Below are 115,343 nucleotides of genomic sequence, written 5' to 3'. Positions count from 1 at the left end.
TTTTAAGGAAGAAATACCTAATGAAGAAAAGTGTTTTTTCATTTCTAAAGTTGTACTTGTGTCATATGAAAATTTAAAGTTATAACGTGGGCTTACAGGTAATTCTGAATTACCTCATTTTTGTTTTTCAACTAATGTAGAAGTAGCAGTGAAAGTTTTACCTCCAACTTTTAAATTACCATTTTCATCTAATTCTTTTAATTCTAAAGTAAATTGTTTTGTACCATTGTCATGTTTAACTGGTGTTGCGTCTTTGTGTGATGCTGATGTATCTATTAATGATAAATCAAATTCAAAACCTTTATCGTTACTTAAAACTTTGTCAAATACAAATTTATATTTATCAAAATTTGTTGTTTGTGTTTTAAATGTTTTAGATTCTTCGCTAATTGATACCACTTTTTCTTCAGTAGCTGGTGTTTCAGGCGTTACTGTTGGTTTTTTAGTTTCTCCACATGAAACTACAAAAGCAAAACCTGTTAAAGCAGTAACACTTGTTCCTAGGGTTAAAAATACATTTTTTAAGTTTTTTTTCATTTTTCTCCTTATTTTTATTGTCTATAACAATATATTAAAAAAATAATTCTTCTTTTAATACAAATTAATTTTATAACTTTAAATTTTGAATTTGCAAAAAAAAAAAAAACATTCTTTTTTTATAAAAAAATGTCTTTTTTTGCTTTTTTGACTTTTAATCCAAGTAAAAAAATAATAGAATACATATCAATATTCTATTATTAATTTATTAAGTAAATAACTAAATTATTTATTTTTTAAAACGATTGTTGTATTTGTATCATATTTTAATGAAGAAATACCTAATGAACCAAAGTGATCTTTTGATGTTACATCACTTCCGTATGTAAAACTAAATTTGTAGTGATTCCCATCAGCAGTTGATGTTGCAGTAAATGTTTTACCATCTGTTTTAACTTTACCGTCAGCAGTAAGTTCTTTTAATTCTAAAGTAAATTGTTTATCTCCGTGCTTAACTGGTGTTGTGTCACTAGCTGTTGTGTCAACTAAATCTAAAACATATTCAAAACCAGTAGAAGTGCTTTTTGTTTTATCGAATTTAAAATCGTATTTTGCGAAGTCAGTTGTTTCTGTTTTAAATGTTTTTTCTGCTTCAGTTACAAACAAGTCATCTGCTACATCTGATTGTGTTGTCGGTTCATTTTCAGTTGGTTTTTTAGTTTCTCCACATGAAACTACAAAAGCAAATCCTGATAATGCTGCTGTTGCTGTTCCGAGTGATAAAAATATATTTTTTAAATTTTTTTTCATTTTATTCTCCTTAAAAAATTAATATATCTTAAATGATAACATAAAATAATTTTTTTCAAATTTTTTTATTTTTCTATTTTTAGTTTTTTGCTATATATAGTTTTTGCAAATAATTAAATATTATTGCAATTTATAATTTACTTTCCTAAACGATTGGTAAGAATTTTTCCTACAATAGTTCCGTCGTTTGTTGCAGTTGCTATTTGTCTAATTTCTTTTTGAGTTACATCTCCAATGGCATATATTCCTTTTTCTTTAGTTTCTTGAAAGTGATCCACTTTGATAAAACCATTTGGTTCTAAAATATTTAAGTCTTTTAAAAAACCGGTTGCAGGAATAAATCCAATGTATGGAAATAGTGAAGCAACTTTAATTGTTTGAATTTTACCATCAATTTCAACTTCTGCTTCTTCTAAAGATGTATTTCCTTTTAATTTTAAAACTTTAGAGTTAAAGTGAACTTTAACATTTGGTTTTGACATCAATTCATCAACAAGTCTTGGTTCTGCATTAAATTTAGCATCTCTTACAAAGATATTTACTTCTGAAGCAATAGAAGCTAAAAAAGAACCTTCTTCAACAGCTGAATTTCCACCACCTATAATAATAGATGGGTTTTTACCAAATAAAGGACCATCACAAATTGCACAATAAGAAACACCACGATGTTCAAATTCTAAAATCCCTTCAATATCCATTGGTTTTCTTTCGTTCATACCAGAAGCAACTACTACTGCTTTTGCTTTAATAATTTTATTATTTTTTAAGTGAATTTCTTTTTCAAACTCACTTAAAGATAATACTTTTTCTACTTCGCCATATAAATGCTCTGCACCATATTCTAAAGCATGTTCATACATTCTAAGAGCTAAATCAGCCCCCATTACAACTTTATCTCCTGGCCAGTTTTCAATTTTTGATTGTGCTACCATTTTTCCACCAGGAGCACCTTTTTCAATAATTGCAACTGATAAATTTCCTCTAGATGCATAAATTGCTGCTGTTAAACCAGCAGGACCTGCACCTATTATTGCTACATCATAAATTTTTTCCATTTTTATACCTTCTTTTTTTATTTTGTAATTTTAATTAATTCTTTTATAGTTTACTCAAGTAATGAAAAACATTTTTTCTTTTGTTTTCTCATATCTTTGAACTTTAGTTACTTTAATTCCTGCTTTACTTATTGAATATCTGTAATTTGAAAAAAATTGGTAATAAATTACAAATATAAGACCTACAACAATATAAATAATTGCTAAAACAAAGTAAAATACATATGATTCTTGTCTTAAAAATTCCATTGAAGATCTAACTACTCCATATCAAATTAAGTAGAAACCAGCAGTAACTCCAGGTTTTAATCAATTAAATAAATTGAATATTCAAACAATAATGATGTATCCAACAATTGATGTTAGAAACTCATAGAAAAATAAAGGTACTCTTAATGCTCCTTCTGTATTTACTGCATCGCTGATGAACATATTTCTAACAATTGTTTCACCAAGTCATAAAACAGTACTTCCATCAGCATCTATTTTTCCATAAACTTCATGGTTGGTATAGTTACCTCATCTACCAATTGCTTGTCCTATTAAAACAGCTGGTAAAATAATACTCATTGCTTTTCGATAATCAATTACATCTCTTTTAAAATATATATAAATTAAATCACAAACAGTTGAGAGAATAACACCTCACTGAATTGATAAACCACCTGATCTAATATTTCATCAAGTATGTTTTAAACTTTCTGCATTACCTGCAATAAGTTGTTCAAAAATAAATCCAAGTCTTGAACCAATGATTGAAGTTGGTATAGTAATCATAACCAAGATTGCTAAGTGATCAGTATTCATCTTTTCTCTTTTTCAGAAAAAGAAGATGGTTAAAATTGCTAAAATCATACCAAGCATAATCATTACACTATAAACAGGTAATCATGTCTGATTAAATAAATAATATGCTTCTCCTTCATTAAAAGCACGAGCATTTTTCAAATAATCAGGAAAATTAGGGTTATTTGGCATTACTTTTTATCCTTTCTTGTATTTTTTGAATAGGATCCAAACCATCTTGTTTAACTAGGTAAGAGTTAACAGCTGCTACCACTAAAGAAGAAGTTGTTCTTCCTTGTTTAACAGGTATTTGAATCTTTTGAATTGTTCCACCTAATATATTATAGTGCAATTCACTATTTCCCAATCTATCAAAGTTAATAGAGTTATCACTTAAAACTAACTCTAAAACTAAATCTATATCAAGTTTTTTTCTAATCATACTTGAACCATAAGTATGTCTAATATCTATTATTCCTATTCCCCGTACTTCTAATAAATCTTGAGTAATTGGGGAAGGTTTTCCAATAAACCTGGTTCCTAGTCTTGAAATAATAACAGTATCATCACTAACAAAAGTATGTCCATCTTGTATTAATTCTAATACTGCTTCTGATTTACCAACACCTGAAGAACCTACTATTAAAACACCAATTCCATTTATTATAATCGCACATCCATGTACCGCTTCTTTTTTAGCAAAATATTCTGATAAAAAACTCCCAATATTTGCAATTAAAGTGGATAAATGTTCTTCACTATTAGTAACTTGTACTGAAAATTGGTTGGCAATTTCAAGTACTTCATCATATAGTTTTTTAGAAAAACCAATTGACAACATTAGCAGTGGTGGATGTTGTCCTAAAACACGAATTAATGCATTTTTCCTTTCTGTTTGGTTTAAAGAAAGTAAAAATTCCGATTCATTTGTACCTCAAGCAACAATGTTTTTAGTTAAAGTTTCATTACTTACTGCCCCAGCAAGTAATAAACCCGCTCTATTAATAGAAGGTCTTTTGATTTCCCCTTCTGGAAAGTTGTTGATGGGATTTAAATTAAACTCATTTATTAAAAAAGAAATTTTAATGTTTTCCATTTTTCAAGACTCCTTTTAAATATTCACCTGTGAAAGAATTTTCGTTTTGAACAATTGCTTCTGGAGTTCCTGTTGCAACTATGGTTCCACCATTAACTCCACCACCTGGACCTAAATCAATTACATAGTCAGCTACTTTAATAATATCTAAATTATGTTCAATTACTAAAACAGTTTCACCGCTATCTGCTAATCTATTAAGAACTTTAATTAGTTTGGAAACATCAAGTGGATGTAATCCAGTACTTGGTTCATCAAGAACATAAAAAGTTTTTCCTGTAGGTTTTTTTTGTAAGAATTTAGCTAATTTTACTCTTTGTGCTTCACCACCTGAAAGAGTAGTTGCTGATTGTCCTAAAGTAATATAGTCAAGTCCAACATCTATTAGAGTTTTTAATTTACTTGCTATTTTAGGGCGATTTTCAAAAAATTCATAAGCATCTAGAACAGTCATATTTAGAACATCTGAAATATTTTTATTTTTATATTTAATTTCTAGAATTTCATTTTTATATCTTGTTCCATCACAGTGGTCGCAATTGATATAAACATCAGGTAGAAAATGCATTTCTATTTTTAGCATTCCATCACCTTGACATTTTTCACAACGACCATCAGAAGCATTAAAAGAAAATTTCCCTTTTAAATATCCACGACTTCTAGCTTCCTCTAAATTAGCAAAAACGTCTCTTATGTCGTCAAAAACACTTGTATAAGTTGCTGGATTTGATCTTGGAGTTCTTCCTATTGGTGATTGTGAAATTTTAATTAATTTATCGATATTATAATGTCCATTTAGTGATTGGTGTTTTCCAACTCTTACTTTTTCTTCAGAAGTCATATTTTCAAGTGCTTTAACTAAAATTTCATTAACTAAAGTACTTTTTCCAGAACCAGAAACCCCTGTAACTGCGATAAATTTACCTAATGGAAAATTAACATCAATATTTTTTAAGTTATTTTCTTTAGCTCCCTTTATAGAAATAAATTGCCCATTTCCTGCCCTTCTTTTATTAGGAATAGCAATAAAATTTTTACCTGATAAAAATTTTCCTGTTTCTGAAATTGGATTATTCATAATATCTTCTACAGTTCCCTCAGCAACTAGTTCTCCACCATTCCGACCTGCTAAAGGTCCTATTTCAATAATGTGATCTGCTTCTAAAATAGTTTCTTCATCATGTTCAACAACTATTAATGTATTACCAATTTCAACCATTTTTTTCAAAGAATTAATTAATTTACGATTATCTTTTTGATGTAAACCAATTGATGGTTCATCCAAAACATATAGAACACCAGTTAAATTTGAACCAATTTGTGTTGCTAACCTAATTCTTTGTGATTCTCCACCTGAAAGGGTTTCTGATTTACGATTTAAAGATAAATATTCTAATCCTACATTAACTAAAAAACTTAGTCTATCTTTTATTTCATTAACTAATAATTCAGCAACTTCTTTTTCAAAAGCATTAATTCTTAAATTTTGAACTTCTTTTAATGTATCTTCAATTGATAAGTTACAAAGTTCAAAAATATTTAAATCATTGATTTTTACAGCTAATGAGTAGCGATTTAATCTTGCTCCGCCACACTCATCACAATTGAATTCTGACATAAACTTCTTGTATCAATTACGAATATCTTCGCTGGAAGTTTCTAAATATTTTCTTTCAATTCTTTCTAAAAGTCCTTCAATTCTTCTTGTTCTATTGTATTTATTACCACTTTCAGATTTAATGGTATAACTAATTTCATGTTCTGAACCATATTTTAAGATATCTATTTGTTCATCAGAAAGTTCATTAATTGGTTTATTGATGTCTATATCATAATAGTTTAATAAAATTTCAAATTCTTTTCATTCAATAGATTTTCCATTAATTGGAAAAGGGAATAATTTGATTGCTCCTTCTTGAATTGAAAAGAATTTATTAGGAACTATTAAATCAAAATCCGCTCTTAAAATAACACCAATTCCTTTACATTTGTCACACATACCACTTGGTGAATTAAAAGAAAAATCCTTTGTATCAATGTGTGGCATATTAAAATCACCATATGGACAAGCTTGCTGCTTGAAAAAAGTAATTGTTTTTTGATTGAGAATTTCAACATTAACTATTCCTTGAGAATAATCAGCAGCTACATCAATGGATTCGGTAATTTTACCTCTATTTTTTTCTTCAATACTTAGTCTATCAACAACAATTTCAATGTTGTGTTTTTTATTTTTTTCTAATTTGATTTCATCTTCTTCAATTAGGAAAATTTTTCCATCAATTTTTAATCTTAAAAAACCTTCTCTCTTTAATTTTTCAATTAATTTTTCATGTGAACCTTTTTCATTTGAAACAACAGGAGAAAGGATATAAATTTTTGAATTTTCCAGAAAAGTAAAGATAGAATCAACAATGTCTTTGGTTTTTTGACTTGTAATTTCTATTTTGTGCTTTGGACAAAATGGTTTTCCTATTCTTGCATATAATAAACGTAAATAATCATATATTTCAGTAATAGTACCTACTGTTGAACGTGGATTATTATGAGTTGTTTTTTGTTCAATAGAAATGGCAGGAGAAAGTCCATCAATGGAAACAACATCAGGTTTTTTAGTTCCACCCAAAAATTGTCTAGCATATGAACTTAAAGAATCAACATATCTCCTTCTTCCTTCTTCATAAATTGTATTAAAAGCAAGTGATGATTTACCAGAACCAGAAACCCCGGTAAAAACAACTAACTTATTTTTTGGTATTTTTAGATTTATATTTTTTAAGTTATTTTCTTTTGCACCAACTATGGTAATAAAGTCTTGTGTATTTTTCATTTTTTAATTATACAAAAAATGTAATTTTTTTGTTTTTTTTAGTCTTTATAAATGAAAAAAATCTCTTTTTTTAAGTTTTTTAAATTTAGAAATGAAAAATAAAATCATCTGTCAAGCACTTTTACTTGACATTTTTTCAAAAAGTGGTAAAATTTATTTCATTATTAAAGCATTAAATAATTTAATAAAATAAATAAGTATAAAAAACAAGAAAGGAAAATATGGTAAAAATTAGATTAAAACGTTTAGGAAATAAATTCAATCCTATTTACAAAATTGTTGCTGCAGATGCAAGAGCACCAAGAGATGGAAGATTTATTGAAGTATTAGGACACTATAACCCAAGTTCTAAAGAATTAAAACTTGAAAAAGAATTAATTTTAAAATGATTAAACATTGGAGCAGTACCAACTGAAACTGTTAAAACTTTATTGAAAAAAGAATCAATTTTAAGCGAATTCGCTGCTTCTAAAAAAGCAAAATAGTATGAAAATTAACTTTTTGACACTATTTCCGAATTATTTCGAAATATTTAAAAGTGAATCTATAATTGCAAAAGCAATTGAAAAAGGAATCATCGAAATAAACATCATAGATATAAGAAAATTTTCACAAAATAAACACAAAAAAGTTGATGATCAAATTTTTGGTGGCGGTCATGGAATGCTTTTACAAATAGAGCCAATTGATTTAGCGCTGCAAACAGTTGGTGGTAAAAAAATTGTTATGAGCCCACAAGGAAAAGTTTTTAATCAACAAAAAGCAAGAGAATTATCTAAAGAAAAAGAGATAACAATAATTGCAGGTAGATATGAAGGTTTTGATGAAAGAATTATTGATTATTTAATTGATGAAGAAATTTCAATAGGTGATTATGTCTTGACGGGTGGAGAATTACCTGCTATGATAATTGCTGATTCTGTAATCAGATTGGTTGAAGGTGTTATAAAGGAAGAATCCCATTTAAATGATTCTTTTGAAAATGAAGGATTATTAGATTATCCACAATATACCAGACCTAGAAATTATAAAAATATGTTAGTTCCAGAAGTTCTTTTTAGTGGTCATCACAAAAAAATAGAAGAATGGAAAAAACAAAAACAAATTGAAAAAACTAAAAAAAATAGACCAGATATTTTAGAAAGGAAAGAAAATGCAAAATAAATTAATGGAAATTGTTGAAAGTTCACAATTAAGAACTGATTTACCTAAATTTAAACAAGGTGATAATGTTAAAGTTCACGTAAGAATTAAAGAAGGTTCAAAAGAAAGAATCCAAATTTTCGAAGGTTTAGTTATAGCAATGAAAAACGAAGGAACTAGAGAAACCTTTACTGTTAGAAAAGTTTCATACGGTATTGGTGTTGAAAGAACATTTCCTTTAAATTCGCCTACAATTTCTTCAATTGAAGTTGTTCGTTCAAATAAAGTTAGAAGAGCAAAACTTTACTACATGAGAGATAGAAAAGGTAAATCTGCTAGACTTAAAGAAATTAGAATTAAAAAATAATAAAACAAATATAGATGATTATTATATTATCTATATTTTTATTAAAGTTAAAATATGAAACCAAATTATTATGAAGAAATTATTGAAATAATTAACAAAGAAAAAGATCTTATAACTAAAAAAATATTAATTGAAACTGAATTAAGTGCCCCTTGAATTCCTGAAACTTACAAACAAAAATTTGAAAAAATGCTTTTTGAAACTAATCAAGAACTTCTTGGAAATACTAAAAAGTTCGAAACTAAAGGAATAATAGATATTTCTTTTAATGAACTGCAAACCACTTTAGAAAATGCTAATGAAGAAACTTTTAATGCTTGTTTAGAATTTATCAAATTAGCAAATACAGAGAAATATAGTTCAATTTTTGAATCAATATTCAATAGTAAAAAGTTAAGTTTGTTATCTAAAAACAAAATTTTGTTAATTTTGCTAGATAAAGAAGATAATTTAACTTTCAACTTTGAGTATGAAAATAAAAAAAAGCAAATTCAAACAAAAACATTCAATGAAAATTTTATATTGCCATTAGTAGATTCAATTAATGATTTTATTGAAACAACCTATAAAAAAGAAATGTTTAAAAAAGAGAAAGCTTATTCAATTTTTAGCAACTTTTTCCTAGAAAATCTTATAATTATAAATAGGTTCTCATTTGAATACATACAAAATGAAATTATACAAGGAGTAGAAAATGAAAAACAATAAAGAAGAAATATTTAAAAAACTAAAAGAATATATGGAAATAGAAGGTGTTTCTAGAAGAGAAGAAAAAGTAGCAAATAAACTAAAAAGCAACACTATGAGTGAAAATTTAAATTATGAATATGATAATTTTGGTTCACTTATTATCACCAAAAAAAATCATAATCAAGGACCTAAAATTATGGTTACAGCTCATATGGATGAAGTAGGTTATACTGTTCTTGATATTCTAGAAAACGGACAAGTTAGAGTTGCAACCATTGGTGGTATATGAGCTAATGTTATAATAGGAACAAAAGCAAAACTTGTAACTAGCGAAAATAAAGAATTTTACGGGGTTTTCGGTCATACTTCCATTCATATTTTGGAAAGAGATAAAATCCAAAAAGCCGTAACAACAAAAGATTTATTTGTTGATTTTGGTTTTAAGGATAAAAAAGAAGCTGAAGAACAAGGTGTGCAAGCTGGAGATATTATCTATATTCACGGTGAAACATTTAGATTATTTAATCAGGATTTAGTTGTTGGTAAAGCAATGGATAACCGTGCAGGTGTTACTGTTTTAGATTTTCTTGTTAATAATCTAAAAGATGAAAAATTAAATAATATACCATATTTTGTTGGAACAGTTCAAGAAGAAGTGGGAACTAGAGGTGCAAAAACTTCTGTTTCAAAAATAAATCCAGATATAGCAATTGCTATCGATACAACCGCTTCTCACGATACTTATCAAACTATCAGCGGAAGACAAAAATTAGGTGATGGAGTTGCAATTAGAGTTCAAGATCGTGGAACTATGATGGATCCAAAACTTATAGAAGTTTTAATGCAATTGGCTAAAAACAAAGGTATAAAAATTTATAAATTTGTAGCACAAGGCGGTGGAACAGATGCTACTGAATTACAATATGGAAAAGGTGGTGTTGCTACCGTAACAATCTCAATACCACAAAGATATTTACACTCTCCACTTGGAGTTTGTGATTTAAATGATTTACAAGCAGTAATTCAATTATTAACTGAATTTTTCAAATTTATGAATAATGAAGAATATAATAAAATACAATATAAATAAGGAGCAAAAATGAATAACAAAGAACAATTATTTTTAAGATTAAAAGAATACATGGAAATAGAAGGTGTTTCTAGATACGAAGACCAAGTTGTAGAAGCATTAAGAAAAAACACTAAAGATGCTAATGTAGAATATGCAAGAGATAGAATGGGAAGTGTTATTATAACTAAAAAAGATCATAATCATGGACCTAAAATTATGCTTGCTGCACATATGGATGAAGTTGGTTTTTCAGTTCTTGAAATTTTAGAAAATGGACAAGTTAGAGTTGTAACCATTGGTGGAGTATGACCTAATGTGGTAGTAGGAACAAAAGCTAAACTTATAACTACCGAAAATAAAGAATTTTACGGGGTTTTTGGTCATACTTCCATTCATATTTTGGAAAACGAAAAAATCCAAAAAGCTATAAACATTAAAGATTTATTTATTGATTTTGGTTTCAAAGACAAAAAAGAAGCTGAAGAACAAGGAATTCAAATTGGTGACAGAATCTATATGCATGGAGAAACATTTAGATTATTCAATCCTGACTTAGTTGCTGGTAAAGCGATGGATAACCGTGCAGGTGTTACAGTAATTGATCAAATCATTAACAGACTAAAAGATGAAAAATTACCAAATAGACCTTATTTTGTTGGAACAGTTCAAGAAGAAGTGGGAAGTAGAGGAGCAAAAACTTCTGTTTCTATAATTGAACCAGATATCGCTTTTGCAATTGATACTGGAGCTTCCCACGATACTTATCAAGCAATTACTGGAATTCCTAAATTAGGAGCAGGAGTTGCAATTAATGTTCAAGATTTTGAAACATTAATGGATCCAAAATTAGTGCAAATTTTAATGGATTTAGGTAAAAAACATAACATTCCAGTTTATAAATATGTAGCACAAGGTGGTGGAACAGACGCTGCAGAATTACAATATGGAAAAGGTGGTGTTCCAACAATTAGTTTATCAATTCCACAAAGATACTTACATTCACCTTTAGGAGTTGCTTCATTATTTGATATTGAAGCAATGATTAATTTAATGGTTGAATTTTTAAAAATATTTGATGAAAAAATGCTTGATTCTATTAGATATAAATAAAAATCAAAATTCTTCTTTTTAGGAGAATTTTTTATTTCTTTTTACATAAAAATTAATTTTAATTATATAATATAACTAATGGAGTAAATATATGAATAAAAAATTATTTTTTTTAAATACTGTTTTAGTTTCAACAATTCCTTTTTCTTTTGTTTCTTGTGTAAAAATTTTTGATTCTGAAAACCAAGAAATTAAAGAAGAAAAACAATATAGAATGCAAGATATTTATGAGTTTGGAAATTTGTTGAGTCAATATCAAGAAAATAATAATATAAAGAAAATTGAAGATCCGCATTTTATGATAAATTTAGAAAAATATAAACATTTTAATTATCAAAAAAAACCTTATGAAAAGCAAGCTTATCAAATTATAAAAAATGGTTATAAAATAATTTATTCTTTTAATGAATTACAAGAAAGTTTTTTAAACTTTTTTAACAAATCCTTTTGAGAAAATTTATACAATCAAAATCCAGAATTAGATAAAAATAATTATCATAGTTTGAGTAAAGAAGAAATTCAAGAAATAAATAAAAAAGAATTTGAAAAGCACTATTTAAACGGTGTAAGTTCAGAAAAATTTTTTGAAAATAATAATTTAATTTTGTCACAACCTTGATACTGAGGGATGTCTAGTGGTATTTATTATTCATACTTAATTCCTTTTTTTGAAAATCAGACAAATCAACTTATCTTGAAAAAAGTTCAAGCAATGGATTTGCCAATTAAAACAATAGACCTTGCCAATAGTCCTTACTTCAAATCAATATTAGAAATTTTAAAAATAGATAAAAATAAAAAAGTTGAAATAATAGATACTCCCATCGATCAAAAAGAAGCAGAAAGATTATTTGAATTTCTTAAGAAAAAATATGATGTAAATAATGATAAAAAAGAAAATTCATAGGACTTTAGGTTCTATGTTTTTTAAAATTAGTGTTAATTTACAGAAAAAACAAGTTTTTACAAAGGAAAATTGCTTTTTTTAGTAAAATTTTATTGCAAACATTTGTTTGTAGTTTCCTGACTGGGATAATTACCCAACCGGATGTAAAAGCCATCGTACTCATAGAGCATGATCGGGCGGAATTCCCGAGCCGACAGTAAAGTCTGAAGATAGTTATTACTAAATGTTATACTTTTTAATTTCAGTGAAACTTAATTTTTGAAAAGAGGAAAAAATGAAACATAAATTAGATTATTATGCTGCTAATTATTTTTTTAAAGCAAAGCAAATTATCGAAAAATTTAACCCGAATTCAATTGTTACTTTACAGTTCTTTCAAAGACATGATAATTCAATTTTAGGTGGAATGAACGAATCTTTAGAATTGCTAAAAAATAATACAGATACTTCTAAATATTCTATAAAATATTTACCTGAAGGTTCAATTATAAATAATAAAGAAGTTGTTCTTGAACTAGAAGGAGAATATAAATATTTTGGAATTTACGAAGGTATAATTGATGGAGTTTTAGCAAGAAGTACTTCTATTGCTACTAATGCAAAAAGATGTATGGAAGCAGCACCAACAAAAGAAATTGTCTTTATGGGAGATCGTTCAGACCATTATTCTAATCAAGAAAGGGATGGAATAGCTGTTGAACTTGCTGGTATAACTTCTCACTCCACAAATGCAGGAGCAAGAGGTAAAGAAGAAGTGGTTTTTGGTTCGATTCCACATGCATTAATACAGAATTTTAACGGGAATTTAGTTGAAGTAATGAAATATTACTATGAACTTTTTCCAGATGAACCATTAATAGCACTTGTTGATTTTCACAACGATGTTATTAGCGATTCTTTAGCAGTTTTAAAAGAATTTAAAGAAAAACTTTTCGGTGTAAGAGTTGATACTTCTAAAGCCGTTAGAGACAAGATGTTTAAAAATAATGAAAATGAATTTGGAGTTACTCCAAATCAAATTAAAAACTTAAGAAAAGCACTAGATGAAAATGGTGGAAAACATGTAAAAATAATTGTGTCTTCTGGTTTTGATCCTGAAAGAATAGCAATGTTTGAAAAAGAAAATACACCAGTTGATTCTTATGGAGTAGGTGAGTTTATGCTAACCATAAATAATACTTTCAGTGCTGATGCAACTAAAATTAATGGAAAATTATTAGCTAAAGAAGGAAGAAAATACTCTGAAAATCCAAGGTTAATAAAATTTAATTAAATATATGAATAAAAAAATAGTTTTAAATTCTTTAGGTTATGATTCTAACTTGTATATTTATCAAGATAAAAATATGTTTAATTATTCAGTTGATACAATATTATTAGGTAATTTCATAACTATAAATAGAAAAGTTAAAAATATTCTTGAAATAGGAACAAATAATGCTGCTTTATCTATTTTCATTTCTGAAAGGGATGAAAATATATTAATAGATGCTCTAGAAATTCAAGAAAAAGCCCTAAATTTAGCTAAAAAAAATGTTGTTCACAATAAAAAAGAAAAACAAATTAATTTAATTTTGAATGATTTTAATCTTTTTTATAAAGAACACAATAAAAATCAATTACAAAAATATGATGCAATAGTTTGCAATCCGCCTTTTTATAAAATAGACAAAAATACGCAAAAAACAAAGATAAATGAAGAATTACTGATTGCAACACATGAAATAAAATTAAACTTAGAACAAATTATTTTAGGAAGTTCCAAAATAATTAAAGAAAAAGGGTATTTAAGTTTTGTTTTACCTATAGAGAGACTTGTGGATTGTTTTGAATTATTGAGAAAATACAAATTCGAACCAAAAAGAGTTCAATTTGTATTACCAAGAGAAAATAAAAATCCTAAATTTGCTTTAATTGAATCTAGATTTCAATCTGGTTGGGGGACTTTTTTTGAAAAAAACATTTATTTACATATTAACGATAAAAGCAAACATGAATACAGAGATGAAGTTAAAGAACTTTATAAACCAATAAAAACAAGGAGATAAAATGAAAAAAACATTTTTTATTACAACGCCTATTTATTATCCTTCGGGGAATCTTCATATAGGACATTTATATACAACTACTCTTGCATGAGTTTTTGCAAACTACAAGAAAAATAGAAAATATGATGTAAAAATGTTGACTGGTTCAGATGAACATGGATTAAAAATACAACAAAAATCAAAAGAAAATAATCTAGAACCACAAAAATACGTTGATATGCAAGTTCAAAAATTTAAAGATCTTTGAGAATTAGCACAAATTGACTATGATTATTTTTCTAGAACCACAAACACAAATCATAAGGAAGTTGTTTTAAATGTATTTAATTCTTTACTTTCTAAAGGAATTATTTATAAAGATAAATATAAAGGTTTATACTCTGTTAGTTCCGAAGAATTTTTAACTATTACACAAGCTAAAGAAAAAAACGGTAAATTAGTTCATCCAGTTAGTGAAGATGAGTTAGTTGAAGTTGAAGAAGAATCTTATTTTTTTAAAATGTCTCAATTTCAAGAATGATTACTTGAATATTGAAAAAACAATGAAAACTTTATTTTTCCAAAACAAATAATAAAAGAATTAGAAAATAATTTCTTAGAAAAAGGATTAGAAGATCTCTCTGTTACAAGAATTTCTTTTGATTGAGGAATAAAACTACAAAACGATCCAAAACACGTCATTTACGTTTGATTAGATGCTTTATTTAATTATGTAAGTGCTCTTAATTTTAGTTTAAAAAATGATTCTGATTTTAAGAAATATTGAGAAAATGGAGATGAAATCGTTCATATAGTAGGTAAAGAAATAACAAGGTTTCACTGTATTTACTGACCAATTATGTTAAAATCAATGGATTTAAAACTACCTACCACAATTTTAAGTCATGGTCTTATTAGAGATGCTAATGGTATTAAAATGTCCAAAAGTTTAAACAACGTAGTTGATCCTATTGAATTAATTAACAAATATGGAGCAGAACCAGTAAAATACTACTTATCTACACAAATTATTATGGGACATGATGCTAATTTTGATGAAGAACAATTCAAAAATGTTTACAACTCTCATTTAGCTAATAATTTTGGAAATTTATTATCAAGAACAATCGCAATGATTCACCAATCTTTTAATGTACCATTAAAATATAAAAAAGAACAACTAACAGACTTAGAACAAGAAATTTTTTCTGAAATACTTAATACCAAAAAAGAATTTTGCAATGAAATGGACTCTTTTAAAATTGATAAAGCTTATAAAGAAGTTTTTAATCTATCAAAAAAATTAAATGGTTATATTGATTTAACTCTTCCATGAACTTTAAAAGATAATAAAGAAAGATTGGAAGTTGTTTTAAATACTCTTTTAAACGGAATTTATGCTATAACTTGCTTTATGTCTTCTATTTTAAAAAACAAAGCGAATTTAGCTCTTCAACAATTAAATATTGAGTCAATTGATTTTGATAATATAGGAAAATGAGAACTTTTTGATAATACACTAACTCAAAAAGGTGAAATACTTTTTGAAAGAATTAAATAATAAATTCTATAAAATTTTTATATTTGGTTAAAACTAAATTGGCATATATTAATGAATTTGGAACTATTTTCAAATTACTATTTTGAGATAAACGAACATTAAAAACATTGTTTTTAATGTTTTTTATTTCCTTTATAAATAAAAGCGTTTCTTTATCTTCATCTTTTAAATAAGGTTTTTTTACTATAATATAACTACTTTTTTTAATAGATAAAAAAGTGTTTGTATCTATCTCAAAATTTAATTCTTTCTTATTATTTACTGTAATAGAAATAGGAATTTGCTCATTTTCTTTTATATTTGTTATTAAAAATATAGAAATAATAAATATAAAAAATAAAAGTATAGATAAAAATATTATTAAATTATTTTTCTTTGTCAAGATCAAAAATCTCACTTTCATTTAAATATTTGTTAGAATGAGAAACTTCTATAAAAATTGCTTCTTTTTGAAAATTTAAAATTATTTTCTTTAAAATTTCAAAATTTTCCATTGATATATTTTCAAAAGCTTCATCCAATAAAATCAAATCGAATTCTTGACACAAAAGCTGTAAGATAGATATTATTTGTTTTTGTCCTTCTGAAAAATTAACCCAATTTTCCTTTATTTCTGTTTTTAAATCTATTTGTCATTTAATAAATAATTTATCCAATTCATAAAAACTATAATTGTTTAGAAAAGTATCAACTTTTTGTGGATTATATTTAGTAATATAACCAAATACATCTATACTAGATGAAAAACTTTCCTTATTAATATAAATTATCTTTTTTCTTAATTCACTTTTATCAAAATGTAAAATTGGTAAATTATTTATTTTAAAATTTGATTCTAAATCTAAATTTAAAATTTTCAATAAAGTAGATTTTCCTGAACCATTTTGCCCTTTTAAAATTAAATTATTATTGATTTCTAAATTATTAATTTTTAATATTGATTTAATATTATTAGGTTTATAATCTATATTTTCAAGTTGAATAGACTTTATTTTTTCAATTAAATGAGTACCATTTTTTTCTTTTTCAATAAATAAAATGAATTTTAATAAATCATACTCTTCTAAAAAAATTGGATAATACACTATTAAATCTGAAATACTATTCAAGGGATTTACAAAAGCAGCAAAAAAAGTTATAAATAAAATCATATCACCGAGTTTGAATTCCCCTTTTATAACAAATAAAGCACAAATAAAAGTTAGTATTATTGGTAAAAACTCAATTAAAAATTTTTGGAAATTTTTAAAAATAAAATTAATTTTTCATAAGTGAAAATCTTTTTCTTTCAGTTTTTTATATTTGCTTTCAAAATCTTTATTAATCATTTTGTAAAAATCTTCTTTTTTTAGTTTATCAAAATTTGTAATTACTTTATAATAACTAGAATTTAATGAAGCATTGCTTTTTAAAATATCATTATATTTTGAATTAACTACTTTTTTCTCTATAAAGGAAAACATAAAGAAAATAAAACCTATTAAGAAAGTTATCAAGAATAATTTTCAATTTAAAAACAAAATAATGAAAAATGCAAAGATAAAAGTAGAAATTTCGGAAACTAATGTAAAAGCAAAGTTGGATATAAAAGAAGCAAAACTTGGTATTATATTAAATCTTTTTATATAGTCTGAAGTATCTAATTTAAATAATTGTGAGTTCTGAGCACTTTTAAGAGAAAAAATAAAATTTTTCATAATGTTTTCTTCTATGACCATCTGCAAATTTTTTAAAAATAAGCTTTTTAAGATGTTTTGCAAAAATCTAAATAACAAAATTCAACCAAAAACAATAGTTAACTTAATCAAAATGCTAATATTATTAAAATAAATTGCTTTATTTATAACGTTTTTTAAAAAGAAAGAACTAGAAAAAGTAAGGATTGAACAAACTATAATTAACAAAAAAATAGTAATACTTTTTTCGTTTCAAATATACAAAAATAAAGGATTTTTCTGTTTAATTGCTTTTGTTTTAGGATCAAAAATTTTTTCTGTTGTAAGAATTATATTTACAAATATTTTTTTAAAAAATTCAATTTCTATTTTTCTTTTACCTACAAGCGGATCTAGTAAATAAACAAAATTTTTATCTATTTTTAAAAAGATTACATAGTGATTTAACTCGCCTTCGTTTATTAAAATAATAGAAGGTTTCTCTGATTTTAAATTTGAAAGTGCTTCAAAATCAATATGAAATGCTTCTAATTTTATTCCGTGTTTTTCTGAAAGTGTTTGCAGATTTTTTATCACTATTCCATCTTGATTATAAAAGGTTTCTTTTTTTAAATCAGATAAATTTATCCATTTTGAGTGGTAATAATGATAAAGTGATTGCAAAACTACTAGTCCACAGTCCTTTATATCTTCTTGTTTCCTTATTTTCATATTTAATATTTCCAAAAAAGAAGATTTATACTTCAAAAAGGAAAAAATTAGGAAAAATAGGTATTTTTTCTCAGATAACAATGTGTTATAATTATTAATTATGTTAATAAATAAAAGTCAAAAAAATATAAATGTATCTTTAGATCATACACAAAAAAAATTAAAAAATAGAATGGTGTTTTACTCTCTATTATGACTAACTTTTGGATTAGCAGTTATATTTTTACTTTCCTATGCAACAATTGCTATAGAAGCAGTAAAAACAGCTTATTTAAATTTAATATTTAGATTAGCTGTTTCTAATCTTTACTGATTAATTCACTTAGTCATAATTTTAGTATGTTTTGCATTAATAAGTTATCTAGCTCGCAATAGTGAAACGAAAAATATATTTTTATTAGTTGCAGCTTATATTGTTACTATACTACTTCAATCATTTTGAATACCTATCATTATTTTACAAGTAGTCAACACAGAACAAGCTAATGCAATTTCATATATATTATTAGCTATGTTAATTCCTACTTTATCAATTGCGGTTTTTGGATTTTTAGGATATTTCAATATAATTGATTTTTCTAAATGAAGAATATTTGTTTATATTGGTATTGTTATGATGTTAGTTTTATCTATAATTACTTGATTTATTTCTAACAACGTTATTATTACAGTAATTTCAGTAATAAGTATAGCTGTTTCTTGAATTTTAATAGGATTCAACTTTAACATAATTCAAAGAGAAGCTTCAATTATCATTTCTACAAATTTTGACGAACAAGAAATAAAATCAATAATGTTAAAAAGATCTTTACTTTTTGGTTTAAACCTACTTTTATCATTTATAAGAATCTTTTTGGACATGTTGTTTATACTTAGACGTTAAAAAGAAATATCGACTAGATATTTCTTTTTTTATTCTAAAACAACTATTTTTCCTTTATAAAAGTTATTTTTTATCAAATAATTTTAAATAATTTCCATAACCTTCTTTTTCCATTTCATATTTAGGGATAAAACGTAAAGATGCTGAATTAATGCAATATCTTAATCCGCCTTTATCTTTAGGCCCATCAGTAAAAACATGTCCTAAATGAGAATTAGCATTTTTACTTTTTACTTCTACTCTAATCATATTGTGAGAAAAATCATTGTGTTCAGTAATGATATCTTCTTCAATAGGTTTGGAAAATGCAGGTCAACCACAACCAGAATCATATTTATCATCAGATTTAAATAAAGGAGTCCCATCTACTATATCCACATAAATACCTTCTTCAAAATGCTTATCATATTTATTTGTAAATGGTCTTTCAGTATAACCTTCTTGTGTAACTTTATATTCAAGATCACTTAATTCTTTTAATCTTTTTTCTTTATCTATTTTTTCCATTGTTCCTTCTTTCTTTTTTTATTATAGAACAAAAATGTTCAATATATACAAAAAATATTGTTAAAATACTATTTTTGAAATTTTCTTAAATTTCACACCAAGAAAGGTATATAATGAAAATATAAAAATAAAAGGGAGATTCTTTTCAAATGAAATTAAAACAAATTCATCTATTTAGTTTATATTCAATTATATTTAAATTAACTTTTGTGATTTGTTTCATATTATCTTTTTTATCTTTATTTGACAAAATTAGCACAAGAATTATTACTTTAATATTTTTATTTTTTACTTGATTTTATTGTTTTGTAGTCATGGTATTTTTATTTTTTTATCAGTGATTATGAATTTCTAAAATGAATAAAAAAGTAAATAAATTCTTGTTTTCTTTATTTCCTTTAATATTTTATATAAAAAACAAAAATAATATTGATTTTGAATTTGATAAAAAATGAAATATTAAAAAATATATACAAAACTTTTTTATCTTCTTTGGTTTGCTCTTTTTAATAATTGTTATTCTTTTTGCAATAGGAACTTTTTTGCCAAATCCTATAAATAAAGATTCTATTTACTTATCAGGAATATTGGGTTCTTTATTACCTATGAGTATAATTTTAATAGTTATTGTACCGGTTGAATTATTAAATCATAAACAAATTAAAAGATAATTAATTAGTCAAAAAATTTCCATTTATGCTTTTGTAAGTATAAATGGATTTTTTATCTCAACTTTCCCAGTTAATGGCAAAAAAAACAAAAATTAACTATTTTTTAATTTATTTTTAACTTTTTCCTTTTTCTTTATACCATTTTTATTTATCATCTTAAATAAAATTCAATTATTCAAAATGGTTTTTTGGGGAAAATTTTGTTTTTTTTTTTTTTTGTATAATACTATTTGAAAGTGAAATATATTAATAAAAAAAGAATTTAAAAAATATCAAATTCAATATAACTTATATAATTCTATATTTTTAAACTTTCAGAATAAAATATAAAAGGGAGATTATTTTTGCAAACAATTAATTTAAAAGAAAAATTCAAGAACTTAAAGAATTTTTCTATTATTAACTTAGTATTATCCTTTTCAGGAATAATTCTTTTCATAGTAGGTTTAGTTATTGCAGCAGGAACAGTAGAAAAATCAAAAGTTGCTGCTGAAGTAGCATTAGTAGGTACAACTCTAATAATGTCTATTGTTACAATGATTGCTAATATAGTTATTTTAATTTTAACAATTCTTGGATTTACTAATGCATTACAAGTAAAAAATGCAACTAACGGACTTAACAAAAAATACTTTATTATTTGATTATCTGCAATGATATTAATTATTACAAACGGATTTATTTCATTTATCCCTGTTGTGGGACAAATATTAGGTATTATTTTCTCATTCTGACCAATAATTGTTTATATTTTAACAATTATTTGATTAAAAGAAATGAAAAAGAAGTAATCTAAAAACTAAAAGTTAATATGAAAATATTAACTTTTTTCCCAGTTTCCCAGTTAATAGCAAAAAGACAAAATCAACCATTTTTTTGGTTGATTTTATTGTTTTTGTTTTTTCTTTATACCATTTTTGATAAAACTCTTTTTATATCGTATCAATACTTGATATTATCGTTGTTTTCATCGGTTTTATAATTTAAAGTTTCTACTTTAATTATTTCACCTTTAAATTCAGTTACAACACTTGTTTGAGAGTTGAATGCTTCAATGAATTTATCATTTGTTATTTTATCTACAAGTCCATTTTCTTTATAAAATTTATTTATTAAGAAAATGGAATATTTCAATACAACTAATGCTAAAAAATTAAGTATAAAATGTCCTAAAATATGAGAATCTTTTCATACATAAATTGGTCTAACTTTTAGTGTGTTTTTTAGTGTTCTAAAATTCTCTTCAATTTGTCATTGTTTGTGATATATTTCAATAATTTGCTTCTGGACTTAAATCTAGTCTAGAAGTTTCATAAACATAGAGTCCATCGAATTTTTCATCTTCTATGATTTTTTCATAATCGAGTTCGAATTCCATTTTCCCTACTCTTTTAAAAAATTTATATTTTTTAATTCCTATAATTTCTTCTGCACTAACTCTTCCAATTTTGTTTTGTCTTTTTTGAAAATTTTTAATTAATATTTGTCTATCTTCATAATCTTTTTTTGCTTTTGATTTACTAAAAGCAACAATTCTTCTTCTAATTGTCTCATTTACTCTTTTTCCGTTTCAATGGGAATTATAGTGATATTCTTTGTATTTCAAGCTTTTGTTTATATCAATATAACCTTCTTGTTCAAGTGCAAATTCTTTAAATTCTTTGCTTGATGATTTTAACCTATAAGAAATTATAAAATCAATGTTTTTTTGCTCTAAATAACGGAGATTTTTATTTATTGACATTCCTTTATCTGCAATAATAGTGACTTTTTTGAGATTGTAATTTTTCTTCATTTCTTCAATAAAAGGAATCATTGTGCTTGAATCTGCTGTGTTTCCTTTAAAAACTTTTATAAAAATCGGAATACCATTATTATCTGTTGCCATTCCTATAACAACTTGATCTTCTTTGAATTTTCCATCTTTAGAATAACCCGGAATTCTTAGTCCATTTCTTTGAAAAGATTCAAAATAAACGGTTGAAGAATCATAAAAAACTAATTCGATATCTCTTCCTGTTTCATTTGTGATAATGTTGTTTAAATTGGAAAAAATTTCTTTTTCATTATCAACTAAAACATCAAGAAATCTATAAAAAGAATTTTTAGAAGTTGTTATTTTATTATCGAATTTTTCTTTGTTTTTGAATCTTTGGAAAATGCTTTGTTCATAAAGAATTTTTGAAGCTATTTGATATTCTAAAATTCCTTCTAAATCTTTATGTTTACTTTCTTTTAATGAACCAAAAATATTTAATTTTTTGACAACATTGTAAATTAGATTTATCTCAGTCATTTTAAGAAATTTTTCAATATTATCTTTTTTAATTTCACTTAATAAAATATTTTTTATTTCTTCTGCTGAGTTTTTAGGATCAATTTCTCTCAATTTCTTTCTCATTATCTCTAAATATTTTGGATTTATTTTTTCTAATTTTTCAATATTTCCTAAACTTGCAATTTTTTTATAACCTTTTTTATTTTCTCAATATTTTACAACGGTTGCATATTTAGCATTCCCATTACTACATTCAAGTATAAAATGATTTTTCATATTGTAATTATACCATAATAGAAAGATTTTCAAAGAAAAAAATATTTTTTTTAATACATAGTATTAAATATATGAAAAAAAAGAAAAAAATCCCGTAAACTGGGAAAGACGGGATAAACAACTACATAATTATAGAAAAAAAACAAAAATTTTATAAAAAATGAGCTTTCAAATGAAAAAATTGTGTTTTTTTGCCCTTTTTCATTATAAAGCTTATAAATTTTCTTTAATTTCTTCTGTAATTTTGAAGTTAATTTTAGCTACTTGATCTAAATTTTCAAATCCGTATTTTGTTACAAATTCAAATGCACATTTTTTTGCATCTTTAGTAGCACCTAATAAAAATTTAAAGTTTCATTTTTGGTTTTGGTCTTCCATTTTTTGCAATAAAAATTCTCTTGCAATAATTGAAGCGCAGCCAACTTCTAAAAATTTGTCTTCTGCTTTTGTTTCTAGTTTCAATTTAGATTTAATTGTTGTAACTTGTAGTGATGAATTCACTAATTTATTAATATATTTATTAATGGAATTTGTTGTAGAAAATTGATCAATAATAACTTCATTTGCTGTATATTTTTTTTCTAGTTTATTTATATTTTGTAAATGTAACAACATTTTTAATTCATTTGCATTCAGAAATTTAGATAAATAATTATATTGTTTTTGACTTAAAAAACTGATTGAAAAATAGCAATTTTCCTTTATTTTAGGAGTAAGTTCAATAATTTTAGAATCTGTTATTTTTTTGGAATCTTTAATATTTAATAAAGAAATTTTTTCCAAATTTTCTTTAGGTATTAAAACTGCAGCAGCGACTAATGGACTTAAATAATCACCCACTCCAGTTTCATCACAGCCGATTTTTCCATCAATCATTTTAAGTTATTTCTGCTTCTTTGTTATTTCTAGATTCTCTTATTTTTTTGCTTTTTTCTTTTTCTTTACTTGGATCTTTTAAAAATTTTTTAATGTAGTGTCCTACACCACCTTCTTTATTTGTTTTTTTCAAGACTACTGTTGCAATTCTTTTAATTCTTTGTTCGCTATTTCCCATAGCAACTGCAACATTTGTAACATGAAACATCGAAACGTCATTATAACCATCACCAATACTTATGGTATTATCTACATCTATATCGTAATATCTCATTAATAAAGAAACAACTTTAGCTTTATTAACTCCAACTGAAGTAATATCAAATACAGGTGTTAAACCTTCACCTTTTGATCAAGAAGAAAATTCCCCTAAATCTCCGAATTTTCTTTCTAAATAGGTTTTTAATTCATATACATCAGTAGTTTCTTTTACATCAAAAACAATTCCTGTTGGTTTTAAAGGTAATTTATTTAAATTAATTCCTACAGTAAATTTTAAAGAATCACTAAATCCAAAAACTCTCTCTAAAGCCTCATCTCTTTTTTTAAGCTGAACTCAACCTGGTCCTTCAATTGCAATGTTAGAAATTTCTTTTTTTACCCTTTTATCCCCTAAAATATAAAGCATTTCGTTTAAATTTAGATAATGAATTTGTGGAATAAAAAAGTCATCAACAGGATTATGAATATGAGCACCATTGTAATTACCAACAACTGTGTCTAAATTTAATTTTTCATAAATTGGTTTAGTACTTCTTCATGGACGACCAGTTATTATACAAACTACATGCCCTTGACTTTTTGCTAATTTTATTGCTTCTATTGTGTCTGGATGCATTTCTCCAGTTGCTGAATTTGCTAAAACTGTACCATCTAAGTCCAAAGCAAATAAATATCTTTGTTTTTTATTTTTCATCTTTCTCCTAAAAAATATTAATTATTAAAATTCCTATAACCAAACAAAAAAGAACTAAAAATGTTGAATCAAATCTATCCATTATCCCGCCGTGATTGGGCAATAAATTTGAAAAATCTTTTATAGATAAATGTCTTTTTATTAATGAAAATAATAAATCTCCTAGAATCGAAGCAATTGGTAAAATCAATGACATAACTAATGCAAAAATTATTTTTTCATTGTTTGCAAAAGGAAAAATGGAACTAAAATATAAACAACAAAAAGTAAAAATTCCAGAAAATAAAACAGAAATGATTGCTCCTTCTCAAGTTTTTTTAGGCGAAATCTTTGGTGCTAATTTTCTTTTAAAAATTTTGTTGCCCAGTAAAGAACCCCCAAATAAACCAAAAGTATCGGAAATTCCTGCAATAAATCCAATTATAAGAATAGCATAAACACTATAAACATTAAAAATAAATAAATATTTTCCAAATAAAGAAATTGAAGAAAGTACTAAATAAATTAATATATAGTTAAAAACATTTTGTGTTTCTTTATCAATAAAACTAATAATTAAAAGCAAAATAAATAAAGAAATTAAAAATATTCCAGTTTCTAAATCTAATGTTAGATAAGAAATTAAATCTTCAAAATGATTTATACCATCTTTAACTATTGATAAGAAATTATCTATAGATAAAAAGTAAGTCATATTGGATAAAACAATTAAAGGAATGAATATCAACTTTTTAATTTTAAAATTTTTGAGAATTTCGTATGAACCATAAGAACTTAAAACAATAAAAAAGAGTAAACCAAAAATTCTTCCACCAATTCCCAAAAAATAAATTGAAAAAAAACTTGGAAATAAAATTAAAAAAATCAATAATACCACAATTGTTCTTACTAAAATTTTATTTTTTAGAAGGCAATTTCATTTATTTTCTATTTTCATAATATTCTTTAGATAGTCATTAAATCTTTTTCTTTTTCATCTGCTATTTTAGAAATTAAATCAATTTTTTTATCAACATTTTGTTGAATAACTTCTAAATATCTTTTTTGCTCATCTTCGCTTAATTCTTCATCTTTTTTAACATCTTTATTTATTTCTTGTCTTATTAATCTTATTCCAACTTTAGCTTCTTCAATGGTTTTGGATAAACTTTTAACTAGTTCTCTTCTTCTTTCTGTAGTTAAAGGTGGAAAAGTTAATCTTATTTGATGCCCTTCGTTAGCTACTTGAATATTTAAATTATGTGCTACTAATGTTGCATAAACTTCTTTAACAGAAGAAATGTCAAATGGTTTTATTAACAATTGTTGTGGTTGTGGCACTGAAATTGATGCTAATTGTTCAATAGGAGTTAATGTATCGTAATAATTAACTTTTATGTATGCTACTAATTGCGGATTTGCCCGTCCTGTAGAGATTTTAGTTAATTGTCTTTCAAAATTATCAATAACTTTTTCTGCTTTTTCTTCAAATTCTAATAAATATAAATCTAATTCCATATTAATTAATTACCTTTGTATGTTTTATTTCTCCTGTTATAGCTCTTAAAATTGAATTTTCTTCATTTATGTTAAAAACTATAAGTTCAATATTATTATCTTTTGCCATAGAAAAGGATGTAGAATCCATTACTTTTAGATTTCTTTCTAAAATTTCATCATATGTTATTTTTTCAAATCATTGTGCATTAGGATTTAATTTTGGATCTGAATCATAAACTCCTGCAACATTATTTTTACCAACTAATATTACATCAGCATTTATTTCTGAAGCAAATAAAGTGGCTGCAGTGTCTGTTGTAAAAAATGGTCTTCCTGTTCCTCCAACAAAAATTATTATTTCTTTTTGTGATAAATATTTATCTGTTTTTTCATTAATATAGTATTCTGAAACTCTTTTATCAAAGTTTATAGAAGACAATACTCTTGCAGATAAACCCTCCTGTTCAAAACCTGATTGTAATGCTAAACCATTCATCACAGTTGCAAGCATCCCTATATAATCAGCTCTATTTCTGGAAATTCCGTTTTTTTCAGCTGAAGCTCCCCTTCAAAAGTTTCCGCCACCAACAACAACAGCAACTTCGATTCCCATTTTAATAACTTCTTTTAATTGTTTTGCAATTTTTTTTACCATGTTATTATCAATTGCTAACCTAGTTTCTTTATTTGCTAAACTTTCTCCTGAAAGTTTTAACAAAATTCTCTTATATTTATATTCCATTATTCACCAACTTATAATTTATTTATTTAAATTTTAATACTTTTTTAATAAAAAACTAATAAATTATTTAATATATTAAAAAAAGAAACTGATTTAATTTTCATTTATTTAAAAAAATAATGCAATAAATGATAAAATTTCATAAGGTAAAAACATTAAAACTAGAAAGGCACAATTTAATGACAGAAATTTTTGGAGAAATTTTCGGTTGATTTGGAGTTATTTTTACGGTTGCTTTTGCAGTTCCGCAATTAATAAAGACTTTTAAAGAAAAAAGCGGGAAAGTTAATTTATTAAGTTTCTTTATTTTCTTTTTTGGGGTTACTTTATGATCAATTTATGCTTCTTTACTTGAATTTAAAAAAATTCAATTAGTAGTTGCCAATTTACTTTCTTTAGTTCTTTTAACAATTACTATTAATTTATTTTTAAAGTATAGAGAATCAAAATTTTATAAACCTTTTATTTTCTTATCAACAATATATAATATAGGAGTAATTTGCTTTGCTTCGATTGCATATCACAACGGGTGAAAATTGAACTCAATTGCTGATGCTATTTTTGGAATAGCTGCTGCATCAGGAACCTCTTTTGCTTTTGCGCCACAAACATTTATGATTATCAAAACAAGAAATGTTAAAGATTTATCTCTTATTACTTTAATTTTAGGGTTTTTAATTAATTTTAGCTGAGAAATTTATTGATTCATCATTGGTTTTTCAACAGGATTAATAACAAAAGTAGATATAATTTACATTTTAATTGTTCAAGCAATTGCAATGATAATTTATACAATACAAATAGTGTTGTTATTAAAAGAAAAATCAGCCAAAATAAAGCATAAATAAACTATTTCTTTACACCAAAACCTTTATAAGTAGTTTCTTTATTTTTAATTTTATTATCTTTATGTTCAGATAATGACATAAAGGTTTTTTTATAAAATTTATTATTTAATTTTGTTATTAAATTTTGAATTTTTTTATTTTCTCCTTCTTCTTCAATTATGCTTATTTGTGAAAAACTTGCAACCAAATTATTAAAACCACAAGTAATAAACTTAACTGGTTGTTCATTTCATATTTGATCTAGCATTTTGCTTAAATGATTATAAACAACTTCTTCATTATTTGTTAAATTAGAAAGAGTCAATTTTTTGGATTTTTTTTCTAAATCTGTATAAATCACTAAAAATAAATTTTTTGAAAATAATTGTTTTCTCTGTAAATTAGAACAAATTGTTCTGGAAATATGTTTTATACTTTCTAATAAAACTTTTCTTTCTGTAACCCAATTATCAGCATCAAAAGATATTTGTTGTGAAATTCCTTTAGGTTCTTCATACTTATAATTTACAAAATCATCATCGTTGTTTTCTAAATTATTTAAAAGATCGAAATCTCTTTTATGAACCTTTTTATTTATTGCTAAATCTTTTTTTATTTTTTTATAAAAATCTTCAATAGTATAAATTTTTAAATTTTGAAATTTGATATAGGAAGATTTTCCTATACCATAACATTTATCGATTGATAATGGTAAAATTTCTTTTTTAATATCTTTTTGCTCTAATATTTTTAAACCAAATGGTTTAGCTAAATTGGTTGCCATTTTTGCCAAAAATTTATTATAAGAAACACCAATTGTAATAGGCAAATCTAAAAATTTTTTTACATCATTTTGAATAGAAGAAATCATAAAATTTAAATTGTTATTAAATTTTTTAACTAATTCAGTAGCATCCATAAAACACTCATCAATAGAAATGATTTCAATTTTTTTTGTATATTTTCTTTTTAAAAAATCAAAAAAATTTTCAGATTCTTTTAAATATAAATTATAGTTTGGTTCCACAACAACTATATTTGGAATTATTTCTTTTACTTTTGACAATAATCAAGGAACTTTAGCACCTTTATTTTTCGCTTCGTAAGACAACGAAACAACAATAGAATTTTTTCTATTGTAAGCTATAGCAATTTCTTTTTTTTCTAAAAGTTTATTATTCTTTCTCTCTGCAGACACAAAGAAAGAATCTATATCAATATGTAATATAACTTTTTTATTTGACATTTTATAATGTATTTTATTGTTTCTTTTCTTCTAAAAGAACTATAACGTCTTTTATTTTTGATATTTTCATTAATTCTTCATCTGAAATAGATATTGATAATTCACTTTCAATATCTGTTATCATTTCAACTAAGTCAAGAGAATCAACTCCAATTTCAAAAATATCACTTTCTTCAGTGAATTTTTTATTTGTAATTTTTTTTAATTTTTCAAAAACGAAATCTTTCATAAAATAAATTATATATCATTATTTTCTATATTTAAATGATAATTTTTATAAACTTTTTGATCTTCATTAATCCAAATAAACTCTACTAAAACACTTTTTTTATTTTCGTATTTGTAATTAAACTTTATATCACCATAAGACACACCAAGTCTTTTTATAATATCTGTTATAAAAAAAGAAATCATTTTATCATTTATTACAGGTTCTCCATTTTCAATTTCAATATAATCATAATATTCTCTTGCATCAACTTCTGGGAAAATATCATTTTCAGTTAAGAAAAATGATTCGTTATTATTTGTAATTTTTTTATTTTTTGAAGAATCTTCGCTTTTTAAAGCTAAATATATAACTGGGATAGTTATAGCAATAACAGAAGCAACAGAAAGAGAAGAGTATAAAATTATTTTTTTCTTTTTAAAGAGAATTTCCTTTATTTTCGACAATTTCTTCTTCATCTTTTTTGTATAATTTTTTTAATCCATCAAGAGTAATTGTAGTATCTAATAAAAATTTAAATTGACTATTTTTTATTAGATAATGATCCACTTCTGAAATTCTAGGTTCTTTATAACTAGAAATATAAAATTTTACTTTTCCATCATTTTTATCTAAAAATTTATGTTTAATTTTTTGTTTATAACTCAAAGTGATGTCTTCGAAATCTTTATTTATATCAATTTTAATGCGTGGAAAGATTTCTCCTGAGAAATTATAGGGAATAATAAAACCTCGCTTAGAATAACTATTTATGCCCTTTACAGTGGTTTTTTTCTCAAAATCATAATATGTATTATCTACAATTTTGATTTTTCCTATAACTTTTTTACCATTAATAAACTCAACTTTATCATTTTTTTCAAAATATAAATTTAGTTTTTCTTGATTTTCGATTGGTAAGTTTTCAACAAACTTAGGTTTTAAATTTAAATCTCTTTCTATAAGTTCTTCATTATATGCATCGTTATATGCAACTACATCAAATAACGTTTCGTTGTATTCTCCTACTTTTAGTTTTGTAGGATAAAATACTAAATTGTTATAAAGTAATTTATCATAAGAATTTTGATATTTATCATTTATAGTGTTTGCAAAACTTGAAGTTCTAAGAGCTTTTACTGATTTAAATTTAATACTATCATCTACAAAAAAATCTTTTTGTAAAAGTGGATTTTTAACTAATTTTAATTGAGTTACAATCAAAGGATCTTCTTTCTTATTTTCTATTGAACTAACTAAACTTAAAGTTTTAATATCTGAAAAAGTATTTTTTTTAAATTCCAAAAACGGAATTATAAAATTTTCATAAGATTCCTCATTTATCTCTTTAATTACAGAAAAATCTAAAGGTTGGTTATTTAATTGGATACTAAATTCTACTTTCTTTTGATTTCTAGAAAAATATGTAGATTTAATTGAAAATGTGTCATCAATAATGTTTCTTTTTATTTCTATAAAATGTCTTTCACCCATTGGTGTATTTTTAGAAATGATTTTACTTTTTTTAACTTCAAAAACTGATTCTATTTCATTTATTTCTTTATACTCAGATAGATGCTGGATATTGTCCATATAAGTAAAATAAGAATCTGTCGATTGCTTTGTTAATATTTTTATAGTATGTACTTTTTGATCAATGTTTTTTAAATCAGTTTTTGTTATTTTCAAGAAATTCTTTTCTTAAAATATAAGAATATTCTGGTTCAATTAAGTCCATTATTTTTTCGAAAATAGAAACTGGTTTTTCAGCAACAATTTTGTTTTGATTATTTGGATCTAAATTTATTTCTAAACTTTGTTCTAGTTTTAATTTATTATGCATTAAGATAATTAATTCCATAAATTTTCTTTTCTCTACGAAAGTAATGATTCTATGTAATTTTGCCATATTTTTTTCTCCTTTTTTGGGTAATTTTTTAATATTCTACCCATTATAATTTTTAAATATTTTTAAAAAAATCATAAAAAAAGGAAAAAATTAGGAAAAATAGGGCAATTTTCCTAATATTTTTGACACTTTTTGGTTTTTTAAGAAAATATTGAAATTAAATTTTCGTATTTCTTATCGATAGTTATCCTATTAAAATATTTTAATTTAAAACTATAAAAATTCTGTTTATTTTTTATCCTGTTAGTTGTTTTAAAATTTGTTTTTTAACTTCAGGTCCTTGAATAATTTCAATTATTTTTAGTGAAAATTCCAATGAATAAAAAGCACTTTTAGCAGTTATGATTTTATCAAAATGCACTATGTTTTTGTCTTGGAATTTTTTCCCTTTTTTAGATTGATTTGGAAAACCTACATATTCGGTTTTATCATCAAAAATTTTTGTTTCAAAAAGGGCGTTAGGTGCATCGCAAATAGCAAAAATTCATTTTTTATTTTCTAAAAAATGATTAACTATATTTAAATTTTTAAGATCTTTTCTTAAATAAGTTGCTCCCTTACCACCTGGAATAAAAATAGCTGAAAATTCACTTAAATCAATTTCTTTTTTAGTTTGTATTTTTACAATTTTATGTTGCCCTATATATTCTCTTGACTCATTATTGTTATAAAAAATTATTTCTGAAAAAGTTTTTGCTCTTTCTAAAGTTGTAGTTACAGCAGTTAATTCAAAATCTTGAAAATCATCTTGAACTAAAACAAGTAATTTATTATTCATAGTCCCTTTCTAATCATATGTAACATTTGTAAGTTTTCGTAGATATATTATAAATCATTGCATAGTTTTTTCTAAGTCTGGTTGATTATTTTTAGTTAAAAAAAGTTTAATTTTGCCTAGTTTGTATAAATTATTATAAATTTCTGTTTCATCTGTTGAAGGAGTTAAACCTAAGTCGATAATTTTATTTGGATAATATTCAGAAAGAAGTTTATAACCGAAATTAAAAAAATCTTTTTTTGGTATTATTTCAGGTTTAATTGAACCAATTATAGCCAACTTAATCCCTATTAATTCATCTTGAAATTTAGGTCATAAAATACCAGGAGTATCTAATAATTGTATATCACCTGCATTTATCCACTGTTGTCCTTTTGTTACTCCTGGCATATCTCCAACTTTAGTTTTTGCATTTGAAATTAAATTAATTAATGTAGATTTTCCACTATTAGGAACACCCATAATAAAAACTCTTAATCGTGGTTTTAGTAAACCTTTTGCAGAATCTTTTTTTCTCTTCTCTTCTAATCGTTCGTTAATAGCTTTTAAAATTATTTTTTTGCTGCTATTTTCTTTTAAATTAACAAAAATTACTTTTGAATTTTCACTATTAAATCTTGATAAAATTTTATTTATTTTGCTTTTATCTGACATATCGCTTTTTGTAATTACAAACAACCTAGGTTTAGAAGGAGATATTTTATCAAATTCTTCATTGTAACTACTTATTGGAGCTCTACCATCTAAAACAATTAAAAACAAGTCTGCTAAAACTTGCTTTTCTTGTATTTGTTTCATCGCTTTTGCCATATGGCCTGGGAATCATTGAATCATATCAATTATTATAATGTATTTTTAAAAAAATAAGAAAGAAAAATTTCCTAATTTATAGGAAATTTCTGTATATTATTAATCAAACTTGATTTTAATTGAAGGTCCCATAGAAGCAGAAACTGTTAAGTTTAAAATATATGCACCTTTAACTACACTTGGTTTTAATTTTTTAATTAATGAAATTAATGTTTGTGCATTTTCTGCTAATGCTTGTGCACTCATTGAAGTTTTTCCAATTAATGAGTGAACAATACCAGATTTATCTGCTCTATAGTTTGCTTTACCTTTTTTAAGTTCTTCTACAGCTTTTGAAGGTGTAGGAGTAACTGTTCCAGTTTTTGGGTTAGGCATTAATCCTTTTGGTCCAAGTTTTTTACCATATTTACCTAAAACAGGCATCATTTTTGGATCAACTACCATTACATCAAAATCAAATAAATCATTTTTTAAAGCTTCTTCTAATTCACCTGTTGTATAAACTAAATCTGCTCCTACTTCTTTTGAAGATTTTTGCATATCAGGATTATCTGTTGCTACTAAAACTCTAATATTTTTTCCTGTTCCGTTAGGTAATACAACAGCACCTCTTAATTGTTGGTCTGCTTTTCTTGTGTCTAAATTTAATCTAATTGCTAAATCTACTGATGCATCAAATTTTGCATATGAAGTTTTCTTTACTAACTCCATTGCTTCTTCTAAAGAATAAACTTTATCTTTTTCTACAAGTTCTCTTGCAGATTGAAGTTTTTTACCAATTTTTCTCATATTAGTTTTCTTCACTTTCTTGTTTTTCTTTTATAACTTCTGCATCTACAAAACCTTTATTTTCTGCAGCAGCTTTTGCATCTTCTTCTAATTTAGCAGCTGAAGCAGCAGCTTTTGCATTTGCTTTAGCTTGTTTTTCAGCTTCTTTTTTAGCAGCCACAACATCGTCTCAACCTTCAACTAAAACACCCATATTTTTAGCTGTTCCTGCAATTGTTTGCATAGCTTTATCCAATGAATCTGTGTTTAAATCAACTAATTTGTATTGTGCTATTTCTTTTAATTGTTCTAAAGTAATTGTAGCAACAATTTTAGTTTTAGAATTTGAAGAACCTGATTGAATTTTAGCTGCTTGTTTAATTTTATATGAAGCAGGTGAAGTGAATAATTTAAAATCAAATGATTTATCTTTATATATTGTGATAGCTACAGGAACTGGTTCGCTCCCTCTATCTCTTGTTTGATCGTTAAATTGCTTTGTAAATTCAGGCATAACAATACCTAAACCAGCTAATGCAGGACCAGGTTTAGCTTGTCCAGCATTAAATTGCAATTTAGCAACACGAACTATTTCTTTTGCCATTGCGAGCTTCCTTTCTTTCTCTTGGTGGTAATAACGATTTCTCTTCCACTAAGGCAATATAAATATTGCAATTAAAATTTTACCATATTTTGCTTTTTTTAAATTAAAATTAATCTAATTTATCTAACTCATCAATTCTTGCTTGATGTCTTCCGCCTTCGTATTTAGTTTCAAAATACTCATCGACCATTTTTTTTGCTTCTTCAAAAGTTGTAAATCTACCACTTAAAGCAATTGCATTTGCGTTATTGTGTAATTTTGCTAAATAAGCATCGTTAACATTTGTAATTCTTGCTGCTCTAACTCCTTTGAATCTATTTAAAGCATATGAAATTCCAAGTCCTGTTCCACAAAAACCCATTCCTATGTCTGCTTTTTTGCTTTGTAAGTATTTTCCAAGTTTTTTACCATATGTTGCATAGGATACTGATTCTACTCCGTTAAAAGGGCCTAAATCTTCTACTTCGTATCCTTTGGATTTTACATATTCTAAAACTTTTACTTTTAAATCATAACCAGCATGATCACTTGCGAATGCTACTCTAATTTTTTCCATACTATCTTAATCTTTCCAATGTTTCTACTTTTATAATTTGTGAAGGTTCGTTGCTTCCTTCTCCAAAATTATAAACTTGTTTTATTTTATTAAAAACTTTTTGTGCTTCTTTTATAGTTAAATTTTTTTGACCAGAAATATTTGCACTCGTTACTCAACAAGGACCAGTTTTTTCCAAAAATGTCTGTAATCCCTTTTGATTTGGCATTCTAAAACCTTGATTATTAACAATTAAAGTTATATTTCCGGGTCAAAATTTCTTAGCCAACTCTTCTGCTTGTGAATTTCATTCTCAAAATTCTCTTGCTTGTTCTATAGAAGCAACTAAAATTATTATTTTTTTATTTATATCTCTTTGTTTAAGTTCATATAAAAGATCTATTTTTTTTGTTTTTACAGGAATACCTATGCCAACAACGGTATCCGTTGTAGTAATAAATACATCTTTATATTTGTCAATTTCATTCATTAATCAAAATCTTTCAATCATTTATTTTTTCGATCATCTTTTACACCTGAAAAAATTGATTCCATTGCTTTTTTCTCTGAATTTGATAATTTTGGAACATATAATTGTAAGTGAATTTTTAAGTTTCCATAAGAATTATTTTTTGGATTTTTAGAACCTTTATTTTTTACAGTTAATACATCACCTGATTTATAAGAATTATTCATTCTAATCTCTTCATTTCCATATGGTGTTGGAATTGTGATAAGATTTTCAGAAATAATATCAATTACAGAAACTGGCACAGTTAAATGAATATCATCACCAACTCTTGTGTAATGTATATGATCTCTAACAGTTATTTCTATATATAAATCTCCATTTTGCCCACCATTTAATCCGGGACCACCATATCCATTTAAAACTACAGATTGCCCTTCCTTAATACCTGCAGGAATAGAAACTGTCAACTCTTTACTTTCTTTTACAATTCCTTTACCGGAACATAATTTACATAATTTTTGAATTCTTTTCCCTTTACCGGAACAATCAGAACAAGTTGCACTATTTTGAATGGCTCCAAAAGGTGTTTTAATAACTTTTGTAACACTTCCTGTTCCACCACAAGTACTACATTTCTTAATATCTGCTGTAGAATTTGCACCACTACCGTGACAATTATTACATGTGCTATATTTATCGAATTTTCTCTTTATACTTGTTCCTAAAATTGATTCAAGAAAACTTATTGAATATTCAATTTTATAATCTGAACCATCTTCTGGATAATTTTCTCTTGATTTTCTTCTGCCAAATCCACCAAAAATATCTCCAAAAAAGTCACTGAATCCGCTAAATCCACCAAAATTTCCAAATCCACCAAAACCTGCTTGTGCATTTGGATCAAAAGCATCATGACCATATTGATCATATTGTGCTCTTTTTTCTGGATTTGATAAAACTTCATATGCTTCATTTACTTCTTTAAATTTCTCTTCTGCATCTGTTTCTTTATTTTTATCTGGGTGATATTTCATAGCTAATTTTCTATAAGCTATTTTTATTTCTTTATCCGTTGCGTTTTTATTTATTTCTAATACTTCATAATAATCTCTTTTTTTCATAAATAAAATTTTAGCACATTTTATATTAGAGTGCTAAAATTTTGTATATTATTATTCATCTATATCATCTTTTGATACATCTAAATCTGTATAAACTAAAGTGTGATCGCTAATTTTTAAAATTCAATTTTGTAAGGTATCCTTTGAAGGTTTTTTATCAACTTTTTTCTTTCATTCTTTTTCTTCAATAATATTTTTTTCAAAAACAGAAAATATATCAAATCTTTGAGCGTTAGAAGTTTTTAAATCACCTTTATAAAGGATTTTATCATATGGTTGTGATCACTTATTAGTCTTACCAAGACTTGTATCTAAATTTCAATCAAGTAATGTTTTATATCCTACTTTAATTGTTAAGTCAAATGCTTTTGCTCCGTTATTTTCCTTTATATTTGTGTCTCCCATAAAGAAAATATCGTTATTTTTACCATCTTGTAAATCAAATCAATTTAAAACATTTTTTAGCTCTTTAGCTTCATTTATTTCAAATTGACCTTGACCGGAATAACTGCTCGCTGCTGGTTCAACACCTTTTTTTTGTCCTGGAGAATCAAAATGAGAGAATACTATGGTAAAATCGTTATGTTTTTCATTTTTAACTCTAAAATGTGCTCCATATGGTGGTCTTGCATAAACAGTTTTTTCTTTTTTATTAAAGTAAGAAGTAAATTCTGGATTTGGATAAGGAATCCCTAAATAAGGGTTTTTATTATTTTGATATCCAGCAAATGGAATCGGTTCTAAAAACTTATTTTTATAAACTATACCTATATATTCTTGCTGTGATTCTTTACCTTTACCAAATAATTTAGGACTTAATAAATATTTTCAATCTCCATCAGGATCATATTCTTTTAATTTTTCAATTATCTTAGAAACAGCAAGTTCATTATTCTCATTATCAATTGTAACTTCAGTTAAACCAACTAAGGAAAGGTTTTCGTGATTAATAATTTTTGCTATTGCTTCATTTTTTCAATCTTGCTTTCCTGTGTGATTTAAAATATTTCAATGACCAATTCTTATTTTATCAAATGATAATTCTTGATTATTATCTGTTTTTTTGTTTAAATCAATATTTTTTTTGTATTCTTTTTGCTCTTTTTCATCATTGTTTGGAACAGAAGGGTTAACATTCTCTTTTGGTGGTTGTTCCTGATGCGTCTGCTTTGTAATAGGTTCTTGATGTGCTTGTTTTGAACCACATGAAGTAAAAACCAAAGGTAAAGAAAGAAAAGAAAATCATTTAATTCATTTTTTCATTTTATCTATTTATAAATAATTCTATTTGAAAACTTGAAATGAATTCTTCTTTAGCAGAAAATAAATCGTAATAAAAGGAAATATAATATTCTTCTCTTTCTAATTTTGTCATTTTATAAATGAAATCTAACTCACCATATTCAGTTTTAAAAGGACATACTTTTTCTTTATTTAACTCTAAATTAACAGTTGCATGACTTTGAAAAATATTAACTTTGTTTTTTGAAACTTCAATTCTTATAGCAATATTTGTATTTGGATCTTTAAAAATAAATGCATCAAATTCTTCTCATTTATCTAATTCTAAAGGAGAAATAAATTCAATTACTTTTTTATCATCATCCTTGATAATTGTTGAAACAAATTTTATAGTCATTTTTTCAATCTCTCTTTAACAACGTTTTCTCCAAATAAATAAATGCTTTTTGCTAGTTCTGGTCCATGTTGTTCAAGTGTAGAAGCAATTCTAATTGGTAAAAATAAATTTTTTCCAGATAATTTTGTTTGTTCTTTTGTTAAGTCTATTGCTTTTTGAATATTATCAATTGAAAAATCTAACTTACTTAAATGACTGTAAAAAACAGAGATAACTTCTAAATTTACAGGATTTTCCTTTATAAATGTTTCTGTTAATTTTTTTGGAGACTTGTAAATCAGTAAATTATTTTTAATTTCATTTAAAGTAGCGGCACTTTGTTTATATGTTTCTACAAATAATTCATTTCAATCAGAATCACTATTTAGTTGTAATTGTTCTTTTAAAATAGCGTTACTTTGATTTTTCATATATTGTTTAGAAAATCATTCCATTTTCTTAATATCAAATTTTGAAGGAGATTTAGACAATCTATTTTCATCGAATTTTTCAATTAATTCTTTGTGACTTAATATTTCCTGTGCGTCTTCACTTGTTCATCCAAGTAATGCTAAGAAGTTAAAAATAGCTTCAGAAACATATCCTTCATTTTTATAGTCTTCAATAAACTGTTTTAAACTTAAATCTCTTTTAGAAAGTTTTTTTCCTTCCATATTAGTAATTATTGTTAAGTGTCCAAATTCTGGTGTTTCTCAACCAAAAGCATCATATACTGAAAGTTGTTTAGGTGTATTTGTAATATGTTCTTCTCCTCTTAAAACATGGGTAATTTCCATATCATGATCATCAACTACAACTGCAAAATTATAAGTTGGAAATCCATCGGATTTTTTTATTACTCAATCACCAATATCATTTGAATTTACAGAAATTGACCCTCTTACAATATCATTTCAAGCGTAATCTTTGTTAGGTTTAAGAGCTAATCTTACTGAATATTCTTTATTTTTATCTCTTCTTTCTTTTTCTTCTTTGGAAATTTTTAGTCAATTTCTATCGTATCTAAAACTAAAAATCCCTTGTTTTTCTTGATCTTGTCTTTGTTGTTCTAACTCTTCTGAAGTATCATATGCTTTATAAGCAAGGTTTTTAGAAATTAATCAATCTACTAATTCATTGTATCTCTCAAGTTTTTCACTTTGTCTATATTTTCCATATTTTGAATTAGGATTTATGGGTGATTCATCTGGAATAATCCCTAATCATTTTAGATTATTTAATTGTGATTCTTCCCCTCCTTCAATATTTCTCGAAACATCAGTATCTTCAATTCTTAAAACAAATTCTCCACCATAATGCTTAGCAAATAAGTATGAAAATAAAGCTGTTCTTGCTCCACCGATATGAAGATATCCTGTTGGACTTGGCGCATATCTAGTTCTTATTTTTTTCATTGTTTCTCCTTAGTTATTAATTATAAATATTATATTTTATTTTTTAAAAAAATAGAATAAATGCAATAAAACTTCTTTATTTATTTTCAAGATAAAAGCAAACTTCCTTTTTAAAAGTTTGCTAATTTTGTTTAATTATTTCAATTCTTATTTAAATAAAAATTTATTGAATATCAAAGAATAAAGGGATAAAAATCTTTATCGTTTTTATAAATTTTTTTATCATTAACTTTTATGTAAGATTTTCCAAAGTATAATCTATTATAAAATCAAAAAGTACAAGTTATTATATTAATAAATTTTTCTTTTTCATCTTTTATTTTTTCATTAAAATCTATTTTATTTCGATCTATATAATTTAAAAGTTTAAAAGAAATATTTTCTTCTTTTTTATAAAATTCAACGACTTCATTTTCTTCAAAATAAAAATCTTTACTTAAATATTTTTCTAAAGTGGGACAATTTATTGGGACACATTTTACCAGTGATATCACTGGTAAAATTTTTTTACTTTGAAATTCAAGAATTTCAAATTTCATTTGGGGTTTTTCAATTTAAAATTGATTGTGGTCTTTCTTCATTATATCAATTTATATAATTATTAATCATTTCTTTTAAATTATTAAAAGTTAAATTTTTAATTTTAATGTGTGATAAACATTCGCTCTTTATATTAGAAAAGAAATATTCAATTTCTCTATTATCTAATGAATTACCAACTCTTGACATTGAAATTATTCCATTATTTTTTTCAATAATTTCTACAAATTTATTAGAAGAATAAACGCTTCCATGATCAGTATGCATAATTCATTTTTCATTAAAACTTAAATCTTTATTATGTTCTATAACCAAATTTAAATCATTATTTCTTGATAAATTTCAAGAAACAATCTTTTTAGTTTTGTGATGAATTGTTGCTGAAAAATATACATGATTAGAATCAAATACATCTTTAGGAGAGATTATATAAGAAACATCTGTTGCAAAAATATTGTTGTTTTTTCCTTGAAAATCTCTATTAATTATGTTTTCAAATTTTACTTAAGTATTTTTATCTTCTCTTCTTTTGGATTTTTTTCTAACTATGCAAAATAAATTTAATTTATTCATAATTCTACCTATTTTCCTGTAATTTATCTTTATTTTATGTTTTTTTTTCGATAAAAACTTCAAGTCTTTTTCTTCCATACAAACAGTTATTTTCAGTAAAACCTTCATAAATCAATTTTTCTTCTTGATTCAATTCTTTTGCTTCAACATTTTTATTCTTGTTTCTGTAAAAAGTTGATTTAGAAATTTTCATAGTGAAGAGAAATTTTCTAAAATTTCTTGCTTCTTTTTTTTCTTTTTTTGCTCTTCTTCATGTTCTTTTACAACACGATTAAAAATCTCATCAAAAACTTCTTTAGGTAAAACATCTTGATAAATTTTTATGGATTTAATTAAAATTTCTCTTGGGATACTATCCCAAATTTTTTTCTCTTCTTCTGGTGTTAAGATTTTTCTTCCAACGCCTTTATTTTTCTTAGGTGATTTTCCTGTTTGAGATTCTAAATTCATACCTAAATTATAAAGTTTAACTTTTTCTTTAAAAAACATTTTTTTAAAATTAGTTGGTTCTGTTTTTCTAAAATGAAAATATTCGGTTCAAAATAAATCTAAATTTCTCATTTTCTCACAATTAGCTAAATATTTTTTAATTCAATATTTTCATTCTTCTGGTTTTAATTGTTTTGACATTTTTCTCCTTAAATAAAAACATAAATTTGGTGTCCCAAATTTATGTCCCTGTTTATTCAAAATAAGCTAAGTCATTTTGATTTACTTCAATTTGATCCCAATTTGCTTTTTTCTTTTCTTTTTTTAATTTTATTTTATAAACTATAAATGAAATAAAAGTTAAAAACAAGATATACGCAATAAAAACAAGAAATAATATAGCATTAATATTAATAGTTTTAGATTTAAAAAAATCAATAATCAAAAAACCTATTCCAAATATTAAACAAATAATTTCAAAAAATAAGTAGATAATATCAAAATAAGAAATTTTTTTATTTGTAATAAGAAATTTTTTTCATAATTCTAAATCTATATTTTTTAAATTAATTATGTTTTGATATCTAATAAAAGTGATTAAAATTGCTAAAATTGTTGCTACAAGAATTGCCAAGAAAGTTATTATGTAAGCTATCATTTTTCTCCTTTTTTAATTATAACTATTCTGTTTTTTTGGTTAATATCTTTTTTTATTTCTATATTTAAATTTTCAAGAGACTTAAAATAATCTAAATTTCAATCTGAAATTTCAAATATAAGAATTCCGTCTTTTTTTAAAAAAGATTTACCATCATTAATAATTTGTTTATAAAAGTAGTTTCCATCTTCTTTAGCAAATAATGCATTATTATTTTCTCACTCTAAAACAGAGTTATCAAGTTTTATATTTTCAGGTATATATGGGGGATTAGAAATAATTAAATCATACTTTTCATTCGGATCTAATTTTTGAAATAGATTAGATTTAATTACTTTAATTTTTGAAGAAAATAAACAATTTTCCTTTATATTAGTCAAAATTTTACTTATAGCATTTTCATCATTATCAACTAAAGTCACTTCACAACCTATCTCATCAAAAATGGTTAATCCTATAAAACCAGATCCTGCACACATATCTAAAACTTTAGAATTTTTATTCAAAAATTTTAAAGATTCATTAATAACTTCTTCTGTTTCATATCTTGGGATTAAAACCTTATCGTCTGTAATTAAAAATTTTAGTCTGTCCATTTGAACAAAACCAATAATTTGTTGAATAGGCATTGAAGTTTTTAATTTATTTTCTTCTTCTTTAGTAATTATTAATGGTAAATTATTTCTTATTTTTTCTCGTAATAAAGATTCTCTTCTTTTACTCAAGTCCTGCATTTTGAATCTTTTCTGCTTGTTCTTCTGCTAATAAAGCTTCGATAATTGGGTTTAATTGACCTGCTATAACATTTTTTAAAGATGTAGAAAAACCAATTCTATGATCTGTTATTCTATCTTGTGGATAATTATAAGTTCTTATCTTTTCACTTCTTGCACCAGAACCAGCTAATTTTCTAAAAGCACCTTCTACTTCTTGTTTTTTTCTAATTTCTAAGTCATAAAGTCTTGATTTTAAAATTTTCATTGCTAATTCTCTGTTGGCTATTTGGCTTCTTCCATCTTGAGAAGTAGCAATAACACCTGTAGGAATGTGTGTTATTCTTACAGCAGAATCTGTTGTATTAACGGATTGACCACCTGCACCAGAAGATCTAAAAGTATCTACTCTAATATCGTTTGGATTAATTTCAATTTCAACATCTTCATCTGCTTCAGGCATTACAGTAACTGTTGCAGTTGAAGTGTGAACTCTACCTTGAGTTTCAGTTTCTGGAATTCTTTGAACTCTATGAACTCCTGACTCAAACTTAAGTTTTGAATATGCTTTTTCACCACTAATTGAAAAAACTATTTGAGTAAAACCTCCAGCTACAGCAAATGTAGAATCAAGAACCTTTACTGTCATATCATTTGAATCAGCTCATTTATTGTACATTTTAAAAAGGTCACCAGCAAAAATGTTTGCTTCATCGCCGCCAGCTGCCCCTCTTATTTCCATAATAACGTTTCTTTCATCATTTTCATCTTTTGGCAATAATAAAATAATAAGTTCTTTTTCTAAAATAGGCATTTGCTCTTCACAGTTTGTTATTTCAGATTTAGCAAAAGCAATAATTTCTGCATCTTTTTCTGCAAGAAGAAATTTAGCTTCTTTTATAGTGGTTTCAAATGCTAAATATTTGTCAAATGTTTCCACTATGTCTTTGATTGAAGAAATTTCTTTAACAATTTGAGTGTATTTTTTTATATCACTCATTGTTTTTTCATCTAATAAAATTTTATTTAATTCATTATATTTTTCTTTAATTGAAATTAGTGATTTATACATTGAAGTTTCCATATTAATTTTAATTATATAAGAAAACTGCTTTTTTAAAAACTTAAAAGGCGAAAATTTAATTATATTTGTAAAGTTAAAGATTTATTAAAAGTTTTAAAATTTTATTTTACTTTGTAAAAACATTTCCAGTTTTAAACATAAAAAACATTTCTATATAAACAAGGACATAACTTTGGTAAGAAACCAAATTTATGTCCTTGTTTATTACATCCTTTAGATTTGTTTTTATATATTGAAGAATTCCCAAAAACAATTTTAAAAGATTTTAAAATTTTTAGTACTTTGGGCATAAAAATTAATTATAGTTTAACAGCAAGACAAAAGAATAATTTGAATACTAAATTTGAAAATATAAAACATTTTCAATTAGAAAAAGAAAATTTAAAAAGGCAAAATAAAAGAAATTTATCAAGTTATATTGAGTATGATGAGTTAAAAAAAGAGATTAAACTATATGCTAAATTTGATGGAGCTAATGCATCAGATTCTTTAATCAGTGCAATAGTAATCAATAAAATATTTGAAAAAGATAAAGATATTAAGAAAAAACTTTTAATTTTAAAAACAAACGAAAAATTATTTGAAATTAAGCAAAATTTATTAAAAATTTTAAAACAAAATAATTTTGAAGTAAATAAACAGCCAATCTTTTCTCAACCTATTTTTGATATAACCCACTCTGAAGAAGACTTAAAAAGAAATCAACCTCTTTTTAAAGAAAATATAAAAATTTGATATTGTGAAAATAATTTAAATCCAGATAAATGTTTAGTTTGTGGTTATCAATTTTCAGAACATTTAATTTCAGCACATATACATAGAGTTTCGGATGTAAAAAATGAATTTAAAAATAATAAAATTTCTTTCGATAATGCTAATAAATTGATTGTTGAAGGATGTAATGGTTTTTTACTTTGCCCTACATGCGACAAAGAATTTGAATGAGGAAAAATTTTCTTTGATTTAAATTTATATAAGTTTTTTTCTAATCCAAAAAATAAATATATTACAGAAACTATCGATATAACAACAAACAAAGAAAAATTTGAAGAAAACATTAAAAAACATCTAGTGAGAACAAAAAATTTGTCAAAATAAAAGTTGAGTTCCAACTTAATTTTTTTATAAATTTAAAAATTTGGCACTTTTTACTTGTGAGTGCTAAAAAATATGCTATAATGTTTTCATAAATAAAAAAAAATCACTTATTAAAAAGGAGAATAAATATGGCAAAAGAAATAGTATTAGGAATAGATTTAGGGACAACTAACTCTGTTGTTTCTATAATTGAAGATAAAAAACCTATAGTTTTAGAAAATCCTAACGGAAAAAGAACAACTCCTTCTGTAGTTTCTTTTAAAAATGGAGATATTATTGTTGGAGAAATTGCAAAAAGACAATTAGAAACAAATCCAGATGCAATTGCTTCTATTAAAAGATTAATGGGGACAAGCAAAACTGTAAAAGCAAATGGAAAAGAATACAAACCAGAAGAAATTTCAGCAATGATTCTTTCTTATTTAAAAGAATATGCGGAGAAAAAAATTGGCAAAAAGGTTTCAAAAGCAGTTATTACTGTTCCTGCTTATTTTGATAACGCAGAACGTGAAGCTACCAAAACAGCTGGAAAAATAGCAGGATTAGATGTTTTAAGAATAATAAATGAACCTACAGCAGCTGCTCTTGCTTTTGGACTTGACAAAACAGATAAAGAATTAAAAGTTCTTGTTTATGACTTAGGAGGAGGAACATTTGACGTTTCTGTTCTTGATTTAGCAGCAGGAACATTCGAAGTACTTTCTACAAGTGGAGACAATAGACTTGGTGGAGATGATTGAGACCATGAAATTGTTAAATGACTTTTAGAAAAAATTAAAAGTGAATATAAATATGATGCCACAAACGACAAAATGGCAATGGCTAGATTAAAAGAAGAAGCAGAAAAAGCAAAAATTTCTCTTTCTGAACAATCAATCACTACAATTTCATTACCATTTTTAGCAGTTTCTGAAAACGGTCCAATAAATGTAGAATTAGAACTAAAAAGATCAGAATTTGAAGCAATGACTGCTTATCTTGTAGATAAAACAAGAAAACCAATTATGGATGCCTTAAAAGAAGCTAAACTGGAAGCTAAAGATTTAGATGAAATTTTATTAGTTGGTGGTTCTACAAGAATCCCTGCTGTTCAAACAATGATTGAACATACATTAGGTAAAAAACCAAATAGAAGCATTAACCCTGATGAAGTTGTAGCAATTGGTGCAGCTATTCAAGGTGGAGTGCTTGCAGGAGAAATTGATGATGTTTTATTATTAGATGTTACTCCTTTAACACTAGGTATTGAAACAATGGGTGGGATTGCAACTCCTTTAATCCGAAGAAACACAACAATTCCAGTAACTAAGTCACAAATTTTCTCAACTGCATCTGATAATCAACCAGAAGTTACAATTTCTGTAGTTCAAGGTGAAAGACAAATGGCTGCAGATAATAAAGTTCTTGGAACATTTAACTTATCAGGAATCGAACCAGCTCCAAGAGGAGTACCACAAATTGAGGTTTCTTTCTCAATCGATGTTAATGGTATTACAAAAGTTACAGCAAAAGACAAAAAAACAAACAAAGAACAAACAATAACAATTCAAAATACATCTACACTATCTGAAGAAGAAATTCAAAAAATGATAAAAGAAGCCGAAGAAAACAGAGAAGCAGATGCAAAGAAAAAAGAGAAAGTAGAAACAACAGTTAGAGCAGAAACATTAATTTCACAATTAGAAAAATCCTTAACTGAACAAGGAGATAAAATTGACAATTCTCAAAAAGAAATGTTAACAAAACAAATTGAAGAATTAAAAACTTTATTAAAAGAAGAAAAAATTGATGAATTAAAAACAAAATTAGACCAAATAGAACAAGCTGCTCAAGCTTTTGCACAACAAAGTGCTAATTCACAAGCAAACGCTTCAAATGAAGATAATGACTCTTTTAAAGCGGATGTTAAGGAAGAATAATTTAAATAGAAAAAGGTAATTTAATACCTTTTTCTATTTTTAATACCTTTAATTGAGGACCGTAACACATTTTGTGTAAAAATTTCTCAATAGCAAATATTTAAACTAAAATATTTATAAGGAGAAATTTTTTTATGACTAAAAAATTAGAAACTGCTAAAAAACTTTATGAAAAAACAAACCAAAAAACATAAAATTAAGATAGCGTAGGAATTTAGGTGGTAATTTCTAAACCAACCTAATGATAACTTAATTGTATCACATTTTCAACACCTTTCAATAAATTTTCCCAAAATTCTCAAAATAAATATTTCTGCTTCCACTTGAAAGCAGTTTTTATTTTTCAATTTTAGCTATTTTTTTTAATCGAATTTTATACTATTTTTACCTTGTTTTTTTGCTGTGCATGCACATCAATTTTTTCGCTGATCTAATCAAATTTTACAAAGTAAAATTACACGCACGCGTTCGCGCGCACCCTTTGAAGGGCAAGATAAGAACGCTTACATTTGTAAATTATTAATCAAAATGTCCTTTTTTTAGCGATATGAAAATAATAATTATTTCAATTAAAATAATGATATCAAAAAATTAAATTTCACATTAATTTTTTGATGAATTCAACCTCTAAAAGGCTGAGTTTTTTTAACCCCCCGCCCCTTAATTGCAATTAAGGGGGGCACTCTTTTTCGCCAAAAAGAGCAAAAGGCACAAACAAGATTGCACCGACTTCGTCGCCTTATCTTGTATCCTTGGAATCATTATCGTATCACTGTTCCATTTTATTTAAAATTTTTTCATTTAAAGTTATAAATTTTTGTAATAATTCAAATTCTTTGTAATCAAATTTTTCTTTATTGGTTGAAATTTTTTTGTCAATCATTTTATAAAAACTTTGTCCGCGAGTTTTAGTGTCTTTTATTATTTTTTCAATTTCTTTCTTTTCTAAAAGTTCAAAATCGTATTCTTTTTTGTTCTCTCTGCTAAATTCTTCATCCATCTCTCTTGTTGTTCATATTTCATTTCCAATTCTAATTTTTATATTTAAATCACTATCTAAAACAGCAACAAATTCCGTATTAGGAATTCCAAATGTTTTTTCAAAAGTATTTTTGTCTAATGTGTAATATTTCTTGTCGATTCTAAAACAATTTGCTGTGAATTTTCTTTTTATAGGGAGATAAATTCTTAATTGTTCTGGCTGTGCTTTTGTAAAAACATTATTTTTTGTCACTTTTTTCTTGAAATTCTCGTTATAAGAGTTTATAATATCATTGTGATTTGAATTTAAATCTTCTATGGATTTAAATTTTTTTTGAAAAAATATAAAGGATAAAATTGTTGAGAACTTTTAAATGATCTTTCTACATTAGGTTTATGAGTAGCAATGCTGCTCAAAACACCTGTATACCCCTATTTTTCAACTCTTGAACCATATTGGTTTCAGGATTTATATAGTTGAAAAATGTTGTTCTTTTATCAGTAATAATTAGTTTTGGAAAACCATATTTTTCAAAAAGCATTTCAAGTAATTTCATATAACCTTTGTTTGTTTCTTGTGTATCAGCATAAAAAGCAAGAAGTTTTCCTGAACTTGCATCAATTGCGTGATAAATAAAAATCTTTTGGTCAAGTGATTTAATAAAATATTCATAACAAGCGTCAATTTCAACAATTTCACCAAATTCTAAAGCATTTTTGCTTATAATTCTTCTGTTATTATTTTAATCTCTTAATTCATTTTCTTTAGCAATTGCAAAAATATGGTAGGAAATTTTTACTTTTATTTTTCCGCTTTCAATTCCACTAATTCTTTTTTTAATGTCTGCTTTAGTTTTCTTTTTTGTATAAGGAGTCATTAAACATTGTTGGTTTGTTCTTCTTATTACAGTAGAATAAGAAGGTTTTTCTTTCATATTTTGCATTTCATCTTCATAGAAATATTTAAGTGGTATTCCAAGAGTTATCGCTCTTTCATTTATTATGTTTCTTAATTCATCATTATATTTAGTAATAAATTGATCAAAAAAATCATCTTTATATTTTTTAGAATAATCATTTCTTGAATTTTTATGTTTTACATAAATTGATTTACCAGCATTTTGTTTAATTAATTTTCTATGTCTAGTGACAGTTTTGACTGAGATATTTAATAAATTAGATAATTCTTTATTGGTTTTTTCTATGTTATTTCTAATAAAAGTTAGTTCTTTTGCTCTCTTTTTTTGTCACTTTGTTATTTCGATTTCTGTATTTTTCATCCCTATTCTCCTTTAGTAAATATTTTAATTATTATTATATATTACTAAAGAGGACATTTTGATTAATAAATACCCCGGGACATTTTGATTAATAATTTGCAAATTAAATTGTTTTGTGTTAATTCATTTTCTAATTTATTTCCATTAAGAAAATCTTGTTCAAACATTTTTGTAATTTGTTCTTTGGTTAATCTATTATTTATATTGAATTTATCATATAATTCATTAATTTTACTAACAATTTTTTCATCAAAATCATCAATAGTTTTTATTATTAATTTTTTTTCATTTAAAAAGTTAAAATTATTTTCTTTGCTTTCAAATAATTTTTCTCTAAATTGATCAAAAATAAAACTATTATTTGCTTTTATATTTTGTTGGTCTTGTTTAATCTTAATGAGATTTTCAAAATAAATTGATTTTACTTTAATTTGCTCAATATATTCTTTTATTTCTTTCTGAGCACAAGAAAATAATGAAAATGTCATCGGAAAACTTAAACTAATTAATATTTTTCTTTTATTTTTTAACCACATAAGTAAATGCTAAATTATCCTCAATTGAATTTTCAAATAAAGAAGATTTATACTTTTTAATAACAAGTCTAAAATTAGACGATTCTGTAACATTATATTCTATCAATTCATCATTTGAATCACTAGAAATAGAACTACTTACTTGTATTCAATTTCCTGAATTATCCATTTTTTCTAAAATTAAATCATAATCAGAAAACTTACTATTATTTTGTCTTGAAAAAGCAGTTTCTTTTTTAAGTTGTAACTCATTTATGTGTTCTTTTTCTCATTTTTCATTTTCAGAATTTATTCTATTTAGTTCTGCTACATTTGCAATAGCACCCCCCAAAGGACCTAAAAATCATCATCAATTTACTTGTGGATTATATTCAACTCTTTTTTCTTCATTTGCTGCAATGCTTGTTTGTGTTAGTGTTATAGGTACTAATATACCAGGTACTGCAGTTATAAATAAAATATTTTTTTTCATTTTTTTTAATACTTTTGATCCTTTTTTAATTTTTGACTTAAATTTATTTAAATCTTTTTAAATTATATCATTTTGCAATGTTTTTTTGGTTATAATATAATAAAAAAATAATTGCTTTTTTTGGACTGCTTTTAAGTTTTAATCATTTTAACTAACAAAAATATTACTTTAATAAAAGTTTTTATATCTGAAAATAATTTACTAGACTTTTTAGGCATTATCTTAGTGCTAATTTAAAAATTACAAAATATTTTAAGTTTCTTTTATGGAACAAAACTATTTTTATTTAATACTTTTTATTTAATTTAATTATATTTTAATTAATTTACTTCTGAATTAATAATAAAAAGTTCAAATTTTTTTATCTTTTTTTGAAAAAAATGATTTTTTTTTAACAAATTATTTTATTTTAGGTATATAATTATTTATGGTTGTAATCAACCAAAAATTTTCATTTATTAAATTTAAAATTATTGTATTTATTTTTTTATTATTGTTATATTCTTGTTATTAGATTATTTTGTGTATACCCCCTATTATATTTTAGTCTCCTTTCTAAGTTTTTAAATCTTTTAAAGTGTTATTATAATAACTAATCTTAATAATTAAAAATATAAAAAAATTGAAAATCCATTTTGAAAATTATATTACGTTTTCAATATCAAAATCAAGAACAAATTTTCACTGTTTATCTGTTCTTGATTTTTTCTTTTTTTAGATAAATATAAATATTTTTATTTCTTTTTAATGTATAATTTTTATTAAATATAAAAAATTTTATTAAGGAGAAAAATGTCAAAAATTACAAGCATTCACGCTCGTGAAGTGTTAGATTCAAGAGGTAATCCTACTGTTCAAGTAGAAGTTAAAACAGAATTTGGTGCTTTTGGTTCAGCCATTGTTCCATCAGGTGCTTCAACAGGAACAAGAGAAGCTTTAGAATTAAGAGATCAAGATAACGCTTTTGCATCAAACTGATTTGGTGGAAAAGGAGTTATGCAAGCAGTTAAAAACGTTAATGAAAAAATTGCTCCTGTTGTTTTAGGAATGGAAGTTACAGATCAAAGAAAAATAGACTTAGCAATGATTAAATTGGATGGTACTCCATTTAAGAAAAATTTAGGTGCTAATGCTATTCTTGGGGTATCTTTAGCTGTTCTTAGAGCTGCAGCAGATGAATTAGAAATTCCTTTATATAAATATATTGGGGGAACAAACGCAAGAAAATTACCAGTTCCAATGTTAAACGTTATTAATGGTGGAGAACACGCATCAAATACAATTGATTTCCAAGAATTTATGGTTATGCCATTAGGAGCCAAAACAATAAGAGAAGCTTTACAAATGGCTAATAAAGTTTTCCACAACTTAGCTAAATTATTAAAAAAAGCAGGACACGGAACACAAGTTGGTGATGAAGGTGGATTTGCTCCTAACTTAAAATCACACGAAGAAGCTTTAGACTTTTTAGTTGAAGCTATTAAAGTTGCAGGATTTACACCAGCAACTAAAGGTGAAAATGCTGTTGCTATTGCTTTAGATGCTGCATCATCAGAATTATATGATTCAAAAACTAAAAAATATACTTTTGGAAAATTAAAAGCGGCTATCGAAACTAAAAAAGAAGGATTTGCAAGTTTAACTGATAAAGTTGAATTTACAACAGATGAATTAGTAGAATACTATGGAAAATTATTTGCAAAATATCCAATTATTTCTGTAGAAGACGGATTTGCAGAATCAGACTGAGAAGGATTTAAAAAATTTAATCAAAAATTTGGCTCAACTCACCAAATAATGGGAGATGATTTAACCGTTACAAATGCTTCTATTTTATCAGAAGCTATTGCACAAGGTTCAATTAACTCAATTTTAATTAAATTAAATCAAATTGGTTCAGTTTCTGAAACACTTGACACAATTGAATTAGCACATAAAGCAGGATTTACAGCTGTTGTATCACACCGTTCAGGTGAATCAGAAGATACAACAATTGCTGATTTAGCAGTTGCAGTAAATGCAGGTCAAATTAAAACTGGTTCTTTATCAAGAACAGATAGAGTTGCAAAATATAATAGATTATTAGCAATTGAAGAAGAATTAGCTGAAGCAGCTGAATACGATGGAGAAAAAACTTTCCACAACTTAAAAAGAAATGTTAAGTAATTAAATTGTTTTAATATGCCACAAGATGTAATAAAAATTATTTTTATAGTAATTTGATTATTGATAATATTAAGTTTTATTATTTTAGAACTAGCTACTAATGGAATTTGAACAGCATTAACAAGTATAAGTGCTATTCCTTCATTAATTATTGCTTTAGCAACTAAAGGGGTTTATTGAAGCATAATAGCTCAAATTCTTACTTTTATTGTTGTTTGAATTATTATCTATTTTTCAACATATAAATTACTTAAAAATAGACTTTATTCTACCAAAATAGGTGTAGAAAGAATTCAAGGTTTAACTAAATCTAAACCTAATATTTTAATTGAAGATAGTTATGAATATGGAGAAGATACTCAAAATTATGGAAAAATTAAAATTGATGGTAAATTTTATAGAACTATTTCAGTTGAAGGTCAAGGAAAAATAGAGAAAGGAAATTGAGTAAAAGTTAAATTTGTAAAAGGAAATATCCTTTACATAGAAAAAACAACTCAAAAGGAAAATTAGTATGATTTGAATTATCGTTGTTTCTGTTCTTGCTATTGCCATAATTATATTATTAATAATAACTTTAATAAGAAGCATTAGAATTATTCCACAATCTGAATTTGCTGTAGTCGAAAGACTTGGTAAATATAACAAAACACTTAAAAACGGAATAAATTTCCTTTTACCTTTTGTAGACAGAATTGTTAAAAGAGAAAACTTTAAAGAAAAAGTTTTAGATTTCCCAGAACAAGATGTTATTACTAAAGATAATGCAGGAATAAGAGTTGACACAGTTGTCTTTTTAGAAATTACAGATCCTAAACTCTTTGTTTATGGAGCAGAAAATTCTATGAAAGCCATTGAAAACCTTTGTGCTACAACACTAAGAAATCTACTTGGTGAATTAGAATTAGATGAAGCATTAATTTCAAGAGATACTATCAACTCTCAATTAACATTAATTTTAGATGAAGCGTCTGATTCTTGAGGAATTAAAGTACATAGAGTAGAGATTAAGAATATTATCCCTCCTAAAGAAATTCAATCAGCAATGGAAAAACAAATGAAAGCAGAAAGAGAAAAAAGAGCAAATATTCTTGAAGCAGAAGGAAAAAAAGCTTCTCAAATCCTTCTTGCTGAAGGGCAAAAAGCTGCTAAAATTCTTGAAGCTGAAGCTGATAAACAATCAGAAATTCTAAAAGCTGAAGCTAAAAAAACAGCTGAAGTATTAAAAGCTGAAGCCGATCAAAAAGCAATTGAATTATTAAATCAAACAAATATTACAAAAAATATTCTTACTTTAAAATCTATTGAACAACTTGGAGTTCTAGCTAACGGCCAAGCAACTAAAATTATTTTACCACCTAACTTAGGTGACGTTGCTAAAACAATGAGTGTTGCTTCTGAAATATTTAAAGAAGGTGACAAAAAATAAAAACAAAAATATCAAACTAACAAGTTTGATATTTTTAATTTATTTTTTAAAACTAATTTGATTTGTCAAATGCATCAGAAGCAATACTTACTTTTTCTTTATCAATTTCATTAATATTATTTGTTTTTATATCATTTAATTTAAATGCTTCTTTACTTATTATTAATTTTGATAATGGTTCTACAAAGTGAACTGATGTTATTTTATTTCTTTCAAATGCTGCTTTTGAAATTAACTCCAATTTATTTGATTTAAAATCTAAAGAAGTAATTTCATTGTTAAAAAAGGCTGAAATTCCTATTGATTTTAAATTAGAATTTTCTGAAATAACAAATTTTGAAATTTGATTATTTGCAAATGCTTGTTTTCCAATATAAGTTACTGAATCTGGTAAAATAATTTCTTTTATTTTGTTTGTTTCAAATGCATAATTACCTATTGTTTTTAAAATAGTTGCTTTTGAAAAATCTAATTCTTGCAACTCATAATCTATTTTTGATGTTGGTAATGTTCTATTTGTGAAAGCTGAATCTTCAATTATTTCTAAAGTTGGAGGAAAAATAATTTTTTTAAGATGATAAGAAACGATAACTTGGTTATCAACACCATCTTTTTTTATTGTTTCACTTAATAAAATTTCTCTACTTTTTTCACCAGCAAAAGCTCCTGTGTATATAGTTGTAATGGATTCTTTACTCAAGTCTAATGTAAAGGTTTTATGTTCTTTGTCAAATATAACATTAACAAATTCTCCTTTATCATTTTTCTTATTTACAAGATTCTCTCCTTGTTTGGTATTTGCATTATTGTCACCACAAGAAACAGCGACGATAGGTAAAACTAATAATGGACTTATAGATAAAAATATTTTTTTCATAGTTTAAATTTTACACTATTATTTTATTTTCCAATTATAATTTAAATAATATGTATAATTTAATTTCAAAAAATAAGCCTCAAGGCGATCAACCAAAAGCAATTAAAGAACTTTCCGACGGAATAAAAAATAATAAAAAATATCAAGTCTTACTTGGTGTTACAGGCAGTGGAAAGACTTTTACTATGGCTAATGTTATCAAAGAAACAAATAGGCCAGCTCTGATTTTATCACATAACAAAACTTTAGCTTCACAACTCTTTTCAGAGATGAAAAGTTTGTTTCCAGAAAACAAAGTAGAATATTTTGTTTCTCACTTTGACTACTATAGACCAGAATCTTACTTACCAGCTAAAGATGTTTATACGGAAAAATCCAGCAAAACAAACTGAGATTTAGAATCTATGAGAATGTCCACTATCAATGCATTAGTAACTAGAAGAGACACAATTGTTGTCTCCTCTGTTGCTTCAATTTACGGAGCACTTGATCCAAAAGAATATCAATCTAATCTATTTTATATCGAAGTAGGAATGAAATTAAATAGAAGTGATTTATTTAGAACTCTAGCAAAAATAGGTTATGAAAGAACTGATATTGATTTAGAACCAGGAAAATTTAGAACTAAAGGAGATGTTATAGAGCTTTTTCCTGTATGAACTGAAGAATTAACTATTAGAATTGATTTTTTTGATGATGAAATTGAAAATATAGTCTATCAAGAAAAATTAAGCAAAAAAACTACAAAAAAAGTTAAAAATTTTGTTATTTATCCAGCAAACTCTTATACAGTAACTAATGATACAATTGAAAGAGCTGTTAAAACTATTGAAACAGAATTAGAAGAAAGATTATCTTATTTTGAAAAAGAAAATAAATTAGTTGAAAAACAAAGATTGAATGACAGAGTTCGCAACGACATTGATTCATTAAAAGAATTTGGTTTTTGCTCTGGAATAGAAAACTATTCAAGACATATGGATGATAGAAGAGAAGGTGAAAAACCTTATACACTTTTTGATTATTTACCTAAAGACACACTTATCTTTATCGATGAGTCCCATATGACAGTTCCACAACTACAAGCAATGTATAAAGGTGATTATCAAAGAAAAAGAAATCTTGTAGATTACGGTTTTCGTTTGCCTTCTGCTTTAGATAATAGACCTTTAAAATTTGAAGAATTTGAAGAAATAGATAATCAAATTATTTATATTTCAGCTACTCCTTCAGATTATGAAGTTGACAAAACGCACGGAGAAATTACAACACAAATCATAAGACCTACTGGTCTTGTTGATCCAATAATTGAAATTAAATCAACTAAAAATCAATTAGAAACTATGTATAAAGAAATTGATAATCAAATTAAAAATAATGAAAGAGTTATTATCATAACAGGAACCAAAAGAATGGCAGAAGAGTTATCATCTAATTTTAGAGAAAAACACTATAAATCAGCTTATATCCATTCTGAACACAAAACTTTTGAAAGAAATGACATATTAAGAAAATTACGTAAGGGAATTTACGATGTTGTTGTGGGAGTTAATCTATTAAGAGAAGGTATAGATTTACCGGAGGTTTCTTTAATTATGATTCTTGAAGCCGATACCAACTCATTCTCCAGAACAAAAGCTGCACTAATTCAAATGATTGGTAGAGTAGCTAGAAATGATCATGGTAGAGCAATTTTATTTGCTGATTCTATTACAAGTAATATTGCAGCTACTTTAAAAGATAATGAAGAAAAAAGAAAAATTCAAATGGAATATAATAAAAAGAACAACATTATTCCTAAAACTATTATTAAACCTATTTTTGATCCAATTCAATCAGTTGAAACAATTGATGCTTTAGAAAAATCTTCTAAAGTCAAAGATAAAAAAGAAAAAGAAGAAATAATAAAAGCACTAATAAAACAAAAAAATGAATATATTGCTAAAGATGATTTAGAAAAAGCAATTCAAATCAGAGACCTGATTTTAGAGTTGGAATCCGATCTCTAAAATAAAGAAAATTCCTTTATAAAAGAACAAATCTTATATAAAGGAATTTTTTATTTATAAAACTTTAGGATTAGAATTTATTATTATTTCTTCTATTTTTCCAGAAGCTAATTTAATAACTTTATTGCATAATTCAGCAACTGTCGGATCGTGAGAAACCATTACAATTGTGGTTCCATAGGTTTTATTAATATATTGTAATATTTTTAAAACTGCTCTTGATGTTTTTTCATCTAAAGCACCTGTAGGTTCATCAGCAAAAATGATTTCTGCATTTTTTGATAACGCTCTTAAAATGGAAATTCTTTGTTGTTGTCCACCAGACATTTGAGAAGGATATTTATATTTAATTTCTTCTATTTCAAATTCTTTAAAAAGGTTATTAATATTTAAAACTTTCTTTTTATCTTTTTGTAAATATGCACCTGTTTCAACGTTATCATAACCATTTAAGTTTTGCAGTAAATTATAACTTTGAAAAATAAAACTAACATTTTCTCTTCTAAATTTTGTTAATTTTGAATCGTTGTAATATGTCAAATTATTATTTGCAACAATCACTTCACCTTCTGATGCTCTATCTAAACCAGAAATAATGTTTAATAATGTAGATTTTCCTGAACCTGATTTTCCAAATAAAACAGCAAAATCTCCTTTTTCTATTTTTAAAGTAACACCTTTTAAAACAGAAGTTATTATCGAACCAGAAAGATAAGATTTTTTAACATCGAAAATTTCAATGATATTATTTTCTGTATTTTGTGTGATCATATCTTTGTGTTTTTTCTTTGGTTTACTATTTGCTTTTTTGATTTTTTTTATTTCTTTTTTAGTAAGTAAAACTGCATTTTCTTCTTTTATTTTACCTTTTAGTTCTTTCTTATTTTGGTTTTCTGTCATTATTTTCCTTTCAATAAATAAATAGCTTTAATTTTATTTAAATTAATTCAAGCAATAAGAGATGTAAGTCCATAAACAAAGAATAAAATTCCTATTGCAGTTAAAGCATGTCATCATTTTAAAGTAAGTATTAGAGCAATAGAACTAGATGAAACTAAAAACGCATTAAATAAAGCAATAAATCCAATAACTAATGGAATAGCAATAATTGTAGCAACAATTATTAAAGGTAAATAAATTCCAAAAAATAGTTTTATTTTCTCTTTGTTATTGTATCCCAAGATTGAAAATATAGCAATGTTTTTTTCGTTCTCCGTAATTATGATATTTGAAATCATAATTAGAATAACAACAGAAACTAAAAAGAAAATAATAACTATAGATAGTGTTAATTTTGAAACTGTATTAGCAATATTATTAACAAAACCTATTTGAATATCTTTAGCATCTACATTTGTAGAAAGCGAATTATAAACATTTTTAGAATATAAGTCGATGAAATTATTTACACCTTGTTTAATTAAGGTTGCGTTTTCACTCTTAAATTTATCACTTGTAATATTCTTATAGCTTAAATCGATATTTTCAACATCAGTAATTGTTCTTTCTTTAAATGTTAATAATTTTTTGATTAATTCATCACTATAACCATTATTTTTTAATACACCAGGTTGATCATCGCTGTTTGAATATATTTGTGCAAAGGCTGTTTCATATTGTTCTTTTGTCTCAATATTAATTAGGTCTCCACCAAATCAATATCCAGAATTTGCATATAAACCAACAGAACCAATAGTTTGCTCTGGAGTAACATCGTTAGATAAAATACCATTGAATCCATCTTGATCTAGTTCACTTAATCCAGTTAAATGATTTGCTATTTTTCTTGTTGTAACTAACTCACTATTAATGAAAGTATTTATAATACCAACTATTTTAAATTTATATTTTCTAAAGGAATTTCCTTCTAAAATTCTTATATATCTATCAATAGGATTTTTAACTTCTAATTCAATTGTATCACCGAGTTTTAAGTTGTTTTTATTTAAAAATACATAATTAACAGAAATAGGATAAACATCATTAATTACCTGTGTTTTTTCCATTAATTCGATTAAATTAACACCTTTTTCATCTTGGATTGATACATATTTAGAATTGTTATTATAACCATAAATTTTTAAACTGTTTTCTTCATTATAAGAAGTATTAATATATGTGTATTTTTCGTTTGTTTGATTGTTAAATAAAATACCGTTAAACGCTATATAAAAATCATTAGAAGGAATTTTTTTATAAGCATCTACTAAGAATTTTCTATATAAATCTCTATGTTGAGAAGTAGTTATTGCTTCTCTATCATATTCTTGAGTTTGAACATTTCATACCATATATCAGAATTTACCACCAGTTGAAACATTTTCATTTTCAATGTATTTAAAATAGTTTTGTGGGTTTGCTTCTGTTCCTACAAATTCAAAGTTGTATTTTTTGCCTGTGATATCAACTTTTTCTACAAAATGAATATCTTGAGTTTTTTCTATTTCTGAAATTGCCATTTTAGAAATTTCTAAAGTTCTTGATCTTTGACTATCAGGCATTGAATTTAAAACTATATCTCAAGGTGAGATGGATAATGATGATTCTACTTGTAATTGAAGTGACGCTCTTGTTAAAATATGGGGATCATTTTCTTTTGGATTACCATTTTTGTCTGAATCACCATTTACAAGAGCTCTACCTGGTTTGAAGTAATTATTTGCTTCAACATTAGATTCAGAAGCAACCCCTAAAGGAACATATAAAAGATTTTCTAATTGATTTTTATCAAAAGTTTGATATTGTCCAGCTTCGATAGTAGGTGTTTCTAAATCTAACTTATACTTATAATTTCTCTTTTGGTATGTTTTATTTACAGTCTCATTAAATACTCCGTTTGAAGAAATTGAGAAAATAGAAATAAAGGCTGTTAAGGTTGTTGAAATCATTAATGAAATTAATTTTCAAAAACTATTTACAGATAATGAAGCAACAAATTTAGTTTTTACATTAGCAAATCTAAATATTTTTAGAAATACCATAGCAAATTTTGAAACATTAATTTCAACTATACCAGACATTAAATCAATTGGTTTTTTTCTTAAAATTCATAAAGCAGATAATATAACTAAAGCTGAAAGTAAGAAAAATGGAAGAATAATAGTTAAAACAAAAGGAATTCATTCAAATGATATACTCTGAGTCGGTAAAGTTCAATAAGATGAAAAGGCGTTTTTTAACACTTGTTGTAACGATAACCCAACTATATATCCAACAGTTCCACCTATAAATGTTGTAATGAAAGGGAAAGAAATAAATGAGAAAGCTATCATTCAAGAGTTATAACCCTGAGCTCTTAAAATCCCTATTACCTTATTTCTTGTAGATATATATCTTTTTGTAATAAATACGGTAGAAATAATTATTAATATAGACATTAATGCAACCATATAAAAGTTAGCATTTGATATAAGTTGAATCAATGAAAAAGCTGTTGAAATTCTTAAACTTCTTTCTGGATTAATAATATCTAATTCATCTTTAGAAAAGACTTTTTTAGTTACTATATTTCCAAAATTATTAGCTATTTCTCTATTTGTTTTTTCATTAAATTCTTGAACATTTGTTCCTGGTTTTGTTTTAACAAGTAAATAATCTTTTAAAGCGCTACCTCTAAAGGATTCACGAGCTCTATCAAAACCTCATTTATTAACATAAACAAGTGCTTGGTTTTTAATATTAACTTGTAAATTTTCTTCATTTATTACAGGGAATAAATAATCGATAGTTTGCTCATCACCTACTATTAAAAATTTAGACCCACTTACATTTATTATGTATTTTTCATCTAAATTATTTATTAGTTTTTCTAACTCTATATAACTAGAAGGTAATTTTTCTTTATATATTTCTTTATTGTTTTCATTTAAAAAACTAGAATTTACTTTTGCAACCAAGGAACGAACATCTTTAAATACTAAAAATTTATTTTCTTCTCTTATTATTGTAGAAGCATTAATTAAATCTAAAAAGATTTTATTAATGTTAATATCAAATAAAATGGTGTCTTGATTGTCAATTGAAAATACTTTTTTATTTAAGTAATCTACATAGGAAAGATCTAATGATAAACCTTTAACACTATGATTTTCTAAATGATATTCAAAAAGAGAATCACTATATAAATTATAAAATCTTCCTTTTATTATATCTCTATAATTATCAGGGTTTTCATTAATAATTTTTGAAAAATCAGTTACTCTATTATTTAAAACAAAGGTTAAATTGGAGTTATTTTCTGTATTATCTGTTCCTGCTGGATTCGAGGTAAATCAAGCTGCTACTATTGGGAAAATAACACTAGAATATGTTGATGATACAGTGTCTGATAAACCTAAAGAAGTAAAAACAGCAGATTGAGTTGTAAAATTCTTTCTTAAATTATTTAAAATTTCTCTATTTAAGTCACCTTTAGAAGCAAAATCGTTTAATAAATCAAGTGATTTTTGTAAATTAACAAAGTAATTTGTAGCGTCTTTATGATATCTCTCATTTGTTGCAATTTGTGCTAAATTAGAAGCTAAAGAAACTTTATTTAAAATAAGTCAATCAGCTAAATCTAAACCTGTAATAGCATTTTTCTTTTTATAAATTTCAGAATCAAATAATTTATTTATTTTATTTTTTCATTCATTAGCATCAGCAGTATTTGGTATGTTTTTAAATAAAGTATCTGCAGAATCAAAAGGTTGTGCTATACCACGTCCTATTGGTTGAATGTCTAGTCCTTTAGAGAAAAATGATCTATTTTCAAAGTTTTTCTTAGAATCATACAATTGTGTTTCAATTAATTCTTTGTATAAATAAGAATTTTGATTTTGTGCTTCTCTAAAAAAGAAATTGAAAACTTCTTTTAATTCCGTTGAACTCAATTGACTATTTTCAGAAACAAATTTAATTCAAAAATCATAAAAAATCAAACTATTTACAGAACTAGAATATTCAGAAGAATAAACAACATTACTTACAATTTCTCTAGCTTTTGGTTTTGCTGTATTAAAGGCTCTGTTACCTTGTGTGTTCTCAATAAAAATCTCATATAAATTATCTGCTAAAGTAGAACTAGTATTTGTATTTTTTATAACAAATGAATTATTTGCTTTAGTGAACTTATTAAAAATAAAAAGTTTTAATGTTTCTTTGAAAATAGAGTTTCTTTGACTTATTTCATCAACATCTTTAATGATATCTTTTCCAAAAAATAAATATCTTTTTATAAAGGAAATTTCCGTATTATCAAATTCTTTATCGATTAAAATTTTATTATCAACTTTATCAGAAAGTTTAATTAATTCTTCAAATTTAGCATATGATAATAACTCTAAATTTTGTAAATCGAACAAGTCAAGTTTTTCAGCATCTTTATCTGGTACTGAATAAGTTATACCTAATGCACCTTCTTTTTTGGTTTTACCAGATAAATTTAATATTTCTTCTATTGCTCTAAAAAGAGTATGGGTAGTTGCAGAATCTTTAAAAAATGTTGAAATAAATGCAGTTATTAAATTAGATGTTTTAAGAGTTTTAGCAACAAATAAAACTTTTTGCGGATCTTTTGATTCATTTACAAATTTATAATCTTCAAAATAAGTGTTTTCTAAAGAATTTTCTACTATATTTAAAAGTCTATCTTTATCTAAAATAGAAATTATTTTAGTTAAACCTGAATTTATGTTTTTAAAATTTTCAGAAGAATTATTTTTATCTTTATTTATGTTAATTTTGTCAAAAATATTAACTAAAGAAGTGGTGATTTTTTCTTTTAAAACACTTTCTTTATAAGAATTAATAAGTTTATTGAATAAAATTCCTTTATATTTTTGCTCTGATTTATTATAAGCGGTAGAAAGTAAAGAATCAAAATTAATATTTTTAACTAATATAGTTGCACCTTTTTTAAATACATCAAAATCAATGGATTTAACTAATGGAATAACTAAATCTGAAACACTAAAATAATAATAAGCATGAGTAGAATCGTTTCTCTCTTGTTTATTTCATTTGTTTTCGTATCAATTGTGAATATCAGTTAAAAAAGATTTAAAATCAATTGATAAAATTATTGTTTTTAAACCATCAATAAATTCAATTGGGTTATTTATTATAGTTTTTAACTCTTCTTTTGTATTATCTTTTAAAAGATCATTTCAAACATTAATTCCTAAATTAGAAAGAATTTGACCTATTTTATCTATGTTATCAATAAAATAAGTTTTTTGTTCATCTAATGTAGTTCCATTATCTCTAATTTTGTTTTGAATGTTTTCAAGAAAATTATTAAATATTTTGTTTAAAAATTGATCATCATTTTGAATAGTTGCTAAATAAAGTGACTCAAAAATCATTCTTTGCATTAAAGATTGATTATTTTTACCTTTTGTAAAAATATCATAATATTCAGTAACGAAAAAAGCATCTTGAGTTGCAGTTAATAGTTTATCTAATTCATCTACTTTTATGAAGTTTTCTCTAACTAATTCACTATTAACTATTGTTTTTTTAAGACTATCAAAAAGTGTTTTTACTGTTTTTGATGTTTCTATTTCTTTTAGTAAGGCGCTGGAAGGTGCTCTATATATGAAAGGAACATTATAAGTATTTGAAAAGTTTTCATCTGTTTTGTATCAACCATTTTCTCCTACAGAAACTTTTAGACCTAAATGTTTAGATTCCATAAAATTATTTAATTCTGTTAAAGTTAAAAACTCTTTATTATCAACTAAAACTTTAATTCAAGAATCTTGTTTTTTTTCATAAAGGGTATAACCATTTTTTGAATTTCCTACAGCAAAATTCACTGTTTTTTCTTTATTTTCTAAAATTACTACTTTTTCTTTTGAAAAATTTGCAGGAAATAAAGTTAACTTTTGACTAGAAGGAATATCAATAAATTCAATGGTTGGATTTAAGTATTTAGAATCAGGAACAAAACCTTGAAAAATGGCATTTATAATTTCTGCACTATATACAGGATTGAATTCATTTTTATCAAAATTAGGATCAGCATTAATAAATAAGTTACTTTTATGAAAATATTCATTAAAAAGTTTTCCCACTTCTTGCTTGTGGTTTGGATCAAAATATTCTTCATTTATTCCTGCATCAATAAATTGAAAAATTTTGTTTTCTCCTTTTTTTTCATCTATTGCTGTTGTAGTAATAAATCTTCTTCTACCAACTGAATCAACTTCTTTTTCGTTTTTCACATAATCAAAGATTTTGTTTTTTATTGTTGTAGAAACTGCATTTCTAAGTTTTAAATAAGTTAAATCTACTATTTCTTCATTGGATAAAGATGCTAATTGCTGTGAAGTTAAATTTTGAATATTATAATCATTTCCTAAATTTTCAATATCCTTAATTGATGTAGTTTTACCATCGGGTCCTTTTATTAATAAGGTTAAATCATCTTTTAAAAGATTTTGACTAATAATAACAGGTTCTTTATTTGAGATAGTTTTTACTATTTGCTTTTCTCAATAATGTAGCTTTTCAATTTTTTTAAATTCTTCAGGATCATTGTCTTTTAAATTTGCTAAATAATTAGAAAAATTTTTAGAAAAATTTCCTTTTTCTGGTTCAATATCTAACAAAGTAAAATTATGTAAAATAAATTTGGTTTGATAACTAACTCTTGAAACTCATTCATCTTTAAGTTTATAAACATTAGATTTAGAAAATTGGAAAAAATCTGGCAGTGATTTATGAATGTCGTTTTTTAAAAATAACTTTTTAATTACAGGAGCTGTATTTTCACTACCATTCATTAAACCATCAGGTTTTAAAACAATATTATAGTTTCAAACTTGTTGAGGAGCCGATCATTTTGCTATGTTATCTCAACTAAATAATTCACTTGTATAATCTTTTTTATAAAATAACTTTCAATTATTGTTATTATCTTTATGAACTCCGATTAATTTTGCTGTTTCATCTTCTGTTAATAAATATAAAATACCATTTCTTTCTCATGAGTTGATTTTAGAAACATCAAAAGTTGCTTCTTTGGTATTTAAATTAATTCCCATTCTATTTATGGAAGATATTATATGATCTTCACCTTGATTATGTAATAAGTAGCCTTCTGAACCGTTACTTGAAATGTTTATAACTTCAGAAATTTTGTATCTTTTGTCTAAAAAAACTGCAGTATTATCCTTGTTTAAGTAATAGGAAATTTCTTTTTCTTTAAATGTTCCATCAGCATTTTTTAAATAAGTTTTAAAAAATTTGCTATCGGTTTTTAAAACTTGAAATTGTTTATTTTTTAAATCAAAATTAAAATCTTTATTATCAATATTATTTATATTTTTATTAACTTCATATTGAAATAAAAAGTCTTGAGCACTTATATAATAATTCGCTTTTTCTCCCTTAACTCCCAAGTCAGAAAGCAAAATAAATTGTGATTTTATTTGAAAATCTAAAATTTCTTTTATAGCTTTTTGATCTAAAGTGTATTCAATTGGTGTTTCTTTTTTATATCCATTATCTTTAGCATTACCGCTAAAGTTAACATCTAAATCTACTGTTGAATCATGTAATTTAGAAACTGCATTATATTTATTTATTTGTCTATTAAAAGATTCTTTTACACTAAAAAGTAAAGTAAAAACACCTGTAGTTAAAAAAAGTAAAATAGATAAACTTATTGTTGTTATTTTATTTTTTGATAAAGATTTAAAAATTTCTTTTAATAATTTAAACATAGTAAATACCTCATTTTTTAATAAAATATAAAAAATTATACTATTTTTTTGCTAAAAATAAACTTTTTGAAAATTTTACTATTTTTTATAATATAATAACTTAGCAAGTTAATTTATAGAAAAGAAAGAAGGAAAAATGAAAGTTTTAGTTATAAAAGGTTCTATTTTATCTGGAGAATCTTCAAATTCAAAATTAATGTCAGATAAATTTGTAGAATTTTATAAAGAAAAAAATCCAACTCACGAAATTATTGAAATGGATTTAAATAAAGAAAAAGTGGCTTCAATCTCTTTAAATTCGGAAAATATGAAAACTTTTTGACAAGATGTAGAAGCAATGAAATTAGTTGATTTATTAAAAAGTGTGCAAAAAGTTGTTTTTTCAACTTCAATGATTAATTTCAACTATTCAGCAGTTGTAAAAAACTTTATTGATGCTATTTCAATGGCTAATGTAACTTTTAGCTATAAATACAGCAAAAAAGGAGAAGCAAAAGGTCTTTTAGATCATTTAAAAGTTCAAATTTTAACTTCTCAAGGAGCGCCTGCAGATTGATATCCTTTTGGAAACTTTACAGAAAATTTAAAAGGTTTTTGAAACTTTTTAGGAGCTAAAGTTGTTGAACCAGTTTGATTAACAGGTACAAAAGTTGAACCTTTCGCTTCTTTAAGTAAAGAAGAAAAAGTTAAAAGTATTGAAGATAAAATCAAAAAAGCTGCATTTGAATTTTAATTATTTGTTTATAATATATACATATGAATAGAAAAAAAGTTAAAATAATTCAATTACCAAATAATGTTCTAAGAGAAAAATCAATTGATGTTCCTTGACCATTAACTGAAGAAGATGAACTTCTAGCACAACAAATGATTGACCACATTGACTATTCACAAGTTGAAGGTCAAAAAATGTATAGACCAGGTGTTGGAGTTGCTGCTGTTCAATATGGAATATTGAAAAATATGTTCTATATTAATGTGAATAACGGTCCTGATGATATAGTATTTAGAGATATTATTATAAATCCAAAAATACTTGGTTTTTCTGAAGACAAAATAGCTCTTCATCATGGTGAAGGTTGTTTAAGTGTTAATGAAAAATGACCTCATCAAGAAGGTTTTGTTAGAAGAAGAAAAATAATTAAAGTTGAAGGTTATTCATATTTTAGTAAAGAAAAGAAAATATGAACCGTTTCAGGATATGTTGCAATTGTTTTTCAACATGAACTTGATCACTTACAAGGAAAATTATTTATTGATCATATTGATAAAAAACAACCTTGAAAAAAAGAAAAAGAACTTGAAACATTATAAGAAAGTTAGCATTTATTTGCTGACTTTTTTCTTTCCCAATTTAGGTTCAAAATTGCCAAATAACGCTGTTTTACAGTGGTTTTCGATTTTTAGTTTCCCAGTTTTCCCTAAGAAATTAGAATAAAATAGGAATTTATAAATTTTTACTATATATAGTAATTTTTATTAAAAAAAATAAAAAAATAATTGCACTTAATTGCATTTTGTGGTATAATATAAGGATGGAAAAGAAAAATTTAATATTATTTAATGTTTCAGGAAACAAAAAAGGTGTAATTTATAAATACGTTGGATGAACAACTGGTTTTGGAAAAGCACCAACAAGATGATTCAGTCTTGGAAACTTAGAAAAATTACTTGAGAAAAAAGAAAATGCAGTAGAAATTCTAAAAGAAAAACTAAAATCTTTTTCTTCACTGGATAAAAAAGAAAGAGTTCAGTCTGCATTATTAGAAGCTTTAGAAAGCGATGAACTTGTAAGAGTAAATAAAAATGTCGGATACGAACTAATTGAAGAGTTACTCAATAAACACAACATTTTTGAGTCTTTTGAGAAAACAAGGCATAAAGAAATGAAAAAAATCTTCAATTTTTTAGTTGCAAAAAGGATTTATAATCCTTCAAGTATTTTTTCTTCTTTTAGTGAACAAGGCGAATTTAATAGTGATATTTCAGCATCAAAAAATAGTTTTTATAGACTTCTAGATATTGTTGAAAACAATCAAGCAAATCTTGTAAATGCACTACATCAAATGGTATTAAAAGAAACAAATAGAAATTTAAGTGAGATTTATTTTGACTCATCAACTGTTTATTTTGAATCTTTTCAAATAATGGGTTATAGACAAACTAGTTATTCTAAAGATGGAAAGTTCAAAGAAGATCAAATTGTAATTGCCTTAGCATGTGATGGAAATGGAGTCCCTTTCCATATTAAAGTTTTTAGTGGTAATACTCCAGATTCAAAAACTATGATTGAATTCTTGCTTGAACTTGAGCAAATGTATAAAATTAAAAACATAACTGTAATTGCCGATCGTGGAATGAGTACGTCCGGAAATATCAGATTTTTAGAGCAAAAAGGTTATGGTTTCATCATTTCTTACAAAGCAAAAGCAAGTTCTAAAGAATTCAAAGAATATGTTTTGAACGAGAAAGATTATGTTTATGTAAATGATAATTTAAAATACAAATCTACAGATTTCCTTTCCGCTTTTAAAAACAAAAGGGTTACAAAAAATGTCAGAAGACGAATTGTAACTATCAGCAAATCAAGAGCTTTAAAAGATAGAGAAGATAGACAAAATTTAATTAATAATTTCAAAAAGAAACAAAATAAAGATGGAACTGTTGATTCTTCAAAAATGCTTGGAACTAAAAAATGTAAATACTTTACTGAAATATCAAAATTAAAATTTGAATTGGATTACAAGAAAATTCAAAGAGACGAAGAATTCGATGGTGTTTATGTATATGAAACTAATTTATTAAATTTAAGTGAATCTCAAATAATTCATTTATATTCAAAGCAATGACAAATTGAATCAAATTTTAGGAGTTTAAAAAGTTATTTAGCAATAAGACCAACTTATGTTTATTTAGATAGTCACATTGTAGCTCACACACTTTTATGTTTTGCTTCATTAGTCGTTTTAAAATTATTTATTCATAAAACAAATGAATATTATTTCAAACACAGAATTAATAACCATCTTACTGAATGACAATTTATTAAAATTTTAAGTTTAGTAAGAGAAGAAATATTTATAAATAACATTACCGGAGAAGAAATAGAAAGAAAAAGAGAAAAATCAGGAAGTGATATAGATCTTTGAAACAAGTATGATGAGATCAAAAAAATTGTAATTAAATCAGATAAATAAAAACCGTTTTGCCCCATAAAACAGGCGTAAACGGTTTTTTAATTCTTGAAACTGGGAAAGACGGATAAAACTGATGAAAACAACGATAATATCAAGTATTGATACGATATAAAAAGAGTTTTATCAAAAATGGTATAAAGAAAAAACAAAAACAATAAAATCAACCAAAAAAATGGTTGATTTTGTCTTTTTTGCTATTAACTGGGAAACTCGGGAAAAGTGACATTTTATATCTGTAATTACAGATTTTTTATCAAATGCTTTGTTTTTTTTTTTTTTTTGTAGAATTGAGTATAAGAAAGGAGAATAATATGGATGTTATAATAGCAGTTACCGGTATTGTATGTTTTTTAGTGATTACTGGTATGATTGTTCTTTTTGTAATGTTTATTGCTAAAAAATTTGGTAAAAAAACAAAATCAAGTTCACTATACAATAATAAAAATAAAGAAGTTGAAAAAACAGAGCAAGATACTAAAAAATAACAATATCTTATAAATAAATTAGGTGGAGTAAAATCTACTCTTTTTTATTATTAATTTTAGGTAAAACCGGGAAACTCGGGTAAATTATTTATTGATCATATTGATAAAAAGCAACCTTGAAAAAAAGAAAAAGAACTTGAAACATTATAAGAAAGTTAGCATTTATTTGCTGACTTTTTTTGTTTCCCAGTTCAGTTTCAAAATTTCCAAATAATGCTGTTTTACGGTAGTTTTCACTTTTTAATTTATTTTTTTACTTGCTAATTTTTAATTTAACAAAAATTATAATTATTTATTTTCTTTTTCAGAACATTTATATTTTACTCAAACTCATTGACAACTAAAAAACAACATATTCTCAAATAAAAATGAAATTGTAATTATCTGATTTTTTCAGTTGTCTCATCACAATTTAGCTAATCAAATATTTATCAAAATTAGCATAAATCAAAGAACTATAAAAATTAATTTTAGTTTTTTTCTATTTAAAAATTTACAAAGATCACTATGAAATCTTTGATCTTTAATAAAATGATTTTTAATTTTTGGATAAATTTGTTTAATAAAAATTAAAAAAATTATTATGATTACAAAAGGTAAAAAGAGTAAAGCAATGTTAACTATCAATCAAAAGTAGTTAATTAAGTTGTTATAAATATAAAAAGATAATTCAATTAATCCAGCTATGAAAGATATAAAAAATAAGATTAATACTATTATATTAATCTTTTTTTTCATTGTTTTTTTCTTCTTCTAATAATCTTTGTTGACTTTCCAAAATAGCTGCGTTTTCTTCTATGATAATTCTTTTCAATTGTTCATCATCCATATCTTTAGGAACAGAAAGGATTTTTCCATCAATAAGTGTTACTTGTTTCATTTGTTGTTGGTATTCATTTGCTATTCTGATTTTTTCTTCTTCCATATCTATGATTGCTTGAATTTCTTCTGGAAATTTTCCTACTTCTAATGTTAAAATTCGTCCGTTAGATAACTCTATATTCATATACTCTATTTTTCTTGCATATGAGTTATTAAATAAGTTTAATATTGCTTGATCTGAACTTTCATCAATAAATACTTCAAATTTTTTAGTTGCTTCTTCAGTGAAAATTTGGAATGGATTTTTTTGTGAATATTGTACAAGATTTGCTGATGATCTTAATTTATCAATAATATCAATATGATTTTGTCATTTTTGATCTAGTGCACCAAGTAAAATTTGTCTTTCTAATTTTACATATTCTTCTTTTAAATTTTCGATCAAGTTAACTCTTAATACGTTAAAATAAATGTCTTTCATTTTTTCTTTTAAATATTCAATCAATTCATCATAATGATGTTCACTTATTTCTTTATAAGTAAATTCTACTTTAGAAATTCTTGAAAAATTCTCATTTAAAAATTTAGTTAAAACATCATATTTTACTTCTTTATTTGTTTTTAAAATGAAATCAAAATTCATAAAATTATCTACTGATCTTTCAATAATTCTAATGATATAATGATCCAATTCTTCACTTTCTAAAATAATATCTCTTTGTGTATAAACTAAATCTCTTTGTTGTCTAATAACGTCATCAAAACTTAAAACATTTTTTCTGTTATCGTAGTTTAAACCTTCTATTTTTTTCTGTGCTCTTTGGAAAAATTTGTAAATAGACTTTCCTGGAATAGGTTCATCACTATCACTTCCAAAATTTTCTTTAATTTGATCAAATTGAGAAAATCTTGTCATTAATTGATCTTCAATAGAAAGGAAAAAACGGGAATAACCTACATCTCCTTGTCTTCCTGATCTTCCTTTTAACTGATTATCTATTCTTCTTGATTCAGATTTATCTGTTCCAAGAACATATAATCCACCTTTTTCTAAAGCTTCTGGAGTAGGTTTAATATCGGTTCCACGACCTGCCATATTTGTTGCAATTGTAACTGATCCTACTCTTCCGGCATTAGCAATAATTTCTGCTTCATATTCGTTTTGTTTAGCATTTAAAACAGTATGTAGAATACCTTCTCTAACTAAAAGTGAATGTAAATATTCTGATTCATCAACTTGTGAAGTTCCTACAAGGATAGGTTGACCCAATTTATATTTTTCTTTTATTTCTGCAACAATTGCTTTATATTTCGCTCTTGCAGAAGGGAAAATTAAATCAGTATCATCAAATCTTTTTATTGGTCTATTAGTTTCAATAACATTTACTCTTGTGTTATAAATATCAATAAATTCTTGTTCTTCAGTTTTGGCAGTACCTGTCATACCACAAAGTTTTTTAAACATCCTGAAAAAATTTTGATAAGTTATTGTTGCTAAAGTTTTAGTTTCTGGTTCTATTTTAATCATTTCTTTGGCTTGAATAGCTTGCTGTAGTCCTTCAGAATAACTTCTTCCTTCCATTATTCTTCCAGTAAATGTATCTACTAGTTCTATTTTTCCATCTCGAACAATATACTCAACATCTTTTTTCATTATTTTATGTGCTCTTAAGGCATTTTGAATGCTATGAACTAATTCTGAATGTTGAATATCATAAAGATTTTCAATATTAAAAAAATGATTTGCTTTATCTATTCCATTATCATTTAATTTAACTGCTTTACTTTCTCAATCAATATCAAAATCTTCATCTTTAAGAATTCTTACAAATTGATCGGCAATAAAATAATTATTTCCACCACTTTTTTCACCACCAGAAATAATCAAAGGAGTTTTAGCTTCATCAATTAAGATAGAATCCACCTCATCTATTAAAGCGTAGTTGAGTCCTCTTTGTACTTTAGATTCTTTTTGTGTAACCATATTGTCTCTTAAGTAATCAAAACCTAATTCAGAGTGAATGGAATAAGTAATATCACAAGCATAAGCAGCTTTTTTTGTTAAAGAATCCATCTGTGATTTATTAATTCCAACTGTTAAACCCATTCAATTATGCACTTGACCCATTTCGGTAGCATCACGTTCTGAAAGGTATTCATTAACTGTTGAAACAATTACCCCTTTACCTTCAAGTGCATTTAAATATACAGGAGCAATAGAAGTAATAGTTTTTCCTTCTCCTGTTTTCATTTCTGCAATTGAACCTTGATCCAAAATTAAACCACCCAAAATTTGTACATCATATGGGAATTTGTTTAACACTCTTTTTGTAGCTTCTCTAACTGCTGCAAAAGCTTCAACTCTGATATCTTCAAGAGTTTCACCATTTTTTAAACGTTCTTTAAATAATTGTGTTTGATTCTGTAAATCTTCATTACTCATTGAAGAATAAATGGATCTTTTTTCATTTATTTCTTTTAGCAATTTTCTTGCGATTTTCATCTCTGTGGATGTTGAAAAGAATTTTTTAATTTTATGTAACATATTATTTTAAATTTTACTATTTTTATGAAGAAAAAAAAGAAAAAAAGACCAATAGGTCTTATTTTGAAGAAGTTTTTTTAGTTTCTTTTTTAACTGTTTTAGAAACAGGTTTTTTTACTGATGTTTTTGGTTTAGAAGTTTTTGTTTCTTTATTTTCTTCTTTTTTAACTTTAGAAACTATTGTTTTCATTTTTTGTCCAATTTTTCCTGAATTGTATTCAATCAATCTATCGATAACTTTTCTGTTTATGATAGGAATTTGTAATTGGAATTTTGAAACCATTTGTTCAACAGCTTCTGGTGTTGTTTTGTAAAGTTTTGCAAACTTTTCATATTCTTTTTTATAATCTTCTTCTGTTGCTTCTAATTTTTCAATTCTTGAAATTTCAGCAAAAATTAATGATGTTTTTAAGTTGTGAATTGCTTCTTTTTCAAATGTGTCATTTAATGTTTTTGTGTCTAATTTAAGTAAATCAGCATATTCTTTAAGTGAAAAACCTTGTTCTTTTAATCTTTCTTCTGTTTTTCTTTGAACTGCCATTTTTTCTTTGTTAATTAAAACTGAAGCTAAAGGAATTGTTGTATTTTCAAAAATTTTGTGAAATACTTTGTGTTGAAAATCAATTTTTGATTTTTCTGTTTTTTCTTCAAGTAAAAGTTTTTTTAGATATTCTTTTAATTGAGAAACTGTATAAACATTTTCAATTTTTAAATCAGAAACAAAAGCATCATCTAATTTTACTTTTTCATATTTTTTAACATCTTTTACATGAATTTTAAATATTGCTGGTTTACCTGCAAAGTTTTTTGCATGGTAATCTTTTGGAAAGGTCACTTTAATTTCTTTTTTGTCACCTTTTACAAAACCAATCATTGATTCTTCAAATCCTTTAATAAAATTTCCTGAACCGATTTTTAATTCAAAATCTTCTGCTTCTCCACCTTCAAATGGTTCATTGTCAATAAATCCTTTAAAATCAAAAAGCACAACATCTCCATTTTCAATTGCTTTATCAGAGCTTATTAAAAGTGAATGAGATTTTACAATTTTATCTACTTCAGAATCAATTTCTTCTTTAGAAACAGTTGGTGCTTCATAAGAAATATCTAATCCTTTGTAGTTAGAAATTTTAAATTCTGGATAAACTGGATATTTAAATTCTATTACTAATTCTTCTTTTGAAACTTTAACTGGATTTAAAGCTGCTTCATCCAATACTTTATCACTTTCTATAATTTGTTCTTTTGCTAAAGAAGCTAATTTAGGAGCTATTGAATTTGCTGCTTCTTGAATTACTTGTCCTTCTGAAATTAAACTTTCAGCTTTTGCTAAAGGAACTTTTCCTTTTCTAAAACCAGGAATTTGTACTGATTTTAATAATTTGTTTTTTGCTTTTTTTTGTTCATCTAATCATTCTTGTTTATCTGCTTCAACTGTTATTACTAATTCTGCAGTTTCAGCTAGCATTTTTCTTTTTGCCATATAAAAAACTCCTCTGTTTTTATTAATAATATATTTAATTATAAAGTATTTTTTTGTATTTTATAATTTTTTATTCTTCTTTTCAAATTTCTATTTTAGGTTCTTCTTTTCTTTTGTTTTCAACAACTTTAAAATATAAGTTATTAATATTAAATTTGAATTTTAAAGTTAATTTTTTGTTTGTTGTTTTCTCTAAAAAAGAACCAATATTTTCATTTTCATTTTCGTCTAAATTTATTGAGAAAAAATCATTAATTTTAGAGATAGCTGTAGAATATTTAACCATGATTTTTGAACTTTCTTCCAACTCATAAAAATCTAATTCGTCTCTATAATCATGTTCATCATATATTTCTCCAACAAGTTCTTCCAAAATATCTTCTAAAGTTATTAAACCAATAACTTTTTTATCATCATTACTCTTAGTGATAAAACCTAATTGACTTTTATTTTCTTTCATTTTTTTTCAAGCAACTTTTAATAAAGAATTTGAAGAAATATAAGGAACTTCCACAATGTAATCATCTATATTAAAAGTTTCTTCATCAGATAAACCGAAAATGTCTTTTAAAAGGATTATACCTACAAATTTTTTATTTTTTTGAACAGGAATACGGGAAAATCCCGTATTTTGGAATATTTCTTTAATTTTTGCTAAACTATTTTCATAAGAAACATAAGTTATTTTTTTCAATCTAACATAGTGCTTAGTTACTTTTATGGAATCAAAATCTAGTGCATTTCTTGCAAGAATAGATTCTTCTTTTTCTAAAACACCTTCTTTGTAACCTAAATCTAAAATGTGTTTAAGTTCATTTTCTGTATTAGTAACTTGATCTGATTTAACGAATTTTGAAATTAAAAAAGTTAATGGTCAAAATAAGTAATGAAAAAATAAAATTAATAAATATGTACACTGTAAAAATTTTATTGGATATTTTCTTGCTAAAATTTTGGGCATCATTTCACCAAAAATAACAATAATAGGAGTCATAACTAAAGTAGAAACGATAATTTCAAAAGTTTCCTCTGTTATTCAACTCGAAAACAATGAGGATAAAATTACAGAAGAACCAATATTTACTATATTATTTCCTATTAAAATTGTAGATAATGTAGATGGGAACATCTCATATCTTTTAATTATCACTTTTTTTTGAAAGTGTTTTTTGCTATTTAAATTTTCTTCTAATTTTGCCCTAGAAACAGTTGAATAAGCTGTTTCAGAAGCTGAAAAAAACGCTGAAAGAACTAATAAGAAAATTAAAATTATTATAAATATAATTTTCGACCAACTCATTCTAGTTTGTTTCTCCTTCTTCAAAGAAAAGACCTATTTTTGGATTAAATTGTAATGATAAATCACCAATGGCACCGTTTCTATGCTTTGCAATAATTAATTTTGTTTCTTGAATGTCATAAGGGGAAATTTCCTTTTTATAGTAATTTTCCCTGTATAAAAACGCAACTATATCAGCATCTTGCTCAATTGCTCCAGATTCCCTTAAATCTGAAATTATAGGTCTTTTATCTTCTCTTTTTTCTACGTCCCTGGATAATTGAGATAAAGCAATAACGGGGCAATTAATTTCTCTTGCTAGTTGTTTTAAACTTCTAGAAATTTTAGAAACTTCTAATTGTCTATTATTAGAACCACCAAGATCTATTAATTGTAAATAATCCACCACTATTAAGTCTATTTTTTTCATTTTATTTAATAATTTTTTTGTTTTTCAAATCATTTCATGGAGTTTAACTCCTGCTGAATCATCAATAAATAAGTTATAATGGCTGATTTTTTCATTCAAAGTTGTGGAAATTTTAATTCAATCTACATTAGTTAAAAATTGTGGATTTTTTAAATAATCTCCAGGAACTCCTGACTCAGATGCTAATATTCTAGTTACTAATTGAGTACTTGGCATTTCTAAAGAAAAGAAAACAACAACATTATTGTTTTGCTCAACAATGTTTTTTGTTAAATTTAACGCAAATGCGGTTTTTCCCATCGCTGGTCTTGCTGCTAAAATAATTAAGTCACCTTTTTGAAAACCTGAAGTAATTTTATCTAAATTACTAAATCCTGTACTAATTCCTTTTAAACTAGTACTATCTTTTCTAGAAAGCAAGTCTTTTAAGATGTTTGCAGCAACATCTCTCATATTTTGAAAATCACTATTTTGAACATTTCTAGTGATTTGAACCATCTTGGATTCAAATTCATTTAAAATATCATCTGCAGTTTTATTTGCTTCTGATAATTGTTGAAAACTTTGTTTTAAAACAATAGATGCTTGTCTTAATGTTGCTTTTTCAACAAGATCATTCATTACTTCTTTAACTGTAGAAAAAACGGGAATTTCGCTTGTATATTCTGCTATTTCAGCTGCTCCACCAAATTCTTCTAGTTTTTTCATTTCATCCAGTTCTTTAATAACTGAAACATAATTTATTTTTTTAGAAGCAAAATATAAATTATTTAATGCTTCAAAAAGAATTTGATTTTTGAAATCGTAAAAATCTTCCTTTTGTAAAAAAGGAATAATTTTTGCTTGATCTTCCTCTGATGATAAAGCATAAGAAAGGATCGACTTCTCTACTTCCTTAGGTAAAAATAAACTTTTACTCATCTTTTTCAACCTTAACTCTTAAATGAGCTATTACTTTTTTGTGTAGTTTAACATTCAATACAGTTAATCCCATACTTACAATATGAACATGCTCTTCTAAAGAATGTTTAGGTAATTTAATGTCCATATCTTCAAGAGCTTTAATAATTTTTTTAGCTGTTATTGAACCATGAACTACATTATTTGTTTCTTTTAATTTGAAGGTTAAAATTATAGCTTGAATTTGATCTCTTAATAATTCAGCTTCTTGAATTTTTTTCTCTTCTTCTTGTTCTAAAATTTCTATTTTTTTATTTAAATATAAAGATGTTTTTTTGTTTACAGGAATAGCTAAACCATTTTTGATTAAAAAGTTTTTTGCATATCCATCGGATACATCTATTACTTCATTAACTTTTCCGTCTTTACAATCTTTAATTATTATTACTTTCATTTTTCACACTCACTATCGCTTGTCTTATATTGTCTACAAATTCTTCTAATGTTTCTGTTGTGCTTTCTGCAGCAGCAGCAGAGAAGTGACCACCACCACCAACTGTTTCTGCAATAATTTGCACATTAGTATTGTTTATACCTCTTGCAGACATTTTAAATCTATCTTTTCCTACTACTTTAGCAACAACAAAAGTTGCTTTTCTTCCTTGGATATTTAACATAAAATCAGCCGCCATAGACACAACATCTAAATCAATTTCTTCTGCTGTATAAGCAAGTAAAAATCCTGGCTTGACTTCTTCTACATTTCTAGTTATCTTATTAATTATATTAAAAATTTCTTCACTTATCTTTAAAGTTTCAATAGATTTAGCACTTTGAGCCCCTCATCTAGTTAAAATTGAAGCTGCATTAAATGTTTTCATAGTTGTTGATTTTTTAAATTGATTAGTATCCATATAAATACCATTTAAAAGCATTTGGGCACTAAAAGGTGAAATTATTCTGTTTTCACCATCTGAATTAAGTGCTATAACCTCTGTTACTATCTCAGATGAAGAAGAAGCAGTGGTTTCAATATAATCATTTCCTTTAGAAAGAAATTCAGGTTTTCCTGAAACCACTCTATGATGGTCAAAAATAAATATTTTTTTTGGATCAGCAGTATTAAAAGCATTTGGATTTTCAATTCTTGTTGCTTCTGCTGTATCTACAATTATTATCATTGTGTTTTTGTTTGTATATTTAGATGCTGTTGAAGGTTTTATGAATATTTTTTTATCTATATATTGAGAATTGGTTTCTAAAAAATGTGTTGTTGTAGAATCAAAAGTTACATTTTGAATATACATTTTCTTTTCTAAATTAAACTTGGTTTTAGCATAATTAATTAAAAATTGACCAAGTCCAAAAGCAGAACCCACAGCGTCTAAATCTGCATATTTATGCCCATATAAAATGATATTTTCTACTTCTGGATTTTCTAAAACTGCAAGCATTTTTTTGGATACAAAGTTTAGTTCGCTTCTACTTGAATTGGAGCTTATTTCACTATTTGAACCATAAACAACAGGTCTAGAACCATATTTAATAGTTGTAATTTGATTCCCACCTCTAGTTTTTGAATAAATTATTGCATCTTTTGCAATTTGATTTAATTTAGAAATTTCATTTGTTCCATGAACAAAACCAACCGATAAAGTTACTTCTTGTTTTGCTTCATAACTAGAATTATTTAAATTAACAACCATTTCATTAAACATAGAAAAGTTTTTTGCTTTTAATTTTGCGAATGTTTCATAACTAGTTACAACTCAAAATTTTCCTTCAATATATTGACGATAAGAGAAATTATAATTTTTAGATAACTCATCAAGTAAATTAATAACAGATGTTTTTACCTTGAAAAAATCTTCTTCTCCTAATGTAGAAAGTAATAATTGAAAATTATCTATTTCAATTTCTCCAATTACAACTTTATCTTTCTCGTAACTTTTCAAAAGGTTATCATATAAGGTTATATCTCTAATAGAAATAGCGTTTTTATCTCTATATTTTTTAATTGCATATGTATAACCATCTTCAGAAAAAGTAGAACCATCTCCTACTAAATTTTCTTCATTTGCTTTAACTTTATTTTTCAGAACATCATCAATATTTTTTCCTATTCATTTTTTAGAAAACCTTTTTTCTATAAATGAAGAAACTCAAATAATTTTTCCATTTGTTGTATGTAAAACTAAACCTAAATTATTTTCTTCAACAACATCATTAATATATTCATATAAAGAAGATTGAATTTTGGAACTTTTATGCAGAAATACTCATAAAAGTCAACATAAACTTATAGTTGCAACAATTAATCAAAATACAAAAAAACCAAATAAAAGAAATTTGGAAATCAAATTTATTTGATATAAAACAATAAAAATAACTGCAAATAATATCAAATAAAAAACGTTGATTGAAAAGTATATTAAAATCTTTGCTTTTTTACTCATATTATTAAATTATAAAACAAACTATTATTTTAAAAAACATAATTTATATTTTCTTTTTGAAAAACTTTTTTATTTTACTTTATAATTAATAAAATATTTTTGAAAGGTTCTTTATTATGAATAAAAAAACTAAATTTTTGCTTTCTTTTTCTTCTGTTTTATTAGTAAGTACATCTCTTGTTTCTTGTTCTTTTCCTTTTGTTAAAAAAGAAGAAAAAGAAACAATTGAAAAGAAAAAGCAAGAAATTAATGTAGAAAATCCAAACTTCTCACTTGAAGTCAATTCTTCTGTTTTAGACAATGCAAAACTAGAAGAAATTAAACAAATATACAAGAAAAATACAGAAAATAGTGATTCTGTGACTGATTTTATTAAAAAAAGAAGTTTTCAAATTGAATATGTAAAAACCTTTGTAGAACTTTATTCTGATGATTCTAGAAGAAAATTTGTAATTTCAAATTTAGAAACAGAATTTGCTACCGGATGAGTTTTAGATAAAGATCCAACAGATGAAAGAGTTTATTATATTGCTACAAATATTCATGCAGCAGCTTTCATAAATAAACCAATAATAAAAACTAATTCTGTAAAGCTTTTAAATAATAAAAATGATAATTACTTTTATCAAAATATTTCAGAAGAAGAATTAGATAATTTCAATTCTCAAGGAATTTTCAAACCAAATTACAATGGAGAAATGCCAGAAAATTATTTTAGTTCACATGATATAAGAACTTTATCACTAATTGGTTTAGAAAATTATCCAGAATACAAAAATGATCCTTATGTTATAAATGACGCAGGTAAAAGAACAAAAGAAATCACTGAAAATAGACAAAATGATTTTTATAATTATAAAGATGCTACTTTCAATGAAAATTTTGACGTTTTTAAAGATAAAACCAATATATTTGAATCATTTGAAGTTATTAAACCGCTTAGTTATCAAAGTACTTTTTATAATTATTTTGATCTAAAAAATGGTAAACCTTCAGAAAAAGAATATCTTTCAGGATCAGATTTTGCAGTTATTAAAATAAAACTAAAAGATAATGTGGAAAAACCCGCTTTTTTAAAAGAATATGATAAGTCTCCAACACTAATAAATACTGTAAATACAACTTTAGAAAAAATTGAAGGTGAAAAAGTTTTTTCCTTTGGTTTTCCTGTAAAAATAGATGATTTAGAAAACAATAAGAGTACAAGAGTTACTGAAAAAGTTGATGGATTTAAATTAACCAAAAGCTTTTATAAAAATGGTATTAGCATAATCAATAATATGCCAGTAATCAACCAAGGATTTCAAGACAATGAAAAACTTACAAATAAACCTTTTGATATAGAGAATTCAATTGATAAGGATTCTCCATCTATTGAAACAATATATTTAGCTAATCAAGATTTAGATAACTATGTTAAAGTACCAAAGTCTAATTTGTTTTTTAAAGGAGCATCCGGAGCTGGTGTTTTTAATCAAAATAAACAAGCAGTGGGAATTTTCTTTTCATCTAATGCAGGTTTAAAACACGATGATGAAAATTTTAATACTTTAAATATTCACAGATTACTAGAAAAAGAACAAGATAAAAGCCCTTTGATTTTTTATTTAAAAAATGTAGATCAAAATCACTCTTGACTAAAACAACATTTCAATGAAATTGTTGCTTTTAATAATTCTTTGATAAAAAAATAAAGTAAGTTTTTTGAAATAAAAAATATTATTTTCCAAAAAATAAAAATAATGTAAAATATTATAGTTAAAAATACAAAAAATTATTGTATAATTAAGAAACAAAACATTAAGGAGATAGAATGGCAAATATTAAATCAAAAATAACAAGAATCAAAACAAATGAAAAATCTAGAATAAGAAATAATGCTATTAAATCAAGAGTTCGTGGAGCTATTAAAAAAGCTAAACTAGCTGCAGTGCAAAATGCTACTAATGTAAATGAATTAGTTGCTAAAGCACATAAAGAAATTAATACTGCTGTTTCTAAAGGTGTTTTACACAAAAACAATGGTTCTAGAAAAACTTCAAGACTTGATGCTTTTGTTTCCAAACATTTAAGTGCAAATGTTGCTTAATTAAGATAATTAAAAACTCCAAAAGGAGTTTTTTTATTTATCTATTTTGCTTTGAATATACTTTAAATATTTTTTATTAAAAATATAGGTTTCCTTATAATACAAATTAATTAAAAATTTTAATTCTTCAAAAACAACATCAATAGTTTTTTGAGAATATTTCATTTTCTTTGCGTTTGATAAAAACTCTATTTTATCTATTATGTTTAAATCTTTATTAGGATAAACCTTAATATCTAAATCAAAATCAATGAATTTTACAGTGTGTTCTTCTACAAAAAAAGGAGATGCTAAATTTATATAGATATAAAATTTTTTGTTAACAATAGTTACTAAAGCATTAAAAAAATGTTTTTTATGAAAAAATCACAGTGTGTCTTCTCTAATAGATCATTTTTGAAAGTTTTTTTCCATAACTTTTGTTTTATTATTCATATAAAGTACAACATGATTTTCAGTTTCTTGTAATATTTTTCCACCACTTCACTGTCTATATAATTTTCCATTATATTTATATGCTTGTATATTAACAAAATTTTTATATTGCATTTTACTCCTTGATAATTTTATTGTTTCTTATTGTTAAAGATTCACTATTAGTTAAAAAACTTCTACTTGAACTTGGACCATAATTAGAATTACTTGAAAAATTATTTAAATTATGTAGTTCTTTTTCTTCTATTTTACCATTATTATTTAAGTCTTTTCACAACATAGGTTTAAAATCCATATTCATCTCTTCCATATTTAAATAACTATTTGTATAGTAACTTAAATATTTTTCTTCTGGAAAAAGACTATAATCTTGATCATTTTTATTTAATTTAGCTTTTAAATTATTACTTTCATTATAAACTAAATTTAATTTTATAAAGGAATTTTCCTTATTTTTGAAAATTAAGCCATCATATTTTTCTTTTGTATAACCACTAAAAAATAATTTATTATTATCTATATTTCCTTCTAATTTATCATTAATATATGTTCTATTATTTAAATTATAAATCCCACTGATATTCAATTTATAATTCATTATTTCTAAAAAATGAATAAATAAATCTTTAATTTTATTGTCCAATTTAATTACTGAATCATTTTTTGTAATATAACCACCAAAAGCAGAATCATTAATAATAAAATTATCTTCTAAATGTGTTAAACCATCTTCTCTAGTTAAAGTTGTTGTTCATAAAGAGTCATTTAAATAAAAATTTTTATCATTATTTAAATTATTTCTTTTTTCTATATAAAAATGTTTATATGCTTCGTTTGCAAAAAACTCTTCAAAGGAAAAATAATAACTTAAAGGAATAAAATTATTTAAGTTTTTAAATTTTTCATTCATAATTTGCAAATTTTTATTTTCAAAATTTATTTCATTTAACTTATTTGTTAATGATTTTTCCAAAATTTCTTTTATTGTAACATCGTTAAAAATATTACTTGAATTTAATAAATTTTTATTTGGGAAATAATTTGAAAATCTGTCATCTGTTATTCTTAAATCACTTAAAAAGTTATCTATAAATTCTTTATTATAAGTTTTAGTTGATTTACTGTTTTTGATTGTATATCCTTGTTTATAATTGGAAAGATAAGTGGAATCGATATAATGAAAATATTCATGATATAAAATTTGAAACAAAACTTCTATTCTGTCATCTTCATTTTTTATGTTTTGTAAAGAATCAGAATTTAAATATATTTCTCTAGTGTTTGAAATAAAAAAACCCTGTCTTTCCTTTGTATTTGAAAATTCTTTTAAATTTTTATCAATTATTATTTTATTTAAAAAATTTATTTCTGATCCATAAAATAAATCTTTTTTAATTCTTTCATAAAACTTTTGAAGTCCATTTTTAGATAAAAAATAATCTTCTTTTTTATATTCAATCAAATCAAAATTAAAATATTTTTGCTCTATTTTTATAAATTCTTGTTCTTTATTTTTTGAATAATCACAAGAAGTAAAAACAATAGCAGGCAAACTAAAAGAAAAAAAATACAAAAATGATTTTATTTTTTTATTAAACATATTAAAGTTAATCTTTCTACTATTTTTATTAAATTATAAAACTTTCTATCTTTTTGTATTAAAAATATTTATATTTCTTTTTATTAAATAAAAATACCGGTGTAAAATCACTGGTAAATTTATACTTACTTGATATTGTTATTACTTTTCAATTAATAAGAATCATTACATAAGAAAACTTTTTACATTTTATTTTTCTTTATTTAGTTCATGAAATTCAAAAGCAAGTGGAAATTTTTCATTATTTTCTTCTTCATTATATTTTTCTTGATCATTATAATTATTTAAATTAGATAAAATTAAGTCTTTAAGATTATTTGATTTAGGTATTTTTATTTCTACTTCTTTTATATCATCAGTAAATGGACTGCTTACATCTAAAAATAGAGAAAATAATATTATTTTATTTGAGAAATAATTTTTTAATTTTTCTTTAATTGTTTCTTCTGTATCTTTATCTGTTTTTTTGATAATAGCATTTATTAAATACTCTTTTATTAAACTAAAAGGATTATTAGTTAAAATTTTTTCACTTTTAATATTTTCACGAAAAAGTGGAATAACATGTGTATCATTCATATCTTTTTTATTAAAAGTTTTCAATGCAAAAGAAGTTCTTAAATCATTCATAATGAAGTTGAATTGATCTATATTACTAATAGCTATAAATTGTCCTAAATGATTTAAATCAAAGTTAAAAATGTGTTTTTTATCTTCTTCACCAAATGGTGATAAACTAAAATCATATTTTGAATTTTCTTTTTTAAAAGGATTTTCGAAGTAAAAAGTAGTTAAATGATTTTTATCTACTTCTCTTTTTCCATCAACGCCTAAAAAATCTTTTTTATATTTTATTTCATTTCATTCTTTAAATAATTCATTAGGGTTATGATATTTATTGTGAGTTGGTTTTTCAAAAATAAATTTTGATTCATTATCTTTTTTCTGTATATTTTCTTTATTTTCATTACAAGAAATAAAAGAAAATAAAGATAAACCACCAGTTACAATAGGAATTAATAATTTAATTTTTTTCATTTTTATTTACCTTTACTATTTTCTTTATCTAATTCATGAAATTCGAAAGTTAATGGGAGATTGTTTTTTGGAATATATTGCCCATTGCTTTTATTCTTTAAGTTTAATTGAACTAAATCTTTTAAATTGTTTGTTTTAGGAAATTTTATATTTACCTGTTTAACATATTCCTTAACTCCATCTCTATCATCTATAAATAAAGAAAAGATAAGGATTTTAGTTTCAAAATATTTTTTTAATTTATTTTTTATGTTTTCTTCTGATTCGCCATCATTTATCTTGATTATTTTATTTAGCAATCTTTCTTTCATTAAATAAAAAGGATTGTTAGTTTTTATATTTTTATCCAAATTTTCATCATAAAAAATAAGAGCTATATTAGCTGGTGCTGTTGTTGTTTTAAGAAAAAAAGAAGTTCTTAAATCATTCATAAAGAAGTTGAATTGATCTATATTACTAATAGCTATAAATTGTCCTAAATGATTTAAATCAAAGTTAAAAATTTCTTTTTTATCTTCTTTAACAAAAGGAGATAAATTAAAATTTTGCTTTTCATTTTGTTGTGTATAAGGATTTGCAAAATAAAAAGTATCAATATGATTGTTATGTACTTCTCAAACATTATCTTTTTCTAAAAAATCTTTTTTGTATTTTACTTGATTTCATTCTTTAAATAATTCATCAGGATTATGATATTTATTGTGAGCAGGTTTTTCAAAAATAAATTTTGATTCATTATCTTTTTTCTGTATATTTTCTTTATTTTCGTGACAAGAAACGAGAAAAGATGATATTGAAATTGTTGTAAGTACTGGTAATAATAATTTAATTTTTTTCATCTTTATTTTTCCTTAACTATTATCTTTTTCTAATTCATAAAAATCAAAAACAAGTGGATCATCTCAATCGCGATCATATTTATCTTGATTTTTATTAGTAGTTAAATTTGCTTCAATTAAATCTTTAAGATTATTTGTTTTAGGAAATTTTATATCAACAGTTTTTAGTTCTTCAGTAAATCTGTTTCTTGTTTCTGTAAAACAAGAAAATAATACTATCTTTTTAGAGAAATAATTTTTTAATTTTTCTTCTATTACTTTTTTATTATTTAAATCAGTTGTTTTAATCATAGATTCAACTAATGATTTTTGTATTACATAAAACGGATTATTAGTTTCAAAATTATTTAAAAAATCATAATCAAAAAATAGAAGAGAAGTATCAACTTTGTTTAAATTTTTAAAATTAAAAGCAGTACGTAAATCATTCATAAAAAATTTAAATTGATTATAGTTACTTATTGCTATAAATTGACCCAAATGGTTTAAATCAAAGTCAAAAATGTGTTTTTTGTCTTCTTGATTAAATGGAGATAAACTAAAATCATATTTGGAATTTTCTTTTTTAAAAGGATTTTGAAAGTAAAAAGTGGTTAAATAATTTTTATTTAAATCTCAAACACGATTATCGTACAAAAAATCTTTTTTGTATTTTATTTCATTTCATTCTTTAAATAATTCATCAGGATTATGATATTTATTGTGAGTTGGTTTTTCAAAAATAAATTTTGATTCATTATCTTTTTTCTGTATATTTTCTTTATTTTCGTGACAAGAAACGAGAAAAGTTGATACTGAAATTGTTGTAAGTACTGGTAATGTTAATTTAATTTTTTTCATTTTTATTCTCCTTAACTATTCTCTTTTTCTAATTCATGAAATTCAAAAGCAAGTGCATTATTATCTTTGTCTGAAATATATTTATTTTGATTTTTTTCATTAGTTAAATTTGCTTCTATTAAATCTTTAAGATTATTTGTTTTAGGAAATTTTATGTGAACATTTTTTATTACTTCAGTATAATAACTTCTTCCATCAGTAAATAAGGAAAATAACACTATCTTCTTGGAAAAATAATTTTTTAATTTTTCTTCTATTACTTTTTCATTATCTAAATCAGTTGTTTTAATCATTGATTGAATTAATGAGTTTTTTATTGCATAAAATGGATTGTTAATTTCAAAATCGTCAACATCATAGAAGTGAATAAAATATGGAATTCAATCATTTCCATTAATTGATTTAAAATTTTTAAAATTAAAAGCAACGCGTAAATCATTCATAAAAAATTTAAATTGATTATAGTTACTTATTGCAATGAATTGACCTAAATGATTGTAATCAAAATCAAAAATATGTTTTTTATCTTCTTGACTAAAAGGGGATAAACTAAAATCATATTTTGAATTTGCTTTTTTAAAAGGATTTGCAAAGTAAAAAGTAGTTAAATGATTTTTATCCACTTTTCATTTTCCATCAACACCTAAAAAGTCTTTTTTGTATTTAACTTGATTTCATTCTTTGAATAATTCATCAGGATTATGATATTTATTGTGAGCAGGTTTTTCGAAAATAAATTTAAATTCATTATCTTTTTTCTGTATATTTTCTTTATTTTCGTGACAAGAAATAAAAGAAAATAAAGATAAACCACCAATGACAACAGGGATTAATAATTTAATTTTTTTCATTTTATTCTACTAAATGACTTATAGCAACTTCATCATTTAATTGTGAGATGGATGAATTTTGTTTATAAAGATAATATCTATATTTTCCTGATTTACTTATTTTGATATTTAAAATTTCTTTATTAGATTTAACTGATGTAGTTTCTTTAACTTTTTCTCATTCTTTTGTTTGGCTATTTCAATATTCTAAAACAATATTGAAATCTGTTACAACATTATTATTTTTAAACTCTTCTTCAAAGTAATTTTTATCTTTTTTACCAATATATATATTTTCAGGAATTTCTTTTTCAAAACCATTAAATAATCATGCTGAACTAATTTTTAGTATTGAATTATCTTTTAATTCTAATTCTTTTACAGTTTCATCCAATTTCCCTTTTTCTCTATCTCCTTTTATTGTAAATTCTCTTAAACTATCTACTGCCTCTTTTGCTTTTTTATAGTTTAAAATTCCTGCTCCAAAATCTTGATTATAACCTGTTCCATTAATTAAATTTTTACTAAATTCATTAAATAAATCAGATGAAACACCTATTAAAGAAAATATTGATACTGGTTTATTTCTAACTTTTGGAAAATTTCTATATAACTTAGAAATTACTCCTGTTACTAGTGGAGCAGCAAAACTTGTACCTTGCTCATCTTTAGAATTTTCAATAAATTTAAAATCATAATTTGTTCCTGGAGCAGCTACTGTAATATTTGGATAATCTTGTGAAAAATAGTAAGAGTTACTAGAGTTAACTGAAAAAGAAGTAGATTTTTTTGTTTCTGTGTCAAGTGCTGCAACTTTTATTGTATTTAAACCTAATTTCATTCCGTGAAAATTGTTGTTTATGTAATCATCTTTATGATTTCCTGCAGAAAATACAAAAATAATTTTATATTTTTTAGTAAATAAATCTAAAAAATATGCAATGTTATCATAAGAAGTTCTTAAAGTAATTGGGGAATATGGATTAGGAGAACCATAACCAAAACTTCCGTTTATTACTTGAATTCCTTTTGAAACTGAAGTTTTTAAGAGTTTTTCTAAATTATACATATTATTGAAAGTAAAAGTATATTTAGAACTATTAATTCTCCTGGTTGAAAGTAACAAATCATAAATTTTTGCAAAAGGATCGACTCCTTCTTTAGAAGAAATTAAACTAGCTACTTCTTCCTTATGATCCATTTGTTCTTCTATTGGAGTTTTAGTTTCAGAAACCAAATTATTAAATTTAAATAAATTATTATCTTTTCTTAAATTAATATTTTCAAGAACTCCTACTTTTGTTCTATAAACCCCTTCTGGTTCATTAGTTTTTTTGTCAATTTTTACTTTTGTTTCATCATAGTCATCATTAATTAAATCTAATTGTTTTCTAAAATGTGTTTTGTAGTCTGAAGTAGATAAATAATATCAACTTTCTTCTTTCTTTTTGGGTTCTTCTTTTTTAGTTGAAGTAGAACTGGATGATGAACTTGAAGAATAGGAATTTTTGTGTTGTCTATAAGTTCAATCATTGCTACTATAAGGATTATAGTTGCTAGAGCTTGTACTTGCTTTTCCTGTATCTTGATCGTATAATAGACATTTTCCCAAATCATCTGGTTTATCAATACAATACTTAGTAATTAATCTTTCAGCTACATCTTTAAAAGATAAAGTCGCTACTATTTGTTCTTTAGAATAGTTAGCAAATTCTTTTTTATTATCTAAAAATTCTGCAAATTTATTTGCATCTTCTAAGTCTACTTCTACACTTATCATAGGAAGAATTTCAGAATAGTAAGAATATTTAACAATATTTTTATCTTTAAGTTCGCTTAAAAGTAAATCTAAAACTTTTTTATTTTCTTTTGAATATTTTTCAATTTTGAGATTATTATCTAAATTATCATCTACAAAGACATTTGTATATAATCTAAACACTTCTCTCTTTGGTAGAGATTCAACAAAATCACTTACCATTTTATCTTCTTTTGTTGGATTTTCTGAAAAACTTTCAGTTGAATAATTTTTTAATTTACTTAAAAATTCATAAATATTTAATTTTTTGTTTTCTTTATTATTTTTTTGTTGTGAATCATTAAGATTCATACTTACACCTAAAACAAATGGACTTAATAATCCAGTTATTGGCATAAGAGTAAATAAAAATTTATTTTTCTTTTTCATAATTTTCTCCTTTATTTTATTTAAAAAGGTTGCAAAAAATCCTAAACTTAATTAGGATTTTCTTTTTAGTTTATTATTTAATTAAATAGATAAATTTATTTTAAAGTCCTAAAAAAGTAAAAATGAAAATACTGGTTAATTTTAATAATTAACTTGTTTATATTACGAATGATAATATTTTTAGTTATTTTCATTTTTCCTCCTGCAACCATAATTTCATTATAATACTTTTTTGCAAAAATTTCAAAATAAAAATAAAAAAATATGCTATATTATGCTAATAATATTTTTTCTGCATTTTCTGTTAAAACTAACTTTTATTAAAAGATGTTTTTTGTTAAGAAAGAAAGTCTTTTATTTAATGATATCTTATTATTTTGGTTTTTAGAATTTTGTGTTGAAATTTATTTATTTCTTGTTTAAAAAATAAATTTTAGTATTATTTTGATATGAGATTAAGAAATATACCAAATGCAACAGAATTACTTTTAGAAAGCGAATATTTAATAACTGAATTTCCTTTTAAAGTGAATTCTAACACTGTACTTGAAATGGGTATGGGAAAAGGTGAAATGTTAGTTCAACTTGCTCAAAATAATCCTAATATTATGTATATAGGAATTGAAAAATATCCAACAGTTGCTTTAAAATCTATGAAAAAAGCCAAGAAATTAAATTTAAAAAATTTTAAAATAATTAATAAAGATATTGCAGAATTACCTAATTTATTAGAAGGAAAAGTAGATTTAATTTGACTAACTTTTTCAGATCCTTGACCTAAAAAAAGACACTATAAAAGAAGACTTACTTACAAAGATTTTTTAAATATTTATCAAAATTTATTATCTCCAAATGGTTTATTAAAATTTAAAACTGATAATGATGGTTTGTTTGAATATAGTATTGAATCTATACAGGAATTTGGGGCAAATATTATAAATCTAACAAGGGATTTTCATAATAGTGACCTTTCTAAAAATAATATTATGACAGGTTATGAAAAAAAATGATCAGATAAAGGCAAAAATATAAATTATTTGGAAGTTAAATTTAATAAATAATTATGTATATAAATAATAAGAATTATCTTTTTTGAAATTATTTTACTAACTTAAAACTTTCAAAAGAAATATATTTATTTCCTTTTTTTGGTTCTTATGTTTTTATGTGATTATTTAAAAATATAGTATTTTTGAATCTAAATGATAGTGATTTAGAAATTGATATAAAAAGAAAAATTTATTTTATTCTGTTTTTTCCTTTGTTTATAAGTTTCGTGTTTTTATTTGTATTTTTGATGTGCTCTGTATTTTTACTTCAAGAGTGAAATAATAATCCAGAAACAAGTTTCTATTTAAAATTTTTAGTTGCTACTAGCGGAATTATTATTTATATTTTACTTCATCCTTTATGAGTATTTCTTGCTTTTAGAGAATGCAAAAAATATTCTCATAAAGAGTACAACACAAAAGAAAAAATAGATTATAGTTTGTTTCAAATAAAGAATCAAAAAAAGTGAATTTCCTTTGTTTTAAGCAAAAATCACATAGATGATTTTTCTTGTTTAAAGCATTTTCAATTTATGATTAAAAATGAAACAAATAATAAAATAAAATTAACTGAAAAACAAAATATAAATATATCTAATAATTTAGTTGAAAATATAATTTTTAACTGATATAAAAAGCATTTTTACAAATTTAAATTAATGTTCTTACTAGTTTATATAAAAAATATAATTAAAAATCAAGAGCAAAATGATCTAAATAATAATGCTTTATATAAATACATAAATAAAGAGATTTTCTTTTTAATTGGTTTAAAATTGCTATTTTTTACAGCTTGAATTAGTTCTTTAATTTTAATTATTTTTCTATCAAATATTTTTGTCTTTTTCATTTTCTTATTCTGTTCAATACTTTCTTATTTAGTAATTTTAAAACCTTTTTTCGGTTTTATATTTAGAATAAAATTGTTGAAAAAACTTCAAGCATAAACATTTAACAAGATGTTTGTGCTTTTTTAATAAAAAAAGATAAAAACTCAAAAAAAGTTTATAATATATTTATTATAAGAATAGGAGAAAAATGATTAAATTTATAGAAAAATTAACAAATTCTAACTTTTCACTTGAAGCAGTATTCAAAGGTGAAAAGTTTGATTCAAATGTTATTGAAAAAAAATTCGCTTTAACTGAATTTGTTACAGAAAAAAAAGCTGTAATGTTTTTAGGAGATAAATCAGAATTTAAAGTAAGTGATTTAGATACTTTATTAGATAAATTAGTTTCATTACCAAGAGTTTATGAAGTTAAACTTGAAAGTTTTGTAAATGAAGAAGTTTCATTAACAACGCTTGCAACAAGATTATTAGAAAAATATGAATTTGTAAATGCAAATATTTACAATGTAAAAACAAACAAAAAAGAAGAAAAACATGACTTATATATTTTAGTAAGCAATCTAAGTTCTTTAGATGCTGAGCTTAAAAAAACAAAAGTGTTAGTTGAATCAGTAAATTTTGCAAGAAATTTACAAGCAACACCTCCAAACATTTGTAACTCAGAATGATTAGCAGAAAAAGTAAAAGAACAAGTTTCACAATTTAAAAATTTAAAAGTTACTGTTTTAAATAAAAAAGAAATTGAAAAACTTGGAATGGGTCTTTTATTATCTGTTAATAAAGGTTCTATGTATGAACCAAGATTAGTTGCTATTGAATACAACGGAAATCCTGATTCAGAAGAAAAAGTTGCATTTGTTGGAAAAGGTATTACTTTTGACTCTGGTGGTTACAACATTAAAACCGGAAGAAGTATGCTTGGAATGAAATACGACATGTCAGGAGCTGCAATAGTAGCTTCAGCATTAAATGCAATTGCACAATTAAATCCTAAAGCAAACGTTGCTGCAGTATTAACAATTACTGACAACAGAGTAAATGGTGATGCTAATTTACCAGATGCTGTTTGAACTTCAATGAATGGAAAAACAGTTGAAATCAATAATACAGATGCTGAAGGAAGATTAGTTCTTGCCGATGGAATGACATATGCTATTAGAAACTTAAAAGCAACTGCAGTTATTACAGTAGCTACATTAACAGGTGCTATCTTAGTAGCTCTTGGACATACATTCACAGGAACATTCTCAACTTGTGATTGCTTATGAAATAAATTAGATGAAGCTGCAAAACAACAAAACGAATTAATTTGAAGAATGCCTTTACACGATGATTTTGCTAAATTCATTAAAGGTTCAACAGTAGCAGATTTAAAAAATACTGACTTAACTGGAAATGGCGGTTCTATTTCTGCTGCTATGTTCTTAAAAGAATTTGCAGAAGGAAAATATTTTGCTCATTTAGACATTGCTGGAACAGCAGAAACAGGTGAAAAACCTATGGGAGTAATGGTTAAAACATTAGTTCAATATGCATTAAACAAAAAATAATAAAGATAAATTACAAACACAATAAAGTGGGACAATTTATTGGGACACATTTTACCAGTGATATCACTGGTAAAATTTTTTTTATTTTGAAATTCAAGAATTTCAAATTTCGTTTGGGGTTTTTCAATTTAAAATTGATTGTGGTCTTTTTTCATTATATCAATTTATATAATTATTAATAACTTCTTTTAAATTATTAAAAGTTAAATTTTTAATTTTAATGTGTGATAAACATTCGCTCTTTATATTAGAAAAGAAATATTCAATTTCTCTATTATCTAATGAATTACCAACTCTTGACATTGAAATTATTCCATTATTTTTTTCAATAATTTCTACAAATTTATTAGAAGAATAAACGCTTCCATGATCAGTATGCATAATTCATTTTTCATTAAAACTTAAATCTTTATTATGTTCTATAACTAAATTTAAATCATTATTTTTTTGATAAATTTCAAGAAACAATTTTTTAGTTTTATGATGAATTGTTGCTGAAAAATATACATGATTAGAATTAAATACATCTTTAGGAGCAGTTATGTAAGAAACATCTGTTGCGAAAATATTGTTGTTTTTTCCTTGAAAATCTCTATTAATTAGATTTTCAAATTTTACTGAAGTATTTTTATCTTCTCTATCTTTTAAAGCTCTTGATTTACTTATAGTTACAATTCTTCTTCTGAGATTTTCTGTAACCCTTTTGTTTTTAAAAGTGGAAAAGAAATCTGTGGATTTGTATTTTAAATTATCATTTACATAAATATAATCTTTCTTGTTTAAAACATATTCTTTGAATTCTTTAGAACTTGCTTTTGCTTTGTAAGAAATGATGAATCCATAACCTTTTTGCTCTAAAAATCTGATATTTCCGGACGTACTCATTCCACGATCGGCGATTACAGTTATGTTTTTAATTTTGTACATTTGCTCAAGTTCAAGTAAGAATTCAATCATAGTTTTTGAATCTGGAGTGTTACCACTAAAAACTTTAATATGGAAAGGGATTCCATTTCCATCGAATGCTAAAGCAATTACAATTTGATCTTCTTTGAATTTTCCATCTTTAGAATAACCAGTTTGTCTATAACCCGTTCTTTGAAAAGATTCAAAATAAACAGTTGATGAATCAAAATAAATTTCGCTTAAATTTCTGTTTGTTTCTTTTAATACCATTTGGTGTAGTGCATTTACAAGATTTGCTTGATTATTTTCAACAATATCTAGAAGTCTATAAAAACTATTTTTTGATGCTGAAATATCACTATTAAATTCACCTTGTTCACTAAAAGAAGAGAAAATACTTGAAGGATTATAAATCCTTTTTGCAACTAGAAAATTGAAAATTTTCTTCATATCTTTATGCCTTGTTTTCTCAAAAGACTCAAAAATGTTGTGTTTATTGAGTAACTCTTCAATTAGTTCGTATCCGACATTTTTATTTACTCTTACAAGTTCATCACTTTCCAAAGCTTCTAATAATGCAGACTGAACTCTTTCTTTTTTATCAAGTGAAGAAAAAGATTTTAATTTTTCTTTTAGAATTTCTACTGCATTTTCTTTTTTCTCAAGTAATTTTTCTAAATTTCCAAGACTAAATCATCTTGTTGGTGCTTTTCCAAAACCTGTTGTTCATCCAACATATTTATAAATTACACCTTTTTTGTTTCCTGAAACATTAAATAATATTAAATTTTTCTTTTCCATTTTTATATTATACCACAAAATGCAATTAAGTGCAATTATTTTTTAAAGAAAATTACTATATATAAAATATATATAGTAAAAAATTTATAAATTCAATTTAATTCAAATTTCTTAAGGATAAATGAGAAAGATGATAATATACTTAAACAGTTTTTTGGTAATTATTTATTTGGACTTTTTCTTTTATAAAAATTATTTCTTTATTTTTCCTTTCTAACAAATCAAGGCACACTATATTCAAAAGGTTTTTGTGCATTTAATTTTAATATTTGCGCAGCTAACGATCTCTTATTAGTTAATGATAATGGATCTTCGTTATTTCAATTAATTCCAAAATAACTATGTGTAATTGTTTCATAGTTTCAAGATTGTAAAAATGTTAAAGATGCTCCTGAATTTATAGTTGAAATATAACTGTTATTTTCTCCTAAAATTCCTGTACCTGAATTTCCATTATTAAAGAAAGTAGGAGTATATCCTTGTTGTCTAGATAACCCAACATTTCCTGAAGAGCTACCTGCTCTGTTAATTAGATAACCTGATTGTTTTCCATATGGAAAACCATTCATTGCAAAGTTTTTAAGATTTGCTCCAAAGAAAATCGCTCCTTCTACACCTGTATAATCTAAATTAGTATTTGGTAAAGTAAATCAGTTTTTAAAATATGCAACCATATCCATTTTACCTTCTAATTGTGCTTCTTTAATAAGTTCAAAAGCATCTACAACAAATACAGTCATATCAACAAAATTACCTGCTGTGTTGTTATTTCCGTTTTTATCATATTGATTTAATCCAGTTCATATAATACCAGAGGTTGCTTTAGAAATTCTATTAGATCCTGATCAATAAGAATATCCTGGTTCTACATTATTATCAAAGTTATTAGATGATTTAACAATATATTTATTAGTAACTTCTGTTGGTAAATTATTGTCATCAAAGACATATTTTTTTCCAGCTTCTACGTGGTTGTTTGTAATAATGTAAAATTTACCATCATTAGGATCGCTACTTACTTTTGCAAACATTGTTGCAGAACCAAAACCATAAGCAATTGCTCTTGATCTTACGTTATTAACTAAAGGAATATCCTTTCAGTCTTTGTGAAGAAATTCATTATCTTGTTTATATCCGTTATGTAATTCATAACTAACATTTTGATTTGGATTGTATTCATTACTTAAAATTACTTCTTGTGGTGTAAAGAAAGTAATGGGTTGATTTTCTTGATTATAATCTAGATTTTTATAACTAAATAGATTAGTTTTTTGACCAAAATCTTCATGTTCAATTGCATTAGTATAATTTAGCAAAATAGAAGCACCAGCATTATTTATTAAAAATGCTTTATTTTTATTAAATTTATCAAATTTAGTTTCATCTAGTGTTTCTTTAAAAGTAATTGCTTCTTTGTATGGATTTCCTACAAGAAGTTTATAGTTTTTATCTTCCAATTCCACTGTGAATTTTATTCCTTCATTTTGCTGATATTTAGCTTTAATAACAAAATAAAATCTTGGATGTTCTCCTCCATTTAACTTGTTGATTATAATGGTTTGTTGCCTAAAAGAAATTTCTTTACCAAGTATTAGATCTTCAAAATTAAACTCAAAGTTGTATCCTTTGTCCAAAGAAGAAATATTTGTTAGTCTTTGATCATTTTGAACCAAAGTATTTCCAAATAAGTGAAATTTAATTTTTCTATTTGTAGAATTGTTGCTTAAAAAGGTTTTTTCTATATATTTGTTTTTTAATGTTCAACTTGCAACTTCTGTTTGATTATCAAAAGATCATAATAAATCTTTTTGATAAGGTTCAACTTCTCTTTCTCTTGTTATTTCTGAAGAAGATTCAAAAACAGTTTTTAACTCTTTTTTAGCAAAAGTTAATTCCTCTTTTGAATTAACCGATGAAGCAAAACCTTTAATTTTATATCATACATTTCCTTTAATAATGCTGTTGTTATTTTTAGGATTTGTATATTGTAACTTAACATAAATAGAGTTATTATCTATGTTTTTAGCTTCAGCAATTGAAATATTGCTTGTATTAATTTTGAAATTGTTATAATTGATTTCACTTGTTTTTAAAGATACATAATTTGAAAGATCGTTTGAGTGATTGTTTACTTTATTTTTGAAATCATTTGCACTAATTTGCTGTATATTTCCTGTATTTATGTTTAAATCGCTATATTTAATACTGTTTAAAATTATTTCTGGATACAAGTTTTCTTTATAGTCATTTGTTAAATTAACTAAAGTAATATCCTGATTATTTGTATAACGTTTTTCAGTATTTTCTTTATTTATAAAACCTAATTTAAATGTTAAACTTCCTTCATTTGTGCTTCTAACATCGTAAAAGTATATAAAGTATTTATTGTAAATATTAACTAAATTTAAATTATTTTCTGAATCATTTGAGTTTTTAATTGATGTTTGAGAAGTAAAAAAACCATTTACAGATGAATTTTTATTTGAAACATCTGCATCATCTTTATTTGCACTTCCTGTGTTTGATAAATTACTAAAATTCTTGTCATTAGAATTAGAACTATCTGAATTTGTGTTTTTAAATTTTAATAAGAAATTGAGTGCTTCAAAAGCTTTTTGTTCTATTATGTCTTTAGGATCTAAAACTCTAAATTGAAGATTTTGTGATTTATCAATCACTCCATCAACTCTTCTGTAATCAAAATTTGAACTATTAATTTGATTAATAATTGTTTTATCATTTTCATCAATTGTTTCTTTATTAGTAAAATCATTTTGTGTAAATCATTCATTTTCATTTATTGGTTTAATATCTCTAAAACTTAAAGGTTTAAAGAAATTAATTGTTTTTAAATGAGAATTAATAAATGCTGTAGTATTTAATTTTGGTAAAGGTGCTTCTATTCCATTTTTTTTATATCATAGAAAAACTTTAGCTTGACCACCATTAGTATTTCCTGTGTTATTAACTATATCCTTAACTTCTTTAACAAAAATTTCATATTTGCCTATTTTTGGCATTTTATACGATGTTTCTAATGCTTCTTTAGCATCTTTAGCATTAAACATTGTGTGATTTATATTTGGATTTTTAAATTCTATATTACTTCAAAATAGATTAGCAGAAGGAGTTGAAGTAGTTTTTCCATTAGTTGTAACTTTATTAGCTTCAGTTACAATTTCAAGAATTTTTGCTTCATCTCTTAGATCTTTATCGCTAGCATCAGATTTTGAATTATTTAAATAATAATTAAAGGTAGTTGATTCTTCACCTTTAGTAACTTTTATTTTAAAAGTAGCAAAGAGTGAATCACCATTTACTTCATATCTCAAATCATTGCTGTAATTTATTATTTCAACTTTTACACCTTCTGGTTTTTGTATATCAAACAATAAATTCTCTTTATAAATTTTATCAAATACTTTATTAATTTCTTCTTGAGTTAAAGCATTAGCAGAAGCATTTGTTGGATTAGTTAAAGAATTTAAAGCGGTTTCTATTTTTTTATTTGAATATTCAGGAAAAGTTTTTAAAACTTCAGAAAATAAATCATTTTTTAATCACATATTAAAAAAATTTATTTGTTTAATGTTGGCATAATAATTTTTAATGTCTTCTGAATTAGAAAAATCATAATAATTTTTAACTTCTCTATAAAATTTAGAATTGGTAAATATTTCTTTTGGAGTTATTGAAATATTTTTCAACAAGTCACTTTTTAATTGTACAGAATTTTCTGTTTGTAAAGGAATTTCCTTTATTTTAGTATCATTTACATAAAAACCAATGTTTAAAGCTATCTTATTATTGGCTGTAAAAATATTATCCGTTTCTTCTATTTTATATTTAAAAAAATTATTTACTATTTTTTGTTTAGAAACAAAAATTTCCTTTATTTTTTCAAAATTATTTGTTAAATCAGATTTATATAAATCTAAAAACTGATCATAACTAAAATTAAAAATCTCATCTAAATTGCTAATTTTGATTGTGTTAATTTTAGAATTTAAATCATTACTAAAATTAATTGTTTTAGTAACTTTTGCAAATTTTGTAGAATCAGTGGTGCTTTTTGCAAGGTAAATTAAATTTAAATTATTAACATTAGTAGAATCTATTTTGACTTCTTCTAAAGTTAAATTCACATTTTCTATATCGTTATGTGATAAATAAATATTTTGATTTTCTTTATTGATAGATGCACTATATAAGAATTTTTTTAAATCATAAGTTTCTATATTTGGATTAAAATTAATTTCAAGTTTTCTTTCTACATCTTCTTTAAAAGTTTCATCTTCTTTTACAGGTTCTTCATTTTGTTCATCTGAACCATTTAATTTCTTCTCTGAATCTTTTAAATTAACTAAAGTAGAATTTATTTTATTTAAAAAATCTAGTGTTTTAATTTGTTCAACATCAGAAACTAACTTGTTGTTTTTTAAAAATTTTTCTGTTTCTGATAAAAACTTATCAAACTCTTCTTTATTATTTGCTTCTGTATATTTCTTTGTTTCTTTAACTGTTTGAGCATTTAAAACATTGCTTATTATTTTATTAACAATAGAATTATATTGTAAAGAAAGATCTAAAATATTATTAATTTCTTCTTTTGAATTTAATGAATTTATAAAAGCAACTAAACCATTTTTAGTTTGGTCATTTAAATTAGAATAATTTTCAATTTTTGATTTACTAGATTTTTTGTAATCTTCTAGATTTTCTTCTGTGTTTTCATTTGAATTTGTTTTTTTGTTTCTAGTTAAAGCATAAGTTGTACCAATAACTGCAGAACCTACACCAACAACCCCAGTTAGCAATAACAATGCTAACAATAATTTTTTCTTTTTTTTGTTCATTTCTCTTTTACTTCTTTCAATTATTTTTTAATTTTTTCTTCGATTGTTTTAATTGTTAATTCATTAGCTTTTTGAGGATTTGCCTGCCCTTTAGTTTGTTTCATTATTTGTCCTAAAAAGAATTTAATAACTCTTTCTGGTCTATTTTCATAATCATTTAATAATTGTTCATTTTCTGAGATTAAATTATTTAAAATTTCCTGAATTAAATCATTGTTTTCTATTTGAACCAAATTGTATTTTTTAATAATTTCATTAATACTTAAATTTTCTTTTTCTTTATAAAAAACAATTTCTTTTGCTTGTTTGGATGAAATAGAATTATTTTTTTCTAAAGTTAAAATTTCAACTATATCATTTGGGGTTATATTTAACCAATCAATGCTTTTTTCCTTTATAATTGGAACAATTTCAGAAAAAAAGAATTTAGATAATTTATCTTTATTGTCAAAATTTATTTTATTAAAAAATTGTAATCAATCAAAATTATTTAATAACTGTTCTACATAAATATTAGAAACTGATTGGTTTAATAATTCTTCTTCTCATTCTCAATGTAGTTTGTCTAATTTAATTGAATCAATCAATTCTTCTTTTAATTGAATAACAGGAATATTTGGTTCAGGATAATATCTATAATCAACTGCTCCAGTTTTTTCTCTCATTACTATATTTTGTTGTAAAACATCATCAAAACGTTTAGTTTGTTGAATGATTTTTTCGTTATTATTTAATTTTAAAGTTTGAGTTGCAATTTCCAATTCTATCGCTTTTTTCACATTAGAAACTGAATTAATATTTTTAATTTCTACTTTGGTACCAAAACCTTCTCCTGGTTTGTTTAAAGATAAATTAATATCTGCTCTTAGTGAACCTTCTTCTAACTTTGCATCTGATATTCCTAAAAATTTTGCTATTTTAGCAATTGTTTCAATGTATTTTGCAGCTTGATTTGCATTTTTAATAACAGGGTTTGTAACAATTTCTATTAACGGAATACCTGCTCTATTATAGTCTAAAAAAGTTCCTTGTTCAGTATGTAATTGTTTTGCTGTATCCTCTTCTAAATGTATTCTTTCTATTGAAATTTCATTAACTTCATTATTAATTTTAAAAGAAACTTTTCCATTTTTCCCTATAGGTCTAAATTGTTGTGTGATTTGAAAACCTTTTGGTAAATCTGGATAAAAATAATTTTTTCTATCAAAATGTAATTCATTATCAATATTCATTTTTAATGCTTTTGCTAATTTTATAGCTTTTATAACAGCTTCTTTATTTAATAAAGGCAATGTCCCGGGATAAGCTAAGTCAACTAGACTAATATTTTTATTATTTTCTTCATTAAATGAATTTTTAGCTGCTGAAAACATTTTAGTTTTAGTGTTTAATTCCAAATGTATTTCAATACCTATAACCACTTCATAATTATTCATTAGTTTTCTCCTTTAATTTTTCTTCAATTCAAAGTGCATAACTCAATAATTTTTCATCATTTTGCATTTTAGAATCTATTGCTAGATTAAAAGGCAATTTATTATTTTTGTCCACACCTAATTTCATTGTTATAGATGGAGAACCAGCTAAATTAGAACCTGTTAAAATATAATCCATATAACTTCTTTTTTCTGCGTTTTCAAAATAAGGGGCAACATCAGGTGCTGCTGGATAAATAACTATGTCATATTTATCATATAATTCATCTAAATAATTTTTTATCAATCTTCTAATTTTTTGTGCCTTTAGAAATAATTCGTCTTGATTTTCTTTTTCAAGGAAATAAGAACCTAATATTAATCTTCTTTGTACCATTTTTCCAAAACCTTTTGAACGGGTATTAGTCATTATTTCACTTCAGTCTTTACCGTTTTCTCTTTGCCCAAATGCTATTCCATTTAAATTAGCTAAATTAGAACTTGCCTCAGAATAGGAAATAATGTCATATACTGGTTTAATTGCTTTTAATAAATCAGCATTAGGTTCAATGGATTCTGTTTCCACAAATGCGGAAATTTCCTTTATAAAAGAAAAATATTTTTCATAAACAGATTCGCTTAGCAAATTTTTAGGAATGTTAAAATATCCAATTTTATCTGGTTTTGTTTTTATAACATTATTAATTAAAATGTTTTCGGAAGTCATATCATTATAATCTTTTCCATAAGCAACTTTAGCAACTTCTATAACATCATTAACATTATGAGCAAATCATGAAACTGTATCTAAAGAGGAAGCATATGCAAACATACCAAATCTTGAAACTGCTCCATAACTTGGTTTAAATCCTACTTTTCCTATATATGATGCAGGAAGTCTTACAGAATCTCCTGTATCTGAAGCTAAAGCAAAGGAAACGTTATTTGTCAATGTAGCTGCAGAACCGGAAGAAGAACCACCTATTTTTCTTTTGTTATCTAAAGGGTGAGAAATAATTCCTCAATAAGAATAAATACCTTCTCCACCAAGAGCTAACTCATCATTATGAACCTTTGCTACAGGTATTGCTCCATTATCAAGTAATTTTTGCACAACAGTAGCATTATAAGAAGGGTAAAAATTTTCAAGTAATCTAGAAGACGCTTGTGTTTTAGCTGTTTTTGTAGCAAAAACATCTTTAATAGTAAAAACACAACCGCTAAGTGCTTTGTTTTCTATAATTTCTTGTTCTGGAAAAAGAAAAGAAACTGCATTATTTGTGTCTTTATGTAACTCTTTGTGAGCTAGTAAAAAATTTCCTTTATTTTTTATCATTTATAACCCTTTCTAATTGCACAAAATTTTTGTTTTTTGCAGGTGCGTTTTTTAATAAAATCCCTTTATTTTCTGTATATTCAAGCACTTCATCTTCTCTAACTAAACTAAAATCTTTAATTTTTGTTAATCTAACTAGTGGTTTAACATTACCAACATCTATCTGTTTAAATTCGTTTAACATTTTATAAATTTCATCAAATTCTTTTTCTAATGATAAAATAACTTCATCATTTGGAATAAGTTTTAATATTTTAGCTAATTCAATTATTTCTTCTCTTTTCATTTTTCTCCTTACTATCATTTTGGATAACTTATAAATTCTTTATCATTTAAATAAGATAAATCTCCACTTAAATCTTTAAATTTGATTCTATGTGAATGTAAAAAAACTCTAAAATTTTTTTTACCACCATACTTTGTATCGCCATAAATCGGAAAACCTAAATGTGATAAAGTCACTCTAATTTGATGTTTTTTTCCTGTTATTAATCTTGCATATTTTTTAGAATTTTCACTAAAAAATTCTGTTATAGTTAATATATTTGAGTTTTTTACTACTTTCATTTTTTGCTTAGTTTCATCTTTTTCAAGAAAAAGTGAAGAAGTGAATTTATTGTCTATTTTTATATCAGATTTAAAGATATAAATTTTTTCAAATTTCTTTTGTTTTTCTTTTAATTCGACAAGTGCTTTATAATTTTTTGCATATATTACTATTCCTGAAGTTTTTTTATCTATTCTACCTATGTGAGATGGAATAAAAGAATCTTTTTGTTTAAAATTTAAATACTTTAAAATTTGTAAATCTAAACAATTATCTTCACTATGAATAGCTATATTTTCTTCTTTATTTACTATTAAAATATTTTTGTCTTCAAATATTATAGAAAAGTTTTTTTCTTTACTGTTATTTGTGGTTGTAAATTCTTGATTTATTTTTTCTTCATTTAGTCCATAAACTTGGATTTCATCATTAACCCTAATAATATATTTTTTATCATTGCTTCTTTTGCCATTAATTTTTATATCTTTTAAGCGAAAAAGTTTTTCTATTTTAGATAAAGGAACCTTGTTAAAATATTTAATTATAAATTTATATAATGTTCTACCTTCATCATTTAACGTTGCTTTTATTATTCTCATAATTGAATTTTACTTTAAATTTATTTTTTATTTTATAAAAAATTAATTTTCTTCTATTCTAGATAAAATAAACAAAGGAGCGGTTTCTGCTCTTAATATTCTTTTTCCTAAACTTATTGCTTTAAAGTTGTTTTTTAAAGCTAAGTCCACTTCTTGTTGACTAAAACCGCCTTCTGGACCTATTAAAAATAAAGAATTTTGAGGAAAAAGAATATTTTTATCAGAAGTTTCAACTTTTTCATGTGCTATATATTTATTTTTTATATTTAAGTTTAAAATTTCTTTAAAGTTAATGGGATAATGTATTTTCATAACTTTATTTCGGAAACTTTGTTGCGTGGAACTTTTGGCAATTTCTTGTCATCTTTCAATTTTTTTGTCAATGTCGTTGCCTAATTTTTGCTCAACATTTTCACTAAAAATTGGATAAAAATCACTTGCACCTAGTTCTGTAGCCTTTTGAATTAATCACTCAAAACGCTTGATATTAATTATTGCACTTGCTATGATAACAGGTTCATTAAATTCGTGATTTTCTTTAAGTTCTTGCTCAATTATCGCTAAATCACCTTCTAAATGACAAATATAGAATTTTTCTTCATATATACAAATTATTTTTTCGTTTTTTATTCTAGCTACCTTTATGTGATGGAGAGTTTCATTGGATAATATAAAATAATTATTTTCTTTTTTTTGTGCAAAAAATCTCATCATAATTTACTCCTATTTTTGTTAAATTAGTTTATAATATTATAGAAAAGCCATCATAGCTCAGTAGGTAGAGCACATCCATGGTAAGGATGGGGTCGCAGGTTCGATTCCTGTTGTTGGCACCATATCAAATAGACCATAAAAATCTCTTCTTAAAATAAAGAAGAGATTTTTTTATTTTTCACTTGGTATTATGTGAATATGAGTATGAAAAACTTCTTGACCTGCTTCTTTTTCGTTGTTTACAAGTAGTTTAAAACCTTTTACATTTAATTTTTGAGTTTGTTCAATTGCAAGTTCTTTTGCCTTTACAATTAAATATTCTAAGTCACTATTTTCAATAGAAAATAAATTTCTAGAATAAATTTTAGGAACTACTAAAAAATGTCCTTTTGTAACTGGTTTTATATCAAGAAAAGCTATAACTCTTTCATCTTCATAAATGATATTTGCTGGTATTTCTCTATTTATAATTTTTAAAAATAATTGTTCCATTTTACATCTCTATTTTTTAGTTGTATTTTTATTATTTGATTCTGGGTCTAAAATTGAATCTTTATATTCAATTTTGTAACCAGCATCTTCATAGAATTTTTTAATCTCTTCATATAGAGTGTTTTTGTCTGCTAAATATAATGAAAATGCCAATATTTCCTTTTGTTCTACTGTATGTCAAGGTGTGTGATCTAAAGAGAAATAAGTTTTATATGTTGTTACATTGTCTTTTGTTGTTGCTTTGTTTTCATCAAATAAAGGCACAATTTTATTTACATAAGAAGCTGATATTTTGGTTAAATCACTACTTATAGCTTTTACAGAAGAAGGATAATCACTAAGTACTCTACCTGCATCAGAAATATTAGGAGAGTAAGAAGGTGTGCTTGAATCTCAAATTACATCTACTGCATAAGTTCTTACAGAAGGGTGTTGTTGGTCTTTGTTTGCAGTCAATACCATCTTGATAATTACTGTTGCTCTTTTTTGGATGCTATCTGATTCAAAAGGCATAATTTTTTCAACAGTATAAGTAACATCACTATGTTCTGCTGCTTTAACAACTTCAATATCTTCTTTAGTTAATTGATATTTTGTTTTTGTCTTGTCAAAAGAGTCTTTTAGTTTGATAGGTAATTCTTTTTTACCTTTTCAACTTTCTGCAGCTGCTAAATCATTTTTAGAATATATAATTCTAGAATTTTCATCCACAAATCCGCTCTTTATATTTGTCTCTCTTTTCAAAGTATAAACATCATAATTAAAACTTCCTTTAGGGTTAGAACCTTGATTGTAGAGAATTCCTTGATATGATAATAATTGTTTTAAATCAATATCATCATTCACATTTAATAACTCAAAATCCTGTATTTTATTGGTGTTTTTGGAATTTTTAAATCTTTCATCTACTAAAGAGTTAAAAGAATTTTCATCTTTAATTTCTAATAAATTATAAGTGGCTAAGTCATCTGAATCAGTAGACTCATATTTTCAAATTTGAGCAGGTTGTTTTTCTAATAAAAGTGTTTTTAAAAAGAAATCTTTGGTTTCTGGATTAGTATTTTGATATGCTAATCTTTGATTATAATTTGTGTTTTTTTCCGCTGAATTTGTTTTATATTTATTGGATTCAATAATATCTTTAGATTCAGAACTAGTTAAGAATTTAAAAACTAAAACCATTTTTAAAATATTGTTTTTTAAATCTGAATTATTGTTGTTAAATAAAATTTCAAATCCTTTTTCTGTAAATAATTTATTTGGTCCTACCTCTGTATATAATTCTTTTAATTCTTCTGTAGTTAAAAAATTATTAGAATTTAAATCATTTATAAATTTTACTGTAAAGGTGCTGTCTTTTTTCAACTCTTGTTTTTGGTAAAAATTAAATGCTTTTTTAGCTAATGCATAAAATTCGCTATTTTTGTTTTTAAATTCTTGATCTAAGTTTTGATTTTTAAATCATTTATCAGTTAAAATGGTTTCGATATATTTGGTTTCAATAAATCTTTTAACTACTTCTTTTTTTAATTTCTCATCTTGAATTATTTTTTCTGAACTTTCTACTTCAACAGGAGAACAAGAAACAACAGATAACGGAATAATTCCCGCTATAACACTTGTTAATAATGAATATTTAATTTTTTTCATTTCATTCTCCTTTATTTATTTTTAATAATTCCAAAATGTTTTTGTAAAGCATCATAAATAGTGTCTACATCTGATTTTTCTGTTTTTCCTCTAATTGTTCAGTAGTTTTTAGTGTTGTCAAAATTAAAATCAGCATTTAAATTGTATTTTTTAATTTCTGTTAAATAAGTTTCAATTTTAGTATTTATTTTTAAAATTAAATCATTAGAATAAGAAATTATTTTATTATCAATATTTTTTTCTAAAGACTTAATATAATTGGTTTTTTCTTCTTCAGACTTATTACTTTTTACATCTGTCAATAATTTAGTTTTAAATTTTTCATCAGATATTGTGTCTTTTAAAACAAAACTTTCGTTTTTTAATTCATTAAATAAGTCATTTATTTTAAGTCTGTTAGTTATTGAAGAGTTAATTTGATTATTAGCATTTAATTGTAATTCTTTTTTAAGAATTTCTTGTAATTTATCAAAAGTGTTTATTGAATTTTTTAAAATAATATTCAATCCTTTACTTGAATAAATAATTGAACTGTTTTCAGTTAATTTATAAATTGTGTGAATTCTATAACTTGAATCGGTAGTTTCTCCAAAAGTTTCTTTAAAAGCTTCACCAGCTTTTTTAAGTTCTCCATCGCTTAGTTTATCAATAAAATCTGCTATTTTTTTATTTAGTTCATTAATTTCAGTTAATTTTTTATTAGTTAAAGTTGAAGCATCTGGAAGTAAATTTTCATGTCCATTTGCAAATAACTTTTCTTTAATTTTACTAAATAAAGTAGTGGATAAAATATGTGTTGCTTCTTTTGCACTAAATACATTATCTAAAAATGTAATGCCATAAGAAGAATCTTCACTATCAAAAATTTGACTTAAATTTCTTAAAGGTAATTGTCCTAAATTTTGTGCATTTGTTTTATTAACTGATGAATTAATTGTGTTAAGTAAAATTCTATCAGTAGATTTTTGATTCTCATCTGAAGTAGCAGTATTTCCTTTGAAGTTTTCAATTAAACTTAGTGTAGTTTTTACTTCTTGTGTGGTTAAATCATTAGAATTTATTTGGGTTACTGAATATCTTAATAATTCTTTTAAATCAGCTTTAGCAATTGTTCATTCATCTTGTGCATTTGAAGAATTTTGATTAGCATGAATAACTAATTGAGAAACATCAAAGAATGAAAATTTATCTTTTAATAAAGCATTATTGTTAAAATAAAATTTATTAATTACATTATTTGCATTCATATACTCTTTAACATAAGAATTTGTTAAAAATGCAGAAACTTTGTATTCATCTTTAATTTTTTCTTTTTCAGATTCTGTTTTAGATTTATCACTTTCTCTTTCGATATTTGGAATAAATCCATTTACAACGTTTGAACCTTTGTCAGCATCATCTTCTAAAATGATAATATCTTTAAATAATCTATCACCTTTTTTATAAACAATATTTCCATTTTTATCTTTAATATCTTCACTTAATACTCTATTTTTAACATCTTTATATAAGTATGTTGTTGAAAACTCTGGAGTAAATCTTGCAAAAGCTTTTTTTTCTGCTTCTTTATATGTTAAATATTCAACTGCTTTATCAAAATTGACTGCTCCACCAAATTTTGGATCTGTAGAAATATATTTATTAAATTCAGATTCTCAATTTTGGAAACCATAAGTTCTTTGATATCTTCTTCTTTCGTCTTCAAGGAATTTTTGTTGTGATTGTTTTAAATCATCATAGCTTTTAAAATTAGGATTAAATCTATCGTTTGCACTTGTTTTACCTGCTACATAAGATTTATCTCATGCTTTTTTGAATAATTGAGAAGCCTCATATTCTTCTTCATAAAGATAATTAATTAAAACTTTTTGTGCTTCATCAAATTGTTCTTTATTAATAACTGAATCTGTTTGGGTTGCGTTGATAATATCTTGAAGATTTAAGTTTTTAGGACCGTTTGGTGTAGATATACTTACTAAAATATCTGAATCTGCTCTAGCTGCAATTTTTGTAGGTTGTGCATTAGTGATACCTAAAGGAATTCCTATAGCTAATCCAGAAACTACCAAAGCAGCTGATGCAAATAAAACTCCATTAAGGATTTTTCTTTTTTTAATTTGTTCTGGTGTTCTTTCTTTTTTTTGTTTTTTCTCGCTTTTGGAATTTAATCTTGCAAGTTTTTTAGAAAGTTTTTCTTTTGACATATTTACCTCTTTAGTTTGCTATTTAATTTATATTAATTAAATTAATATAAAAATTTTACCAAATTTTAATGTAATATAAATTAAAAATAAAAAAATAAAAAATTTTTCATTTTTTTGCTTTTTATAATTATAATAATTAATACACACGCAAAGGAGTATGAATGATGTACAAAAAATTTTCTGAAGGAATGATTGAAGTTATTACCGGTCCTATGTTTTCTGGAAAAAGCGAAGAATTGTTAAAAAGGATTAGAATTTTAGAATATGCAAATATTAAAACTTTAGTAGTTAAACCACACTTTGATAATAGGTTTGCAGAAGATGAAATAATTTCTAGATCAGGAGCAAAAATATCAACTTTTAATGCTTCTACAGCCGAAGAAATAAAAGAGTTATTTAATAAAAAAAATTATAAAGCAATCGCTATTGACGAAGTTCACTTTTTTGGTAAAGATGTTCTTAATTTACTTAGTGATTTAGCTGATGATGGTGTAAGAGTAATAGTAAGCGGTTTGGATATGGATTATTTAAGAAGACCTTTTAGTATTGTTCCAGCATTACTTTCAATGGCTGAAAATGTTACAAAATTGCAGGCAGTATGTGTAAAGTGTAAAAATGCAGCATCTACAAGTTTTAGAAAAATTAATAGTAAAAATGTAAAACTTTTAGGGGACACTGAAGAATATGAAGCAAGATGCAGATCTTGTCATATAAAAGGCGAATTTGGAAAAATTAAAGATAAAAACGAAGACAAAAGTGAAGAAAAATAACCTAAAAATTTTTAGGTTATTTTTTGTTATATTAATTAAAAACTAGTTTGATTTACCGTTTTTACGTAAAGTTCTTGCTGTTTTTGCACTTACTTTAATTGTAACAACTTGCCCTTTTTCATTAAGTATTTTCATTTTTTGCAAGTTTAATCTAAAAGTTCTTTTAGTAGCATTTAAAGCGTGAGATCTTTTATTTCCCACCATAGGACCTTTTCCTGTTATTGCATCTTTTCTTGCCATATTTATTCTCCTTTTCTAATTATTTTAAAGCACTTTTTGCTTGTTTAATGATAGTTTCAAAAACTTCATGATGATGAATCGCAAGTTCTGAAAGCATTTTTCTATTAACTTCAATATTAGCTTTTTTAAGTCCGTTAATTAATTGAGAATATGTAATTCCAAGAGGTCTAGAAGCAGCATTAATTCTTGCTATTCATAATTTTCTAAAATCTCTTTTTACTTGTTTTCTATCTCTAAAAGCATAAGTTCAAGATTTAACAACTGCTTGTTTTGCAACTTTAAATCCTATTGATTTATGTCCTCAATATCCTTTAGCTAATTTTAATCATTTTTTTCTTCTTTGTCTTGTAACAGTTCCACCTTTAACTCTCATTGTTGTTACCTCTTTCTATGTTATTAAAATAAACCTTTTATTCTTTTTAAATCTGATGCAGAAACTAATGTAGCTTTTCTTGCGTGTCTTTTTTGTTTAGTTGTTTTGTTTTGAGCTAAATGAGATCTATAAGCTTGTCCTCTTTTAACTTTTCCACTTCCTGTAACTTTTAATCTCTTTTTTAAAGAGGATTTAGTTTTCATTTTTGGCATTTTCGGTTTTACCTTTCTCTTCTTGTTTTAATTCTTTTTCTTTTTTAGAACTTGTCAAATGTGGTAATTTCTTTTTATCCCTTTCAACATACATATCTAAAAATCTTTCATTTTGCTGTGCATCTTTTGTAATTTTAGCTATGTCAGAAATGTATTCATAAAATTTATCTAAAACAACTTTACCAAGTTCAGGTCTAGAAGCCTCTCTACCTCTAAATTTTAAAGAAATTTTTACTCTATCTCCATCTAAAAGAAATTCTCTAGCTTTTCTTGCTTTGGTCTCTATATCTTTAATGTTTATTCCTGGAGTTAGTCTAATTTCTCTATTATTAACAAAAGTTTGTTTTTCTTTTACTTCCTTTTGTTTTTTCTTTCTTTCATATTTAAATTTTCCATAATCCATTATTCTTCCTATTGGCTTAGGTTTGTCACCTGAATTATCAATAGAAATAATAACTAAGTCCATTTTTTGTTCTTTCGCCATTTCAATGGCTTCATTTTTAGAAAGAACACCAACTTGACTGTTGTCTGAATTTATTACGAAAATTTTTGAAAAGGGAATATTTTCATTAACAAAATGTTCTTGTTGTGGCTTTTTTTTATTCCCAAAATTGTTATTTAATTTACTAATAACTCTTTCTCCTTACGAATTTAAATAAAATAAAGTGGTAATACACCACTTTCTCTCAATTAGATACAATTTAATAATAAAATAGTTTATAAACAAAATTGTAGCATACCCATGGAATAACCATTAGGTGAGAGATTAATCTACTTTCTGCAATTTTTATCTATTGCTATTAAATTATATATTTTTTTGCAAAAAAAGCAAATAAAAAAAGCAAATAATTGCTTTTGGTCAAAATTTGAAATGGTGGGAACGAATGGAATCGAACCATCGACCTCACGATTATCAGTCGTGTGCTCTAACCGTCTGAGCTACGCTCCCATTAATAAATTTATATGCAAATTGCATACAAATTATATCACAAAATGTGTGTTTTATATTAACGTTTAGAAAATTGTCTTGCTCTACGTGCTTTTCTAAGTCCGTATTTTTTACGTTCTTTAGATCTTGCATCTCTTGTTAACATACCTGTTTCTCTTAAATTAGGTTTATAATCTTTTGAAGATTCTAATAAAGCTCTTGCTATTCCTAATCTAATTGCTCCAGCTTGCCCAGATAAACCACCACCAGAAGCATTAACGATAATGTCTCATGTTCCTTCTGTTTCTGTAATAGTTAAAGGTTGTAAAGCATCTTTAATTAAAAGATCTGACATTAAATAGTCTTTAGCTTCTCTTTTATTAATTGTAAATTTTCCTTTTCCTGGTTTTAAGATAACTCTTGCAGTAGAAGATTTTCTTCTTCCTAAACCACGATAGAATGTTCCAGTTAACATTTTTTGATTTTTCATTTCTTTAGCCATTATTTAACCTCTAATTTCATTGGTTTTTGTGCTTCATGTTTATGTTCAGGTCCAGCATATACAAATAAATTTACTCTTTGTCTATTTCCTAATTTTGTGTGTGGTAACATTCCTCTAATTGCTTTTTCAACAATAGCTGCTGGTTTTTTTGCTCTTAAATCTTTTGCTTTAATTGATTTTAATCCACCTGGATAACCTGAGTGTGAATAATAAATTTTATTTTCATCTTTGTTTGCAGTTAAAATTACTTTTTCTGCATTTATAACAATAATGTTATCTCCCATATCAACATTTGGAGTAAATGTAGGTTTATTTTTTCCTCTTAAATAAGTAGCAGCTAAAGTTGCTAAACGCCCTAAAACTTGTCCTTCTGCATCAATAACATATCATTTTTTGTCTGTTTCAAGATGCTTAACAATAGTTGTTTGTCTCATTGTTCCTTCCTTGATAATTTAATAATTTATTTAATAATGTAACAGGTATTTAATAAATATTGCTTTTAAATTATAATACTTTTTTTTATAAAACCAAATCTTTTATAAAAAAAATAACCAAAAACGGTTATTTTCATATTTTAAACTAATTCGATAATAGCCATTTTAGAATTATCACCTTGTCTTGCAGGCAATTTAATTATTCTTGTATAACCACCATTACGACTTTTATATTTTGGTCCTACTACATCGAATAAATATGATAATGCTGATTTACCATCACTGGTTTTTACATCTCTTAAAAATGCAGCTGCTAAACGACGAGAAGCAAGTGTATTAGTTTTTGCTTTTGTAATTAATCTCTCAACGTGTTTTCTTAATTCTTTAGCTCTTGCTTCTGTTGTTGTGATTCTTCCGTGAACAATAACATCTGTAGATAAAGAACGTAAAACGTGTTTTCTTCAAGTTGAATTTCTTCTAAATAATTGTGTTGGATTAGCCATTTTTAGTCTCCTTTCTTAAGTGAAATACCGCGTTCAGCTAATTTTTCAATAATTTCTTGAACGGATTTTTTACCTAAATTTTTAACATTATTTAATTCTTCTTCATCAATTTTTTCTAAGTCTGCTACAGTTCTAAATCCTGCACGTCTTAAAGCATTTAATGATCTTACTGTTAAACTTAAATCATTAATATCAATTGATTTATCTTTAGGAGTTTCTTCTTTAACTTTTTCTTCTTCAAAATAGTCTTTTTCATTAATTTCTAAATTTTCAGTATTTGAAACTATTTTCAAATGTGCAATTAAAATTTTTGCAGCTTGAGCAATAACCTCTTTTGCTTCTACTGTTCCATCTGTTTTAACATTAAATTCTAGTTTTTCTTGAATAATGTTAGAAGCTGAGTTAAGTTCACTAAATTTATATTGAACATTTGTAACAGGTGAAAAATCTGAATCAACTGCTAAAATGGTTCCTGATTTTAAATTTGATTCTAATTCAGAACCATATTCTAAAATATTTTTTTTGTTGTCTTCAAAAGAAACAAATCCTCTTCCTGATAATAAAAACATTTCGAATTTTAAAGCGTTTGCTTTAGAAAGAGTTGCGATTTGTTGATCAGGGTTTACAATAGTTACTCCTGCTGGTAGTTGAATATCTTTTGCAAAAATATTTTTTTCAGTAAATTTATCATAATTAAATGAAACTCTTACAGGTTTTTTATCAATAAAAACTTCTTTATTATAAATAAACTTTACTTTCTTTAAATTATTTAATAAAGTAACTACATCTTCTTCTACGTTGTCGATTGCTTGAAATTCGTGATCTACTTTTTCAATTCTAATTGCAAATGGAGCAACTGAAGAAACTGAAGATAATATTGTTCTTCTTAAAGCTGTACCTAAAGTGTTAGCAAATCCTCTTTCTAAAGGTTCTAAAACAAAAGAAGTGAAATAATCTGAATGTTTATTTTCTTTTTCTTCTTTGTAATTTACTTTTGCCATTTTTTGCATAACTTAACAACTCCTATCTTTTTGTTTCTCTTTTGATTACTTTTCTTGGAGGTCTTGTTCCGTTATGTGGAATAGGTGTAACATCTTTAATTTCAGTAACAGTAATACCTGAAACTTCAATTTGTTTTCTTGCTGCATCTTTTCCTGGTCCTAAACCTTTAATTTCAACTTTAACTTCTTTAATTCCATGTTCTTTAGCTGCTTCAGATGCTGCTGCTGCTGCTAATCCTGCTGCATATGGAGTTTTCTTTTTTGTCCCTTTATATCCAATAGCACCAGATGAAGATCATGCAATTACATTACCTTTTTCATCTGAAAAAGTTACAATTGTGTTTTGGTGAGTTGAGTGAATGTGAGCGATTCCGCTAGTAATATTTTTTCTTTTAACTTTTCTAGCCATATCTTATTTACCTTTCTTTCCAGCAACAGTTTTTCTTGGTCCTTTTCTTGTACGTGCATTTTTCTGAGTTACTTGACCACGAACTGGTAATCCTTTTCTATGTCTGATTCCTCTATAACATTTAATTTCCATTAATCTTTTAATGTTAATAGCTACTTCACGACGTAAATCACCTTCTGTTGTATATTGTGAAGCTATATCTCTTATTTTTGATAATTGTTCTTCACTTAAATCTTTTACACGAATATTTTCGTCTATTTGAGCCTTTTGTAAAATTTCTTGAGCTCTTGATTTTCCTATCCCAAAAATATAAGTTAGAGAAATAACAACTCTCTTATTATTTGGAATTTCTATGTTTAAAATTCTAGCCATATTTTCCTAACCTTGTCTTTGTTTGTGTTTTGGTAGAATACAAATGATTCTATTTATTCCATTTCTTTTGATTATTTTACAGTCTTTACACATCTTTTTAACTGATGCTCTTACTTTCATAAATCTCCTTTATTTATGACGATAAACAATTCTTCCTTTTGTTCAATCATAAGGACTAATTTCAACATCAACACTATCTCCAGGAATTATTTTAATGTGATACATTTTCATTTTTCCTGAAATGTGAGCTTGAATTTTAGCATTATTTTCTAATAAAATTTCATACTCACTAGAATTGTGTGCTTGAATTACTTTACCTGTCATTTTGATTGCATCTTTTGCCATTTATTGAAATACCTCTTTTGGTTTTTTATTTGTACAATTAATGTTTGGTATTTATTATTATTTTATTTCTTTAAAAGTAATTGTGCCCTTTAAAGAAATACCTGGACTTATTTCGACATTACCTTATGCCAGGCTTGTATAATTAACATTAAAAATTATACTAAATTTTTGAATTTTTCCAACTCTTTGAATTAACTTAAAATTATTCCTTTTCCATTTTTAATTAAAATGGTTTCTTCCGCGTGAACTGTTTTTTTACGGTTATATTTTGGAACCACAGTTCAACCATCACTTAATATTTTAACTTCCGGACTTTCTTGTAAAATCATAGGTTCTATACAAATTACCATATTATCTCTTAACAAAATCCCTTTATCTCCTGTATATAAATTGTAAACATTAGGTGCTTCATGAAGTTTTTTTCCAATTCCGTGGCCACAAAATTCCTCTGTTGTAAACATTTTGTTTTCAAAAATAACCTTGGAAATTGCTTTAGAAATATCTCCTATCCTTGCTCCAGGTTTGATTGCATTTATACCGGCATCTATTGCTCTTTTTGCAACAGAAATCAGTTTTTCGTTTTCAAGATTATTTTCTTTTCCAACTGATTTGGAAAAGGCAGAATCTGAATAGTATCCTTTATATTTAACTCCTAAATCTATAGAAATTAAATCCCCTGTTTTTAAAATTCTTTGATCCGGAATTCCGTGAATTAACTCATGATTTAAAGAAGCGCAAATTGTGTTAGGAAAATTTTGGTAACCTAAAAAAGCTGGTTCTGCGTTTCTTTTGATAATTTCATCATAAGCAAGTTTGTCTAGTTGCAATAAAGAAACCCCTTCTTCTATTGCATCATAAACTATTTTTTTTACTTCTGAAAGAATATTTGCTGATTTAGTTATTAATTCTATTTCAAAATCTTTTTTTATCAATTTGCTCATTTTATAAAATTTCTTTAACTATTTTTTGTACTATGAATTCTGGAGTTTGTGTTGCATCTATAGTGATTAACATATTTTTGTCTTTATAATAATCTATTAATACTTTAGTTTCATTATTATAAACTTCTAATCTACGAATAATTGCTTCTTCTTCATCATCTTTTCTTTGTAATAAAACTGTATCGTCATTTTCGCAAAGTAATTGCTTTGCAGAAGGTTTGAAATCAAGATGATAAGTTGCAGAACAAGTAGGGCAATATCTTCTTTTAGAAAGTCTTTGAATAATAACTTCACTTGGAGCTTGTAATAAAATAACATTTTTTATTTGAGAAGTGCTTAAATTTGATAAAAAATCTGCTTGATTAATTGTTCTTGGATAACCATCTAAAATAAAGTTAACGTTTTGTTTGTTTAATTCTTCTAACTTTTCTTTTACTATTTCATTAGTTATATTGTCAGGAACATATCTACCACTTTCAACAATATTTTTTAATTCCAAACCTAATTTAGTTTGGTTTCTAATTGCGGTTCTAAAAATTTCTCCTGTTGATAAATGAATAAAATCAATTTCTTTTGCAAGTAATGATGCAACAGTTCCTTTTCCAACTCCTGGTGCACCTAAAAAAATTATGTTTTTTATCATAATAAATCTCCGTTATTTTTATTTTGTTTAGTAAATGATTTACTAATTTTTCTTCTTTTTTGTGAAATTTTTTCTGATTGTCTTCTTGCTTTAATTTGACCTATTGTTTCTAATGCTGTGGTTATTAAAATAATAATAGAAGTTCCACCAAATGTAATGCTCCGTGGCATTCCAAACATTTGCATAATAGGTTCTAAAGAACCAATTGCTACAAGATAAAATGCAGAGAAAATAGAAAGTCTTAAAACAACAGAAATTAAATAATCTTCTGTTTGTTCTCCTGGTCTTATTCCAGGAATAAAGGTTGAATTTTTTCCAAAATCTTCTGAAATTTTATCCACTCTAGACTGTTGTAATCCCATACCAATTGCAAATAAAAAGGTAATAACTACAAATAGACTAAATCCAATTGGATCAGTTAATCTTAAACTTCTTTCTACAAAATATCTTGTAGATGAAGTGTATGGATCAAGAAGTCCTACTATTAAAGTTGGTAAAGATAAAACAATTAAA

Annotated in this window: 114 protein-coding genes and 2 tRNA genes (2 of these 116 running past the window's edge); 31 read left to right on the top strand and 85 right to left on the bottom strand. The window is 24.7% G+C overall.

Going from position 1 to position 115,343, the window contains the following annotated elements; genetic code table 4:
• The 6 genes from ACR34G_RS01060 to uvrA all read right to left on the bottom strand — a co-directional run.
• Positions 1-537, bottom strand: partial view of a hypothetical protein gene (locus ACR34G_RS01060; protein WP_436358936.1) — the 5' portion only. Its footprint begins 36 nt before the window's first position; the window shows 537 of its 573 coding nt (coding positions 1-537); the start codon lies at positions 535-537; its stop codon lies beyond the left edge, outside the window.
• Between the two features lie 225 nt (positions 538-762).
• Positions 763-1,287 (bottom strand): hypothetical protein, encoded by a 525-nt coding sequence (locus ACR34G_RS01055; protein WP_436358935.1) that lies wholly within the window; start codon positions 1,285-1,287, stop codon positions 763-765.
• Positions 1,288-1,424: 137 nt separating this feature from the next.
• Complete coding sequence (locus tag ACR34G_RS01050) at positions 1,425-2,342, bottom strand: NAD(P)/FAD-dependent oxidoreductase (RefSeq protein ID WP_436358934.1); 918 nt, start codon at positions 2,340-2,342, stop codon at positions 1,425-1,427.
• Positions 2,343-2,372: 30 nt separating this feature from the next.
• Entirely contained in the window at positions 2,373-3,320 is a 948-nt protein-coding gene (lgt, locus tag ACR34G_RS01045) for a prolipoprotein diacylglyceryl transferase (RefSeq protein WP_436358933.1), read from the bottom strand.
• Positions 3,310-4,224, bottom strand: a complete 915-nt coding sequence (gene hprK / locus ACR34G_RS01040; RefSeq protein WP_436358932.1) for an HPr(Ser) kinase/phosphatase — start codon at positions 4,222-4,224, stop codon at positions 3,310-3,312. Before hprK ends, lgt begins: the two co-directional genes overlap by 11 nt.
• Positions 4,211-7,054, bottom strand: a complete 2,844-nt coding sequence (uvrA, locus tag ACR34G_RS01035) for an excinuclease ABC subunit UvrA (protein ID WP_436358931.1) — start codon at positions 7,052-7,054, stop codon at positions 4,211-4,213. The genes hprK and uvrA overlap by 14 nt, the downstream gene beginning before the upstream one ends.
• A gap of 221 nt (positions 7,055-7,275) precedes the next feature.
• Here uvrA and rpsP point away from each other — a divergent pair, with 221 nt between their 5' ends.
• From rpsP to metG, 10 genes are all read left to right on the top strand, one after another.
• Positions 7,276-7,539, top strand: a complete 264-nt coding sequence (gene rpsP / locus ACR34G_RS01030) for a 30S ribosomal protein S16 (RefSeq protein WP_436358930.1) — start codon at positions 7,276-7,278, stop codon at positions 7,537-7,539.
• 1 nt (position 7,540) lies between these two features.
• On the top strand, positions 7,541-8,218 hold the full coding sequence (gene trmD / locus ACR34G_RS01025; RefSeq protein ID WP_436358929.1) for a tRNA (guanosine(37)-N1)-methyltransferase TrmD: 678 nt from the start codon (positions 7,541-7,543) through the stop codon (positions 8,216-8,218).
• Positions 8,208-8,564 (top strand): 50S ribosomal protein L19, encoded by a 357-nt coding sequence (gene rplS / locus ACR34G_RS01020; RefSeq protein ID WP_436358928.1) that lies wholly within the window; start codon positions 8,208-8,210, stop codon positions 8,562-8,564. The genes trmD and rplS overlap by 11 nt, the downstream gene beginning before the upstream one ends.
• 54 nt (positions 8,565-8,618) lie before the next feature.
• Positions 8,619-9,272, top strand: coding sequence for a hypothetical protein (locus tag ACR34G_RS01015; RefSeq protein WP_436358927.1), 654 nt, complete (start codon positions 8,619-8,621; stop codon positions 9,270-9,272).
• Positions 9,259-10,344 carry a M42 family metallopeptidase gene (locus ACR34G_RS01010; protein ID WP_436358926.1) on the top strand — a complete coding sequence of 362 codons (1,086 nt, stop codon included), beginning with the start codon at positions 9,259-9,261 and terminating at the stop codon, positions 10,342-10,344. The genes ACR34G_RS01015 and ACR34G_RS01010 overlap by 14 nt, the downstream gene beginning before the upstream one ends.
• Positions 10,345-10,353: 9 nt before the next feature.
• Positions 10,354-11,436, top strand: a complete 1,083-nt coding sequence (locus ACR34G_RS01005; protein ID WP_436358925.1) for a M42 family metallopeptidase — start codon at positions 10,354-10,356, stop codon at positions 11,434-11,436.
• Positions 11,437-11,527: 91 nt separating this feature from the next.
• Positions 11,528-12,343 carry a hypothetical protein gene (locus tag ACR34G_RS01000; RefSeq protein ID WP_436358924.1) on the top strand — a complete coding sequence of 272 codons (816 nt, stop codon included), beginning with the start codon at positions 11,528-11,530 and terminating at the stop codon, positions 12,341-12,343.
• A 274-nt stretch (positions 12,344-12,617) separates the two neighbouring features.
• Positions 12,618-13,616, top strand: coding sequence for a nicotinate phosphoribosyltransferase (locus tag ACR34G_RS00995; protein WP_436358923.1), 999 nt, complete (start codon positions 12,618-12,620; stop codon positions 13,614-13,616).
• 4 nt (positions 13,617-13,620) lie between these two features.
• On the top strand, positions 13,621-14,391 hold the full coding sequence (locus ACR34G_RS00990; protein WP_436358922.1) for a tRNA1(Val) (adenine(37)-N6)-methyltransferase: 771 nt from the start codon (positions 13,621-13,623) through the stop codon (positions 14,389-14,391).
• Position 14,392: 1 nt separating this feature from the next.
• Complete coding sequence (metG, locus tag ACR34G_RS00985; protein ID WP_436358921.1) at positions 14,393-15,931, top strand: methionine--tRNA ligase; 1,539 nt, start codon at positions 14,393-14,395, stop codon at positions 15,929-15,931.
• On the opposite strand, the gene ACR34G_RS00980 is transcribed toward metG, so the two are convergent.
• A complete protein-coding gene (locus ACR34G_RS00980; protein ID WP_436358920.1) occupies positions 15,924-16,334 on the bottom strand; it encodes an MAG1140 family protein in 411 nt (136 codons plus the stop codon). The genes metG and ACR34G_RS00980 overlap by 8 nt on opposite strands.
• Positions 16,297-18,318, bottom strand: a complete 2,022-nt coding sequence (locus ACR34G_RS00975; protein ID WP_436358919.1) for an Mbov_0121 family peptidase domain-containing ABC transporter — start codon at positions 18,316-18,318, stop codon at positions 16,297-16,299. The genes ACR34G_RS00980 and ACR34G_RS00975 overlap by 38 nt, the downstream gene beginning before the upstream one ends.
• A 100-nt stretch (positions 18,319-18,418) precedes the next feature.
• Between ACR34G_RS00975 and ACR34G_RS00970 the strand changes: the two genes are divergently transcribed.
• Positions 18,419-19,201: an MAG0110 family membrane protein gene (locus ACR34G_RS00970; RefSeq protein WP_436358918.1), complete on the top strand. Its 783-nt coding sequence runs from the start codon at positions 18,419-18,421 to the stop codon at positions 19,199-19,201.
• Positions 19,202-19,264: 63 nt separating this feature from the next.
• Here ACR34G_RS00970 and msrB read toward each other — a convergent pair whose 3' ends face one another.
• A complete protein-coding gene (gene msrB / locus ACR34G_RS00965; protein ID WP_436358917.1) occupies positions 19,265-19,708 on the bottom strand; it encodes a peptide-methionine (R)-S-oxide reductase MsrB in 444 nt (147 codons plus the stop codon).
• Between the two features lie 356 nt (positions 19,709-20,064).
• On the opposite strand from msrB, the gene ACR34G_RS00960 reads away from it, so the two are divergent.
• Complete coding sequence (locus ACR34G_RS00960) at positions 20,065-20,379, top strand: hypothetical protein (RefSeq protein WP_436358916.1); 315 nt, start codon at positions 20,065-20,067, stop codon at positions 20,377-20,379.
• Positions 20,380-20,723: 344 nt separating this feature from the next.
• Entirely contained in the window at positions 20,724-21,170 is a 447-nt protein-coding gene (locus ACR34G_RS00955) for a hypothetical protein (RefSeq protein WP_436358915.1), read from the top strand.
• A gap of 115 nt (positions 21,171-21,285) precedes the next feature.
• Here the strand turns inward: ACR34G_RS00955 and ACR34G_RS00950 are convergent, their stop codons facing one another.
• The 7 genes from ACR34G_RS00950 to pyrH all read right to left on the bottom strand — a co-directional run bounded on the left by ACR34G_RS00950 (position 21,286) and on the right by pyrH (position 26,946).
• On the bottom strand, positions 21,286-21,513 hold the full coding sequence (locus tag ACR34G_RS00950) for a hypothetical protein (protein ID WP_436358914.1): 228 nt from the start codon (positions 21,511-21,513) through the stop codon (positions 21,286-21,288).
• 97 nt (positions 21,514-21,610) lie between these two features.
• Entirely contained in the window at positions 21,611-22,933 is a 1,323-nt protein-coding gene (locus tag ACR34G_RS00945) for an IS1634 family transposase (RefSeq protein WP_436358913.1), read from the bottom strand.
• A gap of 213 nt (positions 22,934-23,146) precedes the next feature.
• Entirely contained in the window at positions 23,147-23,809 is a 663-nt protein-coding gene (locus ACR34G_RS00940) for a ribonuclease HIII (protein WP_436358912.1), read from the bottom strand.
• Between the two features lies 1 nt (position 23,810).
• Positions 23,811-24,725, bottom strand: a complete 915-nt coding sequence (locus ACR34G_RS00935) for a Cof-type HAD-IIB family hydrolase (protein ID WP_436358911.1) — start codon at positions 24,723-24,725, stop codon at positions 23,811-23,813.
• A 7-nt stretch (positions 24,726-24,732) separates the two neighbouring features.
• The gene (locus tag ACR34G_RS00930) at positions 24,733-25,662 is read right to left on the bottom strand and encodes a phosphatidate cytidylyltransferase (RefSeq protein WP_436358910.1); all 930 of its coding nucleotides are present in this window, start codon (positions 25,660-25,662) and stop codon (positions 24,733-24,735) included.
• Positions 25,663-25,670: 8 nt separating this feature from the next.
• Positions 25,671-26,222 (bottom strand): ribosome recycling factor, encoded by a 552-nt coding sequence (gene frr / locus ACR34G_RS00925; protein WP_436358909.1) that lies wholly within the window; start codon positions 26,220-26,222, stop codon positions 25,671-25,673.
• 1 nt (position 26,223) lies between these two features.
• Entirely contained in the window at positions 26,224-26,946 is a 723-nt protein-coding gene (gene pyrH / locus ACR34G_RS00920) for a UMP kinase (protein ID WP_436358908.1), read from the bottom strand.
• A 128-nt stretch (positions 26,947-27,074) separates the two neighbouring features.
• Between pyrH and ACR34G_RS00915 the strand changes: the two genes are divergently transcribed.
• The gene (locus ACR34G_RS00915; protein ID WP_436358907.1) at positions 27,075-27,794 is read left to right on the top strand and encodes a PQ-loop domain-containing transporter; all 720 of its coding nucleotides are present in this window, start codon (positions 27,075-27,077) and stop codon (positions 27,792-27,794) included.
• A gap of 1 nt (position 27,795) precedes the next feature.
• Here ACR34G_RS00915 and ACR34G_RS00910 read toward each other — a convergent pair whose 3' ends face one another.
• The 21 genes from ACR34G_RS00910 to prfA all read right to left on the bottom strand — a co-directional run bounded on the left by ACR34G_RS00910 (position 27,796) and on the right by prfA (position 43,254).
• On the bottom strand, positions 27,796-29,019 hold the full coding sequence (locus ACR34G_RS00910) for a Y-family DNA polymerase (RefSeq protein WP_436358906.1): 1,224 nt from the start codon (positions 29,017-29,019) through the stop codon (positions 27,796-27,798).
• Between the two features lie 13 nt (positions 29,020-29,032).
• Complete coding sequence (locus ACR34G_RS00905) at positions 29,033-29,248, bottom strand: phosphopantetheine-binding protein (protein ID WP_436358905.1); 216 nt, start codon at positions 29,246-29,248, stop codon at positions 29,033-29,035.
• A gap of 8 nt (positions 29,249-29,256) precedes the next feature.
• Positions 29,257-29,694, bottom strand: a complete 438-nt coding sequence (locus ACR34G_RS00900; RefSeq protein WP_436358904.1) for an MHO_1590 family protein — start codon at positions 29,692-29,694, stop codon at positions 29,257-29,259.
• Entirely contained in the window at positions 29,666-30,820 is a 1,155-nt protein-coding gene (locus ACR34G_RS00895) for an MHO_1580 family protein (protein WP_436358903.1), read from the bottom strand. The genes ACR34G_RS00900 and ACR34G_RS00895 overlap by 29 nt, the downstream gene beginning before the upstream one ends.
• Positions 30,789-31,136, bottom strand: a complete 348-nt coding sequence (locus ACR34G_RS00890) for an MG284/MPN403 family protein (protein WP_436358902.1) — start codon at positions 31,134-31,136, stop codon at positions 30,789-30,791. The genes ACR34G_RS00895 and ACR34G_RS00890 overlap by 32 nt, the downstream gene beginning before the upstream one ends.
• Positions 31,137-31,371: 235 nt before the next feature.
• Complete coding sequence (locus tag ACR34G_RS00885) at positions 31,372-31,914, bottom strand: DJ-1/PfpI family protein (RefSeq protein ID WP_436358901.1); 543 nt, start codon at positions 31,912-31,914, stop codon at positions 31,372-31,374.
• A gap of 9 nt (positions 31,915-31,923) precedes the next feature.
• On the bottom strand, positions 31,924-32,748 hold the full coding sequence (ylqF, locus tag ACR34G_RS00880) for a ribosome biogenesis GTPase YlqF (protein ID WP_436358900.1): 825 nt from the start codon (positions 32,746-32,748) through the stop codon (positions 31,924-31,926).
• A gap of 75 nt (positions 32,749-32,823) precedes the next feature.
• Positions 32,824-33,513 carry a 50S ribosomal protein L1 gene (gene rplA / locus ACR34G_RS00875; RefSeq protein WP_436358899.1) on the bottom strand — a complete coding sequence of 230 codons (690 nt, stop codon included), beginning with the start codon at positions 33,511-33,513 and terminating at the stop codon, positions 32,824-32,826.
• Between the two features lies 1 nt (position 33,514).
• Positions 33,515-34,096 carry a 50S ribosomal protein L11 gene (gene rplK / locus ACR34G_RS00870; protein ID WP_436358898.1) on the bottom strand — a complete coding sequence of 194 codons (582 nt, stop codon included), beginning with the start codon at positions 34,094-34,096 and terminating at the stop codon, positions 33,515-33,517.
• 109 nt (positions 34,097-34,205) lie between these two features.
• Positions 34,206-34,652 carry an RpiB/LacA/LacB family sugar-phosphate isomerase gene (locus tag ACR34G_RS00865; protein WP_436358897.1) on the bottom strand — a complete coding sequence of 149 codons (447 nt, stop codon included), beginning with the start codon at positions 34,650-34,652 and terminating at the stop codon, positions 34,206-34,208.
• Position 34,653: 1 nt separating this feature from the next.
• On the bottom strand, positions 34,654-35,142 hold the full coding sequence (locus ACR34G_RS00860) for a Sua5/YciO/YrdC/YwlC family protein (protein WP_436358896.1): 489 nt from the start codon (positions 35,140-35,142) through the stop codon (positions 34,654-34,656).
• A complete protein-coding gene (gene dnaJ / locus ACR34G_RS00855) occupies positions 35,121-36,224 on the bottom strand; it encodes a molecular chaperone DnaJ (RefSeq protein WP_436358895.1) in 1,104 nt (367 codons plus the stop codon). Before dnaJ ends, ACR34G_RS00860 begins: the two co-directional genes overlap by 22 nt.
• A 51-nt stretch (positions 36,225-36,275) precedes the next feature.
• Positions 36,276-37,487 carry an endonuclease/exonuclease/phosphatase family protein gene (locus ACR34G_RS00850; protein ID WP_436358894.1) on the bottom strand — a complete coding sequence of 404 codons (1,212 nt, stop codon included), beginning with the start codon at positions 37,485-37,487 and terminating at the stop codon, positions 36,276-36,278.
• A gap of 1 nt (position 37,488) precedes the next feature.
• Positions 37,489-37,863, bottom strand: coding sequence for a hypothetical protein (locus ACR34G_RS00845; protein WP_436358893.1), 375 nt, complete (start codon positions 37,861-37,863; stop codon positions 37,489-37,491).
• On the bottom strand, positions 37,854-39,257 hold the full coding sequence (gene gltX / locus ACR34G_RS00840) for a glutamate--tRNA ligase (protein ID WP_436358892.1): 1,404 nt from the start codon (positions 39,255-39,257) through the stop codon (positions 37,854-37,856). Before gltX ends, ACR34G_RS00845 begins: the two co-directional genes overlap by 10 nt.
• Before the next feature lie 131 nt (positions 39,258-39,388).
• The gene (locus ACR34G_RS00835; RefSeq protein ID WP_436358891.1) at positions 39,389-39,796 is read right to left on the bottom strand and encodes a hypothetical protein; all 408 of its coding nucleotides are present in this window, start codon (positions 39,794-39,796) and stop codon (positions 39,389-39,391) included.
• Positions 39,765-40,112 carry a transposase gene (locus ACR34G_RS00830; RefSeq protein ID WP_436358344.1) on the bottom strand — a complete coding sequence of 116 codons (348 nt, stop codon included), beginning with the start codon at positions 40,110-40,112 and terminating at the stop codon, positions 39,765-39,767. Before ACR34G_RS00830 ends, ACR34G_RS00835 begins: the two co-directional genes overlap by 32 nt.
• Positions 40,113-40,301: 189 nt before the next feature.
• On the bottom strand, positions 40,302-41,000 hold the full coding sequence (locus tag ACR34G_RS00825) for a hypothetical protein (RefSeq protein WP_436358890.1): 699 nt from the start codon (positions 40,998-41,000) through the stop codon (positions 40,302-40,304).
• 52 nt (positions 41,001-41,052) lie between these two features.
• Positions 41,053-41,457 (bottom strand): hypothetical protein, encoded by a 405-nt coding sequence (locus ACR34G_RS00820; protein WP_436358889.1) that lies wholly within the window; start codon positions 41,455-41,457, stop codon positions 41,053-41,055.
• Positions 41,451-42,191, bottom strand: a complete 741-nt coding sequence (locus tag ACR34G_RS00815; RefSeq protein ID WP_436358888.1) for a peptide chain release factor N(5)-glutamine methyltransferase — start codon at positions 42,189-42,191, stop codon at positions 41,451-41,453. Before ACR34G_RS00815 ends, ACR34G_RS00820 begins: the two co-directional genes overlap by 7 nt.
• Positions 42,175-43,254 (bottom strand): peptide chain release factor 1, encoded by a 1,080-nt coding sequence (gene prfA, locus ACR34G_RS00810; protein WP_436358887.1) that lies wholly within the window; start codon positions 43,252-43,254, stop codon positions 42,175-42,177. Before prfA ends, ACR34G_RS00815 begins: the two co-directional genes overlap by 17 nt.
• A 330-nt stretch (positions 43,255-43,584) precedes the next feature.
• Between prfA and ACR34G_RS00805 the strand changes: the two genes are divergently transcribed.
• Positions 43,585-44,352, top strand: a complete 768-nt coding sequence (locus ACR34G_RS00805) for an HNH endonuclease signature motif containing protein (RefSeq protein ID WP_436358886.1) — start codon at positions 43,585-43,587, stop codon at positions 44,350-44,352.
• Between the two features lie 128 nt (positions 44,353-44,480).
• On the top strand, positions 44,481-46,271 hold the full coding sequence (gene dnaK / locus ACR34G_RS00800) for a molecular chaperone DnaK (protein WP_436358885.1): 1,791 nt from the start codon (positions 44,481-44,483) through the stop codon (positions 46,269-46,271).
• A 739-nt stretch (positions 46,272-47,010) separates the two neighbouring features.
• Here dnaK and ACR34G_RS00795 read toward each other — a convergent pair.
• The 5 genes from ACR34G_RS00795 to ACR34G_RS00775 all read right to left on the bottom strand — a co-directional run bounded on the left by ACR34G_RS00795 (position 47,011) and on the right by ACR34G_RS00775 (position 49,540).
• Positions 47,011-47,505, bottom strand: a complete 495-nt coding sequence (locus ACR34G_RS00795) for a hypothetical protein (RefSeq protein WP_436358884.1) — start codon at positions 47,503-47,505, stop codon at positions 47,011-47,013.
• A gap of 130 nt (positions 47,506-47,635) precedes the next feature.
• Positions 47,636-47,809 carry a hypothetical protein gene (locus ACR34G_RS00790; RefSeq protein WP_436358883.1) on the bottom strand — a complete coding sequence of 58 codons (174 nt, stop codon included), beginning with the start codon at positions 47,807-47,809 and terminating at the stop codon, positions 47,636-47,638.
• Between the two features lie 186 nt (positions 47,810-47,995).
• Positions 47,996-48,532 carry a hypothetical protein gene (locus ACR34G_RS00785; RefSeq protein ID WP_436358882.1) on the bottom strand — a complete coding sequence of 179 codons (537 nt, stop codon included), beginning with the start codon at positions 48,530-48,532 and terminating at the stop codon, positions 47,996-47,998.
• 62 nt (positions 48,533-48,594) lie between these two features.
• Positions 48,595-49,020 carry a hypothetical protein gene (locus ACR34G_RS00780; protein ID WP_436358881.1) on the bottom strand — a complete coding sequence of 142 codons (426 nt, stop codon included), beginning with the start codon at positions 49,018-49,020 and terminating at the stop codon, positions 48,595-48,597.
• Positions 49,021-49,051: 31 nt separating this feature from the next.
• Positions 49,052-49,540 (bottom strand): hypothetical protein, encoded by a 489-nt coding sequence (locus ACR34G_RS00775; protein ID WP_436358880.1) that lies wholly within the window; start codon positions 49,538-49,540, stop codon positions 49,052-49,054.
• Positions 49,541-50,332: 792 nt separating this feature from the next.
• On the opposite strand from ACR34G_RS00775, the gene eno reads away from it, so the two are divergent.
• Genes eno through ACR34G_RS00760 form a run of 3 tightly spaced genes read left to right on the top strand, consistent with a single transcriptional unit; the run spans position 50,333 to position 53,135 of the window.
• Positions 50,333-51,706 (top strand): phosphopyruvate hydratase, encoded by a 1,374-nt coding sequence (eno, locus tag ACR34G_RS00770; protein WP_436358879.1) that lies wholly within the window; start codon positions 50,333-50,335, stop codon positions 51,704-51,706.
• Positions 51,707-51,721: 15 nt separating this feature from the next.
• A complete protein-coding gene (locus ACR34G_RS00765; protein WP_436358878.1) occupies positions 51,722-52,219 on the top strand; it encodes an NfeD family protein in 498 nt (165 codons plus the stop codon).
• A gap of 1 nt (position 52,220) precedes the next feature.
• Entirely contained in the window at positions 52,221-53,135 is a 915-nt protein-coding gene (locus tag ACR34G_RS00760) for an SPFH domain-containing protein (protein WP_436358877.1), read from the top strand.
• A 52-nt stretch (positions 53,136-53,187) separates the two neighbouring features.
• On the opposite strand, the gene ACR34G_RS00755 is transcribed toward ACR34G_RS00760, so the two are convergent.
• On the bottom strand, positions 53,188-54,012 hold the full coding sequence (locus tag ACR34G_RS00755) for a leucine-rich repeat domain-containing protein (RefSeq protein WP_436358876.1): 825 nt from the start codon (positions 54,010-54,012) through the stop codon (positions 53,188-53,190).
• Positions 54,013-54,062: 50 nt separating this feature from the next.
• On the opposite strand from ACR34G_RS00755, the gene uvrB reads away from it, so the two are divergent.
• Positions 54,063-56,021, top strand: coding sequence for an excinuclease ABC subunit UvrB (uvrB, locus tag ACR34G_RS00750; RefSeq protein WP_436358875.1), 1,959 nt, complete (start codon positions 54,063-54,065; stop codon positions 56,019-56,021).
• A gap of 54 nt (positions 56,022-56,075) precedes the next feature.
• Here uvrB and ACR34G_RS00745 read toward each other — a convergent pair whose 3' ends face one another.
• Positions 56,076-56,921, bottom strand: a complete 846-nt coding sequence (locus tag ACR34G_RS00745) for an ABC transporter ATP-binding protein (RefSeq protein ID WP_436358874.1) — start codon at positions 56,919-56,921, stop codon at positions 56,076-56,078.
• Complete coding sequence (locus ACR34G_RS00740) at positions 56,921-64,729, bottom strand: ABC transporter permease (RefSeq protein ID WP_436358873.1); 7,809 nt, start codon at positions 64,727-64,729, stop codon at positions 56,921-56,923. Before ACR34G_RS00740 ends, ACR34G_RS00745 begins: the two co-directional genes overlap by 1 nt.
• Positions 64,730-64,865: 136 nt before the next feature.
• Between ACR34G_RS00740 and ACR34G_RS00735 the strand changes: the two genes are divergently transcribed.
• The 4 genes from ACR34G_RS00735 (at position 64,866) to ACR34G_RS00720 (ending at position 68,411) form a co-directional block, all read left to right on the top strand.
• Entirely contained in the window at positions 64,866-65,462 is a 597-nt protein-coding gene (locus tag ACR34G_RS00735) for an FMN-dependent NADH-azoreductase (protein WP_436358872.1), read from the top strand.
• A gap of 23 nt (positions 65,463-65,485) precedes the next feature.
• Entirely contained in the window at positions 65,486-66,043 is a 558-nt protein-coding gene (def, locus tag ACR34G_RS00730) for a peptide deformylase (protein ID WP_436358871.1), read from the top strand.
• 221 nt (positions 66,044-66,264) lie between these two features.
• A complete protein-coding gene (locus ACR34G_RS00725; RefSeq protein WP_436358870.1) occupies positions 66,265-67,926 on the top strand; it encodes an IS1634 family transposase in 1,662 nt (553 codons plus the stop codon).
• A 311-nt stretch (positions 67,927-68,237) separates the two neighbouring features.
• The gene (locus ACR34G_RS00720; protein ID WP_436358869.1) at positions 68,238-68,411 is read left to right on the top strand and encodes a hypothetical protein; all 174 of its coding nucleotides are present in this window, start codon (positions 68,238-68,240) and stop codon (positions 68,409-68,411) included.
• 288 nt (positions 68,412-68,699) lie between these two features.
• Here the strand turns inward: ACR34G_RS00720 and ACR34G_RS00715 are convergent, their stop codons facing one another.
• The 7 genes from ACR34G_RS00715 to ACR34G_RS00685 form a co-directional block, all read right to left on the bottom strand.
• The gene (locus ACR34G_RS00715; RefSeq protein WP_436358868.1) at positions 68,700-69,149 is read right to left on the bottom strand and encodes a hypothetical protein; all 450 of its coding nucleotides are present in this window, start codon (positions 69,147-69,149) and stop codon (positions 68,700-68,702) included.
• Complete coding sequence (gene secA / locus ACR34G_RS00710; protein WP_436358867.1) at positions 69,133-71,778, bottom strand: preprotein translocase subunit SecA; 2,646 nt, start codon at positions 71,776-71,778, stop codon at positions 69,133-69,135. The genes ACR34G_RS00715 and secA overlap by 17 nt, the downstream gene beginning before the upstream one ends.
• Before the next feature lie 58 nt (positions 71,779-71,836).
• Positions 71,837-73,261, bottom strand: coding sequence for a trigger factor (gene tig, locus ACR34G_RS00705; protein WP_436358866.1), 1,425 nt, complete (start codon positions 73,259-73,261; stop codon positions 71,837-71,839).
• Between the two features lie 70 nt (positions 73,262-73,331).
• The gene (locus tag ACR34G_RS00700; protein WP_436358865.1) at positions 73,332-74,561 is read right to left on the bottom strand and encodes a CNNM domain-containing protein; all 1,230 of its coding nucleotides are present in this window, start codon (positions 74,559-74,561) and stop codon (positions 73,332-73,334) included.
• Position 74,562: 1 nt separating this feature from the next.
• Positions 74,563-75,891, bottom strand: coding sequence for a replicative DNA helicase (gene dnaB, locus ACR34G_RS00695; protein ID WP_436358864.1), 1,329 nt, complete (start codon positions 75,889-75,891; stop codon positions 74,563-74,565).
• Positions 75,884-76,324: a 50S ribosomal protein L9 gene (gene rplI / locus ACR34G_RS00690; RefSeq protein ID WP_436358863.1), complete on the bottom strand. Its 441-nt coding sequence runs from the start codon at positions 76,322-76,324 to the stop codon at positions 75,884-75,886. Before rplI ends, dnaB begins: the two co-directional genes overlap by 8 nt.
• Positions 76,305-78,326 carry a DHH family phosphoesterase gene (locus tag ACR34G_RS00685; protein ID WP_436358862.1) on the bottom strand — a complete coding sequence of 674 codons (2,022 nt, stop codon included), beginning with the start codon at positions 78,324-78,326 and terminating at the stop codon, positions 76,305-76,307. Before ACR34G_RS00685 ends, rplI begins: the two co-directional genes overlap by 20 nt.
• A gap of 116 nt (positions 78,327-78,442) precedes the next feature.
• Between ACR34G_RS00685 and ACR34G_RS00680 the strand changes: the two genes are divergently transcribed.
• Together ACR34G_RS00680 and rpsT are read left to right on the top strand one after the other, a co-directional pair.
• The gene (locus tag ACR34G_RS00680; protein WP_436358861.1) at positions 78,443-80,020 is read left to right on the top strand and encodes a DUF31 family putative serine protease; all 1,578 of its coding nucleotides are present in this window, start codon (positions 78,443-78,445) and stop codon (positions 80,018-80,020) included.
• Positions 80,021-80,139: 119 nt separating this feature from the next.
• Positions 80,140-80,415, top strand: coding sequence for a 30S ribosomal protein S20 (rpsT, locus tag ACR34G_RS00675; protein WP_436358860.1), 276 nt, complete (start codon positions 80,140-80,142; stop codon positions 80,413-80,415).
• Between the two features lie 33 nt (positions 80,416-80,448).
• On the opposite strand, the gene ACR34G_RS00670 is transcribed toward rpsT, so the two are convergent.
• The 7 genes from ACR34G_RS00670 to ACR34G_RS00640 all read right to left on the bottom strand — a co-directional run bounded on the left by ACR34G_RS00670 (position 80,449) and on the right by ACR34G_RS00640 (position 88,185).
• Positions 80,449-80,964, bottom strand: a complete 516-nt coding sequence (locus ACR34G_RS00670; protein ID WP_436358859.1) for a DUF402 domain-containing protein — start codon at positions 80,962-80,964, stop codon at positions 80,449-80,451.
• 1 nt (position 80,965) lies between these two features.
• Positions 80,966-82,450 (bottom strand): MYPU_1760 family metalloprotease, encoded by a 1,485-nt coding sequence (locus ACR34G_RS00665; RefSeq protein ID WP_436358858.1) that lies wholly within the window; start codon positions 82,448-82,450, stop codon positions 80,966-80,968.
• Between the two features lie 189 nt (positions 82,451-82,639).
• The gene (locus ACR34G_RS00660; RefSeq protein ID WP_436358857.1) at positions 82,640-83,488 is read right to left on the bottom strand and encodes a hypothetical protein; all 849 of its coding nucleotides are present in this window, start codon (positions 83,486-83,488) and stop codon (positions 82,640-82,642) included.
• Positions 83,489-83,490: 2 nt separating this feature from the next.
• Positions 83,491-84,327 (bottom strand): hypothetical protein, encoded by an 837-nt coding sequence (locus tag ACR34G_RS00655; protein WP_436358856.1) that lies wholly within the window; start codon positions 84,325-84,327, stop codon positions 83,491-83,493.
• A gap of 12 nt (positions 84,328-84,339) precedes the next feature.
• Positions 84,340-85,167, bottom strand: coding sequence for a hypothetical protein (locus ACR34G_RS00650; RefSeq protein WP_436358855.1), 828 nt, complete (start codon positions 85,165-85,167; stop codon positions 84,340-84,342).
• An 11-nt stretch (positions 85,168-85,178) separates the two neighbouring features.
• On the bottom strand, positions 85,179-86,018 hold the full coding sequence (locus ACR34G_RS00645) for a hypothetical protein (protein WP_436358854.1): 840 nt from the start codon (positions 86,016-86,018) through the stop codon (positions 85,179-85,181).
• A gap of 1 nt (position 86,019) precedes the next feature.
• On the bottom strand, positions 86,020-88,185 hold the full coding sequence (locus ACR34G_RS00640; protein WP_436358853.1) for a S8 family serine peptidase: 2,166 nt from the start codon (positions 88,183-88,185) through the stop codon (positions 86,020-86,022).
• Positions 88,186-88,634: 449 nt separating this feature from the next.
• On the opposite strand from ACR34G_RS00640, the gene trmB reads away from it, so the two are divergent.
• From trmB to ACR34G_RS00625, 3 genes are all read left to right on the top strand, one after another.
• The gene (gene trmB / locus ACR34G_RS00635) at positions 88,635-89,246 is read left to right on the top strand and encodes a tRNA (guanosine(46)-N7)-methyltransferase TrmB (protein WP_436358852.1); all 612 of its coding nucleotides are present in this window, start codon (positions 88,635-88,637) and stop codon (positions 89,244-89,246) included.
• A gap of 2 nt (positions 89,247-89,248) precedes the next feature.
• The gene (locus tag ACR34G_RS00630) at positions 89,249-90,181 is read left to right on the top strand and encodes a hypothetical protein (protein ID WP_436358851.1); all 933 of its coding nucleotides are present in this window, start codon (positions 89,249-89,251) and stop codon (positions 90,179-90,181) included.
• A 91-nt stretch (positions 90,182-90,272) separates the two neighbouring features.
• Positions 90,273-91,637 (top strand): M17 family metallopeptidase, encoded by a 1,365-nt coding sequence (locus ACR34G_RS00625; protein ID WP_436358850.1) that lies wholly within the window; start codon positions 90,273-90,275, stop codon positions 91,635-91,637.
• 81 nt (positions 91,638-91,718) lie between these two features.
• Here the strand turns inward: ACR34G_RS00625 and ACR34G_RS00620 are convergent, their stop codons facing one another.
• From ACR34G_RS00620 to ACR34G_RS00590, 7 genes are all read right to left on the bottom strand, one after another.
• On the bottom strand, positions 91,719-93,344 hold the full coding sequence (locus ACR34G_RS00620) for an IS1634 family transposase (protein ID WP_436358849.1): 1,626 nt from the start codon (positions 93,342-93,344) through the stop codon (positions 91,719-91,721).
• 200 nt (positions 93,345-93,544) lie between these two features.
• Positions 93,545-98,200: an MGA_1079 family surface serine endopeptidase gene (locus ACR34G_RS00615; RefSeq protein WP_436358848.1), complete on the bottom strand. Its 4,656-nt coding sequence runs from the start codon at positions 98,198-98,200 to the stop codon at positions 93,545-93,547.
• 20 nt (positions 98,201-98,220) lie between these two features.
• Positions 98,221-99,636, bottom strand: a complete 1,416-nt coding sequence (gene gatB, locus ACR34G_RS00610) for an Asp-tRNA(Asn)/Glu-tRNA(Gln) amidotransferase subunit GatB (RefSeq protein ID WP_436358847.1) — start codon at positions 99,634-99,636, stop codon at positions 98,221-98,223.
• Positions 99,629-100,951: an amidase family protein gene (locus tag ACR34G_RS00605; RefSeq protein WP_436358846.1), complete on the bottom strand. Its 1,323-nt coding sequence runs from the start codon at positions 100,949-100,951 to the stop codon at positions 99,629-99,631. The genes gatB and ACR34G_RS00605 overlap by 8 nt, the downstream gene beginning before the upstream one ends.
• Positions 100,938-101,237, bottom strand: a complete 300-nt coding sequence (locus tag ACR34G_RS00600; RefSeq protein ID WP_436358845.1) for a hypothetical protein — start codon at positions 101,235-101,237, stop codon at positions 100,938-100,940. Before ACR34G_RS00600 ends, ACR34G_RS00605 begins: the two co-directional genes overlap by 14 nt.
• A gap of 11 nt (positions 101,238-101,248) precedes the next feature.
• The gene (locus ACR34G_RS00595) at positions 101,249-102,097 is read right to left on the bottom strand and encodes a pseudouridine synthase (RefSeq protein ID WP_436358844.1); all 849 of its coding nucleotides are present in this window, start codon (positions 102,095-102,097) and stop codon (positions 101,249-101,251) included.
• A 42-nt stretch (positions 102,098-102,139) separates the two neighbouring features.
• Entirely contained in the window at positions 102,140-102,808 is a 669-nt protein-coding gene (locus tag ACR34G_RS00590; protein ID WP_436358843.1) for a 16S rRNA (uracil(1498)-N(3))-methyltransferase, read from the bottom strand.
• 49 nt (positions 102,809-102,857) lie between these two features.
• Between ACR34G_RS00590 and ACR34G_RS00585 the strand changes: the two genes are divergently transcribed.
• Positions 102,858-102,933 (top strand) — tRNA-Thr (locus ACR34G_RS00585).
• A 49-nt stretch (positions 102,934-102,982) separates the two neighbouring features.
• Here ACR34G_RS00585 and hinT read toward each other — a convergent pair.
• The 3 genes from hinT to ACR34G_RS00570 are packed head-to-tail and all read right to left on the bottom strand — an operon-like array spanning position 102,983 to position 107,157.
• Positions 102,983-103,303: a histidine triad protein HinT gene (hinT, locus tag ACR34G_RS00580; RefSeq protein ID WP_436358842.1), complete on the bottom strand. Its 321-nt coding sequence runs from the start codon at positions 103,301-103,303 to the stop codon at positions 102,983-102,985.
• Between the two features lie 9 nt (positions 103,304-103,312).
• Positions 103,313-104,953, bottom strand: a complete 1,641-nt coding sequence (locus ACR34G_RS00575; RefSeq protein ID WP_436358841.1) for a HinT-interacting membrane complex lipoprotein P60 — start codon at positions 104,951-104,953, stop codon at positions 103,313-103,315.
• A gap of 11 nt (positions 104,954-104,964) precedes the next feature.
• A complete protein-coding gene (locus ACR34G_RS00570; protein ID WP_436358840.1) occupies positions 104,965-107,157 on the bottom strand; it encodes a HinT-interacting membrane complex protein P80 in 2,193 nt (730 codons plus the stop codon).
• A 161-nt stretch (positions 107,158-107,318) separates the two neighbouring features.
• Here ACR34G_RS00570 and ACR34G_RS00565 point away from each other — a divergent pair, with 161 nt between their 5' ends.
• A complete protein-coding gene (locus ACR34G_RS00565) occupies positions 107,319-107,927 on the top strand; it encodes a thymidine kinase (protein WP_436358839.1) in 609 nt (202 codons plus the stop codon).
• A 42-nt stretch (positions 107,928-107,969) separates the two neighbouring features.
• Here the strand turns inward: ACR34G_RS00565 and rpmB are convergent, their stop codons facing one another.
• The 16 genes from rpmB to secY form a co-directional block, all read right to left on the bottom strand.
• Entirely contained in the window at positions 107,970-108,167 is a 198-nt protein-coding gene (gene rpmB / locus ACR34G_RS00560; protein WP_436358838.1) for a 50S ribosomal protein L28, read from the bottom strand.
• Between the two features lie 19 nt (positions 108,168-108,186).
• Positions 108,187-108,540, bottom strand: a complete 354-nt coding sequence (gene rplT / locus ACR34G_RS00555; protein WP_436358837.1) for a 50S ribosomal protein L20 — start codon at positions 108,538-108,540, stop codon at positions 108,187-108,189.
• 23 nt (positions 108,541-108,563) lie between these two features.
• Positions 108,564-108,752: a 50S ribosomal protein L35 gene (gene rpmI / locus ACR34G_RS00550; RefSeq protein WP_436358836.1), complete on the bottom strand. Its 189-nt coding sequence runs from the start codon at positions 108,750-108,752 to the stop codon at positions 108,564-108,566.
• Positions 108,733-109,374, bottom strand: coding sequence for a translation initiation factor IF-3 (infC, locus tag ACR34G_RS00545; protein WP_436359214.1), 642 nt, complete (start codon positions 109,372-109,374; stop codon positions 108,733-108,735). Before infC ends, rpmI begins: the two co-directional genes overlap by 20 nt.
• A gap of 250 nt (positions 109,375-109,624) precedes the next feature.
• Positions 109,625-109,701: transfer RNA gene (locus tag ACR34G_RS00540), tRNA-Ile, on the bottom strand.
• 58 nt (positions 109,702-109,759) lie between these two features.
• Positions 109,760-110,182 (bottom strand): 30S ribosomal protein S9, encoded by a 423-nt coding sequence (rpsI, locus tag ACR34G_RS00535; RefSeq protein ID WP_436358835.1) that lies wholly within the window; start codon positions 110,180-110,182, stop codon positions 109,760-109,762.
• Complete coding sequence (gene rplM / locus ACR34G_RS00530; RefSeq protein ID WP_436358834.1) at positions 110,182-110,616, bottom strand: 50S ribosomal protein L13; 435 nt, start codon at positions 110,614-110,616, stop codon at positions 110,182-110,184. Before rplM ends, rpsI begins: the two co-directional genes overlap by 1 nt.
• 140 nt (positions 110,617-110,756) lie before the next feature.
• A complete protein-coding gene (rplQ, locus tag ACR34G_RS00525; RefSeq protein WP_436358833.1) occupies positions 110,757-111,119 on the bottom strand; it encodes a 50S ribosomal protein L17 in 363 nt (120 codons plus the stop codon).
• A 2-nt stretch (positions 111,120-111,121) separates the two neighbouring features.
• Positions 111,122-112,129 carry a DNA-directed RNA polymerase subunit alpha gene (locus ACR34G_RS00520; RefSeq protein WP_436358832.1) on the bottom strand — a complete coding sequence of 336 codons (1,008 nt, stop codon included), beginning with the start codon at positions 112,127-112,129 and terminating at the stop codon, positions 111,122-111,124.
• A gap of 13 nt (positions 112,130-112,142) precedes the next feature.
• The gene (gene rpsK / locus ACR34G_RS00515) at positions 112,143-112,529 is read right to left on the bottom strand and encodes a 30S ribosomal protein S11 (protein WP_436358831.1); all 387 of its coding nucleotides are present in this window, start codon (positions 112,527-112,529) and stop codon (positions 112,143-112,145) included.
• A gap of 3 nt (positions 112,530-112,532) precedes the next feature.
• The gene (gene rpsM / locus ACR34G_RS00510; RefSeq protein ID WP_436358830.1) at positions 112,533-112,901 is read right to left on the bottom strand and encodes a 30S ribosomal protein S13; all 369 of its coding nucleotides are present in this window, start codon (positions 112,899-112,901) and stop codon (positions 112,533-112,535) included.
• A gap of 6 nt (positions 112,902-112,907) precedes the next feature.
• Positions 112,908-113,021: a 50S ribosomal protein L36 gene (rpmJ, locus tag ACR34G_RS00505; RefSeq protein ID WP_027123513.1), complete on the bottom strand. Its 114-nt coding sequence runs from the start codon at positions 113,019-113,021 to the stop codon at positions 112,908-112,910.
• A gap of 9 nt (positions 113,022-113,030) precedes the next feature.
• Positions 113,031-113,246 carry a translation initiation factor IF-1 gene (infA, locus tag ACR34G_RS00500; RefSeq protein ID WP_436358829.1) on the bottom strand — a complete coding sequence of 72 codons (216 nt, stop codon included), beginning with the start codon at positions 113,244-113,246 and terminating at the stop codon, positions 113,031-113,033.
• 191 nt (positions 113,247-113,437) lie between these two features.
• Positions 113,438-114,187, bottom strand: coding sequence for a type I methionyl aminopeptidase (gene map / locus ACR34G_RS00495; RefSeq protein ID WP_436358828.1), 750 nt, complete (start codon positions 114,185-114,187; stop codon positions 113,438-113,440).
• A 1-nt stretch (position 114,188) separates the two neighbouring features.
• Positions 114,189-114,830, bottom strand: a complete 642-nt coding sequence (locus ACR34G_RS00490) for an adenylate kinase family protein (RefSeq protein ID WP_436358827.1) — start codon at positions 114,828-114,830, stop codon at positions 114,189-114,191.
• Positions 114,824-115,343, bottom strand: the 3' end of a protein-coding gene (gene secY, locus ACR34G_RS00485) for a preprotein translocase subunit SecY (protein WP_436358826.1). The gene runs 908 nt beyond the window's last position; 520 of the gene's 1,428 nt are visible here — the last part of the coding sequence; the start codon falls outside the window, past its right edge — the gene reads right to left on this strand; the stop codon is at positions 114,824-114,826. Before secY ends, ACR34G_RS00490 begins: the two co-directional genes overlap by 7 nt.

The sequence above is a fragment of the Mycoplasma sp. 480 genome (genome assembly GCF_051353065.1).
GTDB lineage: Bacteria > Bacillota_I > Bacilli_A > Mycoplasmatales > Metamycoplasmataceae > Mesomycoplasma_A.
Note: the sequence above shows the minus strand (reverse complement) of the source record. Positions and strands in the feature narration are given on the sequence as shown.